Source organism: Nocardioides segetis, assembly GCF_051390595.1.
GTDB lineage: Bacteria > Actinomycetota > Actinomycetes > Propionibacteriales > Nocardioidaceae > Nocardioides.
In genome coordinates this window covers 275,669-387,581 of the sequence record NZ_JBNINR010000005.1, presented here as the reverse complement: position 1 = coordinate 387,581, position 111,913 = coordinate 275,669, and the positions used below count along the sequence as shown (strand labels likewise).

At 71.9% G+C, this 111,913-nt stretch carries 115 protein-coding genes and 4 tRNA genes (1 of these 119 only partly in view); 90 read left to right on the top strand and 29 right to left on the bottom strand.

All coding sequences use genetic code 11. The features are described from left to right. Positions 1–58: 58 nt before the first annotated feature. The 5 genes from ACPZVR_RS12565 to ACPZVR_RS12545 all read right to left on the bottom strand — a co-directional run bounded on the left by ACPZVR_RS12565 (position 59) and on the right by ACPZVR_RS12545 (position 2,577). Complete coding sequence (locus ACPZVR_RS12565; RefSeq protein ID WP_436699924.1) at positions 59–496, bottom strand: hypothetical protein; 438 nt, start codon at positions 494–496, stop codon at positions 59–61. After that, positions 493–813, bottom strand: a complete 321-nt coding sequence (locus ACPZVR_RS12560; protein ID WP_436699923.1) for a hypothetical protein — start codon at positions 811–813, stop codon at positions 493–495. Before ACPZVR_RS12560 ends, ACPZVR_RS12565 begins: the two co-directional genes overlap by 4 nt. A gap of 620 nt (positions 814–1,433) precedes the next feature. Then, positions 1,434–1,817, bottom strand: coding sequence for a hypothetical protein (locus ACPZVR_RS12555; protein ID WP_436699922.1), 384 nt, complete (start codon positions 1,815–1,817; stop codon positions 1,434–1,436). Next, positions 1,814–2,380: an HNH endonuclease gene (locus ACPZVR_RS12550; protein ID WP_436699921.1), complete on the bottom strand. Its 567-nt coding sequence runs from the start codon at positions 2,378–2,380 to the stop codon at positions 1,814–1,816. Before ACPZVR_RS12550 ends, ACPZVR_RS12555 begins: the two co-directional genes overlap by 4 nt. Beyond that, positions 2,377–2,577: a hypothetical protein gene (locus ACPZVR_RS12545; RefSeq protein ID WP_436699920.1), complete on the bottom strand. Its 201-nt coding sequence runs from the start codon at positions 2,575–2,577 to the stop codon at positions 2,377–2,379. Before ACPZVR_RS12545 ends, ACPZVR_RS12550 begins: the two co-directional genes overlap by 4 nt. A gap of 472 nt (positions 2,578–3,049) precedes the next feature. On the opposite strand from ACPZVR_RS12545, the gene ACPZVR_RS12535 reads away from it, so the two are divergent. After that, positions 3,050–3,568: a hypothetical protein gene (locus tag ACPZVR_RS12535; protein WP_436699919.1), complete on the top strand. Its 519-nt coding sequence runs from the start codon at positions 3,050–3,052 to the stop codon at positions 3,566–3,568. Positions 3,569–3,599: 31 nt separating this feature from the next. Then, positions 3,600–4,043 (top strand): hypothetical protein, encoded by a 444-nt coding sequence (locus ACPZVR_RS12530; RefSeq protein ID WP_436699918.1) that lies wholly within the window; start codon positions 3,600–3,602, stop codon positions 4,041–4,043. On the opposite strand, the gene ACPZVR_RS12525 is transcribed toward ACPZVR_RS12530, so the two are convergent. The 4 genes from ACPZVR_RS12525 to ACPZVR_RS12510 form a co-directional block, all read right to left on the bottom strand. After that, positions 4,040–5,320 (bottom strand): tyrosine-type recombinase/integrase, encoded by a 1,281-nt coding sequence (locus ACPZVR_RS12525; RefSeq protein WP_436699917.1) that lies wholly within the window; start codon positions 5,318–5,320, stop codon positions 4,040–4,042. The two genes, ACPZVR_RS12530 and ACPZVR_RS12525, sit on opposite strands and share 4 nt — an antisense overlap. A 71-nt stretch (positions 5,321–5,391) precedes the next feature. Next, a tRNA-Val gene (locus ACPZVR_RS12520) sits at positions 5,392–5,466 on the bottom strand. A gap of 14 nt (positions 5,467–5,480) precedes the next feature. Beyond that, a tRNA-Cys gene (locus tag ACPZVR_RS12515) sits at positions 5,481–5,554 on the bottom strand. Positions 5,555–5,604: 50 nt separating this feature from the next. Continuing rightward, positions 5,605–5,677, bottom strand: a tRNA-Gly gene (locus tag ACPZVR_RS12510). Between the two features lie 124 nt (positions 5,678–5,801). Between ACPZVR_RS12510 and ACPZVR_RS12505 the strand changes: the two genes are divergently transcribed. Next, complete coding sequence (locus ACPZVR_RS12505; protein ID WP_436699916.1) at positions 5,802–6,629, top strand: aminotransferase class IV; 828 nt, start codon at positions 5,802–5,804, stop codon at positions 6,627–6,629. Positions 6,630–6,637: 8 nt separating this feature from the next. On the opposite strand, the gene ACPZVR_RS12500 is transcribed toward ACPZVR_RS12505, so the two are convergent. After that, on the bottom strand, positions 6,638–7,123 hold the full coding sequence (locus ACPZVR_RS12500; protein WP_436699915.1) for an anthrone oxygenase family protein: 486 nt from the start codon (positions 7,121–7,123) through the stop codon (positions 6,638–6,640). Next, positions 7,120–8,298: a GAF domain-containing protein gene (locus tag ACPZVR_RS12495; protein ID WP_436699914.1), complete on the bottom strand. Its 1,179-nt coding sequence runs from the start codon at positions 8,296–8,298 to the stop codon at positions 7,120–7,122. The genes ACPZVR_RS12500 and ACPZVR_RS12495 overlap by 4 nt, the downstream gene beginning before the upstream one ends. A gap of 93 nt (positions 8,299–8,391) precedes the next feature. Here ACPZVR_RS12495 and ACPZVR_RS12490 point away from each other — a divergent pair, with 93 nt between their 5' ends. Together ACPZVR_RS12490 and ACPZVR_RS12485 are read left to right on the top strand one after the other, a co-directional pair. Then, positions 8,392–10,236: a flavin-containing monooxygenase gene (locus ACPZVR_RS12490; protein WP_436699913.1), complete on the top strand. Its 1,845-nt coding sequence runs from the start codon at positions 8,392–8,394 to the stop codon at positions 10,234–10,236. A 94-nt stretch (positions 10,237–10,330) separates the two neighbouring features. Next, positions 10,331–10,402 (top strand) — tRNA-Val (locus ACPZVR_RS12485). Between the two features lie 62 nt (positions 10,403–10,464). Here ACPZVR_RS12485 and ACPZVR_RS12480 read toward each other — a convergent pair. Continuing rightward, complete coding sequence (locus tag ACPZVR_RS12480) at positions 10,465–11,091, bottom strand: class I SAM-dependent methyltransferase (RefSeq protein WP_436699912.1); 627 nt, start codon at positions 11,089–11,091, stop codon at positions 10,465–10,467. A gap of 84 nt (positions 11,092–11,175) precedes the next feature. Between ACPZVR_RS12480 and ACPZVR_RS12475 the strand changes: the two genes are divergently transcribed. Continuing rightward, entirely contained in the window at positions 11,176–11,451 is a 276-nt protein-coding gene (locus ACPZVR_RS12475; protein WP_436699911.1) for an excalibur calcium-binding domain-containing protein, read from the top strand. A gap of 6 nt (positions 11,452–11,457) precedes the next feature. On the opposite strand, the gene ACPZVR_RS12470 is transcribed toward ACPZVR_RS12475, so the two are convergent. Beyond that, positions 11,458–12,009 (bottom strand): Dps family protein, encoded by a 552-nt coding sequence (locus ACPZVR_RS12470; protein WP_436699910.1) that lies wholly within the window; start codon positions 12,007–12,009, stop codon positions 11,458–11,460. A 149-nt stretch (positions 12,010–12,158) separates the two neighbouring features. Between ACPZVR_RS12470 and thrS the strand changes: the two genes are divergently transcribed. The 24 genes from thrS to ACPZVR_RS12350 all read left to right on the top strand — a co-directional run bounded on the left by thrS (position 12,159) and on the right by ACPZVR_RS12350 (position 35,135). Further along, a complete protein-coding gene (thrS, locus tag ACPZVR_RS12465; RefSeq protein WP_436699909.1) occupies positions 12,159–14,144 on the top strand; it encodes a threonine--tRNA ligase in 1,986 nt (661 codons plus the stop codon). A 15-nt stretch (positions 14,145–14,159) separates the two neighbouring features. Next, entirely contained in the window at positions 14,160–15,155 is a 996-nt protein-coding gene (locus ACPZVR_RS12460) for a glycoside hydrolase family 25 domain-containing protein (protein WP_436699908.1), read from the top strand. 40 nt (positions 15,156–15,195) lie between these two features. Next, complete coding sequence (locus ACPZVR_RS12455) at positions 15,196–15,954, top strand: TetR/AcrR family transcriptional regulator (protein ID WP_436699907.1); 759 nt, start codon at positions 15,196–15,198, stop codon at positions 15,952–15,954. Then, positions 15,951–16,511: an HIT family protein gene (locus ACPZVR_RS12450; RefSeq protein ID WP_436699906.1), complete on the top strand. Its 561-nt coding sequence runs from the start codon at positions 15,951–15,953 to the stop codon at positions 16,509–16,511. Before ACPZVR_RS12455 ends, ACPZVR_RS12450 begins: the two co-directional genes overlap by 4 nt. Before the next feature lie 22 nt (positions 16,512–16,533). Beyond that, positions 16,534–17,172, top strand: coding sequence for a phosphatidylinositol phosphate synthase (pgsA, locus tag ACPZVR_RS12445; protein WP_436699905.1), 639 nt, complete (start codon positions 16,534–16,536; stop codon positions 17,170–17,172). Between the two features lie 29 nt (positions 17,173–17,201). Then, positions 17,202–18,095, top strand: coding sequence for a pyridoxal 5'-phosphate synthase lyase subunit PdxS (gene pdxS / locus ACPZVR_RS12440; protein WP_436699904.1), 894 nt, complete (start codon positions 17,202–17,204; stop codon positions 18,093–18,095). 150 nt (positions 18,096–18,245) lie between these two features. After that, on the top strand, positions 18,246–18,971 hold the full coding sequence (locus tag ACPZVR_RS12435) for a hypothetical protein (RefSeq protein WP_436699903.1): 726 nt from the start codon (positions 18,246–18,248) through the stop codon (positions 18,969–18,971). Positions 18,972–19,049: 78 nt separating this feature from the next. After that, on the top strand, positions 19,050–19,922 hold the full coding sequence (locus tag ACPZVR_RS12430) for a hypothetical protein (RefSeq protein ID WP_436699902.1): 873 nt from the start codon (positions 19,050–19,052) through the stop codon (positions 19,920–19,922). 190 nt (positions 19,923–20,112) lie between these two features. Further along, on the top strand, positions 20,113–20,694 hold the full coding sequence (locus ACPZVR_RS12425) for an alternate-type signal peptide domain-containing protein (protein WP_436699901.1): 582 nt from the start codon (positions 20,113–20,115) through the stop codon (positions 20,692–20,694). 14 nt (positions 20,695–20,708) lie between these two features. Then, entirely contained in the window at positions 20,709–21,482 is a 774-nt protein-coding gene (locus ACPZVR_RS12420; RefSeq protein ID WP_436699900.1) for a signal peptidase I, read from the top strand. After that, complete coding sequence (locus tag ACPZVR_RS12415; protein WP_436699899.1) at positions 21,479–22,141, top strand: hypothetical protein; 663 nt, start codon at positions 21,479–21,481, stop codon at positions 22,139–22,141. Before ACPZVR_RS12420 ends, ACPZVR_RS12415 begins: the two co-directional genes overlap by 4 nt. Continuing rightward, positions 22,134–22,745, top strand: a complete 612-nt coding sequence (locus ACPZVR_RS12410; protein WP_436699898.1) for a hypothetical protein — start codon at positions 22,134–22,136, stop codon at positions 22,743–22,745. Before ACPZVR_RS12415 ends, ACPZVR_RS12410 begins: the two co-directional genes overlap by 8 nt. After that, the gene (locus tag ACPZVR_RS12405; RefSeq protein ID WP_436699897.1) at positions 22,745–23,734 is read left to right on the top strand and encodes a signal peptidase I; all 990 of its coding nucleotides are present in this window, start codon (positions 22,745–22,747) and stop codon (positions 23,732–23,734) included. The genes ACPZVR_RS12410 and ACPZVR_RS12405 overlap by 1 nt, the downstream gene beginning before the upstream one ends. 26 nt (positions 23,735–23,760) lie before the next feature. Then, on the top strand, positions 23,761–24,342 hold the full coding sequence (gene pdxT, locus ACPZVR_RS12400) for a pyridoxal 5'-phosphate synthase glutaminase subunit PdxT (RefSeq protein WP_436699896.1): 582 nt from the start codon (positions 23,761–23,763) through the stop codon (positions 24,340–24,342). 35 nt (positions 24,343–24,377) lie between these two features. Then, complete coding sequence (locus ACPZVR_RS12395) at positions 24,378–25,145, top strand: YebC/PmpR family DNA-binding transcriptional regulator (RefSeq protein WP_436699895.1); 768 nt, start codon at positions 24,378–24,380, stop codon at positions 25,143–25,145. Between the two features lie 88 nt (positions 25,146–25,233). After that, positions 25,234–25,773: a crossover junction endodeoxyribonuclease RuvC gene (ruvC, locus tag ACPZVR_RS12390; protein ID WP_436699894.1), complete on the top strand. Its 540-nt coding sequence runs from the start codon at positions 25,234–25,236 to the stop codon at positions 25,771–25,773. Further along, complete coding sequence (gene ruvA / locus ACPZVR_RS12385) at positions 25,770–26,366, top strand: Holliday junction branch migration protein RuvA (protein WP_436699893.1); 597 nt, start codon at positions 25,770–25,772, stop codon at positions 26,364–26,366. The genes ruvC and ruvA overlap by 4 nt, the downstream gene beginning before the upstream one ends. Positions 26,367–26,392: 26 nt before the next feature. Then, the gene (gene ruvB / locus ACPZVR_RS12380) at positions 26,393–27,472 is read left to right on the top strand and encodes a Holliday junction branch migration DNA helicase RuvB (protein WP_436699892.1); all 1,080 of its coding nucleotides are present in this window, start codon (positions 26,393–26,395) and stop codon (positions 27,470–27,472) included. Positions 27,473–27,618: 146 nt separating this feature from the next. After that, the gene (gene yajC / locus ACPZVR_RS12375; protein ID WP_436699891.1) at positions 27,619–27,939 is read left to right on the top strand and encodes a preprotein translocase subunit YajC; all 321 of its coding nucleotides are present in this window, start codon (positions 27,619–27,621) and stop codon (positions 27,937–27,939) included. Positions 27,940–27,942: 3 nt separating this feature from the next. Then, positions 27,943–29,754 (top strand): protein translocase subunit SecD, encoded by a 1,812-nt coding sequence (secD, locus tag ACPZVR_RS12370; protein WP_436699890.1) that lies wholly within the window; start codon positions 27,943–27,945, stop codon positions 29,752–29,754. Continuing rightward, a complete protein-coding gene (gene secF / locus ACPZVR_RS12365) occupies positions 29,754–31,028 on the top strand; it encodes a protein translocase subunit SecF (RefSeq protein ID WP_436699889.1) in 1,275 nt (424 codons plus the stop codon). The genes secD and secF overlap by 1 nt, the downstream gene beginning before the upstream one ends. 4 nt (positions 31,029–31,032) lie before the next feature. Continuing rightward, positions 31,033–31,590: an adenine phosphoribosyltransferase gene (locus ACPZVR_RS12360; protein WP_436699888.1), complete on the top strand. Its 558-nt coding sequence runs from the start codon at positions 31,033–31,035 to the stop codon at positions 31,588–31,590. Positions 31,591–31,676: 86 nt separating this feature from the next. After that, complete coding sequence (locus ACPZVR_RS12355; RefSeq protein WP_436699887.1) at positions 31,677–33,998, top strand: RelA/SpoT family protein; 2,322 nt, start codon at positions 31,677–31,679, stop codon at positions 33,996–33,998. 174 nt (positions 33,999–34,172) lie between these two features. Beyond that, positions 34,173–35,135: a hypothetical protein gene (locus ACPZVR_RS12350; RefSeq protein ID WP_436699886.1), complete on the top strand. Its 963-nt coding sequence runs from the start codon at positions 34,173–34,175 to the stop codon at positions 35,133–35,135. Positions 35,136–35,240: 105 nt separating this feature from the next. Here the strand turns inward: ACPZVR_RS12350 and ACPZVR_RS12345 are convergent, their stop codons facing one another. After that, on the bottom strand, positions 35,241–36,479 hold the full coding sequence (locus ACPZVR_RS12345; RefSeq protein ID WP_436699885.1) for a DUF349 domain-containing protein: 1,239 nt from the start codon (positions 36,477–36,479) through the stop codon (positions 35,241–35,243). A 46-nt stretch (positions 36,480–36,525) separates the two neighbouring features. Here ACPZVR_RS12345 and ACPZVR_RS12340 point away from each other — a divergent pair, with 46 nt between their 5' ends. The 44 genes from ACPZVR_RS12340 (at position 36,526) to ACPZVR_RS12125 (ending at position 83,807) form a co-directional block, all read left to right on the top strand. Then, on the top strand, positions 36,526–37,254 hold the full coding sequence (locus ACPZVR_RS12340; protein ID WP_436699884.1) for an MBL fold metallo-hydrolase: 729 nt from the start codon (positions 36,526–36,528) through the stop codon (positions 37,252–37,254). An 8-nt stretch (positions 37,255–37,262) separates the two neighbouring features. Next, positions 37,263–38,639 carry a histidine--tRNA ligase gene (gene hisS / locus ACPZVR_RS12335; RefSeq protein ID WP_436699883.1) on the top strand — a complete coding sequence of 459 codons (1,377 nt, stop codon included), beginning with the start codon at positions 37,263–37,265 and terminating at the stop codon, positions 38,637–38,639. A gap of 14 nt (positions 38,640–38,653) precedes the next feature. Continuing rightward, entirely contained in the window at positions 38,654–40,417 is a 1,764-nt protein-coding gene (gene aspS / locus ACPZVR_RS12330) for an aspartate--tRNA ligase (protein ID WP_436699882.1), read from the top strand. A 151-nt stretch (positions 40,418–40,568) separates the two neighbouring features. After that, on the top strand, positions 40,569–41,594 hold the full coding sequence (locus ACPZVR_RS12325) for an ABC transporter permease (protein ID WP_436699881.1): 1,026 nt from the start codon (positions 40,569–40,571) through the stop codon (positions 41,592–41,594). Positions 41,595–41,683: 89 nt separating this feature from the next. Then, complete coding sequence (locus ACPZVR_RS12320; RefSeq protein WP_436699880.1) at positions 41,684–43,429, top strand: ABC transporter substrate-binding protein; 1,746 nt, start codon at positions 41,684–41,686, stop codon at positions 43,427–43,429. Between the two features lie 94 nt (positions 43,430–43,523). Next, positions 43,524–44,540 carry an ABC transporter permease gene (locus ACPZVR_RS12315; protein WP_436699879.1) on the top strand — a complete coding sequence of 339 codons (1,017 nt, stop codon included), beginning with the start codon at positions 43,524–43,526 and terminating at the stop codon, positions 44,538–44,540. Positions 44,541–44,557: 17 nt separating this feature from the next. Then, positions 44,558–45,685: an ABC transporter ATP-binding protein gene (locus ACPZVR_RS12310; protein WP_436699878.1), complete on the top strand. Its 1,128-nt coding sequence runs from the start codon at positions 44,558–44,560 to the stop codon at positions 45,683–45,685. Positions 45,686–45,732: 47 nt separating this feature from the next. Further along, entirely contained in the window at positions 45,733–46,926 is a 1,194-nt protein-coding gene (locus ACPZVR_RS12305) for an ABC transporter ATP-binding protein (protein ID WP_436699932.1), read from the top strand. A 266-nt stretch (positions 46,927–47,192) separates the two neighbouring features. Beyond that, a complete protein-coding gene (locus tag ACPZVR_RS12300; RefSeq protein ID WP_436699877.1) occupies positions 47,193–48,575 on the top strand; it encodes a replication-associated recombination protein A in 1,383 nt (460 codons plus the stop codon). A gap of 91 nt (positions 48,576–48,666) precedes the next feature. Continuing rightward, positions 48,667–49,221 (top strand): hypothetical protein, encoded by a 555-nt coding sequence (locus tag ACPZVR_RS12295; protein ID WP_436699876.1) that lies wholly within the window; start codon positions 48,667–48,669, stop codon positions 49,219–49,221. Further along, on the top strand, positions 49,218–49,472 hold the full coding sequence (locus ACPZVR_RS12290; protein ID WP_436699875.1) for a DUF6167 family protein: 255 nt from the start codon (positions 49,218–49,220) through the stop codon (positions 49,470–49,472). The genes ACPZVR_RS12295 and ACPZVR_RS12290 overlap by 4 nt, the downstream gene beginning before the upstream one ends. Next, complete coding sequence (gene alaS, locus ACPZVR_RS12285; RefSeq protein WP_436699874.1) at positions 49,472–52,168, top strand: alanine--tRNA ligase; 2,697 nt, start codon at positions 49,472–49,474, stop codon at positions 52,166–52,168. The genes ACPZVR_RS12290 and alaS overlap by 1 nt, the downstream gene beginning before the upstream one ends. An 8-nt stretch (positions 52,169–52,176) precedes the next feature. Beyond that, positions 52,177–52,650, top strand: coding sequence for a Holliday junction resolvase RuvX (gene ruvX, locus ACPZVR_RS12280; protein ID WP_436699873.1), 474 nt, complete (start codon positions 52,177–52,179; stop codon positions 52,648–52,650). Next, positions 52,643–53,824: an endolytic transglycosylase MltG gene (gene mltG, locus ACPZVR_RS12275; protein WP_436699872.1), complete on the top strand. Its 1,182-nt coding sequence runs from the start codon at positions 52,643–52,645 to the stop codon at positions 53,822–53,824. The genes ruvX and mltG overlap by 8 nt, the downstream gene beginning before the upstream one ends. Positions 53,825–53,840: 16 nt before the next feature. Continuing rightward, positions 53,841–54,659, top strand: coding sequence for a shikimate dehydrogenase (locus ACPZVR_RS12270; RefSeq protein WP_436699871.1), 819 nt, complete (start codon positions 53,841–53,843; stop codon positions 54,657–54,659). Between the two features lie 9 nt (positions 54,660–54,668). Beyond that, positions 54,669–55,367: an A24 family peptidase gene (locus ACPZVR_RS12265; protein WP_436699870.1), complete on the top strand. Its 699-nt coding sequence runs from the start codon at positions 54,669–54,671 to the stop codon at positions 55,365–55,367. Between the two features lie 24 nt (positions 55,368–55,391). Further along, the gene (gene aroC / locus ACPZVR_RS12260) at positions 55,392–56,570 is read left to right on the top strand and encodes a chorismate synthase (RefSeq protein ID WP_436699869.1); all 1,179 of its coding nucleotides are present in this window, start codon (positions 55,392–55,394) and stop codon (positions 56,568–56,570) included. Continuing rightward, the gene (locus tag ACPZVR_RS12255) at positions 56,567–57,091 is read left to right on the top strand and encodes a shikimate kinase (protein WP_436699868.1); all 525 of its coding nucleotides are present in this window, start codon (positions 56,567–56,569) and stop codon (positions 57,089–57,091) included. Before aroC ends, ACPZVR_RS12255 begins: the two co-directional genes overlap by 4 nt. Then, a complete protein-coding gene (aroB, locus tag ACPZVR_RS12250; RefSeq protein ID WP_436699867.1) occupies positions 57,088–58,209 on the top strand; it encodes a 3-dehydroquinate synthase in 1,122 nt (373 codons plus the stop codon). The genes ACPZVR_RS12255 and aroB overlap by 4 nt, the downstream gene beginning before the upstream one ends. Before the next feature lie 2 nt (positions 58,210–58,211). After that, a complete protein-coding gene (locus ACPZVR_RS12245; RefSeq protein WP_436699866.1) occupies positions 58,212–58,661 on the top strand; it encodes a type II 3-dehydroquinate dehydratase in 450 nt (149 codons plus the stop codon). An 83-nt stretch (positions 58,662–58,744) separates the two neighbouring features. Then, positions 58,745–59,311: an elongation factor P gene (gene efp / locus ACPZVR_RS12240; RefSeq protein WP_436699865.1), complete on the top strand. Its 567-nt coding sequence runs from the start codon at positions 58,745–58,747 to the stop codon at positions 59,309–59,311. A gap of 8 nt (positions 59,312–59,319) precedes the next feature. After that, positions 59,320–59,727 (top strand): transcription antitermination factor NusB, encoded by a 408-nt coding sequence (gene nusB, locus ACPZVR_RS12235; protein ID WP_436699864.1) that lies wholly within the window; start codon positions 59,320–59,322, stop codon positions 59,725–59,727. Between the two features lie 159 nt (positions 59,728–59,886). Further along, on the top strand, positions 59,887–61,266 hold the full coding sequence (locus ACPZVR_RS12230; RefSeq protein WP_436699863.1) for a dihydrolipoyl dehydrogenase family protein: 1,380 nt from the start codon (positions 59,887–59,889) through the stop codon (positions 61,264–61,266). A gap of 364 nt (positions 61,267–61,630) precedes the next feature. Continuing rightward, a complete protein-coding gene (locus ACPZVR_RS12225; RefSeq protein WP_436699862.1) occupies positions 61,631–62,563 on the top strand; it encodes a MinD/ParA family ATP-binding protein in 933 nt (310 codons plus the stop codon). A gap of 79 nt (positions 62,564–62,642) precedes the next feature. Further along, positions 62,643–62,813: a CsbD family protein gene (locus tag ACPZVR_RS12220; protein WP_436699861.1), complete on the top strand. Its 171-nt coding sequence runs from the start codon at positions 62,643–62,645 to the stop codon at positions 62,811–62,813. Positions 62,814–63,060: 247 nt separating this feature from the next. After that, positions 63,061–63,627 carry a bifunctional pyr operon transcriptional regulator/uracil phosphoribosyltransferase PyrR gene (gene pyrR, locus ACPZVR_RS12215; protein WP_436699860.1) on the top strand — a complete coding sequence of 189 codons (567 nt, stop codon included), beginning with the start codon at positions 63,061–63,063 and terminating at the stop codon, positions 63,625–63,627. Continuing rightward, positions 63,624–64,556, top strand: a complete 933-nt coding sequence (locus ACPZVR_RS12210; RefSeq protein WP_436699859.1) for an aspartate carbamoyltransferase catalytic subunit — start codon at positions 63,624–63,626, stop codon at positions 64,554–64,556. The genes pyrR and ACPZVR_RS12210 overlap by 4 nt, the downstream gene beginning before the upstream one ends. Continuing rightward, positions 64,553–65,839 (top strand): dihydroorotase, encoded by a 1,287-nt coding sequence (locus tag ACPZVR_RS12205; protein WP_436699858.1) that lies wholly within the window; start codon positions 64,553–64,555, stop codon positions 65,837–65,839. Before ACPZVR_RS12210 ends, ACPZVR_RS12205 begins: the two co-directional genes overlap by 4 nt. After that, positions 65,836–66,960: a glutamine-hydrolyzing carbamoyl-phosphate synthase small subunit gene (gene carA / locus ACPZVR_RS12200; protein ID WP_436699857.1), complete on the top strand. Its 1,125-nt coding sequence runs from the start codon at positions 65,836–65,838 to the stop codon at positions 66,958–66,960. Before ACPZVR_RS12205 ends, carA begins: the two co-directional genes overlap by 4 nt. After that, positions 66,960–70,265: a carbamoyl-phosphate synthase large subunit gene (carB, locus tag ACPZVR_RS12195; protein ID WP_436699856.1), complete on the top strand. Its 3,306-nt coding sequence runs from the start codon at positions 66,960–66,962 to the stop codon at positions 70,263–70,265. The genes carA and carB overlap by 1 nt, the downstream gene beginning before the upstream one ends. Next, a complete protein-coding gene (locus tag ACPZVR_RS12190) occupies positions 70,262–71,290 on the top strand; it encodes a quinone-dependent dihydroorotate dehydrogenase (RefSeq protein WP_436699855.1) in 1,029 nt (342 codons plus the stop codon). Before carB ends, ACPZVR_RS12190 begins: the two co-directional genes overlap by 4 nt. A gap of 1 nt (position 71,291) precedes the next feature. Then, positions 71,292–72,452, top strand: a complete 1,161-nt coding sequence (locus ACPZVR_RS12185) for an alpha-hydroxy-acid oxidizing protein (RefSeq protein ID WP_436699854.1) — start codon at positions 71,292–71,294, stop codon at positions 72,450–72,452. Continuing rightward, positions 72,449–73,273 (top strand): orotidine-5'-phosphate decarboxylase, encoded by an 825-nt coding sequence (gene pyrF, locus ACPZVR_RS12180; RefSeq protein WP_436699853.1) that lies wholly within the window; start codon positions 72,449–72,451, stop codon positions 73,271–73,273. Before ACPZVR_RS12185 ends, pyrF begins: the two co-directional genes overlap by 4 nt. Before the next feature lie 14 nt (positions 73,274–73,287). Beyond that, entirely contained in the window at positions 73,288–73,752 is a 465-nt protein-coding gene (locus ACPZVR_RS12175; RefSeq protein WP_436699852.1) for a hypothetical protein, read from the top strand. 102 nt (positions 73,753–73,854) lie between these two features. Further along, entirely contained in the window at positions 73,855–74,172 is a 318-nt protein-coding gene (gene mihF, locus ACPZVR_RS12170; RefSeq protein WP_436699851.1) for an integration host factor, actinobacterial type, read from the top strand. Beyond that, entirely contained in the window at positions 74,172–74,729 is a 558-nt protein-coding gene (gene gmk / locus ACPZVR_RS12165; RefSeq protein WP_436699850.1) for a guanylate kinase, read from the top strand. The genes mihF and gmk overlap by 1 nt, the downstream gene beginning before the upstream one ends. Before the next feature lie 58 nt (positions 74,730–74,787). After that, a complete protein-coding gene (gene rpoZ / locus ACPZVR_RS12160; protein WP_436699849.1) occupies positions 74,788–75,123 on the top strand; it encodes a DNA-directed RNA polymerase subunit omega in 336 nt (111 codons plus the stop codon). Positions 75,124–75,136: 13 nt separating this feature from the next. After that, entirely contained in the window at positions 75,137–76,366 is a 1,230-nt protein-coding gene (coaBC, locus tag ACPZVR_RS12155; RefSeq protein WP_436699848.1) for a bifunctional phosphopantothenoylcysteine decarboxylase/phosphopantothenate--cysteine ligase CoaBC, read from the top strand. Between the two features lie 93 nt (positions 76,367–76,459). Further along, the gene (gene metK / locus ACPZVR_RS12150; RefSeq protein WP_436699847.1) at positions 76,460–77,659 is read left to right on the top strand and encodes a methionine adenosyltransferase; all 1,200 of its coding nucleotides are present in this window, start codon (positions 76,460–76,462) and stop codon (positions 77,657–77,659) included. Between the two features lie 134 nt (positions 77,660–77,793). Beyond that, complete coding sequence (locus tag ACPZVR_RS12145) at positions 77,794–79,923, top strand: primosomal protein N' (RefSeq protein WP_436699846.1); 2,130 nt, start codon at positions 77,794–77,796, stop codon at positions 79,921–79,923. 28 nt (positions 79,924–79,951) lie between these two features. Beyond that, positions 79,952–80,497 carry a peptide deformylase gene (def, locus tag ACPZVR_RS12140; protein WP_436699845.1) on the top strand — a complete coding sequence of 182 codons (546 nt, stop codon included), beginning with the start codon at positions 79,952–79,954 and terminating at the stop codon, positions 80,495–80,497. Between the two features lie 5 nt (positions 80,498–80,502). Continuing rightward, positions 80,503–81,429 (top strand): methionyl-tRNA formyltransferase, encoded by a 927-nt coding sequence (gene fmt / locus ACPZVR_RS12135; RefSeq protein ID WP_436699931.1) that lies wholly within the window; start codon positions 80,503–80,505, stop codon positions 81,427–81,429. Then, a complete protein-coding gene (locus tag ACPZVR_RS12130) occupies positions 81,422–82,762 on the top strand; it encodes an RsmB/NOP family class I SAM-dependent RNA methyltransferase (protein WP_436699844.1) in 1,341 nt (446 codons plus the stop codon). The genes fmt and ACPZVR_RS12130 overlap by 8 nt, the downstream gene beginning before the upstream one ends. A 28-nt stretch (positions 82,763–82,790) precedes the next feature. Then, positions 82,791–83,807 carry an LLM class flavin-dependent oxidoreductase gene (locus ACPZVR_RS12125; protein ID WP_436699843.1) on the top strand — a complete coding sequence of 339 codons (1,017 nt, stop codon included), beginning with the start codon at positions 82,791–82,793 and terminating at the stop codon, positions 83,805–83,807. 42 nt (positions 83,808–83,849) lie between these two features. Here ACPZVR_RS12125 and ACPZVR_RS12120 read toward each other — a convergent pair whose 3' ends face one another. Further along, on the bottom strand, positions 83,850–84,233 hold the full coding sequence (locus ACPZVR_RS12120) for a MerR family transcriptional regulator (protein WP_436699842.1): 384 nt from the start codon (positions 84,231–84,233) through the stop codon (positions 83,850–83,852). A gap of 70 nt (positions 84,234–84,303) precedes the next feature. Between ACPZVR_RS12120 and ACPZVR_RS12115 the strand changes: the two genes are divergently transcribed. Continuing rightward, positions 84,304–85,452: an MFS transporter gene (locus ACPZVR_RS12115; RefSeq protein WP_436699841.1), complete on the top strand. Its 1,149-nt coding sequence runs from the start codon at positions 84,304–84,306 to the stop codon at positions 85,450–85,452. A gap of 64 nt (positions 85,453–85,516) precedes the next feature. Here ACPZVR_RS12115 and ACPZVR_RS12110 read toward each other — a convergent pair whose 3' ends face one another. After that, complete coding sequence (locus tag ACPZVR_RS12110; RefSeq protein ID WP_436699840.1) at positions 85,517–86,257, bottom strand: AAA family ATPase; 741 nt, start codon at positions 86,255–86,257, stop codon at positions 85,517–85,519. A gap of 28 nt (positions 86,258–86,285) precedes the next feature. Between ACPZVR_RS12110 and ACPZVR_RS12105 the strand changes: the two genes are divergently transcribed. The 4 genes from ACPZVR_RS12105 (at position 86,286) to rpe (ending at position 90,005) form a co-directional block, all read left to right on the top strand. Further along, entirely contained in the window at positions 86,286–86,831 is a 546-nt protein-coding gene (locus tag ACPZVR_RS12105) for an NUDIX domain-containing protein (RefSeq protein WP_436699839.1), read from the top strand. Between the two features lie 22 nt (positions 86,832–86,853). Further along, positions 86,854–87,828 carry a non-homologous end-joining DNA ligase gene (gene ligD / locus ACPZVR_RS12100; protein ID WP_436699838.1) on the top strand — a complete coding sequence of 325 codons (975 nt, stop codon included), beginning with the start codon at positions 86,854–86,856 and terminating at the stop codon, positions 87,826–87,828. A 9-nt stretch (positions 87,829–87,837) separates the two neighbouring features. Then, positions 87,838–89,061 carry a kynureninase gene (locus tag ACPZVR_RS12095; protein ID WP_436699837.1) on the top strand — a complete coding sequence of 408 codons (1,224 nt, stop codon included), beginning with the start codon at positions 87,838–87,840 and terminating at the stop codon, positions 89,059–89,061. A gap of 278 nt (positions 89,062–89,339) precedes the next feature. After that, positions 89,340–90,005, top strand: coding sequence for a ribulose-phosphate 3-epimerase (gene rpe / locus ACPZVR_RS12090; protein WP_436699836.1), 666 nt, complete (start codon positions 89,340–89,342; stop codon positions 90,003–90,005). Between the two features lie 124 nt (positions 90,006–90,129). Here the strand turns inward: rpe and ACPZVR_RS12085 are convergent, their stop codons facing one another. The 3 genes from ACPZVR_RS12085 to kstD all read right to left on the bottom strand — a co-directional run bounded on the left by ACPZVR_RS12085 (position 90,130) and on the right by kstD (position 93,263). Then, positions 90,130–90,570: an OsmC family peroxiredoxin gene (locus tag ACPZVR_RS12085; RefSeq protein WP_436699835.1), complete on the bottom strand. Its 441-nt coding sequence runs from the start codon at positions 90,568–90,570 to the stop codon at positions 90,130–90,132. 99 nt (positions 90,571–90,669) lie between these two features. Continuing rightward, positions 90,670–91,557 (bottom strand): MaoC/PaaZ C-terminal domain-containing protein, encoded by an 888-nt coding sequence (locus ACPZVR_RS12080; RefSeq protein ID WP_436699834.1) that lies wholly within the window; start codon positions 91,555–91,557, stop codon positions 90,670–90,672. Continuing rightward, a complete protein-coding gene (kstD, locus tag ACPZVR_RS12075) occupies positions 91,557–93,263 on the bottom strand; it encodes a 3-oxosteroid 1-dehydrogenase (RefSeq protein ID WP_436699833.1) in 1,707 nt (568 codons plus the stop codon). Before kstD ends, ACPZVR_RS12080 begins: the two co-directional genes overlap by 1 nt. A 144-nt stretch (positions 93,264–93,407) precedes the next feature. Here kstD and hsaA point away from each other — a divergent pair, with 144 nt between their 5' ends. The 5 genes from hsaA to ACPZVR_RS12050 all read left to right on the top strand — a co-directional run bounded on the left by hsaA (position 93,408) and on the right by ACPZVR_RS12050 (position 98,534). Next, entirely contained in the window at positions 93,408–94,595 is a 1,188-nt protein-coding gene (gene hsaA / locus ACPZVR_RS12070; RefSeq protein WP_436699832.1) for a 3-hydroxy-9,10-secoandrosta-1,3,5(10)-triene-9,17-dione monooxygenase oxygenase subunit, read from the top strand. Between the two features lie 4 nt (positions 94,596–94,599). Beyond that, positions 94,600–95,529 carry a 4,5:9,10-diseco-3-hydroxy-5,9,17-trioxoandrosta-1(10),2-diene-4-oate hydrolase gene (gene hsaD / locus ACPZVR_RS12065; protein WP_436699831.1) on the top strand — a complete coding sequence of 310 codons (930 nt, stop codon included), beginning with the start codon at positions 94,600–94,602 and terminating at the stop codon, positions 95,527–95,529. Further along, the gene (gene hsaC / locus ACPZVR_RS12060) at positions 95,526–96,425 is read left to right on the top strand and encodes an iron-dependent extradiol dioxygenase HsaC (protein WP_436699830.1); all 900 of its coding nucleotides are present in this window, start codon (positions 95,526–95,528) and stop codon (positions 96,423–96,425) included. Before hsaD ends, hsaC begins: the two co-directional genes overlap by 4 nt. Before the next feature lie 36 nt (positions 96,426–96,461). Continuing rightward, positions 96,462–97,124, top strand: a complete 663-nt coding sequence (locus ACPZVR_RS12055; RefSeq protein ID WP_436699829.1) for a flavin reductase family protein — start codon at positions 96,462–96,464, stop codon at positions 97,122–97,124. A 69-nt stretch (positions 97,125–97,193) separates the two neighbouring features. Beyond that, on the top strand, positions 97,194–98,534 hold the full coding sequence (locus ACPZVR_RS12050) for a trypsin-like serine peptidase (protein WP_436699828.1): 1,341 nt from the start codon (positions 97,194–97,196) through the stop codon (positions 98,532–98,534). 66 nt (positions 98,535–98,600) lie between these two features. On the opposite strand, the gene ACPZVR_RS12045 is transcribed toward ACPZVR_RS12050, so the two are convergent. The 3 genes from ACPZVR_RS12045 to ACPZVR_RS12035 all read right to left on the bottom strand — a co-directional run bounded on the left by ACPZVR_RS12045 (position 98,601) and on the right by ACPZVR_RS12035 (position 101,841). Further along, complete coding sequence (locus ACPZVR_RS12045) at positions 98,601–99,593, bottom strand: acyl-CoA dehydrogenase family protein (protein ID WP_436699827.1); 993 nt, start codon at positions 99,591–99,593, stop codon at positions 98,601–98,603. A 161-nt stretch (positions 99,594–99,754) separates the two neighbouring features. Then, a complete protein-coding gene (locus ACPZVR_RS12040; RefSeq protein ID WP_436699826.1) occupies positions 99,755–100,696 on the bottom strand; it encodes an acyl-CoA dehydrogenase family protein in 942 nt (313 codons plus the stop codon). Next, complete coding sequence (locus ACPZVR_RS12035) at positions 100,693–101,841, bottom strand: acyl-CoA dehydrogenase family protein (RefSeq protein ID WP_436699825.1); 1,149 nt, start codon at positions 101,839–101,841, stop codon at positions 100,693–100,695. Before ACPZVR_RS12035 ends, ACPZVR_RS12040 begins: the two co-directional genes overlap by 4 nt. A 101-nt stretch (positions 101,842–101,942) precedes the next feature. On the opposite strand from ACPZVR_RS12035, the gene ACPZVR_RS12030 reads away from it, so the two are divergent. The 4 genes from ACPZVR_RS12030 to ACPZVR_RS12015 all read left to right on the top strand — a co-directional run bounded on the left by ACPZVR_RS12030 (position 101,943) and on the right by ACPZVR_RS12015 (position 105,613). Beyond that, entirely contained in the window at positions 101,943–103,148 is a 1,206-nt protein-coding gene (locus tag ACPZVR_RS12030) for an acyl-CoA dehydrogenase family protein (RefSeq protein ID WP_436699824.1), read from the top strand. Beyond that, positions 103,145–103,948: an SDR family oxidoreductase gene (locus tag ACPZVR_RS12025; RefSeq protein ID WP_436699823.1), complete on the top strand. Its 804-nt coding sequence runs from the start codon at positions 103,145–103,147 to the stop codon at positions 103,946–103,948. The genes ACPZVR_RS12030 and ACPZVR_RS12025 overlap by 4 nt, the downstream gene beginning before the upstream one ends. Positions 103,949–103,977: 29 nt before the next feature. Continuing rightward, a complete protein-coding gene (locus ACPZVR_RS12020) occupies positions 103,978–105,141 on the top strand; it encodes an acetyl-CoA C-acetyltransferase (RefSeq protein ID WP_436699822.1) in 1,164 nt (387 codons plus the stop codon). A gap of 91 nt (positions 105,142–105,232) precedes the next feature. Continuing rightward, complete coding sequence (locus ACPZVR_RS12015) at positions 105,233–105,613, top strand: VOC family protein (RefSeq protein ID WP_436699821.1); 381 nt, start codon at positions 105,233–105,235, stop codon at positions 105,611–105,613. Positions 105,614–105,635: 22 nt separating this feature from the next. Here the strand turns inward: ACPZVR_RS12015 and ACPZVR_RS12010 are convergent, their stop codons facing one another. Continuing rightward, entirely contained in the window at positions 105,636–106,007 is a 372-nt protein-coding gene (locus ACPZVR_RS12010; RefSeq protein ID WP_436699820.1) for a hypothetical protein, read from the bottom strand. A gap of 53 nt (positions 106,008–106,060) precedes the next feature. Between ACPZVR_RS12010 and ACPZVR_RS12005 the strand changes: the two genes are divergently transcribed. Further along, complete coding sequence (locus ACPZVR_RS12005; RefSeq protein WP_436699819.1) at positions 106,061–107,047, top strand: GNAT family N-acetyltransferase; 987 nt, start codon at positions 106,061–106,063, stop codon at positions 107,045–107,047. A gap of 4 nt (positions 107,048–107,051) precedes the next feature. Here ACPZVR_RS12005 and ACPZVR_RS12000 read toward each other — a convergent pair whose 3' ends face one another. Genes ACPZVR_RS12000 through ACPZVR_RS11980 form a run of 5 tightly spaced genes read right to left on the bottom strand, consistent with a single transcriptional unit; the run spans position 107,052 to position 110,804 of the window. Further along, positions 107,052–107,288 (bottom strand): hypothetical protein, encoded by a 237-nt coding sequence (locus ACPZVR_RS12000; protein ID WP_436699818.1) that lies wholly within the window; start codon positions 107,286–107,288, stop codon positions 107,052–107,054. Between the two features lie 42 nt (positions 107,289–107,330). Continuing rightward, the gene (locus tag ACPZVR_RS11995; RefSeq protein WP_436699817.1) at positions 107,331–108,398 is read right to left on the bottom strand and encodes an NAD(P)H-dependent flavin oxidoreductase; all 1,068 of its coding nucleotides are present in this window, start codon (positions 108,396–108,398) and stop codon (positions 107,331–107,333) included. Beyond that, a complete protein-coding gene (locus ACPZVR_RS11990) occupies positions 108,395–109,150 on the bottom strand; it encodes a CoA-transferase subunit beta (protein ID WP_436699816.1) in 756 nt (251 codons plus the stop codon). The genes ACPZVR_RS11995 and ACPZVR_RS11990 overlap by 4 nt, the downstream gene beginning before the upstream one ends. Then, a complete protein-coding gene (locus ACPZVR_RS11985) occupies positions 109,147–110,046 on the bottom strand; it encodes a CoA transferase subunit A (protein ID WP_436699815.1) in 900 nt (299 codons plus the stop codon). Before ACPZVR_RS11985 ends, ACPZVR_RS11990 begins: the two co-directional genes overlap by 4 nt. Further along, entirely contained in the window at positions 110,046–110,804 is a 759-nt protein-coding gene (locus tag ACPZVR_RS11980) for an enoyl-CoA hydratase family protein (RefSeq protein ID WP_436699814.1), read from the bottom strand. The genes ACPZVR_RS11985 and ACPZVR_RS11980 overlap by 1 nt, the downstream gene beginning before the upstream one ends. A gap of 86 nt (positions 110,805–110,890) precedes the next feature. On the opposite strand from ACPZVR_RS11980, the gene ACPZVR_RS11975 reads away from it, so the two are divergent. Continuing rightward, the gene (locus ACPZVR_RS11975) at positions 110,891–111,775 is read left to right on the top strand and encodes an SDR family oxidoreductase (protein WP_436699813.1); all 885 of its coding nucleotides are present in this window, start codon (positions 110,891–110,893) and stop codon (positions 111,773–111,775) included. 110 nt (positions 111,776–111,885) lie between these two features. Here ACPZVR_RS11975 and ACPZVR_RS11970 read toward each other — a convergent pair whose 3' ends face one another. Next, positions 111,886–111,913, bottom strand: partial view of a type IV toxin-antitoxin system AbiEi family antitoxin domain-containing protein gene (locus ACPZVR_RS11970; RefSeq protein WP_436699812.1) — the final stretch only. 908 nt of this gene lie beyond the right edge of the window; 28 of the gene's 936 nt are visible here — the last part of the coding sequence; its start codon lies beyond the right edge, outside the window; its stop codon occupies positions 111,886–111,888.

Sequence of the window (111,913 nt, the reverse complement as noted above, 5' to 3'; positions counted from 1 at the left end):
ACCCGGGCCGTCGTGACCGCATTGAGTACACCGTCGACATCGAGGTAGACGTGCGCGCTCACGACGCCCTCCCATCTCCACCATCGTGCAACGCGCACCAGAACGACCCGTGAACCCACTCGGGGTCCATGTCGGCGTATCCCGGCGCCGTCGCAATGCACTCAGGGCCGGCCGCAGTCAGATGCGCCAGACCATCAGCGAGCGTCGGGCCAGGCAGCACCCCGCGAGTCAACGCAGCACTCCGCTCGACCGTGTGCACGATCTCCGCCAGCACCGCCGGTCCAGCCTCGGCGACCACCTCACGCGCGAACCGCGCATAGACAGCGTGCGCGTTGAACGCGCGCACCTGCCCCGGATTCCCGCTGATGCCGAAACCGGGAAGGAGGGACATGCTCAGCCGAGCAGCGCCATCCTCCGGCGCCATGCCAACCGGCACCTCGCCCACCAGCACGCCGAAACGGTGCATCGCCGCATCCAGAGCAGACGTCACACTCACGCCGACACCTCCCGCTCATCCGTGAAGTACCGGCACGACACACGCACCTCGTTGACCTCGCCATCGAAGCCATAGCCAAGGAACCTGTCCTCGTTGCCGATCAGATCCTCGATCGACGCATCAGCCCACAGAGCCCACGCCGACAGATCCGCCAACGACTTGAAGTTCAGGCCGATCGCGGGATGGTGCTCCCACTCGTTGTTCGTGAAACTCACCTGGTCGGGCGGCGGCATCTCCCGCTCATGCGCCTGCGCGAACAACCAAGCGAGCTGGGCGCCGTGCCTGTAGACCGGCGGCGGGGCAATGATCGTGTCCATCTGTATCGTTCTCCTTGTCTGGTGCCGCACCTACGGCTTGGAGGTCTGGGTGCGGCGCTGGTGTGTTCAGGGGTCAGGAGCGAGTGCGCCAACCCGGCTCGCCCACACGGAACTTCCGCTTCGACCGCGGCTGGATCAGATCCCCACGACGACGCAGCCACGCACCGAACTCATCACTGGCAGCACGACGCGCATCCCGGTCCCGAAGATCCAGCTCCCGAGCCACAGCGAACTCACGAGCCATCCGCAACAGCCGCGCCTTCCCGACGTCCCGCAGAGCAGGATCCAGCGCACGAGCCTCACGAATGAGGAAAGCCAGTTCGGCATCCGGCTTGGTGCAGACGGCCGGTTCGTCAGGGACGGCGAGGTGCGCAGGGGGAGAGGTCACGGACACCCTCCACACGCACATGGGTCATCAAGGTCGCGGCCACACAAGATGCACGTCGCCTCGACCAGCGGTGCACACCGCTCGCACTCTGGGTGCGAACAATCCGGCATGCACTCGGCGACGTCCGTCAGATCCGCGCCACAAAGAGCGACAGTCGGCGAGCAGCAGAAGAAGTGGTCCAGGTCCTCATCGACGGAAGAAGTGGCGGCCGGACGGACATCGAGAGCGGTGCTCATGCTGCGCTCCTGAGTTCGTAGTAGGGCTCCATGCGCCCGGCATTCCGGCCCTCGATGTCATTGCTCCGCTCGTGGCCGACCTCGACCACCAGCCGCTCACTACGAGCACGCCGCCAAAGCTGGCCGATCCGCTTAGGCTCGATCCGGCCCCGAATGTGCGGACGGACATCGCACTGATGCACCGTCCCGTCCGCACGACGAGCCAGACGAAGAGCAGCCGTGAAGGTCGACCACTCGGCATCGGACGGCGGCAGGTTGACCTCCTCGACCTCACGAGCCGTCTCGTTCGCCGCCACACAGTCCGGGCACGACCAGCCGACACCAGCGACCAGGCGCGGAGAGTGGGCGCGGTTCAGGCAGGGGAAGGCGAGGGTGGTCATGCGGCACGCTCCTGTGCGGTAGCCGCGAGATAGTCCGCGACGATGCGCTTGGGCACCTGACCTTTTCGGCCGCACTCGTAGCCATTGGCCCATGCCCAGACTCGGACATCCCAAGGAACGATCTGCCCGGCGGGGATCTTTCGAGCGCGCTGACGGCGGACCGATTCGCGGTTCGACTTGCGACGACAGGGCAGACAGCGGTCACCGTGATCGACGTCGTAGTGCGGGACGCGCGTTTCGGGAGTGATCGGGTGTCCATTCGGGCAGGTCTCGCGGCGCTCGTAGCGTCGGCGCATGTTCTCGGTATGGGTCACCGGTTCCAGATGGTCTGGGCGGACGCAGGCGGGGTTGTTGCAGAGATGGTCGAGTTCGAGGCCGTCCGGCACCGGGCCATTCACGTCCTGCCAGGCGATTCGATGGGCGAGCGTCGTGCCGTAGCCGTTGCGCGCGGCGGCGCGCGTGTCGCCGAATCGGCCGTACCCACCTCGGTTGGCGGTCGCGGTCCAGTTCCAGCAAGTCTCGGTCTTTTCGACCTTGGACCAGAAGTAGGCGGGGAGGCTCATGCGTCCACCAGCCCGTCGACGAAGGCCATCAGCGCCTCGTGGGTAATGACCCACACGCCGGTCGGGTTGCCGTCCTCGTCCTGGTCACTCTTCTTGGCCCGGAGGCGACCGGCCTTGATGGCGCGCTCAAGCGTCGACTTCGACAGACCCGTGGCAGCGACTGCTCCGGCCATCGAGTAGGAGAGGGGCGTGCTCATCTGGTCGGGGCCAGTCGCTTGGTGTCGGCCACTTGCGACATTCGGGGCTCGAAAAGGAAGCCCGGGGGACACTGGAGCGCCTCCTCGATGGCGCGAGCCGTCTGAAGCGAACACGACGTCCGACGCCGGGCGACCAGGTGTCCAACTACTCCGGGCTTGAGGTTGGCGCGACGTGCGAGCTCGTAGGCCGTCCCGATCCGATGGAACTGCATGTACTCGAGAAGAGCGCGGTGCGACTTCAGCTTCACCGTGAGCCTCCACTGATCTGGCTGCATTGGGGTCCTCCGACTGTAGGGCTTTGTGTCGCAAGTGGTCAACGACATGCCACTAGTGTGCAGTCGATCCTGCACGAAAGCAACCCCACGTTGTAGGGAATCTGAGCGTCGCCCCCGTCTGACAGCGCTGTAGTTTGTGCATAGCCGCGCACAAGGCTGGTTGCGGCCGCACGCCTTCCCTGACGAGAGTTGTAAACGTGACCGCGCTATCCGACCTGCTGAACGACGCCAAGGGAGACCGAAGCGTTGACCAGTTGATCCAGGCTGCCCGCGATCGTGGCGTCGAAGTGAGCGACACGGCTAGGGCGAACGCCTACAAGGCGCTCAAGGGGCGGCACGCCAAGAACCCGACCGACAACGTGTTGACGGTGTGGTCGGAAATCTTCGGTGTGCCCGTGACCGAGCTCCGCAAGGCCGTCGGCAAGCCGGCCGGTGAACTGGGGCCATGGGTCCCGGTGAGCGAGGCCGGACAGCTGTCGCAGGACATCAGGAACGCCTTGGACGACTTGATCAAGGCCATCGTCAAGGAGGGAGGTGGGGCACATGGTGCCGCCGCCACCAGTGAGCCGCCCGGCGAGGGCGGTGGATCAGTAGTTCAGTTGCCTCCGCGCCCGCCCGCCGCTGGCCCCTCGGGGATCAAGCGGGCGGCGCGCAAGACCGGGAAGCCGACCGCGCGCGAGCGCGGCGAGGATTCCGACGCACCGCGGCCTGAGTGATCTGTCGGCCACTCTCTTTACGATCCCGGTCATGCGCGACCGACGGCATCACCGACACCACCCCTGGAAGGCTTTCGGGCTCCTCACGGACTGGAAGATCGTGTGGACCGATGACCTCCCATTCGGCGTCTGGGGGCACACCGACTTCGACGCGATGACGGTCTACCTAGCCAACGGGATGAACGAAGCTGAGCGTCGCTGCACCATCGAGCACGAGCGGCACCATGTGCTGCGGGGGCCGGCGCCGAGGGGCTGCGAGATGCGCGAGGAACTCCTGGTGGACCGCCTCGCCGCTCGCAAGCTCCTGCCTTCGGTGCGGCGCATCGGGCACGTGATGGCCTGGCACAACGCCGACGTCGAGAAGGTCGCGCATGACCTGTGGGTCGACGAGACGATGTTCCACGTTCGGCTTTCGGCGCTGCGGCCCAGTGAGCGCGCCTGGCTGACCGAACAAATGGACACGATCCTCGTCTAGGACGGGGGAGTGAGGGCCAGCCGTTCGGCTGCCTGCTCGAGCGCTTGGCGTGCCTGTGAGATGTCGACGAACTCATAGCCGCGGGTGACGGCAATCGACGAGTGCCCCATGATCGCGATCCGCACCGACTCCGGAACCCCGAGTTCCATGAGCAGTGTCGCCGTCCCGTGGCGGATCTCGTGGACATGGAACGGACGACCGGCTGGGTGACTGATCCCGACGGCTGCCTGGACCGCCTCCCACTGGTCGCGGTCGCTGGCGGCGTTGCGGGGCCACGTCTCGCCCTTGATGGTGCGGCCGGGCCAGACGAGCCCATGCGGGTTCTCGGGGGCCTTCTCGCGCCAGGTTCGAAGGGCGTTGACCGCCCACGGCACGAGCGGCTGAACGCGCCAACCGGCAGCCGACTTCGGCCGGACGAGGTGGGTAGATCCGACGAGGTGGCGAACCTCGTAACCGTCGGGCATCGCGAAGCCGGCGCTAGGGTCTGACCGGTCGATGTAACGGAGTGCCTTGGCCTGCCAGGACACCGTCAACGTGCCCGCGTCGAGATCGACTTGGTTCCAGGTCAGCCCGAGCGCTTCGGCCTGTCGGAGTCCCTGGAGGAACGCTAGTGCCCAGCGGGATCCGTCGGGAAGCCGCGCGACGTGTTCAAGCACCTTGATCGCGTCGACCAGGGGGACAGCCCGCCTGTCGTCGACCGCTTTCTTTGGTTTCTCGGCGAGCAGGACGTTGGGTGGGATCGCATAGCCGTCGAGACTGGCGGCCTTGAGCATCCGAATCAGGGAGCCGTGGTAGCGCAGGGCCGTGGAGGTGGACTTGCCGTTGCGCCGCAGGTAAGCCGCCACTGCGCGGATGTCGGCGGGCGTGAGGTCGGCGAGCTTGACGGCGCCGATCGCCGCGACGACGGCGCGCATGGCCGCCTTGTCGGTCTCGTAGGCCGACGGCCGGACCTTGGCTTGGATCATCTCCAGCCAGACCTCGGACCACTTCGCGACCGAGGTGGTGCGTTTGACGTTGCGGTGGCCCTCCCGCTCGAGCTCGACCTTCTTGTCGCGGATCTTCCGGTTGAGCGCGGCGATGTGCTTGCAGCGATCCGGGCAGCCACCCACGCAGCCCTTGGTGGTGACCGTGGTCCGCTTCCGGCCACCCGAGGCGGTGTAGCCGGACTCGAACGTGGCGAGCCAGCGCCAGTCCGAGGACCGTTGATACCTGCTTCCAGTGCCGTACTCGGACCGAGTCATGCCGCTTGGCCCGGCGTACTGGAGGCCGTCAGCCATTGCGTCAGCCATTTCATGATGACTCATGCTGCACCATGACCCCGACGTACAGGGGCATTTACGCCTGAATGTGGTGGGCGATACTGGGTTTGAACCAGTGACCTCTTCCGTGTCAAGGAAGCGCGCTACCGCTGCGCCAATCGCCCCTGTGGAGTTGTGGTGGAGGTGGGTACGGGATTTGAACCCGTGTACACGGATTTGCAGTCCGTTGCCTCGCCTCTCGGCCAACCCACCGCGATGGCCCTACGCACTGGCCTGGTCAGGCAGTGGGTCTGACCACTCCGAGCGGACGACGAGGCTCGAACTCGCGACCTCAACCTTGGCAAGGTTGCGCTCTACCAACTGAGCTACGTCCGCTTTGCATCGTTTCGCCGGCCTTGCGGCCCGCTCTGCGGTGCGGTTGAGAACATTAGCCGATCCCGTGAACGGCGCCAAAACGGGGGTCCACTTTCGGCATGTCGGGGCCTCCTAGGCTGGTCCCATGCGCGTGTGGATCAACGGTCAGGTCCTGTCCGACCCGACGGCTCCGGCGGTGCCGGTGACCGACCACGGGCTGACGGTGGGGGACGCGGTCTTCGAGGCGGTCAAGGTCGTCCAGGGGCAGCCGTTCGCGCTGCGCCGCCACCTCGACCGGCTGGCGCGCTCGGCGCGGGGGCTGGGCCTGGAGGGCCTCGACATCGAGGAGGTACGGCGCGGGGTCGCCGCCGTGCTCGAGGGGGAGCCGTTGGCGCTCGGCCGGCTGCGGATCACCGTCACCGGAGGCAACGCACCGCTGGGCAGTGGTCGTGGCGAGGACCCGCTGACGCTCATCGTGGTCGCCGCCCCCATGGCGCCGGCTCCGGAGACGACGGCGGTGATCACCGTGCCGTGGCCGCGCAACGAGCGGGGGCCGCTGGCCGGGCTGAAGACGACGTCGTACGCCGAGAACGTGGTCGCGCTGGCGGCGGCACGCGAGAAGGGTGCCAGCGAGGCCGTCTTCGGCAACCTGGCGGGCGACCTGTGCGAGGGGACCGGGACGAACGTGTTCTACGTGGTGGAGGGCGAGCTGCGCACCCCCACCCTGGCCAGTGGCTGCCTCGCCGGTGTGACCCGGGCCCTGGTGCTGGAGTGGTTCGGCGCGACCGAGGTGGACGAGCCGATGGAGGTGGCCGCCGGGGCCGACGAGATCTTCCTCGTCTCCACGACCCGCGACGTGCAGGGCGTCCATCGCTGGGACGACCGGGACCTGCCGGCGCCCGGACCCGTCACGCGTGCAGCCGCGGCCGCCTGGCGCGAGCGGGAGGCAGGGCTCCTCGGCCTCGATCGCTGAGCGCGGGCTCAGCGGCCCGCCACGAGCGCGACGCACGAGGCGGCGAAGGCGGCCAGGTCGAGAGCCACGCGGACGAGGTTGGCCCGCACCCAGCGCGTCTCCGAGAAGTCGGCTCGCGCCGCCGCGACGTCGATCGCGTCCGGCTCGCCCGCGGCCTTGAGTCGGTCGTTGAGGGGCAGATGCACCGCGACCGTGATCGCCACGACGACGAGGTGCAGGACCAGGGCGGCGAGCAGCCAGGGGAGGGCGTCCTGCTCCGGCCCGGAGAGGCTCAGCGCCGCGCCGACGGCGAGCAGCAGCGGTGCGCCGAAGAAGCTCCCGAGCAGGAAGACGGGGTTGATGATCGCCCGGTCGATCGCCTGGAACGCGCCGACGAAGGTGCGGTCGTCGGTGCGCCGCAGCCCGGGCATCACCGTGTGGGCGTAGAGCAGGAACACCCCCGCGGACAGCCCCGTGCTCAGCGTCGCCAGGACCAGGACGACGTCGCGCGTCATCGCGTCCGGGCGCCGACCACGCGCAGCGACACGCCCTCGCCCAGTCGGTACGGGTTCGTCGCGAGCAGCGCGCCCAGCACCCGGCGCATCCGCGAGACCTCCGCGCGCACCGTGACCTGGTGCTCGCCGTCGCCGTAGAGCCGGTGGCTCAGGAGGCTCGCCGACGCCCCGGCCGTGCCGGCGGCCGCGATGGCGGCGAGCAGGTCGGCGTGGCGGGGCGTGAGCGCCACCCGCCACGGCGACTCGCCACCGCGGACCTCGAGCGTGGCGGGGCCGGCGCCGAGGTCGAGGACGGCGTCGAGCACGTGGCCGGATGACGAGGGCCGGATCAGCCAGCCGCCGCGCAGGCGCTCGGGCAGGCACAGCCCGAGGCCGGGTACGGCGAGCGCCCGGTCGGCCTGCGGCGCCTCGACCCGGTCGCGGACGGCCACCCCCTGGTGGGCCGCGACCCAGCCGTGGTCATCGACCACCAGCAGCGGCCCGTTGGCGCCGGACAACAGCGGCTCCGCCGTACGTCGCAGCTGCTCGAGGCGCTCCTCGTGGTGGCGCCACAACCGGGCTTCGGCGAGTCGGACCGACGCCGTCACCAGGGCCTCGATCGCCGGATGCAGGGTGAGGGCGGGGCCGCTGACGTCGACGATGCCGATCAGCGAGCCGTCGATCGGATCGTGGATGGGCGAGGCGGTGCAGTACCAGGGCACCTGCGCGTTCTCGAAGTGCTCGGCCGAGAACAGCTGGACCGGCGCGGCCTCGGCGAGCGCGGTGCCGATCGCGTTGGTGCCGACAGCGCCCTCGGTCCACAGTGCGCCCTCGGTGAACCCCAGCCCGTCGGCCTGGCGCTTCACCCTCGGCGAGCCGCTGCGCCACAGCACGATGCCGTCCGCGTCGGCCACGACGACGAGATAGTTCGAGGCATCGGCCGCCGAGAGCAGCAGCTCGCGGATCTCGTCGATGACCAGCGCCAGGCGCGACGCACGCCGCCGCTCGTCGACGTCGGCAGGCGTGAGCGGGTCGCGGCCGTTGCGGCCGTCCGGGTCGATCCCGAGACCCAGCACCCGGGTCCACGACCGCGCGACGACGGCCCGCGGCCGCTCGGGCGGCGCAGCGCCGGAGAGCACCGCGTCGTGGATCCGGACCAGGTCGCGGGCCCGCATCGCGAGGTCGTGCGTGGCCATGTCTCCACAGTAGGCGGCCCGATGTGATGGGGGCCACATGCAACAACGTGCAACGGTTCCGGCGACCTGACCGCCGGCGGTCTCCTTCTCGGCATGACCCAGCTCGACGACCGGCCCGTCACGACGGCCGCCACCACACCGACCGAGGACCCCGCCACCGTCTGGTTCGCCGCCTTCGAGGACGCCCTGACCGCCCGCGACATCGACCGTGCGTCCCACCTGTTCGCCGCGACCAGCTTCTGGCGCGACCTGATCGCCTTCTCCTGGAACCTCACGACCGTCGAGAACCCCGACGGGGTCGCCGACCTGCTCGCGGCGACCCTCGACCGCGTCGACCCGCGCGGCTTCCGGCTCACGGAGCCGGCGGACACCGTCGACGGCGTCACCACGGCCTGGTTCGAGTTCGAGACCGCGGTGGGCCGGGGGCGCGGCCTGGTGCGGGTCGTCGACGCCGGTGACGGCGAGGGCCCCAAGGCGTGGACCTTCCTCACCACCCTCTACGAGCTGAAGGGCCACGAGGAGCCCCGAGGCGTACGACGCCCGATGGGCGCCGAGCACGGCGCGACCAAGGAGCGGGTGACCTGGCTGGAGCGGCGCCAGGCCGAGGAGGCGGCCATCGGCGTCGACACCCAGCCCTACGTCCTCGTCGTCGGCGGCGGCCAGGGCGGCATCGCGCTCGGCGCGCGACTGCGCCAGCTCGGCGTCCCGGCGCTCGTCATCGATAAGCACCCGCGTCCCGGCGACCAGTGGCGCAACCGCTACAAGTCGCTGTGCCTGCACGACCCGGTCTGGTACGACCACCTGCCCTACCTCAAGTTCCCGGACAACTGGCCGGTCTTCGCGCCCAAGGACAAGGTCGGCGACTGGCTGGAGTTCTACACCCGGGTGATGGAGGTGCCGTACTGGTCGAACACCGTCGCCACGAAGGCGTCCTACGACGAGGCGGCGGGGGAGTGGACCGTGCACCTCGAGCGCGAGGGCAAGCCGCTCGTGCTCAAGCCGACGCACCTGGTGCTGGCGACCGGCATGTCCGGCAAGCCGAACATCCCCGACCTGCCCGGCAGGGACGTCTTCCAGGGCGAGCAGCACCACTCCTCCCAGCACCCCGGCCCCGACGCGTACGCCGGCAAGCGGGTCGTCGTGATCGGCAGCAACAACTCGGCCTTCGACATCTGCGGCGCGCTGTGGGAGACCGGCGCGGACGTGACGATGGTGCAGCGCTCGTCGACCCACATCGTCAAGAGCGACACCCTCATGGACATCGGCCTGGGCGACCTCTACTCCGAGCGGGCGCTGGAGAACGGCGTCACCACCGAGAAGGCGGACCTGATCTTCGCCTCGCTGCCGTACCGGATCATGCACGAGTTCCAGATCCCGCTCTACGACCGGATGCGCGAGCGCGACCGGGACTTCTACGACCGGATGGAGGCGGCCGGCTTCGACCTGGACTGGGGCGACGACGGGTCGGGCCTGTTCATGAAGTACCTGCGCCGCGGCTCGGGCTACTACATCGACGTCGGCGCCGCCGAGCTGGTGGCCAATGGCGACGTGAAGCTGGCCAAGGGCCAGGTCGACCGCCTCACCGAGACGTCCGTGCTCCTCGCCGACGGCACCGAGCTGCCGGCCGACCTGGTCGTCTACGCCACCGGCTACGGCTCGATGAACGGCTGGGCGGCGGACCTGATCAGCCAGGAGGTCGCCGATCGCGTCGGGAAGGTGTGGGGCCTCGGCTCCGACACGACGAAGGACCCCGGTCCGTGGGAGGGCGAGCAGCGCAACATGTGGAAGCCGACCCAGCAGGAGAACCTCTGGTTCCACGGCGGCAACCTGCACCAGTCACGCCACTACTCGCTCTACCTGGCGCTCCAGCTGAAGGCCCGCCACGTCGGGATCGACACCCCGGTGCACCGGCTGCAGGAGGTCCATCACCTCGGCTGACCAGGGCGAGAGGGCCCGTGGGGAGGTCCCCGATGTGAGCCGCGGTCGCGAGATGCGTTAGAGTCTCCGACCGCGGTTCCTCACGGACCGCCCCGGGCGATTGGCGCAGTGGTAGCGCGCTTCGTTCACACCGAAGAGGTCACTGGTTCGAACCCAGTATCGCCCACCGGGAACCCACAGCCTCCGGCCGCACCGCGGACCGGAGGCTGTTGCGTTCGTCGGCCCCGGTCAGCCCCGCGCCGTCGCCGTGCCGCGGTAGAGGTAGCCCCACGGCCGCATGGGCGCCGGCCCGGGCAGGTACGCCGTCGCGAGCGTGGCGGTGGCGAACCCGGCGTCGGCGAGCAGCGCGGGGATGTCGTGGGTGAGGTGGCAGCCGCCGGCGACCCGCCTCTCGAGCGGGTCGAGCCGGTGCTGCCAGCGGGCGACCCGGGCGTCGGGGGAGAGGCCGTGCTCCAGGAAGGCGAGGGTGCCGCCCGGCCGGACCAGGCGTCGTACCTCTCGCAGGGCCCGGACCGGATCCGGGATCGTGCACAGGGAGAACGTGACGAGCGCGTGGTCGAAGCTGTGGTCGGCGGCCGCGACATCCTGTCCGTCGAGCCCGATCCGGGCCACCGGGACCGGCGCGGCAGCCCGCCGCCGGGCGGACAGCTCCCAGCCGCGGTCGGACGGCTCCACCGCGGCGACTCCGGTGACGGCCGCGGGGTAGTGGGCGATGTTGAGGCCGGAGCCGAAGCCGACCTCCAGCACCTGGCCGGCCAGTCCGGCGCAGACCTCCTGCCGCTCCTTGCGCACCGGACCGGTGGAGAGGGTCTTCTCGACGAGGACCGGCACGACCCGGTCGTCCCAGAACCGCATGCGACGAGGGTACGGCGCCGCGAGATCCACGAGCTGCCGCATTCGGCGGACAGGGGAGGTCGACGCGCCCTAGGCTGCGGCGCCGTGAAGAGCCGTCGTATCGCCGCTGTCCTCGCCGCCGTCGCCCTGGTGGTGCCCGCCTCGGTCGCCCTCGCCTCGCCGGCCGACGCGGCCGCGCCGAAGACCTACCGGAACTGCACCGCGCTCAACAAGGTGCACCCGCACGGCGTGGGCAAGCCCGGCGCGGTCGACAAGACGTCGGGCACCAAGGTCACGAACTTCACGCGCAACGCGAAGCTCTACAAGGCCAACGCGAAGAGCGACCGCGACAAGGACGGCATCGCCTGCGAGAAGCTCTGAGCCCGCTCAGGCGTCGGCGGCGGCGTCCTTCTCGGTGGCGTCGCCGGCGGTGCTGAGCCGCCCACCGGTGTCCTCCAGGTGCGCCCGGATGAACCAGTGGAACAGCTCCAGCTGCTCGGTCTGCGCGATGAACATGTCCTGGGTGACCAGGTCGAGGTCGTCGAGCTCCTTGATGCCGTCGCGGTAGGTGGAGATCACGCCCTGGTAGACGACGTCGAGGGCGGCGAGGTGCTGCTGGGTCGTGGCACGGCCGATCTCGTAGTCGTCCCAGGGGCGGCGGGCGACGAGGGCGCCGGGCGTGCCCTGGGGCGAGCCGCCGAGGGTGGCGATCCGCTCGGCGAGGTCGTCGGCGAAGCCGCGGACGGTGTCGACCTGCGGGTCGAGCATCTCGTGGACGGCGATGAAGTGCGGGCCGACGACGTTCCAGTGCACGTGCTTGAGCGTCAGGTGCAGGTCGGTGCACGCGTCGAGACGGCTCTGGAGCAGCTCGACGACGCGACCGGCCGCCTTCTCGTCGAGTCCGGGTGTGGTGAAGTGCAGGGTCTGGTTGTGGGCCATGCTCGTTCAGTACGCCGCAGCGGCGGGTTCACACGGGTGAGCCGGCTCCGGCAACTGCCGCGCGGCGGGTGCGGTCCGCTCGGTACGATCGTGACCCGGTGCGCCGACCGGTCGCGCCGCCGCCACGAACCACCCGAGGGAGCACCTCCGTGTCCGACATCAAGGTCGCCGTACTCAGTCCTGACGCACGCCAGGAGCAGACGGTCACCACGGGCACGAAGGCGTGGGAGCTCTTCCGCGACGAGGCGGACGTGATCGCGGCCCGCGTGGCCGGACAGCTCAAGGACCTCTCCTACGAGCTGGCCGACGGCGACGAGGTAGAGGGCGTGCTGATCGGCAGCCCCGACGGCCTCGACATCCTGCGGCACTCCACCGCCCACGTGCTGGCGCAGGCGGTGCAGCAGGTCTTCCCCGAGGCCAAGCTCGGCATCGGCCCGCCGATCCAGGACGGCTTCTACTACGACTTCGACGTCGCGACCCCGTTCGTGCCCGAGGACCTCGCGAAGCTCGAGACCGCGATGCGCAAGATCATCAAGGAGAACCAGCGCTTCGACCGCCGGGTCACCACCGACGAGGACGCGCTGGTCGAGCTGGCCGACGAGCCCTACAAGGTCGAGCTGATCGGCCTCAAGGGCAACGCCGGCGAGGCCGCCGAGGGAGCCTCCGCCGAGGTCGGTGCCGGCGAGCTGACCATCTACGACAACATCAACCGCAACGGCGAGGTCGCCTGGAAGGACCTCTGCCGGGGCCCGCACCTGCCGACCACCAAGCGGATCCCCGCGTTCAAGCTGATGCGGAGCGCGGCGGCGTACTGGCGCGGCGACGAGAAGAACAAGCAGCTCCAGCGCATCTACGGCACCGCCTGGCCGAGCAAGGACGAGCTCGACGCCCACCTGCACCGCCTCGAGGAGGCCGAGCGCCGCGACCACCGCAAGCTCGGCCGCGAGCTCGACCTGTTCAGCTTCCCCGACGAGATCGGCTCCGGCCTGCCGGTGTTCCACCCCAAGGGCGGCGTGATCAAGCGGGCGATGGAGGACTACGTCCGCGAGCGCCACATCGCCGAGGGCTTCGAGTACGTCGGCACGCCGCACATCGCCAAGGAGGGGCTGTTCTACACCTCCGGCCACCTGCCCTACTACGGCGAGGGGATGTACCCCGCCCTCGACGTCGACGGCATGGAGTACCGCCTCAAGGCGATGAACTGCCCGATGCACAACCTGATCTTCCGCTCGCGGCAGCGCTCCTACCGCGAGCTGCCGCTGCGGCTGTTCGAGTTCGGCCACGTCTACCGCCACGAGAAGTCCGGCGTGATCCACGGCCTCACCCGCGTGCGCGGCTTCGCACAGGACGACTCGCACTCCTACGTCACCCCGGAGCAGGCGCCCGCCGAGGTCGAGCACCTGCTCAACTTCATGCTCAGCCTGCTGCGCGACTTCGGCATCGAGGACTTCTACCTCGAGCTGTCCACCCGCGACGAGTCCAAGGACAAGTTCATCGGCTCCGACGAGGACTGGGCCAAGGCGACCCAGGTGCTCGAGGACGTCGCCCGCGCGACCGGGCTCGAGCTCGTCCCCGACCCGGGCGGCGCGGCGTACTACGGCCCGAAGATCTCGGTGCAGGCCAAGGACGCCATCGGCCGCACCTGGCAGATGGGCACCGTGCAGTACGACTTCAACCAGCCCTCGGCCGACCGGTTCGACCTCGAGTACGTCGCCGCCGACGGCAGCCGCCAGCAGCCGGTGATGATCCACTCGGCCAAGTTCGGGTCGATCGAGCGGTTCATGGGCGTCCTGGTCGAGCACTACGCCGGTGCCTTCCCTCCGTGGCTGGCTCCCGTCCAGGTGCAGGGGATCCCGATCGCCGAGCGGCACGTCGACTACCTCCACGAGGTGGCCGCGGAGCTGAAGAAGCACGGGATCCGGGTCGAGATCGACGAGTCCGACGACCGGATGCAGAAGAAGATCCGCAACGCCCAGCTGCAGAAGGTGCCGTTCATGGTCATCGCCGGTGACCAGGACGTCGAGGCCGGCGCGGTGAGCTTCCGCTACCGCGACGGGCGCCAGGACAACGGCGTACCGATCGCCGAGGCGGTCGCCCGCGTGGTCGCCGCGGTCGACGCGCGCGAGCAGGTCTGAGCGATGGTCGGCGTCATGGGGGACGCCGGTCGGCGGGTGGCGCTCGCGGCTGCGACGGCGCTGGCCGCCGCGGTGCTGACGGCCTGCGGCGGGTCGTCGCCGTCCGCCGCGCCGCCACGGCCCCCCTCGAGCGCGCCGACCACCGCAGCGCCCGTCGACGAGGGCGGGCCCGCCGGTGACGCCGGCGATCCGGGCGCCGACGCGAGCGACCTCGCCAAGCTCGCCGAGGAGGCGGCACGCGAGGCCGGCGGGAGGGCGACCAGCGACATCGCCCCCCGCGACGGCGAGGTGCTCGGCGGCGACGTGAGCTGGCCGCAGTGCCCGCCCGGCACGGGCATCCCGGAGAAGCAGGGCCTCGGGATGCCGATGCCGCTGCCCGAGGCCGAGTACGTCGTCCTGGGGCTCACCAACGGACCGGGCTTCACCCCCAACCCGTGCCTGTCCGACCAGGTGGCGTGGGCGAAGGACAACGACGTGCTCGTCGCGGTCTACGCCGTGTCGAGCTACCCGAGCCGGGCGACGCTCGAGAAGTACGGCGCCGACGGTCCCTACGACGCGAGCGACCGGCTCGGCCGGCTGCGTAACGTGGGCTACCAGCAGGCCCGCTACAACATCGGGACGATGGGACAGGTGGGGCTGCTCAGCCCGATCGTGTGGATCGACGTCGAGCCGGTGCCGATGTTCGACTGGAGCAGCGACCTGCAGGCCAACGCGGCCGTGATCGAGGGCGTGGCGCGCGGCTACACCGACGCGGGCTACGCCATCGGCGTCTACTCCACGCCCAGCCTCTACCGGCGCGTCGTCGGTGAGCTCAGCCTCGGCGGCGTGCCCGAGTGGCGGGCCGCCGGGCAGACGTCGCGGGCCGAGGCGCTCGACCGATGTGGCCCCGACTGGTCCATCCAGGGCGGCACCGCCGTGATGGGACAGTGGGTGGAGCAGCAGCGCGACCAGAACGTGACCTGTCCCGGGATCGCCGCCGATCTCGGCCGGTGGTTCCACCGGTTCTCGTGACCGCGCGGAGGCCCGGGACGGGACGTGAGAGGGTTTGCCAGTGACCTCGGAGGGTGTGGAGACGGAGCCGCTCGACGGCCGTCGGCGGCGCTGGCAGGAGCACAACCAGGTGCGTCGCCAGGTGATCATCGACGCGGCGATCGCCGTGCTCGAGCGTCAGGCTCCGGGCGAGGAGTTCCAGGTCCAGGCGGTCGCCGACGAGGCCGGGATGAGCCGTACGGTCATCTACCGCCACTTCGAGGACCGCGCCGACCTCGACCGCGCCGTGCAGCGGCAGATCTGCGAGCACGTCGGCAACGAGCTGCTTCCCGCGCTGTCGTACGACGGCACGCCGGACCAGATCATCCACCGCATCGTCGGCAGCTTCGTGCGCTGGGCCGAGGCGCACCCCACCCTCTACTGGTTCGCCGAGCGCGACCTCGCCGGCTGGGGACCCAGCCCGCTCAGCCAGGCCGTCGAGCAGGTCGCCGAGGGCATCGAGGGGATCATGGCGGTCGTCGTCGCCGCGCTGGGCGTCGAGCTGACCGACGACGACCGGGCGGCGCTCGACCCGTGGGTGTTCGGCATGATCGGCGCCGTCTTCGCCGCCGTCCGCCGGTGGCTCGAGCGCGAGGTGCGCGAGCCGGGCATCGAGACCTGCGTCAACATCTTGTCGGAGTCGATCTGGCTGCAGATCAACGGCATGGCACTCGCCCGGGGGCTCAACCTGCCCGACCTCCCGGTCGCGGAGCTGCTGCAGGCCCTCGGGCCGGCCGAGACCGAGCGCGACGTGGAACGCAACGGGGAGGGCGACGCATGAGCCGGCCCACCCCCGGCCCCGACGGCCTCGAGCGGCTCTGGACGCCGCACCGGATGGCCTACGTCCGGGGCGAGGCCGACCCGGCCGACGAGCCCGCCCACGCCGACCCGCGCCCGGCATGCCCGTTCTGTCGGATCACCTCGGACCCCGCCACGTCCACCGACGACGAGCTGGTCGTCGTCCGGGGCCGCACGGCGTACGTGGTGCTCAACCTCTATCCCTACAACCCCGGACACCTGATGGTGCTGCCCTATCGGCACGTCGCCGACTACCTCGACCTCGACGACGAGGAGACCGAGGAGGTGACGGCGCTGACCAAGGCGGCCCTGCGCACGATCCGCGCGGTCGCCCAGCCGCACGCGTTCAACGTCGGACTCAACCTCGGCGGCGCCGCCGGCGGATCCCTGTCGGGCCATCTGCACCAGCACGTGGTTCCGCGCTGGTCCGGCGACGCCAACTTCATGACCGTCATCGGCGGCACGAAGACCCTGCCGCAGCTGCTGGGGGAGACCCGCAGCCTGCTCGCCGACGCCTGGCAGATGGCGCCCGCGACGTGACCATCGAGTAGGTTCCTGACCCGTGTTGGATCGCTTCAAGGAGTTCTGGGCCGGGACCGTGCTGCACCCCGTGGTGCGCCTGCTGATCCGGCTGGGCGTCAGCCCGGACGCGGTGACGCTCGTCGGCACGCTGGGCGTCAGCGCCGGAGCCCTGATCTTCTTTCCGCAGGGCGAGCTGCTGATCGGCGTCCTGTTCATCACCGCCTTCGTCTTCAGCGACCTGATCGACGGCCGGATGGCGCGCGAGACCGGCCGGGTCTCGAAGTTCGGGGCGTTCTGGGACTCGACGCTCGACCGGATCGGCGACGGCGCGATCTTCGGCGGTCTGGCGCTCTACTTCGCCGGCACCGGCGAGGACCAGGGCGACAGCTACCTCTACCTGTGCGTCACCCTGTGGTGTCTGGTGATGGGGTCGGTCACCTCCTACGCGCGGGCCCGTGCCGAGTCCCTCGGCATGGACGCGAAGGGCGGTCTCGCCGAGCGCGCCGACCGGCTGGTCTCGATCCTCGTGATGACCGGTCTCGGCGCCCTGTTTGACCTCCCGATCCTGATGTACGTCACGCTGTGGGCACTGGCCCTGGCGAGCACCTACACCGTGGTCTTCCGGGTGCTGAAGGTACGCCGTCAGGCGCTCGCGTCCGAGGGTGAGACTCCCGCGTAGCGTGGCCCCGCGAGTCGTAGACTCGCGACATGAGCGAGCAGCAGGAGCACGGCACCACCCGGGTCAAGCGCGGCATGGCCGAGATGCTCAAGGGTGGCGTCATCATGGACGTGGTGACCCCGGAGCAGGCGAAGATCGCCGAGGACGCCGGCGCGGTCGCGGTGATGGCGCTGGAGCGGGTCCCGGCCGACATCCGCGCCCAGGGCGGGGTGTCGCGGATGAGCGACCCGGACATGATCGACGGGATCATCGCGGCGGTGTCGATCCCGGTGATGGCCAAGGCCCGGATCGGTCACTTCGCCGAGGCGCAGGTGCTGCAGTCGCTGGGTGTGGACTACATCGACGAGTCGGAGGTGCTGACCCCGGCGGACTATGCGAACCACATCGACAAGTGGGCCTTCACGGTGCCGTTCGTGTGCGGCGCGACCAACCTGGGCGAGGCGCTGCGGCGGATCACCGAGGGCGCGGCGATGATCCGCTCGAAGGGCGAGGCCGGCACGGGTGACGTGTCCAACGCGGTGACCCACATGCGCACGATCCGGGCCGAGATCCGCCGGCTCGGCTCGCTGGCCGACGACGAGCTGTACGTCGCGGCGAAGGAGCTGCAGGCGCCGTACGACCTGGTGGTCGAGGTGGCTCGCACGGGCAAGCTCCCGGTGGTGCTGTTCACCGCCGGCGGGATCGCGACCCCGGCGGACGCCGCGATGATGATGCAGCTGGGTGCCGAGGGTGTGTTCGTGGGCTCGGGGATCTTCAAGTCGGGCAACCCGGCGCAGCGGGCCGAGGCGATCGTGAAGGCGACGACGTTCTACGACGACCCGGACGTGGTCGCGAAGGTGTCGCGAGGCCTGGGCGAGGCGATGGTCGGCATCAACGTCGAGGAGATCCCGCAGCCCCATCGGCTGGCCGAGCGCGGCTGGTGAGCCGGGGTCTGCGGCCACGGCGCCTGATGTTCAGGGCACGGCCACCCGCGGGCCATCTCCGCGCCGGTCGCGGAGCCGTTCCGTCGCGTTCACTGGCGGTGTGAGCACCGCGCATCCCGATCTCGCGACATGGGCCGGGGTCGGCGCACGATGAGCGCGGGAGTCGTCGTCGGCGTGCTCGCGGCCGTGGTCGTCGTCGGACTGCTGGCCGTCATGGGCGTGGGCCTGGCGCGGATGTACCGCGCCGGCCACTCCCGCGCCGCCGACTTCACGGCCGCGCCCGTCGGCGTCGGGTTCCTCCGCGACCTGTCGTCCCGGCTGGTCGACACCGAGAGCACCAGGTCGATCGAGGTCGGCCTCGACGTCCTGGACTCCCGCGGCACGCTCCGCCGCGCGGTGCACAAGCAGTGGATGGGGCCGGGCGAGCACGCCTCCTACGTCGGCCTTCCGGTCGGCACGATGATGCCGGTGCGCTGGCGAGCGGACGGCTCGGCGATCGTCAGCCCCGCCGACCTCCCCGAGGCCGAGCGCCTGTGGCGGGAGGAACGGCAGCGCGCCGGGCTGCTGAGTGCCGCACAGGCCGCGGCGATCGAGCGCGGCACACCGGCGCGGGCCACGGTCGAGCGGGTCGTGGAGTCGGAGGCGGCCTGGCACGACCTGCTGGTCGGCTTCGACGTACGGCTCACCGTCACGCTGCCCGGAGGCGCCGAGCGGGCCGCCGTCACCCGGATGTTCGCCCCACGCGACGTCGGCTTCGCCGCGCTGCGGGCGGGGGAGCGGGTCGACGTGCGGATCTCGTCGGGGCCCGACGCCACGGTGGTGCTCGCCGGAGCCCCGGCGTCGGAGCTCTGGACGCCGGACGCCGTCGCGCGCTGACCGCGGGATGGGGTGCGTCACGACACGCGGGGTGCGCCGGCCCGCCCCGCCTGCGAGAATCCTCCGCGAGGAGGAGCCATGCCAGGACCCGTCACGAACCCGGCGGCCGAACCCGTCGACGAGACGTTCCCGGTCCTGTCGACGCTGGATCGGCGGGCGGGACGGATGACCCAGCTCCTGCCCGGTCGCCCGGTGGGACGCTTCACGGGGCGGCTGTGGACCTGGACGCTGTCGACCGTGGTGGTGTGGGCCCTGGCCTTCAGCGTGCCCTGCGCGGCCTTCCTGGGGCTCGCCCCCGGGTCGCTGGGTTCACCGTGGGCGATCCTGCCCGGGCTGGTCCTCGCCTACCTCGTCCTGAGCTCGACGCTCGGGCTCGGCGAGCAGGTCCGCGCGGCCTTCGGCCAGGTCCGCCTGCCCGGACTGCTGGTGACCACCATCGTGACGGGCTCCTTCGCCCTCACGGCGCTCGGCTGGCTGGTCGCGAGCTACGCCGACGAGCCGGAGCCGGCGTTCGAGCTGAGCAATATCGCCACCTCCACCTCGCTCCCGCGCGAGCTGCTCGCGCTGCTCGCCTGCGCGGCCCTCGCCTGGGCGCTCCTCGCCGCCGCCAGGCTCGTCTCGGCCTTCCGGCACGCCCGGTCGCGCCAGGCGACGATCGAGCGGCTGCGCCGCCACGGCACCCGCCACCATGGTGTCCTCACAGAGCGCGAGTTCGGCGGCAGCTGGCTCTACGACAAGCCCGCGTTCACGATCCGGGTGGCCTACGACGACCAGGGTGGGGAGCGTGTCGTGCGCGCCTTCATGCGCACGCTGCCGGCCCAGGTGCCGGTGCTGGGCTCGCCGGTCGTCGTCCTCACCGACGAGGACGGCACGGTCCATGTCGAGCTGGACCGCTCGTCGGGGGTCGCGTACGAGACCGACTACGGCCGGTTCGAGCCCTCGGACGGGTGAGGCCGTCCCGGCTCGCGCCGCCGACGCCCCCGGTGCGCTGCCTCGGTTAAATCTCGGGACGTTGGTCCCTATTCGGCTCACCCGCCGTCCCCGGCTGTGCTGTCCTTCGTTGTGGATCGAGACGCGCTCCCTGCGTCGCGACCACGAGCACCGGACCTGGGGACAACAGGGCATGGGGACTGGAGTACCGATGAAGAAGACGACGAAGGGCGCGCTCGCGGCTGGCACCGCGGCGGTCCTGCTCATGGGTGGTGCGGGCACCCTGGCGTACTGGAGCGACACGGCCAGCATCGGCGGCACGTCGATCAGCACCGGGAGTCTCTCGCTGGAGAACGACAACTGCGGTGGCTGGGTCCTCGACGAGGGCGACCCCGTCAAGGAGGCGCCCTACACGAACCAGCTCCTCGTGCCGGGCGACAGCCTGACCCGGGTGTGCAGCTTCGAGATCGAGGCCAGTGGCACCCACCTGGAGGCCACCCTGACCACGCCCGCGGCCCTCCCGCTGACCGGCACGCTTGAGTCGGTCTCCACCACGGAGTCGGCGCCGGTCAACGCGTCCTACGTCGTGGCGGACGACGCGGCCGGCACGACCAACCCGGTCGCCGTCCCGGGCACGATCACCTCCAGCCACGACGGCAAGTACCTCGTGGCGACCGTGACCGTCGACTTCCCCTACGGCACGCAGACGACCGTCAACGCGAACGACACCCAGCTCAAGGCGGGGACACTCGACGCGATCACGGTGTCGCTGACGCAGAACGACAACCACTGATCCGAGGACTCGCGGTGCCGGTGCGCTCCGTCGTCGGCTGGGCCGGCCAGGTCGTCATCTGGCTGGTGCTCCTGCTGATCGCGGTCGCGCTGGCCGCCGCGGTCCTGGTGCCGCGCATCGCCGGAGGCACGCCGTACACCGTGCTGACGGGCTCCATGGAGCCGGACTACCCGCCGGGCACGCTGGTGGTGGTCAAGCCGGTGGCGGTGGACCGGATCCGGATCGGTGACGTGATCACCTACCAGCGCGAGTCGGGCAGGTCGACGGTGGTGACCCATCGGGTCGTCGGCGTCGGCTCCCGGCTCGACGGGGAGAAGGCGTTCACCACCCAGGGGGACGCCAACGACACGCCCGACCCGGCACCGGTCCGCGAGGTCCAGGTCAAGGGCCGGCTCTGGTACTCGGTGCCGTATCTCGGACATCTCAACAACGCACTGACGGGCAGGCAGCGTCAGGTCGCCGTGCTGGTCGTCTCGACCGGGCTGGTCGGCTATGCGGCCTTCATGTTCGTCGGGGCGATCCGGGACCGGCGGCGCGGGCGCCGCGAGATGGTCGAGGAGCCGCCCGCCGAGGCGGCGGGGGAGACACCCCTCGCCGAACCGGCCACCGCCCTCGACCTCCCCAGCGCAGCAGGCTCGGACCCGACGGGGTCCACCCGGGGACACACCCCGGTCCTGGCGGTCCCGGTGACGTTCGCCGTCGCCGCTGTGCTCCTGCTGACCTGGCGCCGCACCCGGCGCCGGCACCCGATCCGCTCCATCCGACGTACCAAGGAAGGCCGACCATGATCCGCCGTCTCGCCGCGCTGGTCGCCGCAGCCCTGCTGGCTGTCGGCGCCGCAGCCGCGCCGGCGTACGCGGACGACGAGATCGGGCTGAGCACGGACGGCGTCACGTGGCTGCCGCAGCTCACCGCCCCGCTCTACGACTCCGCATTCCGCTGGGTGCCCGGCGACGTCGAGGAGCGGTCCTTCCGGGTCCGCAACGACGGCCCGTCGGCCGGCGAGCTGTCCGTCGAGGTGCTCGCCGCCGACCCCGTCGGCCTGCTCGCGTCGCCCGACCTCCAACTGGAGGCGCGGGTCGGCCAGGGGCCGTGGACCGAGATCCTCGCCGGCACGACGAAGGTCCAGCCGACCGTCCTCGCGGTGCCCCGCGGCGCCGACACCAGCGTCACCGTTCGCGGCACGTTCCGCCCGGAGACCACGACGCGCTTCCACGAGATCGCCGACTTCGAGGTCCGCGTGACGCTGGCCGAGGACGGTGAGGTCGCCGGCGTGGAGGACGAGGGCGGCGACGAGGCAGGCGACGTGGCCGGCGGCGCGCTGCCCGACACGGGCTCGCCCGTCGGGATCGGGTTGATCTGGCTCGCCGCCGGACTCGTGGGTGTGGGCCTCGCGCTGGTGCGCCCCGCGCGCCACCGTCGTCAGGAGGTGGGTGCCCGTGGCTAGACAGGCACCGCGGCACCGCGGGTCCCGTCCGGGGTGGTTCGGTCGCGGTCGTACCCGGGCCCTGCTCTCCACCGGCCTGCTGCTCGGCACCGGCGCGGTGGCGACGTCGGCGTACTGGACCGACGGCGGCTCGGTGGCCGGCGTCGGGCTCTCCACCGGCGCCCTCCACATCGACCTCGAGGGCAACCACCGCGTCAAGCCGGAGACCATCTCCGACTGGGGCGATCTCGACCTGACCGCTCTCCAGGCCGGCCAGACCCGCGCCGCGATGATGACGGTGACCAACAACAGCCAGGGGAACGCGCCGCTGTCGTACAGCGTCCAGGCCGCGGCCGCGGGCGGCTCCCCGGCGCTGAACGGCGCGCTGCGGATCGTCGTCCGCCGCGGAGGGACCGTGTCCGGGACCTCCTGCACGGGAGGTACGGCGCTCGGGAGCGGCTCACCGGTCGCGCTCGACGGCTTCAGTCAGCCGGCCGGTGCGAACCTGCCTCTGGGTGGGTCCCACCTCCTGTGCATCGAGGTCTCCCTTCCCGCCGCGCCGGTGCTGGCGACCAACCTGTCCGCCACCGTGACGTTCACCTTCCCCGCCAAGCAGGAGCCGTGATGAGACGCGCGACCAGCACTGCTCGTGAGCTGCTCCTGTGGGTGGGCGGCGGACTGGGCGCGCTGTGCCTGGTCTCGCTGCTGGCCGGCTGGATGTTCAACCTGACGCCGCTGGTCTTCTCCTCCGGCTCGATGGCACCGACGTACGACGCCGGGGCGCTCGGTGTCGCTCGGCAGGTCGATGCCGCCGACCTGGCGGTGGGCGACGTCGTGAGCGTCCGTGACGACGCGGATCGGCGGGTCACCCACCGCATCGCGGCGCTCACGCACGACGGCGAGGTCGCGGTCCTCACCCTTCGCGGCGACGCCAACGACCTCGCCGACGCGCAGGCCTACCGCGTCGAGCAGGCCGACCAGGTCGTCCTCGGCGTGCCGTACGCCGGCTACGTGCTGAACGCGGCCGCGAGCCCGTTCGGCCTCGCGGTCGTCGCGCTGCTGGTCGGAGCGTCGCTGCTGCTCGGCTTCGATCGTGGCCGGCGCCTGGTGCCGGTCGGACTGGCCGCCGCGGTGGCCGCGGGAGTCGGCCTCGGCGCGAGCGGCACCGTCCCGTGGGCGTTCACCTCGGCCTACTGGACCGACGCGGCCGCCGCGACGGCCCAGGCGAGGACCCTGTCGACGCCCCAGACCCCGACCTGCACGGACACCGGGACCGGGGGCATCGCCAAGATGAGCTTCGCGGGCCTCGGGCCGAGCTACGAGTACTACGTGGAGCTGCGCGAGGTCGCGAACAACGGCAGCCTGATCTCCCCACCGGCCAACACCTCCGTGTTCGGCTCGGGAACGCCCACGACCAGCCAGGTCGAGCTCCAGTTCCAGATCATCTCCGGCGGCGGCGGGAACAAGGACTACGACGCCCTCATCTGGAGCCGGCTGATCGGCGGCGCCAACATCGGCAGTCCGACCGTCACGCACCTGCAGGCCGGGCCGCAGCCGAACGGCCCCAACTGGTCCGCCTACTGCGGCCACAAGAAGAGCTATCCCGGGCACTAGGCCGTGCGGGGACGCGCCTAGGATCGGTGTCCGTGCCCGCCATCGGAGTCTTCGCCCTCCAGGGCGACGTCCGTGAACACCTGCAGACCCTGACCGCCCTCGGCGCCGACGCGTTCCCGGTGCGCCGCCCGGCCGAGCTCGACCGCTGCGACGGGCTGGTCCTGCCGGGTGGCGAGTCGACCACGATGGCCAAGCTGGCGCGGACCTTCGACCTGTTGGAGCCGCTGCGGGCGCGGGTCGGCGCGGGAATGCCGACCTTCGGCACGTGCGCCGGGATGATCCTGCTCGCCGACCGGATCGAGGGCGGGACGGCCGACCAGGAGACGATCGGCGGGCTCGACGTCACCGTGCGCCGCAACGCGTTCGGACGCCAGGTCGACTCGTTCGAGGCGGACCTGCCGTTCGCCGGGCTGACGGAGCCGGTGCACGCCGTGTTCATCCGCGCCCCCTGGGTCGAGCGCACCGGGCCGGGCGTCGAGGTGCTGGCCGAGGCGCAGGGCCATCCGGTCGCCGTACGACAGGGACACCTGATGGCGACGTCCTTCCATCCCGAGGTCGACGGCGACGGACGGGTGCACCGGATCTTCCTGGATCTGGTGCAGCAGTAGACTTCCCCGCTGTTGTCGGGATGTAAGGAGTCCTCATGTCTGGCCACTCCAAGTGGGCGACCACCAAGCACAAGAAGGCCGTGATCGACGCGAAGCGCGGCAAGCTCTTCGCGAAGCTCATCAAGAACATCGAGATCGCCGCGAAGCTGGGCGGTCCCGACCCCTCCGGCAACCCGACGCTCTTCGACGCCATCCAGAAGGCCAAGAAGCAGTCGGTCCCCAACAAGAACATCGACTCCGCGGTCAAGCGCGGCGGCGGTCTCGAGGGCGGCGGCGTCGACTACGAGACGATCATGTACGAGGTCTACGGCCCGCAGGGCGTGGCGCTCCTCGTCGAGTGCCTCACCGACAACCGCAACCGTGCCGCCATGGAGGTCCGCACGGCGGTCACCCGCAACGGCGGCACCATGGCCGACCCGGGCTCGGTGTCGCGCCTCTTCCACCGCAAGGGCGTCGTCGTCGTGGCCAAGGCGCAGGAGGGCAAGGAGGTCTCCGAGGACGACATCCTCGAGGCGACCCTCGACGCGGGCGCCGAAGAGGTCAACGACCTCGGCGAGGCCTTCGAGGTGCAGTCCGAGGCCACGGACGTCGTCGCGGTGCGCACGGCGCTGCAGGACGCCGGGATCGACTACGAGTCCGCCGAGGTGCAGTTCGTCGCCACGATGGACATCCCGGTCGCCGACCCTGCCGCCGCCGGCAAGGTGTTCAAGCTCGTCGACGCCGTCGACGACCTCGACGACGTGCAGAACGTCTTCTCGAACGCCGACATCCCCGACGAGGTCCTGGACCAGATCGAGGAGTGAGCGCCGCTCCCGGGCGTGTCTCGCCGGCTTTGACACGGAAAGCGCCTACCTTGGTCTCCGAACACCTGTTCGGACGGAAGGTGATGGCGTGCGCGTGCTCGGGATCGACCCGGGGCTGACCCGCTGCGGGCTCGGCGTGGTCGAGGGCTCGATCGGGCGCCCGCTGGCGCTGGTCGACGTCGGCGTGGTCCGTACGCCGTCGGCCTGGTCGGTGCCCGAGCGCCTGGTGTTCATCGAGAAGGGCATCGAGGCCCGGCTCGACGAGCACCGGCCCGACGCCGTCGCGATCGAGCGGATCTTCGCCCGCTCCGACGTCAGCACGATCATGGGCACGGCCCAGGCGGCCGGGATCGCCATGGTGTGCGCCGCGCGCCGCGGGCTGCCCGTCGCCCTGCACACGCCGAGCGAGGTGAAGGCCGCGGTGTCCGGCAACGGCCGCGCCGACAAGCACCAGGTCGGCACGATGGTCACCCGGATCCTGCGGCTCGACGCGATGCCCAAGCCGGCCGACGCCGCCGACGCGCTCGCGCTCGCCATCACGCACATCTGGCGCGGGGGGACGCAGGCACGCATCGACGCCGCGCTCGCCGCGTCCCCTCCGACCCGCAACCTGCGAGGAGTCCGATGATCGCGTTCGTCCGCGGCAACGTCGCCGCCCTGACCCTGACCAGCGCCGTCGTGGAGGTCGGCGGCGTCGGCCTCGAGCTGATGTGCACGCCGGGCACGCTGGCCCAGCTGCGCACGGGCGCGTCCGCGACCCTGCCGACCAGCATGGTGGTGCGCGAGGACTCCCTCACGCTCTACGGCTTCGCGGACGAGGAGGAGAAGGCGATCTTCGAGCTCGTCCAGACCGCCTCCGGGGTCGGTCCCAAGCTGGCCCAGGCGATCGTCGCCGTGCTCTCGCCCGACGGCGTACGCAACGCCATCGCCTCCGACGACGTCCGCACCCTCACCAAGGTGCCCGGCATCGGCCAGAAGGGCGCGCAGCGGATCATCCTCGAGCTCAAGGACCGCATCGGCGTCGCGGCGGGCACCGCCTCGGTCGGCACCGTCGCCGGAGCCGCGGCCTGGCGCGACCAGGTCCACCAGGGCCTGGTCGGCCTGGGCTACAACGCCAAGGACGCCGACAAGGCCGTCGCCGCGGTCGCCGGCGAGGCCGGCGCGGCGCCCGATGTCCGCGCACTGCTCCGGGCCGCCCTGCGCTCGCTCTCGAAGGCCTGACCCCACCGAACCGACGGAGACCACCCATGCCCTTCCACGAGGACGACCTCGAGGCCGCGGAGGACAGCCACCTCCGTTCGCTCACGGCCGCCGAGGCCGAGGGCGACGAGCGCGCGGTCGAGGCCGCCCTCCGGCCGCGCAGCCTCGACGAGGTGGTGGGCCAGTCCCGGGTCCGTGACCAGCTCGGCCTGGTGCTCGAGGCGGCTCGGCAACGGGGGAGGGCTCCGGACCACGTCCTGCTCTCCGGGCCTCCCGGGCTCGGCAAGACCACGCTCGCGATGATCATCTCCCACGAGATGAACGCCCCGCTGCGGATCACGAGCGGACCGGCCATCACCCACGCCGGCGACCTCGCGGCGATCCTGTCCGGCCTCAACGAGGGCGAGGTGCTCTTCGTCGACGAGATCCACCGGATGTCGCGTCCGGCCGAGGAGATGCTCTACCTCGCCATGGAGGACTTCCGGGTCGACGTGGTGATCGGCAAGGGGCCCGGCGCGACCGCGATCCCGCTCGAGCTCCCGCCGTTCACCCTGGTCGGCGCCACCACCCGGGCCGGGCTCCTGCCCGGCCCGCTGCGGGATCGGTTCGGGTTCACCGCCCACCTCGAGTTCTACGAGCCCGGCGAGCTCGACCGCATCGTGCGGCGCTCCGCCGACCTGCTCGGCGTCGACCTCGCCCCCGACGGCTCCGCCGAGATCGCCGGCCGCTCGCGGGGCACGCCCCGCATCGCCAACCGGCTGCTGCGCCGGGTCCGCGACTACGCCCAGGTCCGCGCCGACGGCGTCGTCACTCGGCCCGTCGCGCAGGCCGCGCTCGACCTCTACGAGGTCGACGAGCTCGGACTCGACCGTCTCGACCGCGCCGTCCTCGACGCCCTCTGCCGGCGCTTCGGCGGGGGCCCGGTGGGCGTCTCGACGCTCGCCGTCGCGGTCGGCGAGGAGCGCGAGACGGTCGAGGAGGTCGCGGAGCCCTTCTTGGTCCGCAACGGGTTCCTCGCCCGGACCCCGCGCGGTCGCATCGCCACTCCCGCGGCGTGGACCCATCTCGGTCTCACCCCCCCGGCCCTGCCGTACGACGAGACCGGGCCGACCCTCTTCGAGGACTGAGCCGCGGCCCGGCGGGCGGCTCGGCGGGCACTGATTTCACCGTCGATCAGTGGTGGGCAAGGTTCCGTGGCTACACTTCCCAGTCGGTCCCGGGGACGCGCATGTCCTTCGGTGTCCGTCCTTGCCCCCGTGGAGAAGGTTGGTCCGTGAAAGACGCTGTGTCCCTACTGCCGATCGTGGCGATCGCGGCCATTTTCTGGCTGCTGATCATCCGCCCCGCCTCGCGCCAGCGCAAGCAGGCTGCCGAGCTGCAGGCGGCGCTCTCGGTCGGTGACGACGTGATGCTGACCTCCGGCATCTTCGGGACGATCACCGGGTCCACCGACGAGCACATCGAGCTCGAGATCGCCCCGGGTGTCGTCATCCGGGTCGTGCGCGGAGCGGTCGCCTCGGTGCGCCGCGACGCCGAGCCCGAGTCCGAGGAGGCGCGCTCCGAGGCGCTTCCCGACGACGAAGAGGAGCGCTGAGCCATGGCTGCCCGCCGTCTGCGCCCGGGGCGCAGCCTCGTCGTCTTCTTCCTCGGCCTGGCCATCCTCTACGGCCTCACCGCGCTGTCCCAGGCCGGTGTCGAGGACCCGGAGAAGCCGTGGCGCCCCGCGCTCGGCCTCGACCTCCAGGGCGGCACCCGGATCACCCTGACCGCCGAGGAGGCTCCGTCCAAGGAGAACCTCGACGAGGCCCGCCGCATCATCGACCAGCGGGTCAACGGCTCCGGCGTCGCCGAGGCCGCGGTCACCACCCAGGGCGGCCGCAACATCGTGGTCGAGGTCCCCGGCAAGACCAAGAACCGCGGCCAGCTCGAGGAGACGGTCAAGCGGCAGGCCCAGCTGCGCTTCCGCCTGGTCGCCTGCTCCGACATCCGGCCCGCCGCGTGCGCTGCCGGCTCCGCGGCCGACGGCATGGGTGGTCTCGGCCGGGCGCCGCTCTCGCTGGCCGAGGACGACCCGACCGACGCGCCCGCCGACGGCGCCACCGACCCGGCCACCGACGCGCCTGCCGACGGCGCCACCGACGCCCCGACCGACGCGCCCACGGACGCCCCGAGCGACGCCCCCACGGGTACGCCGGGCGCCGGCGACCCGGCCGGCGACGGCGAGAAGTGGACCGTCGAGGACGACATCGCGTGGTCGCGCGCTCCCGACCAGGACGCGATCACGGCGTTCAACACCTACACCTGCGACCCGAAGGGCGTGCTGGTCGACGCCGAGGGCAACCCGGCCGACCTGCCCGACGACCCCGACCAGCCGGTCGTCGCGTGCTCCGCGCCCGACAAGGACAACGGGGTCCTGAAGTTCCTGCTGAGCCGTTCGGTCGTCGAGGGCACCGAGCTCGACGACGCCAGCGCGCAGACCCCGCAGAACGGCGTCGGCTGGGTCGTCGCCATCGAGATGGGCAACAGCAAGGACCGCGCCCACCCGAAGGGCTCCGCGGGCGCCGCGTCCGACTTCGAGGCCGTGACGCGGGCGTTCGCCGGCACGGAGGAGCAGTTCGCCGTCGTCCTCGACTCCCAGGTGCTGACCTACCCGGTCCTCAACAGCGTCATCACCGACGGCCGCTCGCAGATCGAGGGTGACTTCACCGAGCAGGAGGCGCTCGACCTCGCCAACAGCCTCAAGTTCGGTGCGCTGCCGATCAAGTTCAACGACGAGCAGACCTCGGTCGAGGAGATCGGCCCGTCGCTGGCCGGCAACCAGCTCTCCGCCGGCCTGACGGCGGGCGCGATCGGACTCGCGCTGGTGATGCTCTACTGCCTCGTCTACTACCGCGGTCTCGGCCTCGTGGTGGTGAGCTCGCTGTTCGTCGCCGCGATCATCACCTACGCGCTGGTGCTGCTGCTCAGCAAGACGGCCGGCTTCACGCTGACGCTGCCGGGCATCGCCGGCCTGATCATCGCGGTCGGTGTCACCGCCGACTCCTTCATCATCTTCTTCGAGCGCATCCGAGACGAGATGCGCGAGGGCAAGTCGATGCGGGTCGCGGTCGAGACCGGCTGGGCGCGTGCGCGGGTCACCCGGGTCGCGGCCAACACGGTCCAGCTGCTCTCGGCGCTCATCCTCTACGTCTTCGCGACCGGTGCCGTGAAGGGCTTCGGCTTCGCCCTGGGGCTCACCACGCTGATCGACCTCGCGGTGCTGTTCTGGTTCACCAAGCCGATGGTGTCGTGGCTGGCGCAGTTCCGGCTCTTCAACTCCGGGCACAAGCTGTCCGGCCTGAGCAAGGAGACGCTCGGCATGGACGTCGCGCCCGACCGCCGTCCCGCCGTCGCAGGAGGTAAGGCCTGATGGGCAAGATGTCCCGGCTCGGCAACGAGCTCTACCAGGGCCGCAAGTCGATCGACTTCATCGGCCGTCCGTGGCTGTGGTACGGCGCCTCGCTGATCCTGGTCGCGCTCGCGGTCGGTGTGCTCTTCGTCAAGCCGCTCAACATGGGCGTCGAGTTCACCGGCGGCACGACGCTGTCGATCCCGGTCGGCACCGGCAACGCCACCCAGGAGAACGCCGACGAGATGGTGGAGCGGGTCGCCAACTCCGGCATCGAGAACGCCGAGAACCCGACGGTCACCACGGAGGGCGACTCCTCGCTGACCGTCCAGGTCGAGAACCTCAGCGAGAAGCAGCGTGGGGAGATCACCGCGCTGGTGCACGAGATGTACCCCGACGTCGAGGACGGCGACATCTCGATCCAGGACATCGGCCCCAGCTGGGGCGCCGAGATCGCCAAGCGCGCGCTGATCGGCATCGGCATCTTCCTGGTCGCCGTCGTGCTGTTCATCTGGGCGTACTTCCGCGAGTGGCGGATGTCGGTCGCGGCGCTGCTCGCCCTCTTCCACGACATCGCACTCACCGTCGGGGTCTACGCCCTGTCCGGCTTCCAGGTGACCCCCGCCGCGGTGACCGGCCTGTTGGCGATCCTCGGGTTCTCGCTCTACGACACCGTCGTCGTGTTCGACAAGGTCAAGGAGAACACCACGACCCTGCGCAAGAACACGCAGTCGTACGCCGACGCCGCCAACCTGGCGGTCAACCAGACGCTGGTGCGCTCGATCAACACCGCCATCGTCGCCCTGATCCCGCTGGGGGCGATCCTCTACGTGACGGCCGTCCAGCTGGGCGCCAGCTCGCTGCAGGACCTGGCGCTGGCGCAGTTCGTCGGCATGGCCGTGGGTGTCTACTCCTCGGTGATGCTCGCCCCCCGGATCCTGGTGCACCTGAAGATGCGCGAGACCGAGGTGCAGATCCAGGCGCGGCGGGCCAAGGCCAAGCAGCGGGCGCTCGCCGACCGCTACGCATCGGTGCCCGTCGCCACCGACGACGCTCCGCTCGCTGGCCGGCGGGGCGAGGACCCCGACGCGATCCCGGACGAGCTGCTCGACGAGGAGTTCGAGATCGAGGTCGACGACGACGAGGCGCCGACCGCGCGTCGTACGACTCCGAACACGGACGCCGCGGGCAAGGGACGCGTGGTCCCGGCCAACGCCCGCCCGGTGAGCGACAGCGGCAGCTCGGGTCGCAAGCAGCCGGTGCGCCAGGCACGGTCCAAGCGCGGCAAGAAGTAGCACGGTGGGCGATCACGAGGTTCGTGACCGCGCGCTCGACGCCCTGACCCGGCTGGTCCGCGACATCCCCGACTTCCCGGAGCCGGGCGTCGTCTTCAAGGACATCACGCCGCTGCTGGCCGACCCGGACGGCTTCGGCGCGGTGGTCGCCGCGCTCGCCGAGGCGGGCCGCGGGGAGCGGGGCGAGGTCGTCGTCGACAAGGTGGTCGGCATGGAGGCGCGGGGATTCATCCTCGCCGCGCCCGTGGCCCTGGCGCTCGGCGTGGGCTTCGCGCCCGTGCGCAAGGCCGGCAAGCTGCCCCACGACACGCATCAGGTCGACTACGCGCTCGAGTACGGCGAGGCGGTGCTCGAGCTCCACCGCGACGCCGTCGCGCCGGGGGAGCGGGTGCTGCTGGTCGACGACGTGCTCGCCACGGGCGGCACGGCCGGTGCGACCTGCGAGCTGGTCCGTCGCTGCGGCGCCGCGCCGACCGCGTTCGCCGTGCTGCTCGAGCTCGGCTTCCTCGCCGGCCGTGGCGCGCTGGGGGAGGTCCCCGTCCGCTCGCTGCTGACCGTCTGACGCGCCGCCGGCGACGTACTGGGGTGCGGCCGGTGCTGCCGGCGGCTCCTCGACGGCGCTCGAGCGCCCGCCACTAGACTGGGGAGATGACCGAGGAGCGCACGACCCCACGCGTAGCGCCGCGGGTCCCGTCCGTGCCCGCTCCGGTCCCCAGCGAGCCCGGCGGCGGTCGCGGCGTGCGCGCCCGCCTGGCCCGGATGGGCAATCGCGCGCAGGTCGCCAACCCCGTGCTGGAGCCGCTGTTCCGCGCGGTGCGGGCCAACCACCCCAAGGCCGACCTCCAGCTGCTGGAGCGTGCCTATGTCACCGCCGAGCGCCTCCACGCCGACCAGAAGCGCAAGAGCGGCGACCCCTACATCACCCACCCGCTCGCGGTGACCACGATCCTCGCCGGGATCGGCATGACGGAGCCGACGCTGGTCGCGGCGCTCCTGCACGACACCGTCGAGGACACGCCGTACACGCTGGAGGAGTGTCGCCGCGAGTTCGGCGACGAGGTCGCGCTGCTCGTCGACGGCGTCACCAAGCTCGACAAGGTCGTCTACGGCGAGTCGGCCAACGCCGAGACCATCCGCAAGATGATCGTCGCGATGTCGCGCGACATCCGGGTGCTCGTCATCAAGCTCGCCGACCGGCTGCACAACATGCGCACGCTGCGCTTCGTCAAGCAGTCCACCCAGGAGCGCAAGGCCCGCGAGACGCTCGACATCTACGCGCCGCTGGCCCACCGGCTGGGCATGAACACCATCAAGTGGGAGCTCGAGGACCTCGCCTTCGCGACCCTGCACCCGAAGATCTACGACGAGATCGTCCGCCTGGTCGCGGAGCGGGCGCCGTCGCGCGACTCGTTCCTCGCCGAGGTCATCTCCCAGGTCGAGAAGGACCTGCGCGAGGCCAAGATCAAGGCCACCGTCACCGGCCGGCCGAAGCACTACTACTCGATCTACCAGAAGATGATCGTCGGCGGCCGCGACTTCTCCGACATCTACGACCTGGTCGGCATCCGCATCCTGGTGGAGGAGGACCGCGACTGCTACGGCGTCCTCGGCGTCCTGCACTCGCGCTGGAACCCGGTCCTGGGCCGGTTCAAGGACTACGTCGCGATGCCGAAGTTCAACATGTACCAGTCGCTGCACACGACCGTCATCGGCCCGCAGGGCAAGCCGGTGGAGATGCAGATCCGGACCTTCGCGATGCACCGCCGCGCGGAGTACGGCGTCGCGGCGCACTGGAAGTACAAGGAGGACGGCCGGGCCGGCAACGACACGGACCGGCCGGGCGACCTCGACGACATGAGCTGGGTGCGCCAGCTCCTCGACTGGCAGAGCGAGGTCGAGGACCCGGGAGAGTTCCTCGAGTCGCTCCGGTTCGAGATCAACCAGGCCGAGACCTACGTCTTCACCCCGCGCGGCGACGTGATCGCGCTGCCATCGGGCTCGACCCCGGTCGACTTCGCGTACGCCGTCCACACCGAAGTCGGCCATCGCACGATCGGGGCCCGGGTCAACGGCCGCCTCGTGCCGTTGGAGTCCACCCTCGAGAACGGCGACGTCGTCGAGGTCTTCACCTCGAAGGCCGAGGGCGCCGGCCCGTCGCGCGACTGGCTCAACTTCGTGAAGTCGCCGCGCGCCCGCTCGAAGATTCGCCAGTGGTTCACCAAGGAGCGGCGCGAGGAGGCGATCGAGCGCGGCAAGGACGAGATCGCCAAGCTGATGCGCAAGGAGGGGCTGCCGCTCAAGCGGCTGCTCTCCCACGACTCGCTGACGCTCGTCGCGAGCGCGTTCCGGCTCAGCGACGTCACGGCGCTCTACGCGGCGGTCGGCGAGGGCAACCTCGGCGCCCAGACCGTGGTGCGGCGGGTCATCGAGCTGCACGGCGGCGACGAGGGCGCCCAGGAGGACCTCGCCGAGGCGGTCACGATCACCGACCGCGGTCGCCGCCCCCGGCGCCCGACGAGCAGCGACGCCGGCGTCATCGTCACCGGCTCGCCCGACGTGTGGGTCAAGCTCGCCAAGTGCTGCACGCCGGTGCCCCCGGACACGATCCTCGGCTTCGTCACCAAGGGCGGTGGCGTCTCGGTCCACCGCAAGGACTGCACGAACGCCGCCAGCCTGCTGGCCCAGCCCGAGAAGCTGGTCGACGTCGAGTGGGCGCCGACCGGCCAGTCGACCTTCCTGGTCAACATCCAGGTCGAGGCGCTGGACCGCTCGCGGCTGCTGTCGGACATCACCATGGTGCTGTCCGACGCCCACGTGAACATCCTGTCCGCCAACCTCACCACCTCGCGCGACCGCGTCGCGAAGTCGCGCTTCACCTTCGAGATGGCCGACGCCAAGCACCTCGACACGGTGCTCAGCGCGGTGCGGTCGGTCCCCGGCGTGTTCGACGCCTACCGGGTGACGCAGTAGCGGGTCGGGCGCCTTGACGGAATCGCCGGTCGACCGGCGATTCCGTCACTGGACGGGCGTTGCAACGCGCGACAAGTGACAGAACTGGCCGTCAAGCAGCCGGTGATCAGGCCTGTCCACAGGCTACTGCGCTGCAGAGGCCGATCTGTCGGCTCCGCTGTGCACCGTCGTCCCATGCAGATCCCCTCCGATGACCCGCGTCTTCTCCAGATCGATCTTCGAGCCGACCTCCTGCGCCTCGGCCACACCGATCGGTCGCTGGCCGCAGCCGTGCGCCGCGGAGAACTGGACCGACCGCGGCGCGGCGCCTACGTCGCAGCGGCCGAGTGGGCGCAACTGTCCTCTGAGCAGCGGTACGCCGTGCGAGCCCGGGCGGTCGAGCGCCAGGCTCGCACCGAGGTGGTCCTCAGTCACACCTCGGCGGTGCCCTTCCACGACGGACCCCTCTGGGGACAGCAGCTGGAAGACGTACACGTCACGCGCCGCGATGGCCTGACCGGTCGCAAGGAACGCGGCGTGCGGCAGCACAGAGGGCAGTTGCGGGATGGTGACGTGGTCGCCGTCCACGACTTCCATGTCAGCGCCCCGGCCCGCACCGTCCTCGAGTGCGCCACCGTGGCGTCGGTGGAATCGGCGCTGGTGGTGGCGAACGACTTCCTCCACCGGGGCCTGGTGACGCCGCAAGAGCTGCATGAGCGCTACGACGAGGTGATGGCCCACTGGCCGCAGTCGTTGGGGACCCCTGTCGTCCTGCGTCTGGCCGACCCACGAATCGAGTCAGTGGGGGAGAGTCGGACCTGGTACTTCCTGTATCGGTCGAGCCTCCCCAAGCCCATCCCTCAGTTCGAGGTCTGGGACGGTCCGGAGCTCGTCGCCAAGCTCGACTTCGCGCTTCCGGAGTACGGCGTCTGGCTGGAGTTCGACGGCAGAGTCAAGTACGAGACGTTCCTGCGGCCAGGTGAGTCGCCGGCGGATGCAGTCGTCCGCGAGAAGCTGAGGGAGAACCGCGTGGCCGAGCTGACTGGCTGGCGCTGCCTGCGGATCACGTGGGCCGACCTCGCGGACCCCGCACGACTGGCTGCCCGTGTCCGCGCGCTGATCGACTCCGTTGCCCGTGCGGCGCGGCGCGCGAGCTGATCGGAGGACTTGGCGGGTGTTTCCTGCGCTTGACCTGCGTTGCAACGGCCGACAAGTGCAGGAATCGCCGGTCGACCGGCGATTCCTGCACCAGGAGTCAGCTCCTCAGCCGAACTCGGCGGACGCCTTCTTGGCCATCTCGAGGAACGACCGGCGACCCTCGAGGTTCTCCTCGAGCTCGCGGACCTTCCGCTCGTCGCCGCGGGCGCGGGCGGCCTCGAGCTTGGCCTCGGCCTCGGCGATCGCGGCCTCGAGCTTGGAGACCATGTCGTCGGCGCGGGCCGACTTCTCGGGGTCGGTACGACGCCACTGGTCGTCCTCGGCCTTGCGGATGACCTGCTCGACGGCGCGCATCCGGCCCTCGAGGTCCTTGATCCGGTCGCGGGGGACCTTGCCGGCCTCGTCCCACTTCTCGGCGACCACGCGGAAGGCGGCCTTGGCGGCGGCGAGGTCGCCGGACGACTCGAGGGCGGGCAGGATCGCCTCCGCCTCGACGAGCAGGCCCTCCTTGACGACGGCGTTCGCGGCGAACTCCGAGTCGAGGGCGGCATTGGCGGCGTCACGGGCGCCGAAGAAGGTGTCCTGCGCGCCGCGGAAGCGCCGCCAGAGCTCGTCGTCGACGGCCTTGGGCGCGGGGCCGGCGGCCTTCCACTCGCGCATCAGGTCGCGGTAGCGGCCCGAGGTCGGCCCCCACTCGGTGGAGCCGGCGAGCGCCTCGGCCTCCTTGACCAGGCGCTCCTTGACGACCCGCGCGCCCTCGCGCTTCTCGTCCTGCTCGGCGAAGTGTGCCTTGCGCGCCTTCGTGTACGCCGAGCGCGCGGAGGAGAACCGCCGCCACAGCTCGTCGTCGGCGGCCTTGTCGATGCGGGGGAGCTTCTTCCACTCCTCGAGCAGCTCGCGGAGCCGGTTGGCGCCGTTGCGCCAGTCGCGGCCGCCGGCGATCTTCTCGGCCTCACCGGCGAGTCGCTCCTTCTCGGCCCGCGCGTCGGCCACCCGCTGGGCCTTCGCGGCCCGCCGCGCGTCGCGCTGGGTGGCGATCACGGGACCGAGCTCGTCGAGCTTGCGCCCGAGCGCGGCGAGGTCTCCGACCGCATGCACGTCCACGAGCTGCTCGCGCACGAGCTTGACCGACGACGTCGCCTCCTCGGGCGAGAGCACGCCGGTCAGCACCCGTTGGTGGAGCAGATCCACCTCGAGCGCGAGGTTCTCGTACCGTTTGGTGTAGAAGGCCAGCGCCTCCTCGGGCGTCGCGTCGGGCATCTGCCCGACCGCCCGCTCGCCGTCGGCTGTCTTCACGTAGACGGTGCCGTCGTCGTCGACGCGGCCCCAGTCGGAGGTAGTCACAATGGCCCATGCTAATCAAAGCCGGAGGCCTCGATAGGCTGGGCCGGTGCTGATCGCCGCTTTCCCTGCCGGACCGTGGGGCACCAACTGCTACGTCGCGGCCACGGCACCGGGCGCCGAGTGCGTCGTCATCGACCCCGGCAAGGACGCCGCCGGGGGTGTCGCCGAGGTCGTTCGCGAGCACCGGCTGAAGCCGGTGGCCGTGCTGCTGACCCACGGCCACATCGACCACATGTGGTCGGTGACCCCCGTCGCGGGCGCCTACGACGCCACGGCGTGGATCCATCCCGGCGACCGGCACCTGCTGGCCGACCCGATGGCCGGGATCTCGCGCGAGTCGGCGGGCATGCTGCTCGGCGGCGACTACGAGTTCACCGAGCCCGACGACGTCGCGGAGCTCGGCGACGGCGCCCGACTGGAGCTGGCGGGCCTGACCTTCGTCGTGGACCACGCGCCCGGGCACACGAAGGGCTCGGTGACCTTCCGGACGCCCTGGGACGACCCGGCGGGCCCCGACATCTCCGAGGTGATGTTCTCCGGCGACCTGCTCTTCCAGGGGTCGATCGGCCGCACCGACCTGCCGGGCGGCGACCACGCCGCGATGCTCCGCTCGCTGCGCGCGAAGGTGCTGCCCCTGGCCGACGACATCGTCGTCCTTCCCGGTCACGGCGAGCAGACCTCGATCGGCCGGGAGCGCGCCACCAACCCCTTCCTGCTCGACCTGATCGATTCCGGCACCGGCACCACGGCCGGACGAGTCACCCGAGGACTGTGACGACCCGCATGGCCAAGCCCACTCCGCTCAGCGGATTCCCCGAGTTCCTGCCTGCCCAGCGCTTCGTGGAGCAGGAGGTGATCGCGACCCTCGCGCGCACCTTCGAGCTGCACGGCTTCGGCAACGTCGAGACGCGCGCGGTCGAGCCGCTCGACCAGCTCCTGCGCAAGGGAGACACCTCCAAGGAGGTCTACGTCCTGCGCCGGCTGCAGGAGGAGGCGAGCGGGAAGGACGCGGGGATCGGCCTCCACTTCGACCTCACCGTGCCGTTCGCCCGCTACGTGCTGGAGAACGCCGGCAAGCTGGAGTTCCCGTTCCGCCGCTACCAGATCCAGAAGGTGTGGCGGGGGGAGCGGCCCCAGGAGGGTCGCTTCCGGGAGTTCGCCCAGGCCGACATCGACATCGTCGGGCGCGACGCCCTGCCGTTCCACCACGACGTCGAGATCGCCCGAGTGATGCTCGAGGCCCTCGGCCGGTTGGCCCGCCCTGACTCGATAGGCCTCCCCGGCTTCCGGCTCCAGGTCAACAACCGCAAGCTGATCCAGGGCTTCTACGCCGGCCTGGGGCTCGACGCGGACGGCATCGACGAGGTCATGCGCCTGGTCGACAAGCTCGACAAGCTCGAGCCCGCCCAGGTCCGCGCGCTGCTGCTCGCGGAGGCTGGGATCACCGAGGAGCAGGCCGACCAGGCGCTCGCGCTCGCGACGATCCGCGCCACCGACGACTCGTTCGTCGCCCGCGTCCGCGAACTGGGCGTGACCCACGACCTGCTCGACGAGGGACTCGAGGAGCTCGCCACGCTGGTGCGCGCCTGCGCGCCCCTGGCCACCGACAAGGTCCGGATCGAGGCGGACCTCGCCATCGCCCGCGGCCTCGACTACTACACCGGCACGGTCTTCGAGACCCGTCTCGACGGCTTCGAGTCGCTCGGCTCGATCTGCTCCGGCGGCCGGTACGACGCCCTGGCCTCCGACGGTCGCACGACGTACCCCGGCGTCGGCATCTCGCTCGGGCTGAGCCGGCTGCTCGTCCCGCTGGTGCAGCGCGGCGTGCTGACCGCGGACCGCTCGGTGCCGAGCGTCGTGGTCGTCGCTGTCGCCGCCGAGGAGACCAGGGCCGAGGCCGATGCGGTGGCGACGGCCCTGCGGGCCCGCGACATCCCGTGCGAGGTCGCGCCCACCGCGGCGAAGTTCGGCAAGCAGATCCGCCACGCCGAGCGCCGCGGCATCCCCTACGTCTGGTTCCCGGACGCCGAGGGGCGCGGCGAGGTCAAGGACATCCGCAGCGGCAACCAGGTCGCGGCGGACCCCGCGACCTGGCAGCCTCCTACCCAGGACCTGCGACCGCAGGTCGTCACCACCATCTCCGAAGGGGAACCCTCGTGATCCGCACCCTCCCAATGAGGACGCACAGTGCCGGCGCCCTGCGCGCCGAGCACGTCGGCCAGGTCGTCACCCTCGCGGGGTGGGTGGCCAATCGGCGCGATCACGGTGGTGTGGCGTTCATCGACCTGCGCGAGGCCAGCGGCGTCGTCCAGGTCGTGATCCGCGACGAGGCCGTCGCCCACAGCCTGCGCTCGGAGTTCTGCCTGCGGGTCACCGGCGAGGTGATCGCTCGCGGCGAGGGCCGCGAGAACCCGAACCTCCCCACGGGCGCGATCGAGGTCGTGGCCAGCGACGTCGAGGTGCTCAGCGCCTCGGCCCCGCTCCCGTTCCCGATCAGCGACCACGTCGACGTCGGCGAGGAGGTGCGGCTCAAGCACCGCTACCTCGACCTGCGCCGCAGCGGCCCCGCGCAGGCCATCCGGCTGCGCAGCCAGGTCAACAAGGCGGCCCGCGACGTGCTGGCGCGCCATGACTTCGTGGAGGTCGAGACCCCGACGCTGACGCGCAGTACGCCCGAGGGCGCCCGCGACTTCCTCGTGCCCGCCCGTCTCGCTCCCGGCAGCTGGTACGCCCTGCCGCAGAGCCCTCAGCTGTTCAAGCAACTGCTCATGGTCGGCGGGCTGGAGCGCTACTACCAGATCGCGCGCTGCTACCGCGACGAGGACTTCCGCTCCGACCGACAGCCGGAGTTCACCCAGCTCGACATCGAGATGAGCTTCGTGACCCAGGACGACGTGATCGCCCTGGGCGAGGAGATCGTCGCCGCGCTGTGGAAGCTCGTCGGCGTCGAGGTCGAGCTGCCGCTGCGGCGGATGACCTACGCCGAGGCGATGGCCAAGTACGGCTCCGACAAGCCCGACCTGCGCATGGGCCTCGAGCTCGTCGAGTGCACCGACTACTTCAAGGACACGCCCTTCCGCGTCTTCCAGGCGCCGTACGTCGGCGCGGTGGTCATGCCCGGGGGCGCGAGCCAGCCGCGCAAGCAGCTCGACGCGTGGCAGGAGTGGGCCAAGCAGCGTGGCGCCCGCGGTCTGGCCTACGTGCTCGTCCAGGAGGACGGTGAGCTCGGCGGACCGGTCGCCAAGAACCTCTCCGAGGAGGAGAAGTCCGGTCTGGCCGCCCACGTCGGCGCGCAGCCCGGCGACTGTGTCTTCTTCGCCGCGGGCGCGGTAAAGAGCAGCCGCGCGCTCCTGGGCGCCGCGCGGCTCGAGATCGGCCGTCGTACCGGCCTGCTCGACGAGGACGCCTGGAGCTTCCTGTGGGTGGTCGACGCGCCGCTGTTCGAGCCGGCCGACGAGGCGACCGCGGCCGGTGACGTCGCCGTCGGCGGGGGAGCGTGGACCGCGGTCCACCACGCCTTCACCAGCCCGCAGGACCTCGACGGCTTCGACCGCGACCCCGGCGACGCCCTGGCGTGGGCCTACGACATCGTCTGCAACGGCAACGAGATCGGCGGAGGGTCGATCCGTATCCACCGGGAAGACATCCAGAAGCGGGTCTTCGAGGTCATGGGCATCGGCCAGGAGGAGGCCGAGGAGAAGTTCGGCTTCCTGCTCGAGGCGTTCAAGTACGGCGCCCCTCCGCACGGCGGCATCGCCTTCGGCTGGGACCGGGTGACGGCGCTGCTGGCCGGCACCGACTCCATCCGCGACGTCATCGCCTTCCCCAAGACCGGCGGAGGCTTCGACCCGCTGACGGCCGCCCCCGCGCCCATCAGTGCCGAGCAGCGGAAGGAAGCCGGTGTAGACGCCCGTCCGGAGGACGAAAACAAGTCCTGAGGGCGTCCTCGCCGGACGCTTTGCCGGCCGTCGAGACCAAACCGTTACCGCGTCGCTATCGCCTTGACGCACCAAGTACGCCTAATGTCACGGACGGCGCGCGACCCACGTGGTGCGCGTCGCATCCGTGACGCACGGCGACGAGGTGAAGATGACGATCCCGGGCTCCGAACTGGAGATCCACGAGACTGAGGTTCCGGTCGAGGACGACGGCGTCGTCAAGGTCGCCGGACGATCCCCGACCCAGCTGGCGATCGCCAGGTTCCGGGCGGACAAGCTCTCGATGATCTCCTTCGTCCTGGCGGTGCTGATCGTCCTGTGCGCGATCGCCGCTCCGATCCTGGTGGCGACGGGCGTGCTCAACCCCAACCAGCCGAACCAGGACCTGCTCTCCGAGGACGGAGTCGTTCCGAGCGGCGCGTTCGGCGGCGTGAGCTGGGACCACCCGCTCGGCGTCGACCCCGGTCTCGGTCGCGACCTGCTGTCGCGGCTGATGCTGGCGATCTCCTGGTCGCTGGGCATCGCGCTGACCGGCACCCTGATCACGGTGATCATCGGCGCGATCCTCGGCATCATCGCCGGATTCTCGGGCGGCTTCATCGACGCCACGATCGGCCGGATCATCGACCTCACGCTGTCCTTCCCCCAGACCATGATGCTGCTCGCGCTGGCCGCGCCGACGGTCCTGCTGCTGCGCACCCAGGTCTCCGACGTCTGGGGCATGGGCTTCCTCCGGGACGCGGACCGGTCGAACGCCCTGTTCGTCATCGCCATCCTGGCCGCCTTCGGCTGGCCGCCCGTCGCCCGCGTGGTGCGCGGGCAGGTGCTCTCGATCCGCGAGCGCGAGTTCATCGAGGCCGCGCGGCTGTTCGGCGCCTCGCGGCGACGCCTCTACTTCAAGGAGGTGCTGCCGAACGTGTGGGCCCCGGTGCTCGTGTACCTCACCCTGCTGGTGCCGGCCTACATCTCCGCGGAGGCGGCCTTCAACTTCCTCGGTGTCGGCATCAAGCCGCCGACCCCCACGCTGGGCAACATCCTCGCCCACTCCAAGGACTACACCAGCGGCGATCCGACGTACTTCTTCCTCCCGGGCCTGCTGCTGGCCCTCATCGTCGTGGTGTTCAACCTCGTCGGCGACGGCGCCCGCGACGCGCTCGACCCCAAGTCGAACCGATAACAGGACCCAGTGCTCCGTCGACATTAGGGACATGGAGCGTTGCGGCGCCGGCCCGGGCCGGCGCCACTCACCGAAAAGGAGATAGTTGAATGGCCTTCACCAAGAAGCCATTGGCTGCGCTCGCCGCCACGGCGCTCGCGGCCACGCTGGCCGCGTGTGGCGGTGGCAGCGGCGACGACGACAACGGCGGCAGCAGCAGCGGCGGCAAGGCGGAGAAGGGCGGCAACGCCATCTTCTTCGTCGGTCCGCGGACCGTCGAGCACTGGGACCCCCAGCGCATGTACATCGGCCGCGACCTGAACAACTCGGGTCGCCTGTTCTACCGGAGCCTCGTGGCGCTGCCCGCGTCCAACGACCCGGTCGAGGGCACCACGCCGGTCGCCGACCTCGCGACCGACACCGGCACCACCGAGGACGGCGGCAAGACGTGGACCTTCACCGTCCGCGACGACGTCAAGTGGGAGGACGGCCAGCCGATCACGTGTGAGGACTTCAAGTACGGCGCGTCGCGCAACTTCGCGACCGACGTGATCATCGGCGGTCCGGCGAACTACCTGTTCACCTACCTGGACATCCCGACCGGCGACGACGACCTGCCGGCCTACAAGGGTCCCTACTCCAAGCAGGGTCAGGACCTCTTCGACAAGGCCGTCACCTGCGACGGCCAGACGATCACGTACCGGTTCAAGAAGGCGTGGCCGGACTTCCCGCTGTCGATCGCGCAGCTGCGCTACCTCGACCCGTACCGGGCCGACCTCGACAAGGGTGACGCCAACAACTTCGAGATCATCTCCAACGGCCCCTACAAGCTGGACGGTGACTGGAAGGAAGGCACGGGCGGCAAGTTCGTCCGCAACGAGAACTGGGACGAGTCGACCGACCCGATCCGCAAGGCCTACCCGGACACCTGGGACTTCCGCGAGGGTGACACCGACGAGGCGATCTACGAGCAGCTGCTCGCCGACTCCGGTGACGCGCAGTACGCCGTGACCGAGCGTCGCCTCCCGCCCGCGCTGTTCAGCCGCAAGGACGAGGCCGGCGACCGCTACACGCAGGTCGAGTCGCCGTACGTCGACTACGTGCTGCCGAACTTCAACTCGCCGGTCTTCAAGGACGCCAACTGCCGTGAGGCGCTCAAGCTGTCGACCGACCGTGCGGGCTGGATCAAGGCCGGTGGTGGCGAGAACTACTTCAAGGCCACCGACTCGGTGATCAACCCCAGCGTCCCGGGCTACGAGCCCAACCCGGCCTTCGCCGACATCCCGCTGGAGGGTGACATCGAGGGCGCCAAGGCCGCGCTCGAGAAGTGCTCGGCCCCGAAGCCGGTGAAGATCAAGTTCACCTACTCCGGTGGCACGCCGACCTCCGACAACCAGGCCTCCGCCCTCAAGGCGGCCTGGGACAGCGCCGGCTTCCAGACCGAGCTGGACCCGCTGGAGGACACCTACTACGCCGTGATCCAGAAGCCGGACGCCGACTTCGACGTCACCTGGGGTGGTTGGGGTGCTGACTGGGCCTCGGCCGGCACCGTCATCCCGCCGCTGTTCGACAGCCGGATCAACCTCACGGGCGACTCCAACGGCAACGACTACGGCAACTACAAGGGCGGCCCGGAGGTCGACCAGCTGATCGACGACGCCTACGCCGAGCCGGACCTCGAGGCCGCGGCGGAGAAGTGGGCGGCGGTCGACGCCAAGCTGGGTGAGGACATCGCCTACATCCCGCTCGAGATCACGATCTTCAACTTCGTCCACGGAGGGAAGGTCACCGGCTACGCCAACAACGTGTCGGTGAACGGCTACGCCGACCTCGCCGTGCTCGGCGTCGAGAAGTGATTCTCCGATAACCAGATGACGGTCGGGGGCCGCCCGTGCGGCGGCCCCCGACCGTCGGTGCCCACCGGCCACCAACGCAACAAGAAGGTCCTCTGTGCTCGCGTACGTCATCCGCCGTGTCTTCGCCGGCGTGATCATGCTCATCGTGATGAGCATCGTCACCTTCGCCCTGTTCTTCGCCTCGCCGATCGACCAGGAGTCCTTCATCTGCGGCAAGAACTGCTCGGCCGCACAGAAGAAGCAGACCGCGGCGGCCATGGGCTACGACGACAGCTTCGTCAACCAGTGGACCGACTTCGCGAAGGGCGTGGTGGTCGGCCGCGACTTCCCCGACGACCCGAAGCTGCGCGAGACCGCGCCCCAGACGATCGTCCGCTGTGACGCGCCCTGCCTGGGCTACTCCCGCGAGCGTGGCGACACCGTCACCAACCTGATCAAGGACACCTTCCCGGTGTCGTTCTCCCTGGCGATCTCCGCCTTCGTGCTGTGGATCGTCGGCGGCGTGCTCTTCGGCGTGATCGCCGCCCTCAAGCGCGGCACCTTCATCGACCGTGGCCTGGTCGGCCTGACGCTGATCGGCTACGCCTTCCCGACCTTCTTCGTCGGACTCCTGCTCTACAAGTTCGTCGCGATCCAATGGGGACTGACCGACATCCCGCGCTACACCTCGATCGCGGAGGGAGGCGTCGGCGGCTGGCTGTCCAGCCTGACCCTCCCCGCGATCACGCTGGCCGTGTTCTTCATGGCGGCCTACGTCCGCATGACCCGCTCCTACGTGATCGAGTCCTTCCAGGAGGACTACGTCCGCACCGCACGGGCGAAGGGCCTGCCGGAGCGCACGGTCACCTTCAAGCACGCCCTCCGGGCGGCGCTGACGCCGATCGTCACCATGGCCGGCCTCGACCTCGCCGGTCTCATGGGCGGCGCGATCATCACCGAGCAGGTCTTCAACTACCCCGGCATGGGCAAGCTGTTCGTGCTGGCGAGCACCGACTTCGACCTGCCGACCATCGTCGGACTGGTCATCTTGCTGGCCGCCTTCGTGATCCTCGCCAATATCGTCGTGGACCTGCTGTACGCCGTCATCGACCCGCGCGTGCGGCTGGGCTGAGAGGAACTTCGCCGGACATGTCCACCACCTCCCCGACCCCCGTCGGCTCCGCGCAGGCGTCCTCCGGGCCGCTGCTGTCGGTCCGTGAGCTGCAGGTGCACTTCCCGACCCAGGACGGCCTGGTCAAGGCCGTCAACGGCCTCACCTTCGACCTCGAGGCCGGCAAGACCCTCGGCATCGTGGGCGAGTCCGGCTCCGGCAAGTCGGTCTCCAGCATGGCGATCATGGGCCTGCACCGCGGCACCAACGCCCAGGTGTCCGGCGAGATCGAGCTGGCCGGCGTCAACCTGCTCGACATCACCGCCGACGAGATGCGCCGCAAGCGCGGCCGCGACGTGTCGATGATCTTCCAGGACCCGCTCTCCGCGATGCACCCGTACTACACGGTGGGCAACCAGATCGCCGAGGCCTACCGGGTGCACCACGACGTCTCCCGCAAGATCGCGAAGCAGCGGGCGGTGGAGATGCTGGACCGGGTCGGGATCCCGACCCCCGACAAGCGGGTCAACGACTATCCCCACCAGTTCTCCGGCGGCATGCGCCAGCGGGCGATGATCGCGATGGGCCTGATCAACGACCCCGGCCTGCTCATCGCCGACGAGCCGACCACCGCCCTCGACGTGACCGTCCAGGCGCAGATCCTCGACCTTCTCCAGGACCTCCAGCGCGAGTTCAACTCCGCGATCATCATCATCACCCACGACCTCGGCGTCGTGGCGGAGATGGCCGACGACGTGCTCGTGATGTACGCCGGCCGCGCCGTCGAGCACGGCCCGTGCAAGGAGATCCTCACGCATCCGGAGATGCCCTACACCTGGGGCCTGCTCTCCAGCGTCCCCGACCTGTCGGGCGACACCGGCGCGCGGCTGGTGCCGATCCCGGGCAACCCGCCCAGCCTGCTCAACCCGCCGTCGGGCTGCCCCTTCCACCCGCGCTGCCCGCACCGCGACAAGGTGCCCGGCGACCTGTGTCGCACCGACCTGCCGCTGCTGGTGCCCGGGCAGCGCGGCGCCCATCACACCAAGCGCTGCCACCTGCCGAACCCCGACGCGATCTACGCGGCCGAGGTGCTGCCGGAGATCGCCCCGGAGCTCGTCGACGGTGCCGTGGACGGTGCCGTCGACGACCGGGCCAAGGAGCTGTGATGACGAACGAGACCATCAACGAGCCGACCGAGGGAGAGCCGGGCACCATGGCCGTCGCACCGACGACCGGAGGACACAGCGCCGCGGTCGCGCCCTCCGACGCCAAGCCGATCCTCGAGGTCGACGGCCTGCGGATGCACTTCCCGGTCAAGTCCCCGGGCCTGATCCGACGCACCGTCGGTCACGTCCAGGCGGTGGACGGCGTGTCCTTCCAGGTCGCCGAGTCGACGTCCCTCGGCCTGGTGGGGGAGTCCGGCTGCGGCAAGTCGACCACCGGACGGCTGATCACGCGGCTCTACCAGCCGACGGCCGGAGCGATCCGCTTCGAGGGCCAGGACATCGCCCACGCGAAGGCGGCCGAGCTCAAGCCGCTGCGCCGCGAGATCCAGATGATCTTCCAGGACCCCTACACCTCGCTGAACCCGCGCCAGACCGTGGGCTCGATCGTCGGGGCGCCCCTCGAGATCCACAAGGTGCTGCCCAAGGACAAGGTGCTCCCGCGGGTCCAGGAGCTGCTCGAGATCGTGGGCCTCAACCCGGAGCACTACAACCGCTACCCGCACGAGTTCTCCGGTGGCCAGCGCCAGCGCATCGGCATCGCCCGCGCGCTGACCCTCCAGCCCAAGCTGCTCGTCGCCGACGAGCCGGTCTCCGCGCTCGACGTGTCCATCCAGGCGCAGGTCATCAACCTGCTCCAGGACATCCAGAACGAGTTCGGCGTCGCCTTCCTCTTCATCGCCCACGACCTCGCGATCGTGCGCCACTTCTGCCCCGAGATCGCGGTCATGTACCTCGGCAAGATCGTCGAGATCGGCGACCGCGAGTCGATCTACACCAACGCCCACCACCCCTACACCCAGGCCCTCCTCTCGGCGGTGCCCGACGTGAAGCAGGCGGCGACCGGCGGGCGCCTGGAGCGGATCCGGCTGCAGGGCGACGTACCCAGCCCGATCAACCCGCCGTCGGGCTGCCGGTTCCGCACCCGCTGCCCGATCGCCCAGGAGATCTGCGCCCGGCACGAGCCGCCGTTGCTGCAGATCGGCCGCAAGCACAAGGTGGCCTGCCACTTCCCGGGGCGCCTCGGCGAGGCGCCGCGCGAGCCGCTGACCGCGGGCCTGCTCGGGGTCGACTCCGAAGGGCGGCCCGACCCCGGCGCCAGCCCCAGCACCGACCTGGTCGAGCAGCCCGGGTACGCCGACACCTGGTTCGACCTCGACAACAAGTCCATCGGCCGCGCCTGAGCTGGATCGGCCGAGCGCGTCGCCCGACCGACGGCCGCGGGCGGCCACTCGGTGCGCTCGGACCGGCCCCGGGCGGCCACTCGCTGCACTGGTCAGACCAGTCGGCGATTGGGCACAGACCGCAGGTGATCGGGCGGTTTCGTCGCGGTTTGGGACCAAACCGCAACAGATCTGATCGCACCAGGACGGCGGACCGGCTCGCAACGGTCGGACGTCCCCGAGCCTCACGTCGTCGATGTCGCAGCCGCTGACTAGGGTGGATCACCGTGGATGACGAGCCCCAGCTGTTCGACACTCCCGGGTCCCGGGCGGCGGGCTCGGGGGGCTCCCTGACCGACGCGTCCCACGCCTCGGCTCCGCTCGCGGTGCGGATGCGCCCGCGCACCCTCGAGGAGCTGGTCGGTCAGGAGCAGCTGCGGGCGCCCGGCTCCCCGCTGAGGCAGCTCGTCGAGGGCGACCAGTCGCTCTCGCTGCTGCTGTGGGGACCGCCGGGCACCGGCAAGACCACGATCGCCTCGATCATCAGTCAGCAGACCGGCCGGCGGTTCGTGGAGATCTCGGCGGTCTCCGCGGGCGTCAAGGAGGTCCGTGCGGCGATCGACAGCGCGCGCCGCCAGCTCGTCGCGACCGGCGAGGAGACGGTCCTCTTCGTCGACGAGGTGCACCGGTTCAGCAAGGCCCAGCAAGACGCCCTCCTGCCGGGCGTCGAGAACCGCTGGGTGACCCTGGTGGCCGCCACGACCGAGAACCCGTCTTTCAGCGTGATCTCGCCCCTCCTCTCGCGCAGCCTGCTGCTGCGGCTGCAGTCGCTGACCGACGAGGACATCGCGGCCGTGCTCGACCTCGCGGTCGCCGACGAGCGCGGCCTCGGCGGCGAGCTGGTGCTCGAGGACGAGGCCCGCGACCACATCGTCCGGCTCGCCGGCGGCGACGCGCGCCGCTCGCTGACCTATCTGGAGGCGGCCGCGGGCGCCGCGCGGGCGAAGGGAGCCGCGACCGGCTCGACCGCCAAGCCGGTGATCGACGTCGAGACCGCCGAGACGGCGGCCGACCAGGCGGCGGTGCGCTACGACCGCGACGGCGACCAGCACTACGACGTGGTGAGCGCCTTCATCAAGTCGGTGCGCGGCTCCGACGCCGACGCGGCCCTGCACTACCTGGCCCGGATGATCGAGGCGGGGGAGGACCCGCGCTTCATCGCCCGGCGACTGATGATCCTGGCCAGTGAGGACATCGGCCTGGCCGACCCGACCGCGCTCACCACCGCGGTGGCCGCGGCACAGACGGTGCAGCTGATCGGAATGCCCGAGGCCCAGCTCACGCTGGCGCACGCGACGATCGCGCTCGCCGTCGCGCCCAAGTCGAACGCCGTGACCACGGCCATCTTCGAGGCGATCGGCGACGTCCGGGCAGGCAAGATCGGCCAGGTACCACCCCACCTGCGCGACGCCCACTACTCCGGTGCGAAGGCGCTGGGGCACGGGAAGGGCTACGTCTACAGCCACGACGCGCCGTACGGCGTCGCCGAGCAGCAGTACGCCCCCGACGTCGTCCGCGACGCCGCCTACTACCGTCCGACCGAGCTCGGCGCCGAGGCCGCCGTCAAGCAACGCTGGGAGCGGGTCCGCCGCATCATCCGCGGCGGATAGTGGTCGCCCGCCGAGCTCGACGGACGGCCCGCACTCCGGGCGCGGGCCGCCACCGAACAACTTCTGGCGGCAACCACTAGGCTTGCTCGTCGTGACCTCCGACCTCGCCGTCCCGACCTGGCTGGTCGTCGTGACCCTCGGCGCCGTGCTGGCGCTCGCGGTCGCGGCGTTCCGGCTGTCGCGGTCCGTGCGTCAGGCCCGCAGGCACACCGAGGCGCTGCTCGAGGCCGCCGCCCAGGACGCGGAGGCGCTGCGCGCGCAGCTGGCCGGCATCGAGGCGGAGCTCCAGGACCAGCACGAGGGCGCGATCCGCTCGGAGCGGACGCCGGTCGCCACGGTCGACGACCGCGAGTACGTCATCACCGACCTCGGCCAGGAGCACGGACCGCGCGTGCCCGCACGGGTGGTCCCCGCCCCGCTCTTCGCTGACATCCTGCTCCGCGAGAGCGTGATCAAGACGGCCGCGCTGGCCGCCGGACTGCGCCGCGCCCTGTCGCCGGAGGTCCGCAACCGGATCCGGTTCGAGATGAGGCGCGAGGTCAAGCGCTCCCGCAAGGAGCGCAAGCTCATGCTGCGGGCGGCCCGGCGCGACCTCGAGGCGCGCCAGCGGGGGACCCTTCGCACGGACGTGGAGGTGCCCTCGTGAAGGCGGGGGTCTGGTTCGCGGCCGGGGCCGCGGCCGGGGTCTACGGCATGGTCCGGGCCCGGCGGCTCGCCGAGGCGCTCACCCCCGACGGCATGCGCGACCGGATCGGAGCCGCGTTCCTGGGCGCCCGGCTGTTCGGCGAGGAGGTCGCCCGGGGCCAGGCCGCCGCGGAGGTCCACCTGCGGCAACGCTTCGACGGCGCGGACGCCGGTCCACCCCAACTGATGAGATCCACCCAGGAAGGCAATTGATGACCGAGCGGTACCTGAGCAGCGCGGAGATCCGCAACCGGTTCCTCGCCCACTTCGAGGCGCGCGGCCACACCGTCGTACCGTCGGCCTCGCTGCTGCTCGACGACCCCAACCTGCTGTTCGTCAATGCCGGGATGGTGCCCTTCAAGCCCTACTTCCTGGGCCAGGAGACACCGCCCTTCCAGCGGGCGACCAGCGTCCAGAAGTGCGTGCGCACCCTCGACATCGAGGAGGTGGGCAAGACGACCCGCCACGGCACCTTCTTCCAGATGAACGGCAACTTCTCCTTCGGCGACTACTTCAAGGAGGGCGCGGTCCAGTTCGCCTGGGAGCTGATCACCAACGCCCAGGCCGAGGGCGGCTTCGGCTTCGACCCGGACCGGATCTGGGTCACCGTGCTGCCCGGGGACGACGAGGCGCGCGACGCCTGGAAGCGGATCGCCGGTCTCCCCGACGAGCGGATCCAGCCGCGCGGCCTCAAGGACAACTACTGGAACATGGGCGTCCCCGGTCCGGGCGGCCCGTGCAGCGAGATCTACATCGACCGCGGCCCGGAGTTCGGACCGGACGGCGGTCCCGAGGCCGACGAGGACCGCTTCCTGGAGATCTGGAACCTGGTCTTCATGCAGGAGGAGCTCAGCGCCGTGCGGGCCAAGGACGACTTCGACGTCGCCGGGCCGCTGCCGAGCAAGAACATCGACACCGGCATGGGCCTGGAGCGCGTCGCCTACCTGCTCCAGGACAAGCACAACCTGTACGAGATCGACACGGTGTTCCCCGTGATCGAGAAGGCGATGGAGCTCTCGGGCAAGAAGTACGGCGCCACCGGGGCCGATGCCCAGGTCGACGACGTGCGCTTCCGCGTGGTCGCCGACCACGTCCGCAGCTCGCTCATGCTGATCGGCGACGGCGTCACGCCGGGCAACGAGGGCCGCGGCTACGTCCTGCGCCGGCTGCTGCGCCGCGCGGTGCGCAACATGCGGCTGCTGGGCTTCCAGGACCCGGCGCTGCCCGAGCTGCTGCCCGTCTCGCGCGACCGCATGGGGGAGAGCTACCCCGAGCTGGTCTCGGGCTGGGACCGGATCGCGCAGGTCGCCTACGCCGAGGAGGACGCCTTCCGCAAGACGCTCCAGGCCGGCACCCAGATCTTCGACCTCGCCGCGGGCGAGGTGAAGCGGTCGGGCGCGGCCACCATCCCGGGGGAGAAGGCGTTCGCGCTGCACGACACCTACGGCTTCCCGATCGACCTCACGCTTGAGATGGCCGCCGAGGCCGGACTCGACGTCGACGAGACCGGCTTCCGGCAGCTGATGGCCGAGCAGCGCGAGCGCGCCAAGGCCGACGCGCGGGCCAAGAAGGGCCAGCACGCCGACACGAGCGTCTACCGCGACATCCTCGACGCCAACGGCCCCACCGAGTGGCTGGCCTACGAGACGCTCGAGACCGAGTCGCGGCCGCTGGCGCTGCTGCGCGAGGGTGCCGCCGTCCCGGTCCTCACCGGGGGTGAGATCGGCGAGCTGGTGCTCGACCGCACGCCGTTCTACGCCGAGTCGGGCGGCCAGGTCGCCGACGCCGGTGTCATCGAGTTCGAGGGCGGTGCGCTCGAGGTGCTCGACGTCCAGCGTCCGGTCCGTGGTCTCGTGGTCCACCAGGTCCGCGTCGTCGACGGCGAGCTGCCCGCCGACGCGCGGCTGCTGCACGCGAAGGTCGACCCCCAGTGGCGCATCGGCGCCCGGCAGGCGCACTCCGGCACCCACATCGTGCATGCGGCGCTGCGCGAGGTGCTCGGCCCCACCGCCCTGCAGTCCGGCTCCTACAACCGCCCGGGCTACCTCCGCCTCGACTTCGGGTGGCTGAACGCGCTCTCGCCCGACCAGGTCCGCGAGATCGAGCAGGTCGCCAACAACGCACTGCGTGCCGACCTGCCCGTCGGCTGGCAGTACATGACGCTCGGCGAGGCCAAGGACTGGGGCGCCATCGCGCTCTTCGGCGAGACCTACGACGACCAGAAGGTGCGCGTCGTCGAGATCGGCGGCCCCTGGTCGCGCGAGCTCTGCGGTGGCACGCACGTCGAGCACTCCAGCCAGGTCGGCACCGTCGTGGTGACCGGCGAGGCCTCGGTCGGCTCCGGCAACCGTCGTATCGAGGCGCTGACCGGCCTGGAGGGCTTCGCCTATCTCGCGCGTGAGCGCGACGTCGTCAGCCAGCTCTCCACCCTGCTCAAGGCGCAGCCCGACGACCTCGTCTCCCGCGTCGAGGACCTCGTCGAGCGGCTCAAGCGGGGCGAGAAGGAGATGGAGAGGATCCGTCTCGCCCAGCTCCTGTCGGGCGGCGCGGCGCTGGCGGAGGCAGCGAGCGACGTCAACGGCGTCCGGCTGGTCGCCCAGCGGCTCGACGGCGCGACGGGCGGCGACGTACGCACCCTCGCCACCGACGTCCGGGCCCGGCTCACCGGCGACGCGCCCGCCGTGGTCGTCCTCGTCGGCGCGGCGGACGGCAAGGCGGCGATCGTCGCGGCGATCAACGACGCGGCCCAGGCCCGCGGGCTCGCGGCGGGTGACCTGGTTCGTGCGGCGGCGCCCTTCCTCGGCGGCAAGGGCGGTGGCAAGGCCGACCTCGCCCAGGGCGGCGGCACGGACGTGACCCGGATCGACGAGGCGCTCGCCGCGGTGACGGCGGCGGTCGCCTCGGCCTGAGGAGCCCGATGAGGCACGGCGTCCGCCTCGGCGTCGACCCGGGCGACGCCCGGATCGGCGTCGCCCGCAGCGACCCGTCCGGGATCCTCGCCACCCCGGTGGAGACCGTGCGGCGCGGCAAGGGCGACCTGCGGCGGATCCACCAGATCCTGACCGCCGAGGAGGCGGTCGAGGTGATCGTCGGGCTGCCCCGCTCGCTCTCCGGCGGGGAGGGGCCGGCGGCCGCGAAGACCCGCGACTTCGCCGCGCGACTGGCGCGTCGGGTCGCGCCGGTCCCCGTGCGCCTGGTCGACGAACGGCTCACCACGGTCACCGCGGAGGCTATGCTGCGCGACCAGCGCAAGGGCGCGAAGCGGCGCGCTGTGGTCGACCAGGTCGCGGCCGTCGTCATCCTGCAGCAGGCGCTGGATGCCGAACGTGCCACCGCCACCCCTCCCGGGGAGTTGGTGGCGCCCCCCACGGACGAGGAGACGCATGACTGAGCAGCCGCCCACGGAGCCCGCCGAACCCGCTGAGGACCTCGGCCTGCTCCGCGGCACGCCCGCGGGCGGCCGCCGGCGCGCGGCCAAGCAGCGCCGGGGCGGCTGTCTGCCGATCCTGCTGGTCGTGGTGCTCTTCTGCGCTCTCGTCGCGTGGTTCGCCCGCGGTGCGATCTCCGACGTCAAGGACATGTTCGCCGGACCGGAGGACTTCTCCGGCCCGGGCAGTGGCGAGGTCACCTTCGTGATCGACCCGGGCCAGACCGTGGGCTCGATGGGCGCGGAGCTCGAGGAGCTCGGGGTCGTCGCCTCCCGCGACGCCTTCGTCGACGCCGCCGCCAAGGACGACCGGTCCACCCGCATCCAGGCCGGGACGTATCTGCTCAAGAGCGAGATGAAGGCCGCCGACGTCGTCGCCGTCCTCGTCGACCCCGCCAACGTGTCGACGGAGACGGTCACCGTCCCGGAGGGCCTGCGGGTGGTCGACATCGTCGATCTGCTCGCGAAGAAGACGGAGTTCACCAAGAAGGACCTGAACGCCGCGCTGCGCAGCCCCGAGCTCGGCCTGCCGGACTTCGCCGGCGGCAACCCGGAGGGCTACCTGTTCCCGGCGACGTACACGATCAGCCCCGGCGACACCGCCGCCGGCTTCCTGAAGGCGATGGTCGACCGGTGGAAGCAGGCGGCGGACGACGCCGGCCTCGACGCGGCCGCCCAGCGCCTCGGCTACACCCCGCACGAGCTGATGACGGTCGCCTCGCTGGTGCAGGTCGAGGGCAAGACGGCCGACGACATGGCGAAGATCGCCCGCGTGATCCTCAACCGGATCGAGAACCCCGGCACGGCCGGGCAGACCGGACGGCTGCAGATCGACGCGACCGTCGACTACGCCCTCGACCGCAAGCTGACCGTCGGCCTCACCCAGGCCGAGCGGGACGGGACCGACTCGCCCTACAACACCTTCCGGGTCACCGGCCTGCCCCCCGGCCCGATCAGCGCCCCCGGCGACGAGGCCATCACCGCGGCGATGAACCCGCCCGACGGGAACTGGTACTACTACGTCACCGTCAACCTGCGCACCGGTGAGACGAAGTTCGCCGCCACCTACGACGAGTTCCTCGGCTACCGCGACGAGCTGCGCGACTACTGCGCCACCGAGTCCGAGGGCGCCTGCTAGATGATGGGGGTCGCTCGTGGCTGACCCGATCCGGTGTGCGGTGGTCGGCGACCCGGTGGCGCACTCGCTGTCGCCGACCCTGCACCGGGCCGGGTACGCCGCGCTCGGCATCGCGGCCTCGTACGACGCCGTGCGGGTCCCCGCCGGCGAGCTGGCCGGCTTCGTGGCGGGCCTGGGCCCGCAGTGGCGAGGGCTGTCGGTCACCGCGCCCCTCAAGCGGGAGGCCCTCGCGCTCGCCGACGAGGTGTCCGACATCGCCCGGCTGGCCGGGGGAGCCAACACCCTCGTGCGGACCGCCGCCGGCTGGTCGGCGGACAACACCGACGTGCCGGGGGCGGCGGCCGCGCTCCGCGAGCGCTACCCGGGAGCTGCGACGACCGCCACCATCCTGGGCGGCGGCGCGACCGCGGCGAGCGTCGGCCTGGCCCTGGCCGACCTCGGGATCGGCCGGATCACGGTGGCCGCCCGGAACCCGGACAACGCCGCCGACGCCGTCGCGGCGATCCGTCGGCACCCGGCGGGCCCGGAGGTGGAGGTGCTGCCTCTCGCCGCCGTCGACGGCCGCGGCGGGGTCGTGGTGTCGACGATCCCCGCGGCCGCGCAGACGCCGGACCTCGTCGCCCGATCGCTGCCTGCCGAGGTGGTCTTCGAGGTGACCTACAACGAGTGGCCGACCCCGCTGGTCGCGGCCGCGACGGCCGGAGGCGTCCCGGTCGTGTCCGGTCTCGACCTGCTCGTGCACCAGGCCGTGCTGCAGTTCGCCCGGTTCACTGGTCACGACGGGCCACTCGACGCGATGCGCTCGGCGGGCGAGACCGCCCAGGCCGCCCGGTAGCGTCGCGGCATGCACGCCGTCCCCGCGCTGGTCTGTGCCCTCGTCGGAGCGCTGGGCGCCCTGCTCGTCCCGTGGTTGATCGCGCAGTGCCCTGAGCCCGAGCACGACCCCGCGGAGAACCCCGAGGACTATCCCGACCACGTGCCCTTCGCGCAGCTGGCCGCGCGCCCCGGCCTGCGCGCACGCTCCGCCGTCGCCTGCGCACTCGCCGCCGGCGTACTCGGTCTGGTGCTGGGCTGGAGCTGGGCGCTGCTCTGGCTGCTCGCCCTCGTGCCGGTGTGCGGCGCGCTGACGGTGATCGACTACGTGACGTGGTACCTCCCGTCGCGCCTGATCCGGCCGGCCTGGCTGGTCACCGGCGCTCTGGTCGCCGTGGTCGCGGTCATCGTCGGCGACCCGTGGGTCGCCGGGTGGGCCCTGATCGGGTTCGTGGCGCTCGGTGCCTACTACGGCCTGATGCGTCTGGTCAGCCCGCGGGCGATGGCCGGCGGTGACGTCCGCCTGGGCGCCCTGCTCGGCATCGCGATCGGGCCGTACGGCACGGGAGTGCTGATCGTGTCCGTGTTGGCCGCCGCCGTGCTCGGCACCGTGGCCATGGTGCCGATGCGGCGCAGCGGCACCATGATCCGGCGCCGGGTGCCGTACGGCCCGTTCCTCGTGCTCGGCGCGCTGGTCGCGGTGGTGGTGGGACAGGTCCTCAGCAGCTGATCCCACCGTGGGAGACTGGTGCGCATGTTGCGCTGGCTGACTGCGGGGGAGTCCCACGGCCCCTCCCTGGTCGCGATCCTCGAGGGCCTGCCCGCCCACGTCGAGGTGACGACCGAGGACATCTCCGACTCGCTCGCCCGTCGGCGGCTCGGCTACGGCCGGGGCGCGCGGATGAAGTTCGAGGCCGACGAGGTGACCATCACCGGCGGTGTGCGGCACGGCCGCACCCAGGGCGGACCGGTCGCGATCCAGGTCGGCAACACCGAGTGGCCCAAGTGGGAGACCGTGATGGCGGCCGACCCGGTCGACCCCGTGATCCTCGAGGGCCAGGCGCGCAACGCCGCGCTGACCCGTCCGCGGCCGGGGCACGCCGACCTGGCCGGCATGCAGAAGTACGACTTCGCCGACGCCCGGCCGATCCTCGAGCGCGCCTCCGCCCGCGAGACCGCGGCCCGGGTCGCCCTGGGACGGGTCGCCAGCAACTTCGTCGAGCAGGCGACCGGGGCGCGGATCGTCAGTCACGTGCTCGAGATCGGCGGGGTGCGCACCCCGTCCGCCGAGCTGCCGTCGCCCGACGACGTCGCCCGCCTCGACGCCGACCCGGTCCGCTGTCTCGACCCGGACGGCTCGAAGCAGATGGTCGAGCGGATCGACCAGGCGCACAAGGACGGCGACACGCTCGGTGGCGTCGTCGAGGTCGTCGTGCACGGACTGCCGCCGGGCCTCGGGTCCCACGTGCACTGGGACCGACGTCTCGACGCCCGGCTCGCCGGCGCGCTCATGGGCATCCAGGCGATCAAGGGCGTCGAGGTCGGCGACGGCTTCGAGCTCGCGGCCACCCCCGGCTCCCTCGCCCACGACGAGATCGTCCCGACCGAGGACGGCCTGCGCCGGGTGTCGGGGCGCTCGGGCGGCACCGAGGGCGGGATGACGACCGGCGAGATCCTGCGGGTGCGCGCCGCGATGAAGCCGATCGCGACGGTCCCGCGCGCCCTGCGCACCGTCGACCTCGCCACCGGCGAGGAGGCGGTCGCCCACCACCAGCGCTCCGACGTGTGCGCGGTGCCCGCCGCCGGCATCGTCGCCGAGGCGATGGTGGCCCTCGTGCTCGCCCAGGCCGTGCTGGAGAAGTTCGGCGGCGACTCCGTGCAGGAGACCCGGCGCAACGTGCAGTCCTACCTCGACACGCTCCGGTTCAGGTGAGCGATGCGGGCGGGCCGCGCGCGGTCCTGATCGGCACCATGGGCGCCGGGAAGACGACCGTGGGCCGGCGGGTCGCGGCGACGCTCGGGGTCGGGTTCGCGGACAGCGACGAGCTCGTCGAGGAGCAGGCCGGCAAGTCGGTCCAGGACATCTTCGTCGAGGACGGCGAGGCCGCCTTCCGCGCGCTCGAGCGGGCGACCGTGGCGCGGGTCCTCGCCGAGTACGACGGAGTGCTCTCGCTGGGCGGCGGCGCCGTCCTCGACCCGGCGACACGGGCGCTGCTCGCCTCCCACCGGGTCGTGTTCCTCCGCGTCGGCCTCGCCGACGCCGTCAAGCGGGTCGGCCTCGGCACCGGCCGTCCCCTCCTGCTCGGCAACGTCCGGGCCCGGGTCAAGCAGCTCCTCGACGAGCGCACCCCCGTCTACGAGAGCCTCGCCCGGATCACCGTCGAGACCGACGGTCGCGAGCCCGCCGAGATCGCGGCCGAGGTCGTCACCGCCCTCCAGGGAGACCCCGCATGAGCACACCGAACGACAGCACCCTCATCCGCGTGGCCACCGCGGCGCCGTACGACGTCGTGGTCGGCCACGGCGTCCTCGACCGTCTCCGCGGGCTGCTCCCGCCGGGCGTCCAGCGGGTCGCGATCATCACGCCGGAGTCGCTGGAGGACCTGCTTGAGCCGTTCGCGGACCTGCTCGAGGGCCTCGACGTCATCGTGCTCCAGGTCCCCGACGGCGAGGAGGCGAAGAACTGGGAGGTCGCCGCGGCCTGCTGGGAGTCGCTCGGCGAGGAGGGGTTCACCCGCTCCGACGCCGTGGTCACACTGGGCGGCGGCGCGACCACCGACCTCGGAGGGTTCGTGGCCGCGACCTGGCTGCGGGGCGTCGCGGTCGTGCACATTCCCACGACGGTGCTCGCCATGGTCGACGCCGCCGTCGGGGGCAAGACCGGCATCAACAGCCCGGCCGGCAAGAACCTGGTCGGCTCGTTCCACGAGCCGGCCGGCGTGCTGTGCGACCTCGCGCTGCTCGCCACGCTGCCGCGCGCCGAGTTCGTGGCCGGCCTCGGCGAGGTCGTGAAGTGCGGCTTCATCGCCGATCCCCGGATCCTCGAGCTCGTCGAGTCCACCGACCCGTCGGACCTCACGACCGACTCGCCGGTGCTCCGGGAGCTGGTCGAGCGGGCGATCCGGGTGAAGGCCGACGTCGTCGCCGGCGACCTCAGGGAGACCGGGGGAGCCGACGGCCACCCGGGCCGTGAGGTCCTCAACTACGGCCACACGCTGGCCCACGCCATCGAGAAGGCCACCGACTACTCCGTGCGCCACGGCGAGGCGGTTGCCCTGGGCTGTGTGTACGTCGCCGAGCTGGCTGCGCGGGCCGGCGGACTGTCGCCCGAGCTGGTCGACCGCCACCGCACGGCGTTCGGCCGGGTCGGACTGCCGACGTCGGTGGCGGGCTGGGCGGGCGTCGACTTCGACACCCTGCTCGCCGCGATGCGGGTCGACAAGAAGGCCCGCGGCAGCCAGCTCCGGTTCGTCGTCCTGGAGGACCTGGCCCGCCCCGTCGTGCTGGCCGGACCCTCCGAGGCCGACCTGCGGGCGGCGTACGCCGCCCTGTCGGCTGGGGCAGGATCCTGATCATGGCCAAGCCCGACGTCTACGTGCTCAACGGCCCCAACCTCGGCCGCCTGGGACGGCGCCAGCCCGAGATCTACGGCAGCACCACCCACGCCGACCTGCAGGACCGCCTGCTGCCGGCGTGGGGCAAGGAGTTCGGCCTCAAGATCCACTTCTCCCAGACCAACCACGAGGGTCAGCTCCTCGACTGGCTCAACATCGCTGCCGACCGCGCCTGGCCGGTCGTACTCAACGCCGGTGCCTGGACCCACTACTCGTACGCGCTCTACGACGCCTGCGCCCAGCTCACCGCCCCGCTGGTCGAGGTGCACATCAGCGCGCCGTCGAAGCGCCCTGAGGAGTTCCGGCACACCTCGGTCGTCACGCCGCACGCCGCGAAGGTCATCGAGGGCGAGGGCATCGACGGATACCGGCAGGCGCTCGAATTCATCGCAGCCCACGGCGCGCACTAGACTCTCCCGCTGGCCCCGGTGCGCCCCGTCTGAGGTGGCGCTGCGGCCACCCGATCTTCGACACCTCCAGAGAAGGCTGACGCATGGCAACGACGAACGACCTCAAGAACGGCATGGTTCTCAACCTGGAGGGCCAGCTCTGGCAGGTGGTGGAGTTCCAGCACGTGAAGCCGGGCAAGGGTCCCGCGTTCGTCCGCACCAAGCTCAAGCACGTCGAGTCCGGCAAGAACGTCGACAAGACCTTCAACGCCGGCACCAAGGTCGAGACCGCCACGGTCGACCGCCGCTCCTTCCAGTACCTCTACAACGACGGCACCAACTTCGTCTTCATGGACGTCCAGGACTACGACCAGGTCGAGGTCGACCCGTCGATCGTCGGCGACGCCGCCGGCTTCCTCCTCGAGAACCAGGAGGTCATCCTGGCTACCAACGAGGGCCGGGTCCTCTTCATCGAGATGCCCGCCTCGGTCGAGCTCGTCGTCTCCTACACCGAGCCGGGTGTCGTCGGCGACTCGGCCACCGGCCGCACCAAGCCCGCCACCCTCGAGACCGGCGCCGAGATCCAGGTCCCGCTGTTCATCGAGCAGGGCGAGAAGATCAAGGTCGACACCCGCGAGGGCGGCTCGTACCTCTCCCGCGTGAAGGGCTGATCCACCTCGTGGGAGCCCGGACCAAGGCCCGCAAGCGCGCCCTCGACGTCCTCTACGCCGCCGACCTGCGCGGCGAGACGGGCGCCGAGGCGCTCGAGCGGGTCACCGCCGAGGGCGAGGCCCCGGCGAACCCCTACACCGCCGTGATCGTGCGCGGCGTGAGCGAGCGCCGCGCCCGGATCGACGAGGTGCTCGAGGAGTTCTCCACCGACTGGAGCCTCGCCCGGATGCCCGCCGTCGACCGCAACGTCCTGCGGATCGGCGTGTGGGAGCTGTTGTGGGCCGACGACGTCCCCGACACCGTCGCCGTCACCGAGGCCATGGGCCTGGTCCGCGAGCTGTCCACCGACGACTCGCCGGCGTTCGTCAACGGGGTGCTCGGCGCGATCCAGCGCAAGAAGGCGTCACTGGTCTGACCACCTGACCTGATGCGGTTAGGGACCAAACCGCGACAATTCGGGCCTCGGGCATGCGGTTTGTGCCCAATCGACGAGCTCCCGACGACCTCTCGACGACGCCGCGGCCTCCGCGCGGGCCCCTTGGCCCGTCCTTGCCGGCTGTGCCACTGTGGCGCCATGACAGGCCAGCGGGAAGCCGACGTCGTCGTCATCGGACTCGGGCCGGGCGGTGAGCACCTCGCCGCCTCGCTCGCCCGGGCGGGACTGTCGGTGGTCGGGGTCGACCGCCGGCTCGTCGGTGGCGAATGCCCCTACTTCGGCTGCATCCCGTCGAAGATGATGATCCGGGCCGCTGACGCACTGGCCGAGGCCCGGCGGGTGCCCCTCCTGGGCGGCACCGCCGAGGTCGCGCCGGACTGGACGACGGTGGCCGACCGGATCCGCGACGAGGCGACGGACGACTGGGACGACAGGGTCGCGGTCGAGCGGTTGGAGAAGTCCGGCGCGCGATTCGTGCGCGGCCACGCCCGGCTCGCCGGCGCCGGCCGCGTGGTGATCGAGACCGACGGGGGCGACCAGGAGGTCGTCGTACGTCGGGGCGTGGTGCTCAACACCGGCACCGAGCCCGCCGTTCCGCCCATCGACGGGCTCGCCGGGACGCCGTACTGGACCAACCGGGACGCCGTCCGGCTCCGCGAGCTGCCGAGCAGCCTGGTCGTGCTCGGCGGTGGCGCGATCGGCTGCGAGCTCGCCCAGGCGTTCTCCCGGTTCGGGGTCGAGGTGGTCGTCGTCGAGGCGGGGGAGCGGATCCTCGGCCCCGAGGAGCCGGAGGCCAGCGCCGTCGTCGCCCGGGCGCTGGAGGCCGAGGGCATCGCCGTCCGGGCCGGGACCGGAGTCACCTCGGTCGCGCACGACGGAGCCTTTCGCGTCGGCCTCGCCGACGGCACGTCGCTCGACGCCCAGGCGCTGCTCGTGGCCGCCGGGCGGCGCACCAACCTGGGGGATGTCGGACTCGACACGGCCGGACTCGACCCCTCGGCGCGCTCCATCGACGTCGACGAGCGGATGCGGGTGCGTGGCACCGACGGCGTGTGGGCGGTCGGTGACATCACCGGCAAGGGCGCCTTCACGCACATGTCGATGTACCAGGCGCAGGTCGCGATCCGCGACCTCACCGGTGAGGACGGGCCGTGGGCCGACTACCGCGCGGTCGCCCGAGCCACGTTCACCGATCCCGAGGTCGGCTCGGTCGGCATGACCGAGGACCAGGCGCGGGGCGCGGGCCTGCGGGTCGGCACCGGCTCGGCGCCGCTGCCGGAGTCGAGCCGCGGCTGGATCCACAAGGCGGGCAACGACGGCCTGGTCAAGGTCGTGGCCGACCTCGACCGCGGCGTGCTGGTCGGAGCGACCGCCGTCGGTCCCGCCGGCGGCGAGATCATCGGCATGCTGGTCACCGCCGTGCACGCCGAGGTCCCGCTCGCGACGCTGCGGGGGATGCACTTCGCCTATCCCACCTTCCACCGAGCGATCGAGACGGCACTGTCGGACGTGTCCTGACCCCGGCGGGCCGGGGTAGGTTGGCGGGCGACCGCTGCCTATCTCGGAGGTACTCGTGAGTCACTCGTCGACCGACCCCCTGTTCGATCCGCTCACCGACCCGCTCGGAGCCCGACCGGCGTCCGCGCCGGACGGGGCGCCAGTCTCCGCGCCGGTCTCCGCGCCGGCTGACGAGCACACGTCCGTCCGGGGACTCCACGCCGGTGCGCCCACTCCCGTCGGTCCGCCGCCCAGCGCTCCGCCGCCCAGCGGTCTGCCGCCCACGGGCCCGCCGCCGGGCGGCCCGCCGGCCGGCGTACCCGCGGCCCCGACGCCCCAGGGGGTGCCTCCCGCCCCTGCTCCGGCGAGCGAGCCGCGGAGGTTCATGAGCGCCACGGACTTCCTCGACCGGCGCGAGGGAGGGGCGGCGCCGGGCCCGGCGACCTGGGGCTGGCGCGGCCGGGTACGCCGCTGGAGCGGTGGCCTGGTCAAGCCGGCCATGGGCGCCCGGGAGCGGGCCTACGAGGCCGACCGGGCCGCCATCCAGAAGGACTTCGACGGCCCGCGCACCATCGCCTTCGTCAACCCCAAGGGCGGCGCCGCGAAGACCACGAGCGTGCTGGCCGCCGGCTACACCTTCGGCACGGTCCGCGGTGGTGGCGTGATCGGCTGGGACAACAACGAGACGCGAGGGACGCTGGGGATCCGCGGTGCGCGCGGCCACCACCGCAACACGACCCGGGAGCTGCTCGACGACCTCGGCCGGTTCACCGACGTCCACCAGTCCCGGATCGGCGACCTCGGCGCCTTCGTCCGCTCCCAGGGCGACGCCCACTTCGACGTCCTGGCCTCCGACGAGCGCCCCGACGTCACGGGCGTCATCCACGCGGAGGACTTCCGCGAGGTCCACGCGCTGCTCGAGCGCTTCTACCGGATCCTGCTCATCGACACCGGCAACAACCTGCGCGCGGAGAACTGGCTGGCCGCGGCGGACGCGGCCGATCTGCTCGTCGTCACCAGCACGGTGCGCGAGGACACCGGCTACAGCGGGCTGTGGATGCTCGACGCGCTGCAGGACGCGGGGCACGAGAACCTGAAGTACAAGACGATCACGGTGCTCTCCGACCCGAGCCCGAAGGTCGACGAGGCGCTGGCGCGGGACCTCGTGCAGGTCTACGAGCAGCGCACGCGGGGCGTCTACCGGGTGCCCTACGACCCGGCGCTGGTGTCCGGCTCGGTCGTCCCGTACGCCCAGCTGTCCGCCGACACCCGGCGGTCGTGGCTGCGGGCGTGCGCCGCCATGGCGGCCGCGTTGTAGGACGTCGGCCACCCGGATCACGGACCGTCGGCCGGGTACCCCAGACGGGACAGCCGCCCGACGACGAGAGGAGCCCACGATGGGTCTCGACGACAAGCTGAGCAACAAGACCGAGGAGATGGCCGGCAGGGCCAAGGAGGCGGCCGGGAAGGCCACCGACGACGAGGACCTCGAGGCCGAGGGCAAGGTCGACAAGGCCAAGGGCAACCTCAAGCAGGCCGGCGAGAAGGTGAAGGACGCCTTCAAGTAGGACGGCCCGCGCTCGTGGAGGGACCTGGCCCGGCCGGGTCCCTCCGTCGCGTGGTGGTCAGACCAGTCGTCGATTGGGCACAGACCGCATGTCCGGGCCCCGAATTGTTGCGGTTTGGGACCAAACCGCAACGCCTGGCACGCCGATCCCGGTTCGCCGCCGGCCCGGCCGAGCAGGTAGGGTGATCCGCAGTTCGACATCCTTTAACGAGCCGTCCAGTGAGGCGGAGAAGGAGGGCCGTTCAGCCTTGCCTGCACAGCAGACCTCGAAGGCACACGAGGGCACCGACGCCGGTCGCGTCGTCCTCGACGCCGGCGACATCAGCCGGGCGTTGATCCGCATTTCCCATGAGATCCTCGAGCGCAACAAGGGCGCCGAGGATCTTCTGCTTCTCGGGCTCCACACCCGGGGCGTCCCGCTCGCGCGCCGCCTGGCCGACAACATCGCCCAGGTCGAGGGTACGACGGTCGCCACCGGCGAGCTCGACGTCACGATGTATCGCGACGACCTGCGCTCGAACCCGACCCGGGCCCCGCATCGCACCCAGGTGCCGGCGGGTGGGATCGACGGCAAGACCGTCGTGCTGGTCGACGACGTGCTCTACAGCGGCCGCACCATCCGGGCCGCGCTCGACGCGCTCTCGGACCTGGGCCGGCCGGCCGCCGTACGGCTGGCGGTGCTGGTGGATCGCGGTCACCGCGAGCTCCCGATCCGTGCGGACCACGTCGGCAAGAACCTGCCGACGGCCCGCAGCGAGCGGGTGAGTCTGCGTCTGGTCGAGACCGACGGCGAGGACGAGGTGCGGATCCGGTGAACAAGCACCTGCTGACCATCGACGACCTGGCACCCGACGACATCGAGGCGATCTTCACGACCGCGGCGGAGATGCACGACGTGCAGCGGCGCCAGGTCAAGAAGCTCCCGGCGCTGCGCGGTCGCACCGTCATCAACCTCTTCTTCGAGGACTCCACCCGCACCCGGTCCAGCTTCGAGATCGCGGGCAAGTGGCTCTCCGCCGACGTGATCAACCTGTCCGCGAAGGGCAGCAGCGCGAGCAAGGGCGAGTCCCTGCGCGACACCGTGCTGACGGTGACGGCCATGGGCGTCGACGGGCTGGTGGTCCGCCACGGCGCGAGCGGCGCGGCCGAGCAGATCAGCCGATGGGTCGACGTCCCGGTGATCAACGCGGGCGACGGCACCCACGAGCACCCGACGCAGGCGCTGCTCGACGGCTACACGCTCACCCGCCGGCTCGGCACCCTCGAGGGCAAGCACGTCGCGATCGTCGGCGACCTCACCCACAGCCGGGTGTTCCGCAGCAACGTCAAGAGCCTCATCAAGCTCGGCGCCACGGTCACGGCCGTCGCTCCGCCGACCCTGATGCCGGCGGGCGTCGGGGACTGGTCCAAGGCCGCGGGCTTCGCCACCAGCTACGACCTCGACGAGGTGCTCCCGCATGCGGACGCCGTGATGATGCTGCGCGTTCAGCGCGAGCGGATGAGCGGCGGCTTCTTCCCGACCGCGCGCGAGTACACCGTCGGCTACGGCCTGACCCGCGACCGTCTCGCGCTGCTGCGGCCCGGCACGCCCATCCTGCACCCCGGTCCGATGAACCGCGGCCTGGAGATCTCCGCGGACGCCGCCGACGCGATCGACTCGGTCGTCCTCGACCAGGTGTCCGCCGGTGTCGCCGTCCGCATGTCCGTGCTCTACCACCTGCTCGCCGGTGAGGAGACCTCATGAGCATCCTGATCAAGGGCGCCACACTGTCCGACGGCACGACCACCGACGTCCTGGTCCGCGACGGCGTCGTCGCGGAGGTCGGCTCGCTGAAGGCCAAGGCCGACCGCACCATCGACGCCGCCGGGCTGCGCCTGCTGCCCGGCCTGGTCGACCTGCACACCCACCTGCGTGAGCCCGGCCGGGAGGACGCCGAGACGGTGCTCACCGGCTCGCGTGCGGCCGCGGTGGGTGGCTTCACCGCGGTCCTCGCCATGGCCAACACCAGCCCGGTCACCGACACCGCCGAGGCGGCGGAGCGGGTCCACGACCTCGGTCGCGCCGCCGGGCTGGTCGACGTCCAGCCGGTCGGGGCGGTCACCAAGGGCCTGGCCGGCGAGGAGCTCGCCGAGCTGGGCCTGATGGCGCGCAGCCGGGCGAAGGTGCGGGTCTTCTCCGACGACGGGAAGTGCGTCCACGACCCGCGGGTGATGCGCCGGGCGCTGGAGTACGTCAAGGCGTTCGGCGGGGTGGTCAGCCAGCACAGCCAGGACCCGTCGCTGGCGGGCCCGACCGCGTGCTGTCACGAGGGCGAGCTCTCCGCGCGGCTCGGTCTCCCCGGCTGGCCCGGCGTCGCGGAGGAGGTCATCGTCGCCCGTGACGTGATGCTCGCGCGGCACACCGGCAGCCGCGTGCACGTCGCGCACGTGTCGACCGCCGGTAGCGTCGAGGTGATCCGCTGGGCCAAGGCGCAGGGGATCGACGTCACCGCCGAGGTCACGCCCCACCACCTGCTGCTCACCACCGAGCTCCTCGCGGGCTACGACCCGACGTTCAAGGTGAACCCCCCGCTGCGGCCCGACGAGGACGTGCGGGCCCTGCGCGAGGCGTTGGCCGACGGCACCATCGACGCGGTCGCGACCGACCACGCGCCGCACGCGCGCCACGACAAGGAGCACGCGTTCGTCGACGCCGCCTTCGGCATGCTCGGCCTCGAGACCGCGCTGCCGGTCGTCACCACCGTGATGGTGGAGAACGGCCTGCTCGACTGGGCCGGCGTCGCCCGCGCGATGAGCGTCAATCCCGCCCGCATCGCCGGCCTCGACGACCAGCACGGCCGGCCGATCGCCGTCGGCGAGCCCGCCAACCTCACCCTGGTCGACCCGGCCGCCCAGGTCGTCGTCGACCGCGCCGCCAGCGTCTCGCTGAGCCGCAACAACCCCTGGCACGACCGCAAGCTCACCGGGAAGGTGATCGCCACGCTCCTGCGCGGCACGCCCACGGTGCTCGAAGGAGCTCTCGCATGACCCAGTCCCAGCCCGCCCTGCTCGTCCTCGAGGATGGACGCGCCTTCCGCGGGGAGGCCTACGGCGCCGAGGGGGAGACCTTCGGCGAGGCCGTCTTCAACACCGGCATGACCGGCTACCAGGAGACGCTGACCGACCCGTCGTACCACCGCCAGGTCGTCGTCATGACCGCGCCGCACATCGGCAACACCGGCGTCAACGACGAGGACCCGGAGTCGAAGCGGATCTGGGTCGCCGGGTATGTCGTCAGGGAGCCGGCGCGCATCCCGAGCAACTGGCGCTCGCGCCGCTCGCTCGACGACGAGCTGCGCGCGCAGGGCGTGGTCGGCATCTCGGGCATCGACACCCGAGCGCTCACCCGCCACCTGCGTGAGCGCGGCGCCATGCGGGTCGGCATCTCGACGGTCGAGACCGACCCGGACGCCCTGCTCGCGCGGGTCAGGGAGTCCGCCGAGATGAGCGGCGCCAACCTGTCCGAGGCGGTCTCCACCGCGGAGGCGTACGTCATCGAGGCGCAGGGGGAGAAGCGGTTCACCGTGGCCGCGCTCGACCTCGGCATCAAGGACATGACGCCGCAGCGGATGAGCGAGCGCGGCATCGAGGTCCACGTGCTGCCGGCCACCGCGTCGATCGACGACGTGCTGGCGGTGCGCCCCGACGGCCTGTTCTTCTCCAACGGCCCCGGTGACCCGGCCGCCACGACCGGCCAGGTCGAGCTGCTCCAGCAGGCGCTGGAGCGCGGACTGCCCTACTTCGGCATCTGCTTCGGCAACCAGCTCTTCGGGCGCGCGCTCGGCTTCGGCACCTACAAGCTGAAGTACGGCCACCGGGGCATCAACCAGCCGGTGATGGACCTGACCACCCGCAAGGTCGAGGTCACCGCGCACAACCACGGGTTCGCGGTCGACGCACCGCGCGACACCCCCACCGAGACGCCGTACGGCACCGCCACCGTGAGCCACGTGTGCCTCAACGACGACGTCGTCGAGGGCCTCGAGCTGCATGCCGAGGGCAGGCTCAAGGCGTTCTCCGTCCAGTACCACCCCGAGGCCGCCGCCGGCCCGCACGACGCGGCGTACCTCTTCGACCGCTTCACCACGCTCCTGGAGGAGAACGCCTGATGCCGAAGCGCGACGACATCACGTCCGTCCTGGTCATCGGGTCCGGCCCGATCGTCATCGGCCAGGCCTGCGAGTTCGACTACTCCGGCACCCAGGCGTGCCGGGTGCTCAAGGAGGAGGGCCTGCGGGTCGTCCTGGTCAACTCCAACCCGGCGACGATCATGACCGACCCGGAGTTCGCCGACGCCACCTACGTCGAGCCCATCACGCCCGAGTTCGTCGAGAAGGTCATCGCCAAGGAGCGCCCCGATGCGATCCTGCCCACCCTGGGTGGTCAGACCGCGCTCAACACGGCCATCGCCCTGCACGAGAACGGCGTCCTGGAGAAGTACGACGTCGAGATGATCGGCGCCAGCTTCGAGGCGATCCACCGCGGCGAGAACCGCGAGCTCTTCAACGCCATCGTGCACAAGGTCGGCGGCGAGGTCGCGCGGTCCTTCGTCTGTCACTCGATGGACGAGGTCGCCGACGCGGCCGCCGAGCTGGGCTTCCCGATCGTGGTCCGTCCGTCCTTCACGATGGGTGGTCTCGGCTCCGGCATCGCCTACGACGAGGCCGACATGCACCGCATCGCCGGCGCCGGACTCTCCGCCAGCCCGACCACCGAGGTCCTCATCGAGGAGTCGATCATCGGCTGGAAGGAGTACGAGCTGGAGGTGATGCGCGACAAGGCCGACAACGTCGTCATCATCTGCTCGATCGAGAACTTCGACCCGATGGGCGTCCACACCGGCGACTCGATCACCGTCGCGCCCGCGATGACCCTCACCGACCGCGAGTACCAGCACCTGCGCGACCTGGCGATCGGCATCATCCGCGAGGTCGGCGTCGACACCGGCGGCTGCAACATCCAGTACGCCGTCAATCCCGCCGACGGCCGCGTCATCGTCATCGAGATGAACCCGCGGGTGTCGCGCTCCTCCGCGCTCGCCTCCAAGGCGACCGGCTTCCCGATCGCCAAGATCGCCGCGAAGGTCGCGGTCGGCTACACCCTCGACGAGATCCCGAACGACATCACGCAGGAGACGCCGGCGTCGTTCGAGCCGACCCTCGACTACGTCGTGGTGAAGGTCCCGCGGTTCGCCTTCGAGAAGTTCCCCACCGCCGACCCGACGCTGACCACCCACATGAAGTCGGTCGGTGAGGCGATGGCGATCGGCCGCAGCTTCACCGAGGCGCTCAACAAGGCCCTGCGCTCGCTGGAGAACAAGGCAGCGCCGTTCGACTGGGCCTCGCCCGTCGGCGACCGGGCCGCGCTGCTGGAGCAGATCCGGGCCCCGCACGACGGACGGCTGCAGAAGGTCATGCAGGCGATCCGCGCCGGGGCCAGCCAGGAGGACGTCCACGACGCCACCCGGATCGACCCCTGGTTCGTCGACCAGCTCTTCCTGATCGACGAGGTGGCCGCGAAGGTCGCCGCGACCGAGACCCTCGACGCCGACGCCCTCCGGCTCGCCAAGAGGCACGGGTTCTCCGACGCGCAGATCGCGGCCATCCGCGGCCTGAAGGAGTCCGAGGTCCGGATCGCCCGCCAGACGCTGGGCGTACGACCGGTCTACAAGACCGTCGACACCTGCGCCGCGGAGTTCGCCGCGCAGACGCCGTACTACTACTCGTCCTACGACGAGGAGACCGAGGTCCAGCCGCGCGCCGAGGGCAAGCAGGCCGTCATCATCCTCGGCTCCGGCCCCAACCGGATCGGCCAGGGCATCGAGTTCGACTACTCCTGCGTCCACGCCTCCCTCGCGCTGGCCGAGGCCGGCTACGAGACGATCATGGTCAACTGCAACCCCGAGACCGTCTCCACTGACTACGACACCTCCGACCGGCTCTACTTCGAGCCGCTCACCCTCGAGGACGTGCTGGAGATCTACGAGGCCGAGAAGGCCGCCGGCCCGATCGCCGGCGTCATCGCCACGCTCGGTGGTCAGACCCCGCTCGGGCTCGCGCAGGGCCTGCAGGACGCCGGCGTCCCGATCGTCGGCACCAGCCCCGAGGCGATCGACCTGGCCGAGGAGCGCGGTGCCTTCGGGCGGGTGCTCGCCGCGGCCGGCCTGGTCGCGCCGAAGCACGGCACCGCCGTGTCGTACGACGAGGCCCGGGCGATCGCGCACTCGATCGGCTACCCGGTGCTGGTGCGGCCGTCGTACGTCCTCGGCGGACGCGGCATGCAGATCGTCTACAGCGACGCCGCGCTGGAGGCCTACATCGAGGCCGCCACGGAGATCAGCCCCGACCGGCCGGTGCTGGTCGACCGGTTCATCGACGACGCGGTCGAGATCGACGTCGACGCGCTCTACGACGGCACCGAGCTCTTCCTCGGCGGTGTGATGGAGCACATCGAGGAGGCCGGCATCCACTCCGGCGACTCCTCCTGCGCCCTGCCGCCGATCACGCTCGGCAACGCGGAGATCGGCCGGATCCGCGAGGCGACCGAGGCGATCGCCGAGGGCGTCGGAGTCCGTGGTTTGATCAACATCCAGTTCGCGCTGGGCGCCGACGTGCTCTACGTCATCGAGGCCAACCCGCGGGCCTCGCGCACGGTGCCCTTCGTCTCCAAGGCGACCGGCACCCAGCTCGCCAAGGCCGCCGCCCGGCTGATGCTGGGGGAGCCGATCGCGGCGCTGCGGGCCGCGGGCGTGCTCCCGGCCGAGGGCGACGGCGGCACCCTGCCCGCCGACGCGCCCATCGCCGTGAAGGAGGCGGTGCTCCCGTTCAACCGGTTCCGCACCAAGGACGGCCAGTTCGTCGACACCGTGCTCGGTCCAGAGATGAAGTCGACCGGCGAGGTGATGGGCTTCGACGCCGACTTCGGCACCGCGTTCAGCAAGTCCCAGGCCGCGGCGTACGGCCCCCTGCCGACCGCGGGCAAGGTGTTCATCTCGATCGCCGACCGCGACAAGCGGACCATGGTCTTCCCGGCCCGCGTGCTCGTCGACTACGGCTTCGAGATCCTCGCGACCCAGGGCACCGCCGACGTGCTGCGCCGCAACGGCATCCAGGCGACCGTCGTCCGCAAGCACTTCGAGGGCCCCGGTCCCGACGGCGAGCCGACGGTCGTGCAGATGATCCTCGACGGTCAGATCGACCTGATCGTGAACACGCCCCACGGGTCGACCGGCGGGGGCGACTCCCGCGTCGACGGCTACGAGATCCGCTCCTCGGCCGTGCTGACCGGGACGCCGTGCATCACGACCGTCCAGGGCCTCGCTGCCGCCGTCCAGGGCATCGCGGCGGTCCGGGCGGGCGCGATCGGCGTGCGCTCGCTGCAGGAGTGGAACGCGGCCGCCGAGGCGGCGCGGTGACGCTCTACGACAAGGTCTTCGACAACGTCCTGGTCCGCGTCGACGCCGAGCGGGCGCACCACCTGACGTACGACGCGCTGCGGGCCGGTGGTCCGCTGCTGTCCCGCGCGCCGATCCCCGCCGGTCCTGGCGGCGCGCCGGTGCGGGCGATGGGCCTGACCTTCCGCAACCGGCTCGGTCTCGCCCCCGGCTTCGACAAGAACGCCCAGGTCTACGACCGGATGGGCGCCTTCGGGTTCGGGCACGTGGAGATCGGCACGGTCACTGCGCTGGCCCAGCCGGGCAACCCCCGCCCGCGGCTGTTCCGCCTGCCCGACGACCGGGCGATCGTCAACCGGATGGGCTTCAACAACGACGGGGCGACCGCGGTCGCCGCGCGGCTGGCGAAGCGGCGGCGCGGCGACCTGGTGCTCGGCGTCAACATCGGCAAGTCCAAGGTCGTGCCCGACGACGACCAGGCGGCGGTCGAGGCCGACTACGAGACATCCACCCGGCTGCTCGCCCCCCACGCGGACTACCTCGTCGTCAACGTGAGCTCGCCGAACACGCCCGGCCTGCGCAACCTGCAGGCCGTCGAGAAGCTCGCGCCGCTGCTCGGCCACGTCCGTCGTACCGCCGACGAGGTGACCGCCGCGCCGCTGCCGTTGCTGGTCAAGATCGCGCCGGACCTGTCCGACGAGGACGTCCTCGCCGTCGCCGACATGGCGCTCGACCTCGGCCTGGCAGGGATCATCGCGACCAACACCACGATCTCCCGCGACGGGCTGCGCACGCCCGCCGCGCAGGTCGAGGAGATCGGCGCCGGGGGCCTGTCCGGCGCGCCGCTCAGCGAGCGCTCGACCGAGGTGCTGCGGCTGCTGCGCGGCCGCGTCGGACCCGCGCTCACGCTGATCGGCGTCGGGGGCATCGGGACGCCCGAGCAGGCCCGTGCCCGGGTCGCGGCCGGTGCCGACCTGGTGCAGGCCTACAGCGCTCTCATCTACGGTGGCCCGATGTGGCCGCGCCGGATCCTGAAAGGCCTGTGAGATGAGCTTCGGGGACTACCAGATCGAGCTGTACCTCGGTGCGCTCGGCGGGGTGCTCCCCGCCCATCCCTTCGACTACGCGGACCTGGAGGCGCGGGCCCTCGCCGCGCTGCCGCCGGAGCTGCGGACCTATGTCGCCGGGGGCGCCGGTGACGAGTCGACCCAGCGGGCCAATGTCGCTGCCTTCCAGCGCTACGCGCTGGTGCCCCGGATGCTCCGTGCGCCGGTCGAGCGCGACCTGTCCGTCGAGCTCTTCGGCCGGCGGCTGGCCAGCCCGCTGCTGCTGGCGCCGATCGGCGTCCTCGGCCTGTGCACGCCCGACCAGCACGGCGACGTCCACGGCGCGGAGGTGGCGGCGGCGACCGGCGTGCCCCTGATCGGCTCGACGCTGATGAGCGACCCGCTCGAGGACGTCGCCGCCGCGGCCGGCGACGCGGGCAAGTGGTTCCAGCTCTACACGCCGAAGAACCGCGACCTCGCCGCCAGCCTCGTGCAGCGGGCGGAGAAGGCCGGCTACGAGGCGATCGTGATCACGCTCGACACTTGGGTGCCCGGGTGGCGGCCGCGCGACCTCGCCAGCGGCAACTTCCCGCAGCTGCGGGGCAAGGCGCTGGCCAACTACACCTCGGACCCGGTCTTCCAGGAGATGACCGGCCCGGACCCGGACCCCGGCACCGTCGTGATGACCTGGGTCGGCACGTTCGGCCATCCGGTCACCTGGGACGACCTGCCCTGGCTGCGGTCGCTCACCGACCTGCCGATCGTGCTCAAGGGCATCTGCCATCCCGACGACGCGCGACGCGCCCTCGACGAGGGCGCCGACGGCATCTACTGCTCCAACCACGGTGGTCGGCAGGCCAACGGCGGGGGAGCGGCCCTCGACTGGCTGCCCGACGTCGTGACCGCGGTCGACGGCCGTGCCCCGGTGGTCTTCGACTCCGGCGTGCGCACCGGCGCCGACGTCGTCAAGGCGCTCGCCCTCGGTGCCGACGCGGTCGCGATCGGCCGGCCCTACGCCTACGCCCTGGCGCTCGGCGGCGTTCCCGGCGCGGTCCACCAGGTCCGCGCGCTCCAGGCCGAGCTCGACCTGATCATGGCCGTCGACGGCTACCCCGCCCTGGCCGACCTCGGCCCCGACGCCCTGCGGAGGATCCCCTCATGACCTTCGGAGCCCGGCTCCATGCCGCGATCAGCGACCGCGGTCCGTTCTGCGTCGGCATCGACCCCCACGGCGCCCTGCTGCGCGCCTGGGGCTACGACGACGACGTCGCCGGGCTCGAGCGGTTCGCCCTCGGCGCGGTCGAGGCCGTGGCGCCGTACTGCAGCGTCGTGAAGCCGCAGTCGGCGTTCTACGAGCGGTTCGGCAGCCGGGGGGTGGCGGTCCTGGAGCGCGTCGTCGCCGCGGCGCGGTCCGCCGGCGCGCTGGTGCTCCTCGACATCAAGCGCGGCGACATCGGCTCGACCTCGCAGGCCTACGCCGACGCCTACCTCGACCCCGCCTCGCCGCTGGCCTGCGACGCGGTCACCGTCAGCCCCTTCCTGGGCTTCGGGTCCCTGCAGCCCTTCGTCGACACGGCAGTCAAGCACGACGCCGGACTCTTCGTGTTGGCCGCGACCTCCAATCCGGAGGGGCCCGAGGTGCAGGACGCGGTCACCGGCGGACGGACGGTCGCCGCGACGATGCTCGACCACCTGCGCCGGCTCAACGCCGACGCGGTGCCGCTGGGCTCGTTCGGGGCCGTCGTCGGCGCGACCCTCGCGGACGACCGCGGTCTCGACCTGGCGTTCAACGGACCGATCCTGGCACCCGGCTACGGCGAGCAGGGCGGCACCACCGACGACATCCGTCGGATCTTCGGGTCCAGCGCCGCCCAGGTCCTGGCGAGCTCGTCGCGGGGCGTCCTGCGGCTCGGCCCCGACCCGGCGGCGATGCGCGACGCCGTACGGCGGACCAACGACGAGCTGCGCGGGCTCCAGGGCTGAGCCCGAGACCGAGCATGCGCCGCAACCTGCCGCTGCTGCTGGTCCTCGTCGTCGCCGTGGTGCTCGTGGTGGGTTTCCTCGTGCTCCGCGGCGGTGAGGACGACCCGTTCGCCGACTACTGCTCCGAGGTCGCCGACCGCCGCGAGGACGTGGGCGCCGCGCTCTCGGCCGGCGCGACGACCGGACTGCTCCGGGCGCTGCCGAGCTTCGAGGCCCTGGCCGAGCGCTCGCCCGACGACATCCGGCCCGACTGGAGGCTGGTCGTCACCCGGATCACCGACCTCGCCGAGGCCCTCGACGCGGCGGGGGTCGAGCCGGCGACGTACCGGGTCGACGCGCCGCCGGAGGGCCTCTCCGACGACGACCGGAAGGCGATCGAGGCGGCCGCGGTCCGGCTCGGCGCGCCGGAGACCTCGACCGCGCTGGCCCGCGTCGAGCAGCAGGCGCGCGACGTCTGCAAGACCCCGCTGAGCCTGTGACCGCGACCGGGAGCGGGCCGCGTTGCCGACGGGGAACCCCTGTGGCTAGATTGGCAGCCGGCTCGCACCCGCCGACCGTCTGCACCGAAGGATCTCTCACCCGTGGCCCTGCCTCCCCTCACCCCTGAACAGCGCCAGGCCGCTCTCGAGAAGGCAGCGGCCGCCCGCCGGGAGCGAGCGGAGGTCAAGAACCGGCTGAAGAACTCCGGCGCCTCCATCAGCGAGGTGCTGCAGCAGGGTCAGGTCAACGAGGTCATCGGCAAGATGAAGGTGCTCGACCTGCTCCAGTCGGTGCCCGGCCTCGGCAAGGTCCGCGCCCGTCAGGTGATGGAGCGGCTCGGCATCGCCGAGTCGCGCCGGGTCCGGGGGCTGGGGGCCAAGCAGGTCGCCGCGCTCGAGCGCGAGTTCGCCGACCAGTAATGCCCGCCCAGCTCTTCGTCCTCGCCGGACCCACCGCGGTCGGCAAGGGCACGGTGGCGGCTGCGATGCGCGAGCAGCACCCCGAGATCTACCTGTCCGTGTCCAGCACGACCCGGCCGCCGCGTCCCGGCGAGGTCGACGGCGTGCACTACCACTTCGTGTCCGCCGACGAGTTCGACCGGATGGTCGCCGAGGGCCAGATGCTCGAGTGGGCGGTGGTCCACGGAGTGCACCGCTACGGCACGCCGCGCGGTCCGGTGGACGCGGCGCTCGCCGCCGGTCGTCCCGCGCTTCTCGAGATCGACCTCCAGGGCGCCCGGCAGGTGCGGGACTCGATGCCGGAGGCGGTCTTCGTCTTCCTCAAGCCCCCGTCGTGGGAGGAGCTCGTCCGCCGGCTCGTCGGCCGCGGCACCGAGGACGCGGAGGAGCGGGAGCGTCGGCTGGCCACCGCGCGCGAGGAGCTGGCCGCCGAGGCGGAGTTCGACGTGACGATCGTGAACCGCGAAGTTCACGCTGCCGTCGAGGAGTTGGTAACCTTGATGGTTGGTTCGCGCTGATCCACCCGATCGGCCCCTCCTGTCTCCTGCCCGCCCATCATCTGTGAGGCTTCGCCACGTGTCTGCCCCGAACATCGCCGCCGAGGGTGTCACCAACCCTCCCATCGACGACCTGCTGTCCAAGACCGACAGCAAGTACAAGCTGGTGCTCTACAGCGCCAAGCGCGCGCGGCAGATCAACGCCTACTACTCGCAGCTCGGCGAGGGCCTGCTCGAGTACGTCGGCCCGCTCGTGGAGACCCACGTCCAGGAGAAGCCCCTGTCGATCGCGCTGCGCGAGATCAACGAGGACCTGCTGACCTGCGAGGACATCGACCCGGCCGAGCTCGCCGCCGAGCAGGCTGCCGCGGCCGCCGCTGCCGCCGCGGAGACCCCGGTCGCCGACGCCGAGTGATCTGACGACTGCCATGGCCGGCCGCAGGGTGGTGCTCGGCGTCTCGGGCGGCATCGCCGCCTACAAGGCCTGTGAGCTGCTGCGGCGGTTCACCGAGTCCGGGCACGACGTCACGGTCGTGCCGACCGCGGCGGCGCTGGAGTTCGTCGGGGCCCCGACCTGGGCGGCGCTGTCGGGCAAGCCGGTGTCCGCCGAGGTCTGGGACGGTGTCCACGAGGTCCCGCACGTGCGCCTCGGGCAGACCGCCGACCTCGTCGTGGTGGCGCCCGCGACGGCCGACCTCCTGGCCAAGGCCGCCCACGGGCTGGCCGACGACCTGCTCTCCAACACCCTGCTGACCGCGCGCTGCCCGGTGGTGCTGGCTCCGGCCATGCACACCGAGATGTGGGAGCACCCGGCCACCACGGCCAACGTCGCGACGCTGCGCTCCCGCGGCGTGCTGGTGATCGAGCCGGCCGAGGGCCGCCTGACCGGGGCCGACACCGGCAAGGGGCGGCTGCCCGACCCGGAGGAGATCTTCGAGGTCGCCCGCGACGTACTCGCCCGGTCGCAGTCCGCCACGGCGGGCGCCGTCCACGACCTCGCCGGTCGCCATGTCGTCGTCTCCGCCGGCGGCACCCGGGAGCGGCTCGACCCCGTCCGCTTCCTCGGCAACCGCTCCTCGGGCCGACAGGGCTATGCCCTCGCCCGGGCGGCAGCGGCCCGCGGGGCCGAGGTGACCCTGATCGCGGCCAACGTCAGCCTGCCCGACCCGGCAGGGGTCAAGGTCGTGCGGGTGGAGTCGACCTCGGAGCTGCGCGACGCCGTACTGTCGGCGGCAGCCACCGCCGACAGCGTCGTCATGTCGGCGGCGCCGGCCGACTTCCGGCCGGTCGCGACGTCGGCCACCAAGATCAAGAAGGCCGACGACGGATCGGCCCCGTCGATCACGCTGCAACAGAATCCCGACATCCTCAAGGAGATCTCGACCCACCGAGCGCGCCCGGAGGCCGTGATCGTCGGTTTCGCCGCCGAGACCGGCGACGCGACCGGCAGCGTGCTCGACCTGGCGCGGGCCAAGCTCGCCCGCAAGGGCTGCGACCTGCTCGTCGTCAACGACGTCAGCGGGGGAGCGGTCTTCGGGAGCACCGACAACGAGGCGGTGATCCTCGGCGCGGACGGCTCCGCCGTCGAGGTCCCGCACGGCACGAAGTCGGCCCTCGCCCACCTGATCTGGGACCAGGTCGTCGCCCGCCTGGCCTGACGACACGTCCTGAGACTTCTCGGGCATCACTCCAGCCCATCCGTATCGTTGGACCACCGCCCCACCCGCCCCCAATCAGGAGTTCCCACCACCATGACCGGACGTCTGTTCACGTCGGAGTCGGTGACCGAGGGTCACCCGGACAAGATCGCCGACCAGATCAGCGACACCGTGCTCGACTATCTGCTCGAGCACGACCCGAAGAGCCGGGTCGCCGTCGAGACCCTGCTCACCACCGGACTGGTGGTCGTCGCCGGTGAGGTGACCACGGAGGCCTACGCCCCGGTCGCCCAGCTGGTGCGCGAGAAGGTGCTCGAGATCGGCTACGACTCCTCCGACAAGGGCTTCGACGGCAACTCCTGCGGCGTCCAGGTCGCGATCGGCGCGCAGTCGCCCGACATCGCCCAGGGCGTGGACACCGCGGAGGACGTTCGCCTCGGCGGCTCCTCCGACGAGCTCGACAAGCAGGGTGCGGGCGACCAGGGCCTGATGTTCGGCTACGCCTGCGACGACACCCCCGAGCTGTTCCCGCTGCCGATCAAGATCGCGCAGACGCTGGCGGAGAAGCTCACCGAGGTCCGCAAGGACGGCACGCTGCCCTACCTCCGTCCCGACGGCAAGACCCAGGTCACCATCGAGTACGACGAGGACGACCGCGCGGTCCGCGTCGACACCGTGGTGCTGTCCACGCAGCACGCCGAGGACGTCACCCAGGAGCAGATCGCCGCCGATATCACCGCGAAGGTGATCGAGCCCGTGCTCGAGCAGTTCAAGACCAGCGTCCCGTTCGACGGCTACAAGCTGCACATCAACCCGACCGGCAAGTTCGTCGTCGGGGGCCCGATGGGCGACGCCGGCCTGACCGGTCGCAAGATCATCGTCGACACCTACGGCGGCATGGCGCGCCACGGCGGCGGCGCGTTCTCGGGCAAGGACCCGTCCAAGGTCGACCGCTCGGCCGCCTACGCCATGCGCTGGGTCGCCAAGAACATCGTCGCCGCGGGCCTGGCCCGTCGCGCCGAGGTCCAGGTCGCGTACGCGATCGGCGTCGCCAAGCCCGTCGGTGTCTTCGTGGAGACCTTCGGCACCGGCGTCGTCGCGGACGAGAAGATCCAGGAGGCCGTGCTCGAGGTCTTCGACCTGCGCCCGGCCGCGATCCTGCGCGACCTCGACCTGCGCCGGCCGATCTACGCCAAGACCGCCGCCTACGGTCACTTCGGCCGCGAGCTCCCCGAGTTCACCTGGGAGCGCACCGACCGCGCCGACGCCCTGAAGGCCGCCGCCGGTCTCTGATCCACCGACCCGGCGCATCTGTACGCCGCTCGACCGCCGACCCGTCGCGTTCAAACGCGACGGGTCGGCGTGTTCTGGAGGTTCAGATGCGACGGGTCGGCGATGGATCGGATCCCGCTGGTAGAACATCCGGCATGACCCCCACTCCCGACGAGCCGGCGCTGGAGCTGCCCGGGCTCGTCCGGGACCGGGCGGCCGAGGGCCGGGCCAAGGCCGCCGCCACCCGGGCACGCAAGGCGGTCGAGGCGGAGATCACCACCGTCGACCCGGTGGCCCGGGTCGTGCTCGACCTGCCCCTGGCGCACCTCGACCGGGTCTTCGACTACGCCGTCCCGGCCGCGATGGCCGACGGCGCCGTGCCCGGGAGCCGGGTCAAGGTCCGCTTCGGCGGGCAGGACGTCGACGGCTTCGTCGTCGAGCGGGTCGCCGCCTCCGACCACGACGGCCGGTTGGCGCCGCTGCGGCGGCTGGTCAGTCCCGAGCCGGTGCTCAGTCCCGCGGTCGCGGCGCTGTGCGAGCAGGTCGCCGAGCGGTACGCCGGCGTCAGCTCCGACGTGCGCCGCCTCGCCGTCCCGCCGCGGCACGCCACCACGGAGAAGGAGCCGACGCCGCCCGAGCCTCCCCTGACCTACGACGCCGGCGCGGCGGAGCACGCCTGGGCGGCCTACCCCGCGGCCGCTCCGTTCCTGGGCCACCTGCGCGAGGGCCGTCCGCCGCGGGCCGTGTGGTCGGCCGGGCCGGGGGAGGACTGGCCGCTCCTGCTCGCCCATCTCGCGGGCGCCGCGCTGGTCGCCGGGCGGGGCAGCGTCCTGTGCCTGCCCGACCACCGTGACGTCGCCCGCGTGGACGCCGCCCTCACCGCACTGCTCGGCGAGGGTCACCACGTCGCCCTTCACGCGGATCGGGCCTCCGGGTCGAGCGAGTCGACGGCGTCGGTGGGGCCGCACGCCGCCGGCGACGCCTCCGGCCTCGCTGCCGGCCGGGTGTCCGGCCCGGCCGCGCGCTACCGAGAGTTCCTGGCGGTCAGCCGGGGTGGGCGGCGCATCGTCGTCGGCACCCGCTCCGCGGCGTTCGCCCCGGTGCGCGACCTCGGGCTCGTGGTGGTGTGGGACGACGGCGACGACCTGCACGCGGAGCCGCGCGCGCCCTACCCCCACGTGCGGGAGGTGCTGCTGCTGCGCGCGGAGCAGGAGCGCGCGGCGGCCCTGGTCGGTGGCTTCGCCCGGACCGTCGAGGCCCAGCACCTGCTCCACACCGGCTGGGCGCGCGAGATCGCGCTCCCGCGAGCCGCCGTGCGCGAGCGGGCGCTGATCGGCATCAGCGGCGCGACGGACGTCGCGATCGCGCGCGACCCGAGCGCCGGGGCCGCGCGGGTGCCCCGCGAGGCGCACGACGCCCTGCGCTGGGGCCTGGCCCGCGGCCCGGCGCTGGTGCAGACGCCGCGGGCCGGCTACGCGCTGCGGCTGGCCTGCGAGCGCTGCCGCACCCCGGCCCGGTGCCGGGCGTGCTCGGGGCCGCTCCAGCTCACCGGCCCCACGACGCCGCCCCGCTGCCGGTGGTGCGCGACCGAGGCGCCTGGCTGGTCCTGCGCGGAGTGCGGGTCGACCGGCCTGCGAGCGCCGGTGGTCGGCGACGCCCGCACCGCCGACGAGCTCGGTCGCAGCTTCGCGAAGGTCCCCGTGGTCTCCTCGTCCGGCGACCAGGTCCGGACCCGGGTGGGCCCCGAGCCGCGGATCGTGGTCGCGACGCCCGGCGCCGAGCCGGTCGCCGAGGGCGGGTACGCCGTCGTCGTGCTGCTCGACACCTGGTGGGCGCTGGGTCGCGACAGCATGCGTGCGCCCGAGGAGGCGCTACGGCGCTGGTGCAACGCGGTCGGACTGCTCGGACCGGGCGGTCGCGCGCTCGCGGTCGGCGACCCGGCCAGCCCCGCCCTGCAGGCGCTGGTGCGCTGGGACCCCGCCGGGTTCGCGGTCCGGGAGGCCGAGGACCGGTGGGAGGCGCGGTTGCCGCCCGCCGCCCGGCTGGCGACGGTGACCGGTCCACCCGGCGCCCTCGACGACGTCCGCGCGCTGCTGGCGCTGCCCGACGCGGCGGAGGTGCTCGGTCCGGTCCCGACCCGCGACCCCGAGGTGGAGCGGCTGGTGCTGCGGGTGCCGCGCGCCCAGGGCGCGGTGCTGGCCCGCGCCCTGGCGGAGACGCAACGGCTGCGCTCGGCCCGCAAGCTCGACCCGGTGCGGATCCAGGTCGATCCCTGGGAGCTGTGACCGCCGGTGCGCCCACTAGGCTGACGCAGTGGCGATCCGACCCATCCGACTCTTCGGCGACCCCGTCCTGCGCAAGCCCGCGATCGAGGTCGTCCACTTCGACGCCGAGCTGCGCCAGCTGGTCACCGACCTGACCGACACCATGCTCGACGCGCCGGGAGCCGGCCTGGCCGCGCCCCAGATCGGCGTGGGACTGCGCGTGTTCACCTGGTACGTCGACGGCGAGGTCGGGCACCTGGTGAACCCGACCCTCCAGCTCTCCGAGGAGACGCAGGACGGCCCCGAGGGCTGCCTGTCGCTGCCCGAGCTCACCTATGACTGCCTGCGTGCGCTGTCGGTGGTGGCGAGCGGGTTCACCATGCACGGAGAGCCGGTGACGATCGAGGGATCGGAGCTGCTCGCCCGGGCGATCCAGCACGAGACCGATCATCTCGACGGCATCCTGTTCATCGACCGGCTCGACGAGGCCGGCCGCAAGGCGGCCATGCGCGAGATCCGCGAGTCGGAGTGGTTCGGGCTGGAGAAGCCGACGGTGAGGGTCTCGCCGCACGCGACGGGGGGATTCGGCCGATGACGCCTCTGCGGCTGGTCTTCGCCGGCACCCCCGAGGTGGCCGTGCCCGCGCTCGAGGCCATCGCGGCCTCGCCCCACGAGCTGGTCGGCGTGGTCACGCGGCCCGACGCGCCCTCGGGCCGGGGGCGCAAGCTGACGCCGAGCCCGGTCGCGCAGCGGGCCGAGGCGCTCGGCGTACCGGTCCTCAAGCCCGCGCACCCGCGCGACCCGGAGTTCCAGGAGGAGTTGCGGGCGCTGGAGCCGGACTGCTGTCCGGTGGTGGCCTACGGTGCCCTCATCCCGCGCAGCGCCCTCGACATCCCGCGCCACGGCTGGGTCAACCTGCACTTCTCGGTGCTGCCGGCCTGGCGGGGCGCGGCCCCGGTGCAGCACGCGATCTGGGGCGGCGACGAGTTCACCGGCGCGACCACCTTCCGGATCGTCGAGGCGCTCGACGCCGGGCCGACCTTCGGCGTGATGACCGAGCGGATCCGGCCCACCGACACCGCCGGCGACCTGCTCGGTCGCCTCGCCGAGGGCGGCGCGGGCCTGCTGGTAGCGACGCTCGACGGCATCGCGGACGGCTCGCTCGAGGCCCGCGAGCAGCCCGCCGACGGGATCAGCCTCGCGCCGAAGATCACCGTCGACGACGCCCGCGTGGACTGGAAGGAGCCGGCCGTCGGCGTCGACCGCCGGATCCGTGCCTGCACGCCGGGTCCCGGCGCCTGGACGACGCTCGACGGCGAGCGGGTCAAGCTCGGCCGGGTCGAGCCGGTCGCCGACGGGCCCGAGCTCTCCCCGGGCGCGATCCTGGTCGGGAAGAACGAGGTCCTGGTCGGCACCGGCAGCGCTCCCGTCCGGCTGACCGACGTCAAGGCGTTCGGGAAGAGGCAGATGGGCGCGGCCGACTGGGCGCGCGGCGTACGCCTGCCGGAGACCGCGGCCTTTGCGTAGGCCGACGCGGCGGGCCGTCGACCCGGCCCGACTGGCCGCCTTCGAGGTGCTGAAGGCGGTGCGCGTCGACGGCGGCTACACCAACCTGCTGCTGCCCGCGGTCCTCGCGCGGCACGGGCTCTCGGGCCGTGACGCGGCCTTCGCGACCGAGCTGGCCTCGGGCACGATCCGCCGGCAGGGCACGTACGACGCGGTGCTGGCCGCGTGCATCGACCGGCCGCTGCGCAAGGTCGAGGCGAAGGTGCTCGACGCGCTGCGGCTCGGCTCGCACCAGCTGCTGGCGATGCGGGTGCCGACCCATGCCGCGATCGACACGACCGTCACGCTCGTGCGCGCCCAGGTCAACCAGGGCGCGGCCGGCTTCTGCAACGCCGTGCTGCGCAAGGTCGCGGCGCGCGATCTCGACGCCTGGCTGGGGCAGGTCGCGCCCGGCGACCTCGCTACCGCCCACAGTCACCCGGCATGGGTGGTCGCGGAGCTGGGGCGTGCCCTGGGCGATCGTGACGCCGAGCTGCCCGCCCTGCTGGACGCCGACAACGCACCGCCGCGGGTCACGCTGGTCGCCCGGCCCGGGCGCGCCACCCGTGAGGAGCTGCCCGGTACGCCGACCCGCTACTCGCCGTACGGAACCGTGCTCGACGGCGGCGATCCGGCCGCGATCCCCGCCGTCGCCGAGGGGCGTGCGGGCGTCCAGGACGAGGGCTCCCAGCTGGTCGCCCTGGCCCTGGCCGAGGCACCGGTCGCGGGGCGTGACGAGCGGTGGGTCGACCTGTGTGCCGGGCCCGGCGGGAAGGCCTCGCTGCTGGCCGCGCTCGCGGGGCGGCGGGGTGCCACCGTCACCGGCGTCGAGCTGCACCACCATCGGGGCCGCCTGGTCGCGCGGGCGGTGGCCACGGGCTCCGGCCTCGCCGGCGTGGTCCAGGCCGACGCCACCCGCGCGCCGTTCGCGGACGGCACCGCCGACCGGATCCTGCTCGACGCGCCCTGCACGGGCCTGGGCGCGCTGCGCCGGCGCCCGGAGGCACGCTGGCGACGCAGCCCGGGCGACCTGGCGGAGCTCGTCGCCCTCCAGCGGGCGCTGCTGGCCGAGGCGGCCCGCGTGCTGCGTGCCGGGGGAGCACTGCTCTACGCCACCTGCTCGCCGGTCCTGGCCGAGACGTCCGAGGTCGTGACCTCGGTCGTCGCGGACCACCCCGGGCTGCGGCTGGACGACATCCGCGCCCACCTGCCCGCCGTACCCGACGCCGACGGGCCGCTGCCCGGCACCGTCCAGCTGTGGCCGCACCGGCATGGGACCGACGCGATGTTCCTCGCACTGCTGCGCCGGGAATGACCGGCACTAGTTGACGGTTCAACCAGTCATGAAGAAGATCGGGTTCCTCTCGTTCGGCCACTGGACGCCGAGCCCGCACTCGCAGGTGCGCACCGCGTCCGACACCCTGCTGCAGTCCATCGACCTCGCGGTCGCGGCGGAGGAGCTGGGGGCGGACGGCGCGTACTTCCGGGTCCACCACTTCGCCCGGCAACTGGCCAGCCCGTTCCCGCTGTTGGCGGCCATCGGCGCGCGGACCAGCCGGATCGAGATCGGCACGGGTGTGATCGACATGAGGTACGAGAACCCGATGTACTTCGCCGAGGACGCCGGGGCCGCCGACCTGATCTCCGAGGGCCGACTGCAGCTGGGCATCTCGCGCGGGTCACCGGAGCAGGTCGTCGACGGATGGCGCTACTTCGGCTACGCGCCGGCCGAGGGCGAGACGGAGGCCGACATGGCGCGGCGGCACACCGAGGTGCTGCTCGAGGTGCTGAAGGGGGAGGGCTTCGCCCAGCCGAACCCCCGCCCGATGTTCGCCAACCCTCCGGGCCTGCTGCGGCTGGAGCCGCACTCCGAAGGCCTGCGCGAGCGCATCTGGTGGGGCGCCGCCTCCAACGGCACCGCCCGCTGGGCCGCCGAGCTCGGCATGAACCTGATGAGCTCCACGCTCAAGGAGGACGAGAGCGGCCAGCCCTTCCACGTCCAGCAGGCCGACCAGATCCGCGTCTTCCGCGACGCCTGGGCCGCCGCCGGGCACGATCACCAGCCCCGCGTGTCGGTCAGCCGGTCGATCTTCCCGCTGGTGTCGGACGAGGACCGGGCGTACTTCGGCGGTCGTCCCGAGGACGACCAGGTCGGCCAGATCGACGACATGCGCGCCATCTTCGGGCGCTCGTACGCCGCCGAGCCGGACCAGCTCGTCGAGCAGCTGCGCGGCGACGAGGCCATCGCCGAGGCCGACACGCTGCTGCTCACCGTCCCGAACCAGCTGGGCGTCGACTACAACGCCCACGTCATCGAGTCCATCCTGACCCACGTGGCGCCGGGCCTGGGCTGGCGCTGAGGGCGATCGCGCGGGCCGCGGACGGGACCGAGGGACGCGTCGTCAGGCCGGCGTCGGGGCGTCGAACAGCTCGCCCGCGCCGACCCGCGACAGGAACGTCCGGATGGTGTCGCGACTGCGGCTGAGGCAGTCGATCCGCTTCTCGAGGCCGACCAGCTCCTCGGCCAGAAGGGCCGCGACCTCGGCCGAGCACGTCGGCCGCTCCAGGGCGCAGGCCGCCTCGGCCTCGAGCAGCACCTTGACCAGCCGCGTGGGCACCCCGGCCTGGACCAGGCCGGCGACCCGCTCGATCCGCTCGACGTGCGTCTCGCCGTAGCTGCGGTACCCGTTGGGCAGCCGGTCGGCGCTCAGCAGGCCCTGCTGCTCGTAGTAGCGGATCAGCCGGGTCGTCACGCCGGTCCGCTCCGCCAGCTCCCCGATCCTCATATGGGCTGCCTCACCTTCTCGTCGCCGGACCTTGACATTGACATCAGTGTCAAACTCTAGCGTCGAGGACATGGCAACCACCAGTGCTTCCTCGATCCCCCTGTCCACCGATGCTCCCCACCGGCTGCCGTGGCCGGTGCTCCTCGTCCTCGGCGGGGCCACGCTGGTCATGGTGACCGGCGAGATGCTGCCGATGGCCGTCCTCGGCCCGATGAGCCGCGGTCTCTCGGTCTCCGAGTCGGCGGCCGGCCTGCTCGTCAGCGTCTGGGCCGCCGTCGTCGTGGTCGCGAGCATCCCCCTCGTGCGGCTCACCCGCGGGATCGCGCGGCAACGCGTCATCGCCGGCAGCCTGGTCGCCTTCGCGATCGCCGCCGCGGCGACGGCCCTCGCGCCGTCGTACGGCGCCGTGCTGGTCGCCCGCACGGTGGGCGCGGCCGCGGTGGGGCTGCTGTGGTCGACCGTCAACGCGCACGTCGCCGACCTGGTTCCCGACCGGCTGCTCGGCAGGGCCACCTCGGTGGTCCTCGGCGGCGCGACGCTCGGGATGGTGCTCGGCACGCCCGTCGCCCGGCTGATCGCGGACCTCGTCGGCTGGCGCGCCTCCTTCGGGATGCTGGCCGGCGCGAGCCTGGTCGTGGCGGTCCTCGTGGGGCGCGTGGTGCCGGAGGCGGTCGTCGAGCAGGCGGCCGGGCCCCGGGAGGCCGCGGGCGGTGGCTCGGTGCGGCCGATGGTCGGGGTGACCCTGCTGGTCGCGCTGGCCCTGGTCGGGCACTACGGGGCCTACACCTTCCTCACGCGGCTCAGCGGCCCGCCGGCCGTCGCACTGCTGGTCTTCGGGCTCGCGTCCGCGCTCGGGGTGCTGCTCGCGGGCCGGGTGGAGCGGACGGCGCGGGGACTGGTCGTCGCGACGGCGCTCACGGCGGTGGCGGTCCTGGCCGTGGGGATCGACGGAGGCCTCGTGCTCGTGGCCCTGTGGGGCGCCGCGTCGGGAGCGCTCCCTCCCTTCGCCCAGACCCTCATCCTCCGACTGGCCGGACCGGCCCACCGCGCGCTGGCCGGCGCGCTGATCCCGGTGCTGTTCAACGGGGGCATCGCCGTCGGCGCTGCCCTGGCCTCGGGCATCGTGGCGCGCTACGGCGTCGGCGGGCTGGGCCTTCCCGCCGCCGTCCTGATCGCCCTCGCGGCGGCCGGCCTCGCCGCGACCGCCCGCGACCGCTGAGGCGTGCGCGGTCCCGGGCGGCCCGTTCGCGGCGCACTCCGTGGTCACCCGGTGCCCCGGGCCGTCAATCGAGCACGTGGCGCAGGTAGCGGCGGGGGTCGTCGAGGTAGCGGCGCCAGTGCTGGACGAGCTCGAGCTCCTCCCACGTCGTCCGACGCAGCCCCCAGTCGCCGACCTCGAGGATCGTCGCGCCGGGCATCGCCGCGAGCACCGGGGAGTGCGTGGCACAGAGCACCTGGCCGCCCTCGCCCACCACGCGGTCGAGCACCGCGATCAGCCCGAGCGTCGAGGAGAAGGACAGCGCGGCCTCGGGCTCGTCGAGGCAGTAGAAGCCGGGGGAGTCGAAACGGGTGCGCAGCACGTCGAGGAACGACTCGCCGTGGCTCATCTCGTGGAACCTGCTGTCCGCGGGCGCCCCGGGGCCGCGCGGGTTCTGCTCCAGGTAGGTGTACCAGCCGTGCATGGTCTCGGCCCGCAGGAAGAACCCCCAGCGGCCCGCCGCGAGTCCGCGCTGGAGGCGGAGCGCGGCGTGCAGCGGCGACTCGGTCGCTCGGGTGGTGTGCCGACCCTGGGTGGTCCCGCCCTCGGGCGAGAGCCCGTAGGCCACGGCCACCGCCTCGACCAGGGTCGACTTCCCCGAGCCGTTCTCGCCGACGAGGAAGGTCACGCCCTTGGGCAGGTCGAGTCCGTCGCGGACCAGCTGGGCCACGGCCGGGATCGTCATCGGCCAGTCGTCGGCGGCGAGGTCGTCGAGCCGGTCGGGCTCGGCGGTGACCCGGACGACGGGCGGCTGGTCGAAGTCCACGCGCTCACGCTACGGCTACGTTGGCCGGATGCAGACGTGGCAGCGCCGATCGACCCGGACCGCCTACGAGAACCCCTGGATCCGGGTCCGCGAGGACGCGGTGGTCCGGCCCGACGGCAGCGACGGGATCTACGGGGTGGTCGAGCTGAAGAACCCGGCCGTGTTCGTCGTCGCCCTCACCGACGCCGACGAGGTGGTCCTCGTCGAGGTCGACCGCTACACGACCGGCGACCGGTCGTCGCTCGAGGTCCCGGCCGGCGGCACGGACGGCGAGGACCCGCTCCTCGCCGCGCAGCGCGAGCTGCGGGAGGAGACCGGCCTGGCGGCGTCCGAGTGGCGCGAGATCGGCCGGATGAACGCGCTCAACGGCGTCGCCGACGCGCCCGAGATCGTCTACCTGGCCCGCGGCCTGACCGAGGTCGGTGACGACGCGATGCTCGAGGACGGCATCGTCGCCGTCCACCGGGTGCCGTTCGACGAGCTGCTCACCCGGGCGGGACGCGGTGAGGTCGCCGACGGTGAGACGCTGGCCTGTCTGCTGCTCGCGCTCGTCGCGCTGGGCCGCGCGGGCTGACGGTTCGCTACCCTCACCACCCATGGCGTCCCCGGCGGTGGAGATCGAGGTCGAGAGCCGGGTCGTGCGCGTGAGCAACCCCGACCGGGTGTACTTCCCCGAGATCGGCGCCACGAAGCTCGACCTGGTCGAGTACTACCTGGCCGTCGGCGAGGGGATCGTCAACGCCCTGTGGGAGCGGCCGTGCATGCTGCACCGCTTCCCCAAGGGCCTCGCCGGCGACAAGGTGCACCAGAAGCGCCTTCCCGCCGGAGCCCCGGACTGGGTGGAGACGGTCCAGCTGTTCTTCCCGCGGTGGAAGCGGACGGCCGACGAGCTGTGCGTGACCGAGCTGGCCTCGGTGATCTGGGCGGTGCAGATGTCGACCGTCGAGTTCCATCCCTGGAACAGCCGCCGGGGCGCGACCGAGCAGCCCGACGAATGGCGGATCGACCTCGATCCGGGACCCGCGTCGACGTACGACGACGTGCGCCGGGCCGCGCACGTCGCGCACGAGGTCCTCGACGAGCTGGGCGCCGTCGGCTATCCGAAGACCAGCGGCAGCAAGGGCCTGCACGTCTACGTCCGGATCCGGCCGGATCACGACCACAAGGGCGTACGCCGGGCCGCGCTCGCCTTCGCCCGCGAGGTCGAGCGGCGGGCGCCGGAGCTGGTCACGACCACCTGGTGGAAGAAGGACCGCGACCCGGCCGCGGTGTTCGTGGACTACAACCAGAACGCCCGCGACCACACCATCGCCGCGGCGTACTCCGTGCGCGGCCTGCCGGACGCCCGGGTCTCGACGCCGATCCGGTGGGACGAGATCGACGACGCCGACCCGCGCGACTTCACCATCCGCACGGTGCCGGCGCGGTTCGCGGAGATCGGCGATCTGCACCACGACATCGACGACCACGTGTTCGACATCGCACCGCTGCTGGCGTGGGCCGACCGCGACGACCTGCCGCACGAGGACGCCTCCGGCGAGGACACCGCTGACGAAGGGGCCGGGGAGTAGGTTGCGAGGGTGACGCTGACCTCGCTCGACGCCGCGGCCCTGGACGCCGCCGACCCGCTCGCCGGCCACCGCGACCGCTTCGTCGGGGCGGAGGGGCCGATCGTCTACCTCGACGGGAACTCCCTCGGCCGGCCGCTGCGCGCGACGGCGGCCCGGATGGCGGCGTTCGTCGAGGAGGAGTGGGGCGGCCGGCTGATCCGCGGGTGGGACGAGCGTTGGTTCGAGCTGCCGTTGACGCTGGGGGACCGGCTCGGCCGGGTGGTCCTCGGCGCGGCGCCGGGCCAGGTCGCGGTCGGCGACTCCACGACGGTCCTGCTGTACAAGATGGTGCGCGCGGCCGTCGCCGCGCGGCCCGGCCGGCGCGAGATCGTCGTCGACCGCGACAACTTCCCCACCGACCGGTACGTCGTCGAGGGCGTCGCGCGGGAGTGCGGTCTCACCGTCCGCTGGCTCGACGTGGATCCCGACGGCGGCATGACGGCGGACGACCTGGCGGCGGTGCTCGGTCCCGACACCGCGCTCGTCGTGGTGAGCCACGTGGCCTACAGGTCCGGCTACCTCGCCGACGTCGCGGAGCTGGCGCGGCTCGCTCACGGCGCCGGAGCCTGGATCCTCGTCGACCTGTGTCACTCCGGCGGGTCGGTGCCGGTCGAGCTCGACGCGTGGGAGATCGACCTCGCGGTGGGCTGCACCTACAAGTACCTCAACGGCGGGCCCGGGGCGCCGGCGTACGGCTACGTCGCCGCCCGGCACCTGGCCGAGGACACCTTCGCCCAGCCGGTCCAGGGCTGGATGGGCGCGGCGGACTCGTTCACGATGGGCCCCGCCTACGTACCGGCTCCGGGCATCCGGCGCCTGCTCAGCGGCACGCCGCCGATCGTGGGCATGCTCGCCCTGGAGGACATGGTCGACGTCCTCGAGGAGACCGGGATCGACGCCGTACGGGAGAAGTCGGTCGCGCTCACCGAGTACGCCGTCGCACTGGTCGACCGCGACCTGGCCGGCGTGCGGATAGCGTCACCGCGCGACCCGGCGGAGCGGGGCGGTCACGTGACGCTCGCCCACCCGCGGATGCGGGAGGTCACCGCCGCCCTGTGGGAGCGCGACGTCATCCCGGACTTCCGGATGCCCGACGGGCTGCGGATCGGCCTCTCGCCGCTGTCGACCTCGTTCGCGGAGGTCGCGGCGGGAGTGGCAGCGATCGCGAGCGCGCTGGGCGCGGCGCCCGCCTAGTGTCCCGAGTCAGAAATTCGCACCCAGCCCCCGCGCTCTGAGCAAGCACCTCGCTGCGTTGGCGACGCTCGACGTACGCCCGGTATGCCGTCGCGCCGCCGCCTTGCGATGCACGCACTCAGCGCACGGCTGCTGCATCCGAATTTCTGACTCGGGACACTAGCCGAGCGACGCCACGGTCGCGCAGCGCGCGAGACCTCGGAGCTGCTCATGCGGGGCCGGATCGGAGGGCACCGCCGGTCCGGGCGGTCGATGGGACACCTCTAGACTGGCCGCCCGTGGGCCACATCCAGATCACCCCGTCGATCCTCAACTCCGACTTCGCGCGTCTCGGGGAGGAGGTGGCCCGGATCCCCGGCGCCGACTGGGTGCACGTCGACGTCATGGACAACCACTTCGTGCCCAACCTGACCTTCGGTCCGGCCATGGTCGAGGCGCTCGCCCGGGTGAGCCCGGTGCCGCTGGACGCTCACCTGATGATCGAGGACGCCGACCGCAACGCCCCGGCGTACGTCGAGGCGGGGTGCGGCTCGGTGACCTTCCACGTCGAGGCGGCCAAGGCGCCGGTGCGGCTGGCCCGGGAGATCCGCTCGGCCGGCGCACGGGCCTCGATGGCGCTCAAGCCCGCGACGCCGATCGAGCCCTACGAGGACCTGCTCGCCGAGCTCGACATGGTGCTGATCATGACCGTCGAGCCCGGCTTCGGCGGGCAGCGGTTCCTCGACCTGTGCCTGCCCAAGATCCGCCGTGCGCGGGCGCTGATGGACAAGCACGGCGTCGAGACCTGGCTCCAGGTCGACGGCGGCGTCTCGCTGGAGACGATCGAGCGCTGCGCCGAGGCGGGCGCCGACGTCTTCGTCGCCGGCTCGGCGGTCTACTCGGCCGAGGACCCCGACGCGATGGTGGCCGCACTGCGGGCGAAGGCCGAGGGCGCCCGCTCCTGACCGCTGCTGTCGGCAGCCGGCGTACGGCCCACTTGTCGGGCAGAACTGTCACTTGTCGGGCGTTGCAACGCCCGACAAGTGCAGGGATCGCCGGTCGACCGGCGATTCCTGGACGGAGCCGGCGTCAGCTCTCGAGCGCCGCGTCGAGCGTGATCGGGACGCCGCTCAGCGCCTTGCTGACGGGGCAGCCCACCTTGGCCGCCCCGGCGGCGGCGTCGAAGCCGGCCGCGTCGAGGCCCTCGACCTCGGCGCGGACCGTCAGCACGATGCCGGTGAGCTGGAAGCCGCCGGCCGGGTCGGGGCCGAGCGTGACGTCGGCGGAGACGTCGAGCGCCACCGGGGTGCCACCGGCCTTCGCGATCTCGTTGGACAGCGCCATCGCGTAGCACGCGGAGTGGGCGGCGCCGATGAGCTCCTCCGGGCTGGTGGTGCCGTCGGCGTCGTCCGCGGCGCGCTTCGGGAAGGAGACGTCGAAGGTGCCGGCGCCCGACGAGGTCAGCTCGACCTGGCCGGTGCCGTCCTGCAGGCCGCCGTTCCAGGCGGTGCGTCCGGTGCGAGTGGGCATGGTGCTCCTCCTGCGGAACAGGTGTCGATTGGGCAGAGACTGCACGTTTCCGGCCCCAATTGTTGCGGTTTGGGACCAAACCGCAACGCCCGGCGACCCTCAGGCCACCGACAGCAGGCAGTCGGCGAGGACCGGCGAGCCGTCCCGCTCGCCGCCCTCGATGGTCGCCGCGCCGACGATCGCGTCGTCCTCGCGCCAGCCGGCGACCCGGATCGTCTCGCCCGGGAACACCACGCCGGCGAAGCGACCGGTGAACCCGGCGACCCGGGTCGCGTCGCCGCCGAGGAGGCCGTCGGTGAGCTCGCGCAGCACGATGCCGTAGGAGCACAGGCCGTGCAGGATCGGCGCGGGGAAGCCGGCCGCCTTCGCGAAGCCGGGGTCGGCGTGGAGCGGGTTGCGGTCGCCGCAGAGCCGGTAGAGCAGGGCCTGCTGGGGCGTCACGGCGTACGACGAGACGTGGTCGGGCGCGCGCTCGGGGACCTCGACCGGTGTCGACGAGCCGCGCTCGCCGCCCCAGCCGCCCTCGCCCTTGACGAAGATCGAGGACCGCACCCGCCACAGCTCCTCGCCGGTGCCGTCGTCGCCGGCGGTGGCCACGCCCTCCTGCCAGATGACGGCGGCCTTGCCCTTGTCCCAGACGTCGGTGATCGTCGTCCGCACGGTGGCGGTGCCCGACGTGGGGAGCGGACCGGAGACGGAGATGGCCTGGGAGCCGTGGACGACCTGCGCGAGGTTGATGTCGCAGCCGGGCAGGTCGAGCGGCGGCGGGTCGGTGTCGTGGAAGGTCGGCGCGACCACGCCGAAGGACGGCAGCACCTGCAGGGCCGCGTCGTCGAGGGTGTACCGCAGCGCGGCGGGGGCGAGGTTGTCCCCGGCGCGCGCGCCGGCGCCGATGCCGAGGTGGTAGAGCAGGACGTCGGACTCGCTCCACGAGAAGGTCCGGGAGCCGAGGTCGGCCCCGATCGCGACGGACGGGTCGATGGGCATCAGTAGTTCTCCTTGTCGGTGGCCGCTCCGGGGGAACCGGCGGCTCCGGTGGCCGCGGCGGCGAGGTCCTGCGCCGCCAGGTATCCGAACACGATCGCAGGCCCGATGGTCCCGCCCGGACCCGGGTAGGTGTTGCCCATGACGGCGGAGGAGACGTTGCCCGCGGCGTACAGGCCGGGGATCACCGATCCGTCCTCGCGCAGCACCCGGGCGCGCTCGTCGGTCACGAGGCCGCCCTTCGTGCCCAGGTCGCCGGGCACGATCTTGACCGCGTAGAACGGGCCCTTCTCGATCGGCGCGAGGGAGCAGTTGGGCTTGACCGTCGGGTCGGAGTAGTACTTGTCGTAGGCGGACTCGCCGCGGTGGAAGTCCTCGTCGACGCCCGCCCGGGCGAAGCCGTTGAACCGCGCCACGGTGGCGTCGAGCGAGCCCTCGGGCAGCCCGACCTTGGCGGCGAGCTCGCCGAGCGTGTCGGCGCGGGTCACCACGCCCTCCTTGTACCAGCGGCCGGGGAAGGGCTGGCGCCCGGCGACGCCGGCGAAGAGGTAGCGGTTGCGGTAGGTCTGGTCGAAGACCATGTAGGACGGCACGTGGTCGACGCCCGTGGCCTGGCCGCGGTAGATCTCGTGGGTCGCCTCGACGTAGGGCAGGGCCTCGTTCATGTAGCGCACGCCCGCGGAGTTGACGATGATCGATCCCGGCAGGTTGCGCTCCGCGAGGCAGAACCAGGCCCGGCCGGGCAGCGGGATGGTCGGCCCCCACCAGGCGTCGTCGAGCAGGTCGGTCGCGGCTCCGGCGGCCGTGCCGGCGAGCAGCCCGGCGCCGGTGTTGCTGGCCGCGCCGGTCGACCAGGCGGCGGAGGTGGGCTGGGGGAGGAACTTCTCGCGCAGCTCCTGGTTGTGCTCGAACCCGCCCGAGCCGAGAACGACGCCGCGGGTGGCGCGGATCGGGCGGCGCTCGCCGTCGCGCTCGACGACGACGCCCACCACCCGGCCGTCCTCGACGAGCAGGTCGACGAGCGCGGTGTCGTAGGCGACCGGCACGCCCGCGTCGACCAGTCCCTTGCGCAGCCCGATGGCGATCGCGTTGCCCATCGCGAACATCCGCTTGCCGGTCACGATCGCGAGCAGCCGCTTGACCATCACCTTGAGCATGGTGAGCGGTCCGCGGACCGTGCGCAGGCCGAGGCTCAGCTTGCGGAAGTCGGCCTGGGTGACGATCAGGTTGGCGGGCGCCTTGGTGTACGGCGGGTGCAGCCGCTCCAGCTCGTCGCCGAGGAAGCGGGCGTCCATCGGGACCGGCTCCACGCTGCGCCCGCGCGGTCGTCCGCCGGGACGCTCGGGCAGGTAGTCGGCGTACTCCGGGACCCAGGTGAAGCGCAGGGGCGTCGTCTCGCGCAGGAAGTCGAGGACCTCGGGCCCGCGGTCGAGATAGGTGTCGCGCCGCACCTTCGGCACCACGTCGCCGACGATCGCGTCGAGGTAGGCCTTGGCCGCCTCGCGGTCTCCGGGGTCGACCTGGCCGGCGGCCTGGAGCGCGTAGTTGCCCGGGATCCACACCCCGCCGCCGGAGCGCGCGGTGGAGCCGCCGAAGTGACCGCTCGCCTCGACCACGACGGTGTCGAGGCCCTGGTGGGCGGCGGCGAGCGCGGCGGACATGCCGGCACCGCCGGCGCCGACCACCACGACGTCGTAGGAGTCCTTCATGCGAAAAACTGTAACAGGTTCTAGTATTGCCCGTAGCGTCGCGTCCGGGCCCGCCCGATGCGTCGCGAGTGGGACTCGGACTTGTCAAAACTAGAACGTGTTCTACTATTGGACACACACTCTGTCGCAGACACAGGAGCTCCCATGAACCAGGACTTCACGCCCGAGGTGAACGGCGTCCTTGCGGGCGTGCGCGACCTGCTGCCCACCTTCCGCGAGCGGGCGGAGGAGGGCGATCGGCTCCGGGTGATCCCGGACGCCTCGATCAAGGAGCTCGAGCAGACCGGCTTCTTCCGCCTCCTCCAGCCGAAGCGCTACGGCGGCATGGAGGCCGACCCGGTGGCCTTCTACACCGCCGTGCGCGACATCGCCTCGGCCGACGGCTCGACCGGCTGGGTGGCCAGCGTGGTCGGTGTCCACCCGTGGCAGGTCGCGCTCTTCGACGACCGCGCCCAGCAGGCCGTGTGGGGGGACGACGGAGGCGTCCGGCTCTCCTCGTCCTACGCGCCGACCGGCAAGGCCGTCGTGACCGACGGTGGCTTCCTGCTCTCGGGCAAGTGGAGCTTCTCGTCGGGCTCCGACCATTGCGCCTGGGTGCTGCTCGGCGGCCTCGTGTTCAACGCCGAGGGCCAGGTCGTCGACTTCCGCACCTTCATGGTGCCGCGGGAGAAGTACCAGGTCGTCGACGTCTGGAACGTCGTCGGCCTGCGCGGCACCGGCTCGAACGACATCGTCGTCGAGGAGACCTTCATCCCTGAGGAGTTCACCCTCTCGATGGGAGAGACCGGCCAGTGCAAGGGCCCGGGCCAGGCGGTCAACACCAGCGAGCTCTACCGGCTGCCCTTCCACTCGATCTTCACGAGCACCATCGCGACGCCGATCATCGGCATGGCCAAGGGGGCCTACGCCGAGCACGTCGAGATGCAGCAGAAGCGGGTGCGGGCCGCCTACCTCGGCGAGAAGGCCTCGCTGGACCCCTTCGCCGCGGTCCGCATCGCGCGCTCCTCGTCGGAGATCGACGCCGCCTGGGGGCTGCTGATGAGCAACATCCGCGAGGAGCAGGCGCACGTCGCCCGCGGTGAGCAGATCCCCCTGGAGCTGCGCCTGCGGGTGCGCCGCGACCAGGTGCTCGGCACCGCCCGGGCGATCGAGGCGATCGACGCGCTGTTCGAGGCCTCCGGCGGCCGGGCCCTCGCCGAGGGCACCTACCTCCAGCGGGCGTGGCGCGACGCGCATGCCGGTCGGGTGCACGCGGCCAACGACCCCGAGCGCGCGCTGCAGATGTACGGCGCCCAGCAGTTCGGCCACAAGGTCGACCCCGGGATGTACTGAGCAGATGGCCAACCAGGAATTGGACTGCTCCAAGGAGGCGACCCGCCGGTCCGCGAAGGCCGGCGACATCACCCTCAACTACTACGAGGCGGGCCCCGGGCCCGACGCGGCCGGCTCGTCCGTCGGCGGTGGGCTGCCGTTCGTCCTGCTCCACGGAGGTGGCCCGGGTGCGTCGGCCTGGAGCAACTTCGGATCGGCGCTGCCACGGTTCGCCGCGAGCTTCCGGACCCTCCTCGTCGACCAGCCGGGCTTCGGCGGGTCGGACAAGCCGGAGGTGGGGGCCAACTACTTCCGCCACTCCGCGTCGTACCTGCTGCGGTTCCTCGACGAGCTGCAGATCGAGCGGATCCACCTGCTCGGCAACTCGCTGGGGGGCGGCACCGCGATGCGCTTCGCGCTCGAGTACCCCGACCGGGTCGGTCGGCTGGTGCTGATGGGGCCCGGCGGCCTGTCGGTCAACCTGTTCCACGCCGACCCGACCGAGGGCGTCCAGCGGCTGATGGACTTCAGCATGAACCCCAGTCGGGAGGCGCTGCGGTCGTTCATCTCCACGATGGTCGTCAACCAGGCACTCGTCACCGACGAGCTCGTCGAGGAGCGCTTCGCCGACGCCACGGCGCCGGGCTCGCTGGAGGCGATGCGCTCGATGGGCGCCTCGTTCTGGAACCCGGAGTGGGCCGAGGACGGCATGCTCTGGCGCGAGGCGCACCGGCTGCGCAAGCACACCCTGCTGACCTGGGGCCGCGAGGACCGGGTGAACCCGCTGGACGGTGCCCTGGTCGCGCTCAAGCAGATCCCCAGGGCCCAGCTCCACGTCTTCCCGAACTGCGGCCACTGGGCGCAGATCGAGGCGGCCGACGAGTTCGCCGAGATCTGCACGGCCTTCCTGGCCCGTCACGTCGAACGACCCACCACCGAGGGAGGGGCAGCATGACCATCGACATCAAGTCCATGGGCTACATCCGGGTCGCGAGCACCGACCTGGACGCCTGGAAGACCTTCGCCGGCAAGGTCCTCGGCCTGGCCGAGGGCCGGGGACCGAACCCGGAGCACCAGTACTGGCGCATCGACGAGGTCTCGGCGCGCGTGGTCGTGTTCCCCAGCGACGTCGACCAGCTCGACTGCACCGGCTGGGAGCTGGCCGACCACCAGGCGCTGCAGGCCGCCCGCGAGCACCTGCAGAAGGCCGGCGTCGAGTTCGAGGAGGGCACCCGCGAGGAGCTCGACGAGCGCCGGGTCCAGGAGCTGGTCCGGTTCCGCGACCCGTGGGACAACGTGTTCGAGCTGTTCCACGGCATCACCTACGAGGCGCGGCCCGTCGTCACGCCGTACGCCGCGAACTTCGTCACCGGCGACCAGGGCATGGGCCACATCGTGGTGCCCGTGCTCGACGACGTGGAGGCGCTGCGGTTCTACACCGAGGTGCTCGGCTTCCGGCTGCGCGACTCGATGAGCATGCCGGGCGAGTTCGTGGGCAAGGAGCCGGGCAGCAAGGTCTGGCTGCGCTTCCTCGGCGTCAACCCGCGGCACCACTCGCTGGCGTTCCTGCCGATGCCCAACCCGAGCAAGTGCGTCCACGTCATGCTCGAGGTCGACGAGCTCGACCACGTCGGCCGCGCGCTGGAGCGGGTCCGCAAGCACCAGGCGCCGCTGTCGGCGACCCTGGGCCGGCACATGAACGACGAGATGATCTCGTTCTACGTGAAGTCGCCCGGCGGCTTCGACGTCGAGTTCGGCACCGAGGGGATGACCGTCGACGACGCCCGCTGGGTCGCGCGGGAGTCGACCGCCGTGTCGTACTGGGGTCACGACTTCAGCGGCGGGCGCTGAGGGACGGTCACGATGGGGGTCACTACCGTGGGCGCTGTGCCGGCAGAGAACCAGGAACCGTCCGCGGACGGGCTCCCCGAGGGGATCAGCCCCGACGCGCGGGCGACCTGGCCGCATCCGGAGCTCATCCAGTCCTGGCTCGGCGACGCCGAGGTCGACTTCGAGCTGCGCCCGGGCGAGGAGGTCGCGGTCCACGACGACCCGGCCGCCCAGGCCGCGGCCCGTCGCTTCCGCGACGTGCTCGGCTGCTTCGCCTCGGGCATCACCGTCATCACGACGATGAGTGACGGCGAGCCGGTGGGGATCACCTGCCAGTCCTTCTCGAGCGTCTCGCTCGACCCGCCGCTGGTGACGTTCATCCCGGCCCGGTCCTCGCGCGCGTGGCCGCTGATCCAGCGCGCCGGCCGGTTCTGCGTCAACATCCTCGCCGCCGACCAGGAGCACATCTCCGGTCAGATGGCGACCAAGGGAGCCGACAAGTTCGCCGGCATCGACTGGGCCCCGGCCCGGGCCACGGGGTCGCCCGTCATTGCGGGCACCCTGGCCCACCTGGACTGCACGATCCACGCGGTCTACGAGGGTGGCGACCACTTCGTGGTGGTCGGTCGCGTCGAGCACCTCGAGACCCATGCCGAGGACGCCGCGGTCGTCGAGCCGCTGCTCTACTTCAAGGGCCGCTACCGCACGACCGACTCGTGACCTGCCCCAGCCCTGCGCGTTGAGCCCCTGAGCGAGGACGACGACACCGGTTCGGGGGGATCGATGAGGATGCGCAGGTCCCTCGGGGCGCTCGTCGTGGCCGCCCTGGTCGCCGCGTCGGCGCTGACGGCGCCGACGGCTCCCGCGGCGGGCTCCGACCGGGGGCCCGGCCCGGCGCCGCGCCCGGCCCGCGCCGCGCCACCGCTCGTGCACGCGCTGTCACCCCACGCGGTCCGGCGGTTCTGGACCCCGCGGCGGATGCGTGAGGCCGTTCCGTTGGACCTCGGCAGGGCGGGGGAGCGGTTGCCGGCCCCGGTCACGGACCCGGCCGGGCGTCGGCGTGCCGCGGACCCGAGCCCGCGCAGCGCCGGCAAGCTGTTCTTCAGCCAGGGCGCGTCGACCTACGTCTGCTCGGCCGCGGCGGTGAACACGCCGGAGCGCAACCTCGTCGTGACCGCCGGTCACTGCGTGAACACCGGCGGCGTGCCGGGCTACCTCGGCGGCTGCCGCGCCGGCTCGTACTTCACGAACTTCCTCTTCGTCCCCGCCTACGACCAGCGGGCGGCGCCCTACGGATCCTGGGTCGGGACGCACGCGGTGGCGCCCGCCGAGTGGATCCAGCAGTGCAACGCCTTCTCCCACGACCAGGCGATGATCGCCGTGGCGCCGCTGAACGGCCGCAACCTCGTCGACGTCGTGGGCGGCAACGGACTGGCATGGAACTATCCCGCGCGCGAGGACGGGGTGCGGATCGTGGGGTGGCCCGCCGAGTCGCCCTACGACGGCCAGACGCGGCACGAGTGCGGCGGCTCGTCCGCGCCGATGCCGACCGGCCCCGATGCCCAGGTGGCGTGTCCGATGACCCAGGGCTCGAGCGGCGGCCCGTGGTTCCTGCGGATGGCGAGCGCCGACACCGGGTTCGTCTGGGCGGTCACCTCGCGTCTGATCGAGGGGCGCTCGGTGCTCCTGGCGACCCCCTTCGACTCCTCGATCGAGACGCTGCTGGCAGCGGCCCGGACCGCCGGTCGACCGGTGGCCGCGCGCGCCGTCGTCGCGCGCCCCAAGAAGGGACGCAAGCAGCGCGTCCGGCTCGCCGTGACGCCGACGTCCGTCGGATTCGGCGAGACCTACCAGCTGGTGGTGTCCACCCGACGGGTGCGCAAGGTCGTGCTCCAGACCCGGACGTCCCCCGGGGAGCCGTGGCAGCGGACGGCGACGCTGCGGACCCGCGGCGGGGGCGCCGTCGTCACCGAGGCCGGACCTCCGGGGACCCGGTGGTACCGGGTGAAGGTCAAGAAGGGGCGCAAGCGCAGCGCGCCGGTGGCCGTGACGGTGCTGCCGTGCCCGTTGCCGCTCGACCGCAGCCCGGCCGTGGTGGCCGCGACCCGTTGCACGAGTCCCGTCGGCTGAGGTGCCGCGGAGCCGGCGCACCCGCACGCGGCACGCGCCCGCGGCACCGGCGCTCCCCGCACGCTCTCAGAGGTCGACGGCCGCCCGGTGGTGGTGCGCGGCGCCGTAGAGCTGTCCGAGAGCGTGCGCCCGCTTGAACACCAGGTGGGCGTCGTGCTCCCAGGTGATCGCGATCCCGCCGTGCAGCTGCACGCACTCGCTCGCGGCGAGCGCCGCGGTCTCGAGCGCGTACGACGCCGCGGCATGGGTCAGGAACGCCGCCTCCGCGGGATCCGCGTCCCGGTCCGCCAGGGCGTAGCAGGCCGCCCAGCCGGCCGACCGGGACATCTCCACCCGGGCCAACAGGTCGGCCATGCGGTGCTTGAGCGCCTGGAACGAGCCGATCGGGCGGCCGAACTGGACGCGCTCCTTGCTGTAGTCGACCGTCATGGACAGGGCCCGGTGGGCCAGGCCCACGGCCAGCGCCGCGACGGCCGCGCTGCCGACCAGCTCGGCCCGCTGCCGCGCGGCAGCGCCGTCGCCGATCACGGTGACGTCCGCCCCGGCCAGGTCGAGCCGCGCCAGCCGGACGCTCTGGTCCATCGACTCGACCCAGGTCGCGTCGGCGTCGGTCACCTCCAGCAGGTCGTCTCCCCGCACGGCGAGCACGACGGCGGCGCGGTCGCCGTCGAGGACCGGTCCGTCGTCGAGCGCGATCGTCGCGATCTCACCCGTCGCGATGCGCGGCAGCAGCCGCCGCCGGGCCTCGTCGGAGCCCCCGGCGAGCAGCGCCTCGGTGGCGACGGTCGTCGCCAGCAGCGGGCTCGGCGCGAGCGTGCAGCCGAGCTCCTCGAGGACCACGGCGGTCTCGAAGAAGCTCGCGCCGACCCCGTCGTACTCTTCGGGCACCGCGAGCGCCGCCACCCCGATCTGCTCGCACAGCGTCGCCCACAGGGCCTCGTCGTGGCCGCGCGCGGAGACGGACGCGGCGCGCACCGCGGCCGAGTCGGCGCGCTTGTCGAGCAGGCCGCGCACCGTCGACGCCAGCTCGGCCTGCTCCTCGCTCAGCTCGAAGTGCATGGGGCCGTGTCTCCTCTTCCTCGGTGGATGTCCTCGTCGTCCAGTGCGCGCGATGGCAAGGCGCTGGTGCGAAGGCGTGCTGGGCGCACGTCGGGCGACGGCAACGCCGCCAGCGTGCGTGCTGGGCGGCTTGGGCGCCGCCAGGGAAGGGGAGACACGGCCTAGGCGCTCCGCAGCGTCTCGAGGATGCGGGCGCGGTGGAACCCGGGGGTGCCCCAGGCCGTGACCAGCGCACGGATCTTGGTGAGCCACAGGCTCAGGTCGAACTCCTCGGTGTAGCCGATGGCGCCGTGGACCTGCAGGCCGGTGCGGGACGCGAGGTAGGCCGCGTCGCCGCAGGCGACCTTCGCGGCCGACACCGCGCGGGGCGTCGGGTCCAGCGCCGCTCCGAACACGAGGGGGCGCGCGAAGTCGAGCGCGATCCGCACGTCGGCGAGCTTGTGCTTGATCGCCTGGTAGGAGCCGATCTCGCGCCCGAACTGCTTGCGCTGCTTGACGTAGGTCACCGCGTCGGCGAGCACCCGCTCGCCCGCCCCGAGCAGCTGGGCGGACGTCGCGAGCACCGCGAGGTCGAACGCCTCGCGCGACCGGTCGGCCGTGTCGTGGACGGCGCCGGGCGTGACCGGGAACAGTCGGCGGGTCCGGTCGACCGACGTGAGCGGCTCGCCCGGGGTCGCCGTACGGACGCCGTCGCTGCCGGCGAGGTAGACGCGGTCCGCCACGTCGGCGTCGAGCGCGTAGGGGGTGTGCGGCGGGACGGCCACCGTGGCGACGGTGCCGGAGGCGATCGCCTCGCGGGCCGCGCCGGAGAGCTCGGTCGCGAGGTACGCCGCGGCCTCCGCCCAGGGGCCGGGTACGGCGTGGCGGCCCAGGGCCTCGAAGGCGACGGCGAGCTCGACCGGTGTCGCTCCCATGCCGTCGGCGTCTTCCGGGACGAGCAGGGCCGTCACGCCCTGGTCGGCGAGACGCTGCCACAGCCGCAGGCCGGGGGCGTGGTCGCCCGCCGCCCAGGCACGGGCGACGGCGACGGTGTCGGCGGCCGCGAGGAGCGCCTCCAGGGAGGCGGCGAAGTCCTGCTGGTCGTCGGTGAGCTCGAATCTCACTTGCTGGCTCCCTTCGCCTCGCGGGGAAGCCCGAGGATCCGCTCCGCGATGATGTTGCGCTGGATCTCGTTGGTGCCGGCGTAGATCGGCCCGGACAGCGAGAAGGTGTAGCCGTCGAGCCAGCTGGACTCGAGCTCGGCGTCGGGTCCGAGCAGGTCGAGCGCGGTCTCGTGCAGGGCGACGTCGAGCTCGCTCCACCAGACCTTGTTGACGGACCCGGCGGCTCCGATGTCGCCGCCGTCCTTCAGCCTCGACACCGTGCCCCAGGTGTAGAGGCGGTAGGCCTCGGCCTTGAGCCAGGCGTCGACGACGCGGTCGGCGACGCGCGGGTCGGGCCGCTCGGCGTACTGCGCGAGGAGGCGGTCGGCGGCAGCGGTGAACCGACCGGGGGAGCGCAGCGAGAGGCCGCGCTCGTTGCCGGCGGTGCTCATCGCCACGCGCCAGCCGTCGCCGGGCGCGCCGAGGACGTCGGTGTCCGGGACGAACACGTCGTCGAAGAAGACCTCCGCGAAGCCGGCCTCCCCGTCGAGCTGCGCGATCGGCCGGACGGTGACGCCGTCGGCGTCGAGCGGGAAGAGGAAGTAGGTGAGCCCCGCGTGCTTCTGCGCCTCGGGGTCGCTGCGGAACAGGCCGAAGCCCCAGTGGGCGAGCGCGGCGCGCGAGCACCAGATCTTCTGGCCGTTGAGGACCCAGCCGCCGCGCGCGTCGTCGCGGCGCGCGGTGGACCGGAGCGAGGCGAGGTCGGAGCCGGCCTCGGGCTCGCTCCAGCACTGTGCCCAGACCCGCTCGCCGGTGGCCATCGTCGGCAGGAAGCGGTCCTGCTGCTCGCGGGTGCCGTGCTCGAAGATGATGGGCGCGAGCAGGAAGATGCCGTTCTGGGACACGCGGCTCGGAGCGCCGGCGCGGTAGTACTCCTCCTCGAAGACGACCCACTCCACGAGGGAGGCCTCGCGGCCGTGGTACTCGGTCGGCCACGACACCACCGACCACCGGGCCGCGGCGAGCCTCGCCTCCCACTCCTGGTGGAGCCGGAAGCCGTCCGGCGTGTCCAGGGACGGCAGCGGCTCGGCGGGCGCGTTCGCGGCCAGCCAGGCCCGGGCCTCGGCCTGGAAGGCCGACTCGGACTCGCTCAGATGGAGATCCATGTCAGTTCGTGTGCTTCCTCGTCGGCGGTCGCGGTCGTCGTAGGAGAAATGTAGGCGCGGGCGATGCCCTAACCAAGCATTTGCTTGGTAGGGTAGCAGCCATGAACCTCACCGAGGGCGCGCAGGACCGTGCGTTCCGCGCCGAGATCCGGGAGTGGCTCGGCGACCACCTCTCGGGCGAGTGGGCCTCCCTGCGCGGGCTCGGTGGCCCCGGCCGGGAGCACGAGGCGCATGACGAGCGGCTGGCCTGGAACCGCCACCTCGCCGAGCACGGGTGGACCGCCGTCGGCTGGCCCACCGAGCACGGGGGTCGCGGCCTGACGCTGTGGCAGCAGGTGATCTTCCACGAGGAGTACGCGCGGGCGAACGCGCCCGCCGGCGTCAACCACCTCGGCGAGCAGCTGCTCGGCCCGACGCTCATCGCCTTCGGCACGCCGGAGCAGCAGCGTCGCTTCCTGCCCGAGATCGTCGCGGTGCGCGAGCTGTGGTCGCAGGGGTACTCCGAGCCGGGCGCCGGCTCCGACCTCGCCAACGTCCAGACGCGCGCCCGCCTCGACGAGGCGTCGGGCGAGTGGGTGATCGACGGGCAGAAGGTGTGGACGTCGCTGGCCCACCTCTCCGACTGGTGCTTCGTGGTCGCCCGCACCGATCCCGGCTCGGCCAGGCACCAGGGCCTGTCCTTCCTGCTCGTGCCGTTGCGCCAGGACGGCGTCGAGGTGCGCCCGATCGAGCAGCTGACCGGCGGGTCGGAGTTCAACGAGGTGTTCTTCACCGGTGCCCGCACCGCCGGCGACCTCGTCGTCGGCCGGCCCGGCCACGGTTGGGGCGTGGCGATGGGCCTGCTCGGCTTCGAGCGCGGCGTGTCCACGCTCGGCCAGACCGTCGGCTTCGCCCGTGAGCTGGACGGCGTCGTGGCGCGGGCGCGTCGGAACGGAGCCATCGACGACCCGGTGGTCCGGGATCGGCTCGCCGCGCTCAAGGTCGAGCTCGCCGTCATCCGCAGCTTCGCCCTGCGCGCGTTGGCGCTGGTCGAAGGCGGCCAGGACTCCGCAGCCGGTGGGGGAGCGGGCTCGATCTTCAAGCTGGCCTGGGCCGGCTGGCACCGGACGCTGGGGGAGGTGGCGATGGACGTCGCCGGGCGCGACGGCCTGCTCGCGCGCGAGTCCGCGACGCCGTACGACCTCGACGACCACCAGCGCCTGTTCCTCTTCTCGCGCGCCGACACGATCTACGGCGGCAGCGACGAGATCCAGCGCAACATCCTCGCCGAGCGGGTGCTCGGCCTACCGAAGGAGCCTCGCGGATGACCGCCATGCGACCCGAGCAGCCCACCCCCGACTACGTCCCCGGCCACGACCTGCTCGCCGGCAAGGTGGTCGTCGTGACGGCGGCGGCCGGCGCGGGCATCGGTGCCGCGGTCGTCCGCCGCGCACTGGAGGAGGGAGCGAAGGCGGTCGTCTTCAGCGACACCCACGAGCGCCGGCTCAAGGAGGCCGAGGAGACGCTGGCCGCCGAGTTCGGCGCCGACCGGGTCCGTCAGCTGGTCTGCGACGTGACCAAGGAGGAGGACCTCGCGGCGCTGCTCGACGCGGCCGACGAGCTCGGCGGGATCGACGTCATGATCAACAACGCCGGCCTCGGCGGCACCGACTCGATCCTCGAGGTCACCGACGAGACCTGGAACCGGGTCATCGACATCACGCTGACCGGCACCATGCGCGCCACCCGCGCGGTCGGGCGGCGCTTCGTCGCCGCGCGCACGAAGGGCGTCATCGTCAACAACGCCTCCGTCGTCGGCTGGCGGGCGCAGGAGGGCCAGGCGCACTACGCGGCCGCGAAGGCCGGGGTGATGGCGCTGACCCGATGCGCAGCGGTCGACCTCGCACCCCACGGCATCCGCGTCAACGCGGTCTCGCCGTCCCTGGCCATGCATCCCTTCCTCGAGAAGGTGACGTCGCCCGAGCTGCTCGCCGAGCTCAAGCAGCGCGAGGCGTTCGGCCGCGCGGCCGCGCCGTGGGAGGTCGCGAACGTGATGGTCTTCCTCGCGAGCGACTACTCGTCGTACCTCACCGGCGAGGTCATCTCCGTCAGCAGCCAGCACGCCTGAGCCCCTCTACCAACGCAAGGAGTCCTGTCATGGCCGAGGCCTTCATCGTCGACGCGGTCCGCACCGCCGTGGGCAAGCGCGGCGGCGCGCTCGCCGGCGTCCACTCCGCCGACCTGGCCGCGCACACGATCGGCGCCCTCGTCGAGCGCACCGGCGTCGACCCCGGCGCGGTGGACGACGTGATCCTCGGCTGCTGCGACACGATCGGCTCCCAGGCCGGCGACATCGCCCGGACGGCCTGGCTGGTCGCGGGCCTGCCCGACCACGTCCCCGGCGTCACCATCGACCGCCAGTGCGGCTCCTCGCAGCAGGCGGTGCACTTCGCCGCGCAGGGCGTCATGTCCGGCACCCAGGACCTCGTGGTCGCCGGCGGCGTGCAGAACATGAGCGCCATCCCGATCTCCGCGGCGATGCTCGTCGGCCAGCAGTACGGCTTCTCCACGCCCTTCGCCGAGTCGCCGGGCTGGCTCAAGCGGTACGGCGACCAGGAGGTCAGCCAGTTCCGCTCGGCGGAGATGATCGCGGAGAAGTGGGACATCTCGCGCGAGGACATGGAGCGCTTCGCGCTGGCGTCGCACGAGCGGGCCCGGGCGGCGATCGCCGACGGCCGGTTCGCGAGCCAGATCGCGCCCTACGCGCTGGAGGACGGCAGCGTCTTCGACACCGACCAGTGCCCGCGCGAGACGTCGTTGGAGAAGATGGCCGGCCTCGAGCCGCTCGCTCCCGGCGGTCGGATCACGGCCGGCGTCGCCTCGCAGATCTGCGACGGCTCCGCGGCGGTGCTGGTCGCCTCGGAGCAGGCGGTCCGCGACCACGGCCTGACCCCCCGGGCGCGGATCGTGCACCTGTCGGTGCGCGGCGACGACCCGGTCTGGATGCTCACCGGTCCGATCCCCGCGACCCGGCACGCGCTGGCGAAGGCCGGGATGACGATCGACGACATCGACCTGTTCGAGTGCAACGAGGCGTTCGCCTCGGTCGCGCTGGCCTGGATGAAGGAGACCGGCGCGCCCCACGAGAAGGTCAACGTCAACGGCGGCGGCATCGCCCTCGGTCACCCGATCGGCGCGACCGGTGCCCGCCTCATGACGTCCCTGCTCAACGAGCTCGAGCGCACCGGCGGGCGCTACGGCCTGCAGACGATGTGCGAGGGCGGCGGGCAGGCGAACGTCACCATCGTCGAGCGGCTCTGACCGGCGCGCGCCGGCCGGCGCCGTCGGTCTCGGGACAGCTGTCGGCACGAGTGTCGGGACCGGTGTCGGCGGCGGCTGCTTCGATGGGGCCATGATCGACCACCTCGGCATCAACTGCGCCGACCTCGAAGCGTCCACGACGTTCTACGACTCCGTCCTCGCCCCGCTCGGCTACGGCCGGGTGATGGACGTCGGCGTCGCCTGCGGCTACGGCGTCGAGGGCGACCCCGCGTTCTGGCTGAGCAGCTACGCCGACATGCCGCCGCAGCGCGAGGTCCACGTCGCGTTCAAGGCGGCCGACGTGGCCGCCGTCCATGCCTTCCACGAGGCCGCGGTCGCCGCCGGCGCCGAGGTGCTGCACGCGCCGCGCCCGTGGCCGGAGTACCACCCCGGCTACTACGGCGTGTTCGTCCGCGACCTCGACGGCAACAACATCGAGGCGGTCACGCACGGCTACGTCGCCGAGGGCTGAGCCTGGCCGTCGCCGGTGGGACTCAGAGCACCGTCCACCAGAGGCCGACGATGCCCGGCACGAGTCCGAGCAGCAGCCATGAGGACTTCCAGGAGCGGCCGTTGATGACCAGCGTGGCCGCGATGCCGCCGACCATGAAGGCGGCCGCGATCAGGTTGAGGCCGACCCGGGCGTCGGTCCGGCCGTCGGCGACGTGGTCGGCGGCGATCACGAAGCCGACGGACAGGTGCAGGATCGTGGTGATCACCAGCACCGAGATCACCCGGCGCTGGACCCGCTGAAGACGCTCCAGGTCCTTCGGGTCGGGCGCCTTGCGGGGTGCGTTCGGATCCATCAGGTGACGCCGGCGCGAGGTGCCCGCGTTGCCGGGGCCGGCGGGCGTCGTCTGGTTCACGCCGCCAGGATATCCAGTGGAACCGGCGGCTCCGGCACCGCATGCTGGCTCCCATGGAGATCCACCCGTTCGGCCCCGACGACACCGCCGCCGTCGCCGCCTGGACCGACCTGGTCAACGTGATCGGCGCGGCCGACGCGCCCTGGGAGCGACCGATGACGACCGCCGTCGCCGAGGCGCGGTGGCGCCACGGCTGGGACGGCGAGCCCGGAACGCCGTACCTCGCCCGTGTGGGGGAGCAGGTCGTCGGCTGGGCCGCGATCTCGACCAGCGAGTACGACAACCTGCACCTGGCCTGGCTCGAGCTGGGCGTGCACCCCGACCACCGGCGCCAGGGGTACGGCACGACGCTGCTCGCCGCCCTGGAGGAGGCCGCCCGGCGCGCGGGACGCACCAGCATCGCCATCGACGCCTGGGAGTCCGAGGCGGCCGACGCCTTCGCCAAGGCGCACGGCCTGGACCGCAAGTCCTCCGAGATCAACCGCCGGCAGATCCTGGCCCAGATCGACTGGCCCGCCCTCGACCGCCACTACGAGGAGGCGTCGGCCCACGCGACCGACTACGTCCTGGAGCGCCGTCTCGGACCGACCCCCGACGACGGTCTCGAGGCGCTCGCGGCCATGGCGTCCGCCATCAACGACGCTCCCACCGACGACCTCGACTACGAGGACGAGGTGTTCAGCGGCGAGCGGATGCGTGCCTACGAGACGGCGGTCGACGCGCACGGCGACGACCTCTACCGCGTGGTCGCCCGGCACGCGCCCACCGGCGAGCTCGCCGCCCAGACGGTCGTCGCCGTGTCCCGCGCTGAGCCGACCTGGGCCGATCAGCACGACACGTCCGTCACCCGCGCGCACCGGGGCCACCGCCTCGGTCTGCTGCTGAAGACCGACATGCTCCGCTGGCTGCGCGACGCTGCGCCGGAGCTGGCCACCATCGACACCTGGAACGCCGAGTCCAACGACCGGATGATCGAGGTGAACGAGATCCTCGCCTATCGGGTCATGGGGCGGGCATGGACCTACCAGCGGTCGCTGTGAGCCGTCACGAGTAGCGGTGCGTCTTGGCGGCGTGCCCCCGCTCGCGGGTGCAGGTGCGGCCGCTCATGTTGCGGTGCCCGCACCGGCCGTCATCGGCGGGCTCCGCATCGGACGGTGTGGGGGCGGCAGGCACCACCGCGGCGGGCCTCGCCCGCCTCGGGGCCGGTGCTCCGCCGGCCCGCGCCTGGGTCTCGGCGTACCGGGCCTCGCGCATCGCGCGGACCGCGTCCAGCTTGCTCATCGGCTACTCACCCGGAGGACCCTAGAGCAGGGGGCCGACAGGTCACGCCAGGTACGACGCCGTCCGCTGCAGCTCGCCGGCGGCCTGGACCACGATCCGCTCGATCAGCTCCTCGCACGACGGGAGGTCGTCGATGACGCCGACGACCTGGCCGCTGGCGAGGACGCCGGCGGAGGTGTCGCCCTCGACCAGACCCGCGCGGAGCATGGTGGGGGTGTTGGCGGCGAGGGCCATCTGGCCGAGGGTGCGGCCCTGTGCCCTCTTCATCGCGCGGCCGTCCTTGAGCAGGCCGGTCCACGACATCCCGGAGGACCTCTTGAACTCCAGCGTGCGGCGCATGGTCGGGCCGAGCCGGCGGATCGCCGAGGTCTCCTCGAGCGAGTCGACCAGGGGGGTCCGGAGCATCCGGTGCGGCATGCCGTCGACCTTGGCCGTCACGACGGTGTCCGTGAGGCCCTTCGACAGGTAGAGCTCCTTGACGGCGTCGGGCACCGCGGAGTCGCGGGTCAGCAGGAAGCGGGTGCCCATGCCGACGCCGGCGGCGCCGTACGACAGGGCCGCGGCGAGGCCGCGGCCGTCGAAGAAGCCACCCGCCGCGATGACGGGGATGTCGACGGCGTCCAGCACGGTCGGCAGCAGCAGGGTGGTCGGGATCGCGCCGGTGTGACCACCGCCCTCGCCGCCTTGGACCATGACGGCGTCGGCGCCCCAGCCGGCGACCTTCTTCGCGTGCTTGGCCGCGCCGATCGAGGGCATGACGACGATGTCGTGCTCCTTGAGCTTGGCGATGAGCTCCGGCTTGGGGGCGAGCGCGAAGGACGCCACCTTCACGCCGTGGTCGATGAGGAGCTGGCAGCGGTCACTCGCGTCGGCGGCGTCGGCGCGCAGGTTGACGCCGAAGGGCTGGTCGGTGCGGCCCTTGACCTCGATGATCGCGGCCTCGAGCTCGGGCGTCGTCATCGTCGCCGAGGCGAGGATGCCGAGGCCGCCGGCGTTGGCGGTGCCGGAGACGAGACGCGGCCCGGAGACCCAGCCCATACCGGTCTGCACGACCGGGTGCGGGACGCCGACGAGGTCGGTGAACGGCGTACGGATCTGCTGGGCGATCATTCGGCCGGCACCTCCTTGAAGCGCAGGCCCTTGGGGTCGAGCATCTCGCGGATGATGGTGAGCTCCTCGTACGTCGGCTCGCGGGTCACCGGCGCCTCGGCCGGGACCTCGAGCGCGAAGCCGGTCGCGGCGACGACCTCGTCGGCCGTGACACCCGGGTGCACCGAGACCAGCCGGACGGTGTCGTCGGCGCCACCGAGGTCGAAGACCCCGAGGTTGCTGACGATCCGGTGGATGTCGTTGAACCGGGCGGCGCCCGCTCCGGCGGCCTTGGCCCGTGCCGGGCCGACGCCGGAGACGATGTCGACCTGCTCGACGAACACGCGCGTGGAGTGCTTGGGCACCCAATACGACGTCCGGTTGTTGACCGTGTTGCCCGGGGCGCCGCGCGAGCCGAGGAGCTGGCGCTTGGGCTGGGCGAACGGACCGATCGCGGAGATGTTCTGGTTGCCGTGCCGGTCGACCTGGGTGGCGCCCATCATCACGTGGCGCTTGCCGTAGGCGACGACGTCGAAGACGCGGCGGAACGGGATCCAGCCCTCGACGACGTCCTTGCCGCCCAGGGGCGGCGTACCACCGAGGAAGAGCGACTCGCCGTCGCTGATCACCAGGTCGGGGTTCGACGTGAGCTTGGCGAGCCGGACGCCGAGCGTGGGCAGCAGGCCCATCGGGCTGGCGAAGATCTCGCCGTCCTCGCTGAAGGCGTCCGCGATCGCGGCGGCGCAGACGTCGGCGCGGGTGTAGTCGCTCATCGGGCGTTCTCCTCGGTGAAGGCCTGGACGGCTGCCTGGTAGGCGGCCTCGTCGCCGGCGAGGAAGCGGTCGTGGAAGGCCTGCCACTCCTCGTCGGTGCCGCCGGCCGCGGCGGCGTAGGCACGCTGGAACCTCTCGTCGCGCTCGTAGTCGGGCGTGCAGGTGGTGAAGTGCGCGCCGTTCGGGGTCTCGACCACACCGCTGACCATCATCCGATTGAGCAGCAGCCGCTGCACGGGGGTGTCGACGGTCAGGCCGGCGGTGTCGACGACCTGCTCGACACTGACATAGGTCCGGTCGGCGGCCATCGCGAAGAGGTCGTCGAAGTAAGGGTCCGGGCCCAGGTAGGTCGCATTGCCGTGCTGGTCGGCGCGGTTGAGGTGCACGAGCGCGGCGTCCAGCTTGAGCGCGGGGACGGCGACGAGCTCCTCGTGACCGTGGCCCTCGTCGTACGGGCTGGTGACCGTCTTGAGCCACGGGTTGTTGACCAGGACGTCGGAGCCGAGGCCGGCGCGCATCGGGAGGAAGGGCAGCCGCTCGGCCGCGGCCTTGAGCCCGGTCTGGAACATGCCCTCGTCGAGCTCGACGACCTCGGGGATGGACGCCGTCTGGCGGGCGCGCTGGAAGTTCGGCTCGAGCGGGACCGTGTCGAGCGAGACGAAGGCGTAGACCAGCTTGCGGATCTTGCCCGCGCGGGCGAGCAGGCCTACGTCGGCTCCGCCCCAGCTGACGACGGTCAGGTCGGTGAGGTCTGAGTTGTAGATCGCGCGGACCAGCGCCATCGGCTTGCGTCGGGGGCCCCAGCCGCCGATGCCGATGGTCATGCCGCTCTCGAGGCTGCCGACGACCTCCTCGATCGACATCCGCTTGTCGCGCGGCTTGCGCTTGCTGCTCATCACGCCCCCTTGGCCTTCTCGGTGCCGGCGAAGTCGTCACGCAGCTCGTCGCTGACGCCCATCAGGTTGAGCTCGAAGGTGAAGCCCTGCTCCCAGCGGTAGGACTTGTTGACGTCGACCGGGTCGATCCCGTTGAGCGCCTCCTTCGCGGCGCGGATCACCGTGGTGTTCTTGGCGGCGATCTCGCCGGCGACCTTCAGCGCCGCGTCGAGCAGGTCGTCGCGGGGCACGACCTCGAGCACGGAGCCGAACTGGACCAGGTCCGCCGCCGGGATCGTGCGCGCGGTGAAGTAGAGGGTGCGCATCAGGTGCTGGGGGACGAGGCGGGCCATGTGGGTCGCGGCGCCCAGCGCGCCCTGGTTGACCTCGGGCACCCCGAAGTAGGCGTCGTCGCTGGCCACGACGATGTCGGCGTTGCCGACCAGTCCCACCCCGCCGCCGACGCAGAAGCCGTTGACGGCCGCGACCACCGGAACCGCGCACTCGTAGACGGCCTTGAAGGCGGCGAAGCAGCCCTTGTTGGCGCCGAGGAGGGCGTCGAAGCCGGTCGTGTTCTGCATCTCCTTGATGTCGACGCCGGCGTTGAAGCCCTTGCCCTCCGCGCGCAGCACGACGACCTTGGTCGCCATGTCGGCGCCGGCCTCGTCCAGCGCGGCGGCCACGTCGAACCAGCCCTGGACGGTGAGGGCGTTGACCGGGGGAGCGTTCATCGTCACGACGCGGATCCCGTCGGGCCGCAGCTCGCTGGTGACTGTCATGCCCGCCATGCTACCAAGCATTTGCTTGGTATCGTGGTCCGTCCCGGGTCCGCCGTGGACGACCCGACGTCGCAGAGGAGACCGCAGTGAGCAGGTTGTTGGAGGGCCGGGTCGCGATCGTGACCGGTGCCGGGCGAGGCATCGGACGCGCCCACGCGCTGGAGCTGGCGCGCCACGGCGCGAAGGTCGTCGTGAACGACTTCGGCGTGTCGCTGGCCGGCGAGGGCACCGAGGAGACGCCCGCCCACGAGGTCGTCGCGGAGATCGAGGCGCTGGGCGGCGAGGCGGTCGTCAACGGCGCGGACGTGGCGGACTTCGCCGCCGCGGAGGCGATGGTACGCCAGGCCGTCGACGTGTACGGCGGCCTCGACATCCTCGTCAACAACGCCGGCTTCGTGCGCGACCGGATGCTGGTCAACACCAGCGAGGAGGAGTGGGACTCGGTGATCCGCGTCCACCTCAAGGGTCACTTCGCACCGCTGCGCCACGCCGGCGCGTACTGGCGCGCGGAGGCGAAGGAGGGCCGTCAGCGCGCCGCCCGCGTGATCAACACCTCCTCCGGCGCCGGCCTCCAGGGCTCGATCGGCCAGGCGACGTACTCCGCCGCCAAGGCGGGCATCGCCGGACTCACCCTCGTCGCGGCCGCCGAGATGGGCAGGTACGGCGTCACCGTCAACGCGATCGCCCCGGTGGCCAAGACCCGGATGACCGAGGGTGCCTTCGACACCTCCGCCATGGCCCTGCCCGAGGACAACGCGCCCGTCGTCGCCTGGCTCGCCTCCGAGGAGGCGGGCGACGTCACCGGTCGGGTGGTCGAGATCGACGGCTCGGTCATCACGCTCGAGAACGGCTGGTCCCACGGCCCGTCTCGCGACAACGGTGCCCGTTGGGAGGCCGGCAGGGTCGGTCCTGCTCTCCGGAAGCTGCTCGGTGAGGCTCCCGTGCCGGAGCCGGTGTACGGGTCGGCCTGAGAAGACAGTTTCACCGGCCGGCCGGTGAAACTCATGCCTGGACGAGGAAACTTCCTCGTCCCAGCATGAGTTTTGTCGTCCCGATGTGGCGGTTGAGACCCGTGGGACTGTCATGCCGCCAGCCGCATCGCTCGGAGA

Excerpts from the sequence above, each read along its gene's own strand:
- ACPZVR_RS12560 (WP_436699923.1), bottom strand. The coding sequence starts at position 813 with ATGGACACGATCATTGCCCCGCCGCCGGTCTACAGGCACGGCGCCCAG.
- ACPZVR_RS12555 (WP_436699922.1), bottom strand. The coding sequence starts at position 1,817 with ATGACCACCCTCGCCTTCCCCTGCCTGAACCGCGCCCACTCTCCGCGC.
- ACPZVR_RS12550 (WP_436699921.1), bottom strand. The coding sequence starts at position 2,380 with ATGAGCCTCCCCGCCTACTTCTGGTCCAAGGTCGAAAAGACCGAGACT.
- ACPZVR_RS12545 (WP_436699920.1), bottom strand. The coding sequence starts at position 2,577 with ATGAGCACGCCCCTCTCCTACTCGATGGCCGGAGCAGTCGCTGCCACG.
- ACPZVR_RS12530 (WP_436699918.1), top strand. The coding sequence starts at position 3,600 with ATGCGCGACCGACGGCATCACCGACACCACCCCTGGAAGGCTTTCGGG.
- ACPZVR_RS12525 (WP_436699917.1), bottom strand. The coding sequence starts at position 5,320 with ATGGCTGACGGCCTCCAGTACGCCGGGCCAAGCGGCATGACTCGGTCC.
- ACPZVR_RS12505 (WP_436699916.1), top strand. The coding sequence starts at position 5,802 with ATGCGCGTGTGGATCAACGGTCAGGTCCTGTCCGACCCGACGGCTCCG.
- ACPZVR_RS12500 (WP_436699915.1), bottom strand. The coding sequence starts at position 7,123 with ATGACGCGCGACGTCGTCCTGGTCCTGGCGACGCTGAGCACGGGGCTG.
- ACPZVR_RS12495 (WP_436699914.1), bottom strand. The coding sequence starts at position 8,298 with ATGGCCACGCACGACCTCGCGATGCGGGCCCGCGACCTGGTCCGGATC.
- ACPZVR_RS12490 (WP_436699913.1), top strand. The coding sequence starts at position 8,392 with ATGACCCAGCTCGACGACCGGCCCGTCACGACGGCCGCCACCACACCG.
- ACPZVR_RS12480 (WP_436699912.1), bottom strand. The coding sequence starts at position 11,091 with ATGCGGTTCTGGGACGACCGGGTCGTGCCGGTCCTCGTCGAGAAGACC.
- ACPZVR_RS12470 (WP_436699910.1), bottom strand. The coding sequence starts at position 12,009 with ATGGCCCACAACCAGACCCTGCACTTCACCACACCCGGACTCGACGAG.
- ACPZVR_RS12460 (WP_436699908.1), top strand. The coding sequence starts at position 14,160 with ATGGGGGACGCCGGTCGGCGGGTGGCGCTCGCGGCTGCGACGGCGCTG.
- ACPZVR_RS12450 (WP_436699906.1), top strand. The coding sequence starts at position 15,951 with ATGAGCCGGCCCACCCCCGGCCCCGACGGCCTCGAGCGGCTCTGGACG.
- pdxS (WP_436699904.1), top strand. The coding sequence starts at position 17,202 with ATGAGCGAGCAGCAGGAGCACGGCACCACCCGGGTCAAGCGCGGCATG.
- ACPZVR_RS12435 (WP_436699903.1), top strand. The coding sequence starts at position 18,246 with ATGAGCGCGGGAGTCGTCGTCGGCGTGCTCGCGGCCGTGGTCGTCGTC.
- ACPZVR_RS12430 (WP_436699902.1), top strand. The coding sequence starts at position 19,050 with ATGCCAGGACCCGTCACGAACCCGGCGGCCGAACCCGTCGACGAGACG.
- ACPZVR_RS12425 (WP_436699901.1), top strand. The coding sequence starts at position 20,113 with ATGAAGAAGACGACGAAGGGCGCGCTCGCGGCTGGCACCGCGGCGGTC.
- ACPZVR_RS12415 (WP_436699899.1), top strand. The coding sequence starts at position 21,479 with ATGATCCGCCGTCTCGCCGCGCTGGTCGCCGCAGCCCTGCTGGCTGTC.
- ACPZVR_RS12405 (WP_436699897.1), top strand. The coding sequence starts at position 22,745 with ATGAGACGCGCGACCAGCACTGCTCGTGAGCTGCTCCTGTGGGTGGGC.
- ACPZVR_RS12395 (WP_436699895.1), top strand. The coding sequence starts at position 24,378 with ATGTCTGGCCACTCCAAGTGGGCGACCACCAAGCACAAGAAGGCCGTG.
- ruvA (WP_436699893.1), top strand. The coding sequence starts at position 25,770 with ATGATCGCGTTCGTCCGCGGCAACGTCGCCGCCCTGACCCTGACCAGC.
- ruvB (WP_436699892.1), top strand. The coding sequence starts at position 26,393 with ATGCCCTTCCACGAGGACGACCTCGAGGCCGCGGAGGACAGCCACCTC.
- secD (WP_436699890.1), top strand. The coding sequence starts at position 27,943 with ATGGCTGCCCGCCGTCTGCGCCCGGGGCGCAGCCTCGTCGTCTTCTTC.
- secF (WP_436699889.1), top strand. The coding sequence starts at position 29,754 with ATGGGCAAGATGTCCCGGCTCGGCAACGAGCTCTACCAGGGCCGCAAG.
- ACPZVR_RS12355 (WP_436699887.1), top strand. The coding sequence starts at position 31,677 with ATGACCGAGGAGCGCACGACCCCACGCGTAGCGCCGCGGGTCCCGTCC.
- ACPZVR_RS12350 (WP_436699886.1), top strand. The coding sequence starts at position 34,173 with ATGCAGATCCCCTCCGATGACCCGCGTCTTCTCCAGATCGATCTTCGA.
- hisS (WP_436699883.1), top strand. The coding sequence starts at position 37,263 with ATGGCCAAGCCCACTCCGCTCAGCGGATTCCCCGAGTTCCTGCCTGCC.
- aspS (WP_436699882.1), top strand. The coding sequence starts at position 38,654 with ATGAGGACGCACAGTGCCGGCGCCCTGCGCGCCGAGCACGTCGGCCAG.
- ACPZVR_RS12325 (WP_436699881.1), top strand. The coding sequence starts at position 40,569 with ATGACGATCCCGGGCTCCGAACTGGAGATCCACGAGACTGAGGTTCCG.
- ACPZVR_RS12320 (WP_436699880.1), top strand. The coding sequence starts at position 41,684 with ATGGCCTTCACCAAGAAGCCATTGGCTGCGCTCGCCGCCACGGCGCTC.
- ACPZVR_RS12310 (WP_436699878.1), top strand. The coding sequence starts at position 44,558 with ATGTCCACCACCTCCCCGACCCCCGTCGGCTCCGCGCAGGCGTCCTCC.
- ACPZVR_RS12305 (WP_436699932.1), top strand. The coding sequence starts at position 45,733 with ATGGCCGTCGCACCGACGACCGGAGGACACAGCGCCGCGGTCGCGCCC.
- alaS (WP_436699874.1), top strand. The coding sequence starts at position 49,472 with ATGACCGAGCGGTACCTGAGCAGCGCGGAGATCCGCAACCGGTTCCTC.
- ruvX (WP_436699873.1), top strand. The coding sequence starts at position 52,177 with ATGAGGCACGGCGTCCGCCTCGGCGTCGACCCGGGCGACGCCCGGATC.
- mltG (WP_436699872.1), top strand. The coding sequence starts at position 52,643 with ATGACTGAGCAGCCGCCCACGGAGCCCGCCGAACCCGCTGAGGACCTC.
- ACPZVR_RS12265 (WP_436699870.1), top strand. The coding sequence starts at position 54,669 with ATGCACGCCGTCCCCGCGCTGGTCTGTGCCCTCGTCGGAGCGCTGGGC.
- aroC (WP_436699869.1), top strand. The coding sequence starts at position 55,392 with ATGTTGCGCTGGCTGACTGCGGGGGAGTCCCACGGCCCCTCCCTGGTC.
- aroB (WP_436699867.1), top strand. The coding sequence starts at position 57,088 with ATGAGCACACCGAACGACAGCACCCTCATCCGCGTGGCCACCGCGGCG.
- ACPZVR_RS12245 (WP_436699866.1), top strand. The coding sequence starts at position 58,212 with ATGGCCAAGCCCGACGTCTACGTGCTCAACGGCCCCAACCTCGGCCGC.
- efp (WP_436699865.1), top strand. The coding sequence starts at position 58,745 with ATGGCAACGACGAACGACCTCAAGAACGGCATGGTTCTCAACCTGGAG.
- ACPZVR_RS12230 (WP_436699863.1), top strand. The coding sequence starts at position 59,887 with ATGACAGGCCAGCGGGAAGCCGACGTCGTCGTCATCGGACTCGGGCCG.
- ACPZVR_RS12225 (WP_436699862.1), top strand. The coding sequence starts at position 61,631 with ATGAGCGCCACGGACTTCCTCGACCGGCGCGAGGGAGGGGCGGCGCCG.
- ACPZVR_RS12220 (WP_436699861.1), top strand. The coding sequence starts at position 62,643 with ATGGGTCTCGACGACAAGCTGAGCAACAAGACCGAGGAGATGGCCGGC.
- ACPZVR_RS12205 (WP_436699858.1), top strand. The coding sequence starts at position 64,553 with ATGAGCATCCTGATCAAGGGCGCCACACTGTCCGACGGCACGACCACC.
- carA (WP_436699857.1), top strand. The coding sequence starts at position 65,836 with ATGACCCAGTCCCAGCCCGCCCTGCTCGTCCTCGAGGATGGACGCGCC.
- carB (WP_436699856.1), top strand. The coding sequence starts at position 66,960 with ATGCCGAAGCGCGACGACATCACGTCCGTCCTGGTCATCGGGTCCGGC.
- ACPZVR_RS12185 (WP_436699854.1), top strand. The coding sequence starts at position 71,292 with ATGAGCTTCGGGGACTACCAGATCGAGCTGTACCTCGGTGCGCTCGGC.
- pyrF (WP_436699853.1), top strand. The coding sequence starts at position 72,449 with ATGACCTTCGGAGCCCGGCTCCATGCCGCGATCAGCGACCGCGGTCCG.
- ACPZVR_RS12175 (WP_436699852.1), top strand. The coding sequence starts at position 73,288 with ATGCGCCGCAACCTGCCGCTGCTGCTGGTCCTCGTCGTCGCCGTGGTG.
- gmk (WP_436699850.1), top strand. The coding sequence starts at position 74,172 with ATGCCCGCCCAGCTCTTCGTCCTCGCCGGACCCACCGCGGTCGGCAAG.
- coaBC (WP_436699848.1), top strand. The coding sequence starts at position 75,137 with ATGGCCGGCCGCAGGGTGGTGCTCGGCGTCTCGGGCGGCATCGCCGCC.
- metK (WP_436699847.1), top strand. The coding sequence starts at position 76,460 with ATGACCGGACGTCTGTTCACGTCGGAGTCGGTGACCGAGGGTCACCCG.
- ACPZVR_RS12145 (WP_436699846.1), top strand. The coding sequence starts at position 77,794 with ATGACCCCCACTCCCGACGAGCCGGCGCTGGAGCTGCCCGGGCTCGTC.
- ACPZVR_RS12125 (WP_436699843.1), top strand. The coding sequence starts at position 82,791 with ATGAAGAAGATCGGGTTCCTCTCGTTCGGCCACTGGACGCCGAGCCCG.
- ACPZVR_RS12120 (WP_436699842.1), bottom strand. The coding sequence starts at position 84,233 with ATGAGGATCGGGGAGCTGGCGGAGCGGACCGGCGTGACGACCCGGCTG.
- ACPZVR_RS12115 (WP_436699841.1), top strand. The coding sequence starts at position 84,304 with ATGGCAACCACCAGTGCTTCCTCGATCCCCCTGTCCACCGATGCTCCC.
- ACPZVR_RS12105 (WP_436699839.1), top strand. The coding sequence starts at position 86,286 with ATGCAGACGTGGCAGCGCCGATCGACCCGGACCGCCTACGAGAACCCC.
- ligD (WP_436699838.1), top strand. The coding sequence starts at position 86,854 with ATGGCGTCCCCGGCGGTGGAGATCGAGGTCGAGAGCCGGGTCGTGCGC.
- ACPZVR_RS12085 (WP_436699835.1), bottom strand. The coding sequence starts at position 90,570 with ATGCCCACTCGCACCGGACGCACCGCCTGGAACGGCGGCCTGCAGGAC.
- ACPZVR_RS12080 (WP_436699834.1), bottom strand. The coding sequence starts at position 91,557 with ATGCCCATCGACCCGTCCGTCGCGATCGGGGCCGACCTCGGCTCCCGG.
- kstD (WP_436699833.1), bottom strand. The coding sequence starts at position 93,263 with ATGAAGGACTCCTACGACGTCGTGGTGGTCGGCGCCGGCGGTGCCGGC.
- hsaA (WP_436699832.1), top strand. The coding sequence starts at position 93,408 with ATGAACCAGGACTTCACGCCCGAGGTGAACGGCGTCCTTGCGGGCGTG.
- hsaD (WP_436699831.1), top strand. The coding sequence starts at position 94,600 with ATGGCCAACCAGGAATTGGACTGCTCCAAGGAGGCGACCCGCCGGTCC.
- hsaC (WP_436699830.1), top strand. The coding sequence starts at position 95,526 with ATGACCATCGACATCAAGTCCATGGGCTACATCCGGGTCGCGAGCACC.
- ACPZVR_RS12050 (WP_436699828.1), top strand. The coding sequence starts at position 97,194 with ATGCGCAGGTCCCTCGGGGCGCTCGTCGTGGCCGCCCTGGTCGCCGCG.
- ACPZVR_RS12045 (WP_436699827.1), bottom strand. The coding sequence starts at position 99,593 with ATGCACTTCGAGCTGAGCGAGGAGCAGGCCGAGCTGGCGTCGACGGTG.
- ACPZVR_RS12035 (WP_436699825.1), bottom strand. The coding sequence starts at position 101,841 with ATGGATCTCCATCTGAGCGAGTCCGAGTCGGCCTTCCAGGCCGAGGCC.
- ACPZVR_RS12030 (WP_436699824.1), top strand. The coding sequence starts at position 101,943 with ATGAACCTCACCGAGGGCGCGCAGGACCGTGCGTTCCGCGCCGAGATC.
- ACPZVR_RS12025 (WP_436699823.1), top strand. The coding sequence starts at position 103,145 with ATGACCGCCATGCGACCCGAGCAGCCCACCCCCGACTACGTCCCCGGC.
- ACPZVR_RS12020 (WP_436699822.1), top strand. The coding sequence starts at position 103,978 with ATGGCCGAGGCCTTCATCGTCGACGCGGTCCGCACCGCCGTGGGCAAG.
- ACPZVR_RS12015 (WP_436699821.1), top strand. The coding sequence starts at position 105,233 with ATGATCGACCACCTCGGCATCAACTGCGCCGACCTCGAAGCGTCCACG.
- ACPZVR_RS12005 (WP_436699819.1), top strand. The coding sequence starts at position 106,061 with ATGGAGATCCACCCGTTCGGCCCCGACGACACCGCCGCCGTCGCCGCC.
- ACPZVR_RS12000 (WP_436699818.1), bottom strand. The coding sequence starts at position 107,288 with ATGAGCAAGCTGGACGCGGTCCGCGCGATGCGCGAGGCCCGGTACGCC.
- ACPZVR_RS11995 (WP_436699817.1), bottom strand. The coding sequence starts at position 108,398 with ATGATCGCCCAGCAGATCCGTACGCCGTTCACCGACCTCGTCGGCGTC.
- ACPZVR_RS11990 (WP_436699816.1), bottom strand. The coding sequence starts at position 109,150 with ATGAGCGACTACACCCGCGCCGACGTCTGCGCCGCCGCGATCGCGGAC.
- ACPZVR_RS11985 (WP_436699815.1), bottom strand. The coding sequence starts at position 110,046 with ATGAGCAGCAAGCGCAAGCCGCGCGACAAGCGGATGTCGATCGAGGAG.
- ACPZVR_RS11980 (WP_436699814.1), bottom strand. The coding sequence starts at position 110,804 with ATGACAGTCACCAGCGAGCTGCGGCCCGACGGGATCCGCGTCGTGACG.